Origin of the sequence: Paracoccus angustae (assembly GCF_042648745.1) — a bacterium.
Lineage (GTDB): Bacteria > Pseudomonadota > Alphaproteobacteria > Rhodobacterales > Rhodobacteraceae > Paracoccus > Paracoccus angustae.
The window spans coordinates 1-110,308 of the sequence record NZ_JBHRXY010000006.1 but is presented as its reverse complement, the minus strand read 5'-3'; the positions used below and the strand labels follow the sequence as shown (position 1 = coordinate 110,308).

General features: G+C 68.2%; 107 protein-coding genes, 1 tRNA gene, 1 other RNA gene and 1 pseudogene (1 of these 110 cut by a window edge). 56 read left to right on the top strand and 54 right to left on the bottom strand.

Annotation, left to right across the window (positions count from 1 at the left end):
- From fabB to ACFOM8_RS09980, 3 genes are all read left to right on the top strand, one after another.
- On the top strand, positions 1-288 hold the end of the coding sequence (gene fabB / locus ACFOM8_RS09990; protein WP_377761210.1) for a beta-ketoacyl-ACP synthase I. It extends 942 nt beyond the left edge of the window; the window shows 288 of its 1,230 coding nt (coding positions 943-1,230); its start codon lies off the left edge, out of view; its stop codon occupies positions 286-288.
- Positions 289-304: 16 nt separating this feature from the next.
- Positions 305-1,093 (top strand): enoyl-ACP reductase FabI, encoded by a 789-nt coding sequence (locus ACFOM8_RS09985; RefSeq protein ID WP_377761209.1) that lies wholly within the window; start codon positions 305-307, stop codon positions 1,091-1,093.
- Positions 1,094-1,157: 64 nt separating this feature from the next.
- A complete protein-coding gene (locus ACFOM8_RS09980; protein WP_377761208.1) occupies positions 1,158-2,006 on the top strand; it encodes an alpha/beta fold hydrolase in 849 nt (282 codons plus the stop codon).
- On the opposite strand, the gene ACFOM8_RS09975 is transcribed toward ACFOM8_RS09980, so the two are convergent.
- Genes ACFOM8_RS09975 through ACFOM8_RS09965 form a run of 3 tightly spaced genes read right to left on the bottom strand, consistent with a single transcriptional unit; the run spans position 1,984 to position 4,418 of the window.
- Entirely contained in the window at positions 1,984-2,475 is a 492-nt protein-coding gene (locus tag ACFOM8_RS09975; RefSeq protein ID WP_377761207.1) for a phosphatase PAP2 family protein, read from the bottom strand. The two genes, ACFOM8_RS09980 and ACFOM8_RS09975, sit on opposite strands and share 23 nt — an antisense overlap.
- Complete coding sequence (locus ACFOM8_RS09970) at positions 2,468-3,127, bottom strand: ABC transporter ATP-binding protein (RefSeq protein WP_377761206.1); 660 nt, start codon at positions 3,125-3,127, stop codon at positions 2,468-2,470. The genes ACFOM8_RS09975 and ACFOM8_RS09970 overlap by 8 nt, the downstream gene beginning before the upstream one ends.
- Positions 3,120-4,418 carry a lipoprotein-releasing ABC transporter permease subunit gene (locus ACFOM8_RS09965; RefSeq protein ID WP_377761205.1) on the bottom strand — a complete coding sequence of 433 codons (1,299 nt, stop codon included), beginning with the start codon at positions 4,416-4,418 and terminating at the stop codon, positions 3,120-3,122. The genes ACFOM8_RS09970 and ACFOM8_RS09965 overlap by 8 nt, the downstream gene beginning before the upstream one ends.
- Positions 4,419-4,553: 135 nt before the next feature.
- Between ACFOM8_RS09965 and radA the strand changes: the two genes are divergently transcribed.
- From radA to purF, 3 genes are all read left to right on the top strand, one after another.
- Positions 4,554-5,918 (top strand): DNA repair protein RadA, encoded by a 1,365-nt coding sequence (gene radA / locus ACFOM8_RS09960; protein WP_377761204.1) that lies wholly within the window; start codon positions 4,554-4,556, stop codon positions 5,916-5,918.
- A gap of 42 nt (positions 5,919-5,960) precedes the next feature.
- The gene (locus tag ACFOM8_RS09955; RefSeq protein ID WP_377761203.1) at positions 5,961-6,557 is read left to right on the top strand and encodes a CvpA family protein; all 597 of its coding nucleotides are present in this window, start codon (positions 5,961-5,963) and stop codon (positions 6,555-6,557) included.
- 135 nt (positions 6,558-6,692) lie between these two features.
- Positions 6,693-8,183 (top strand): amidophosphoribosyltransferase, encoded by a 1,491-nt coding sequence (gene purF / locus ACFOM8_RS09950; RefSeq protein WP_377761202.1) that lies wholly within the window; start codon positions 6,693-6,695, stop codon positions 8,181-8,183.
- 51 nt (positions 8,184-8,234) lie between these two features.
- On the opposite strand, the gene ACFOM8_RS09945 is transcribed toward purF, so the two are convergent.
- The 4 genes from ACFOM8_RS09945 to ACFOM8_RS09930 are packed head-to-tail and all read right to left on the bottom strand — an operon-like array spanning position 8,235 to position 10,457.
- Positions 8,235-8,675 carry an NUDIX domain-containing protein gene (locus ACFOM8_RS09945; protein WP_377761201.1) on the bottom strand — a complete coding sequence of 147 codons (441 nt, stop codon included), beginning with the start codon at positions 8,673-8,675 and terminating at the stop codon, positions 8,235-8,237.
- A complete protein-coding gene (locus ACFOM8_RS09940; RefSeq protein WP_377761200.1) occupies positions 8,672-9,706 on the bottom strand; it encodes a 5-(carboxyamino)imidazole ribonucleotide synthase in 1,035 nt (344 codons plus the stop codon). The genes ACFOM8_RS09945 and ACFOM8_RS09940 overlap by 4 nt, the downstream gene beginning before the upstream one ends.
- Complete coding sequence (gene purE / locus ACFOM8_RS09935) at positions 9,699-10,184, bottom strand: 5-(carboxyamino)imidazole ribonucleotide mutase (RefSeq protein WP_377761199.1); 486 nt, start codon at positions 10,182-10,184, stop codon at positions 9,699-9,701. Before purE ends, ACFOM8_RS09940 begins: the two co-directional genes overlap by 8 nt.
- A 54-nt stretch (positions 10,185-10,238) precedes the next feature.
- On the bottom strand, positions 10,239-10,457 hold the full coding sequence (locus tag ACFOM8_RS09930) for a YdcH family protein (protein WP_377761198.1): 219 nt from the start codon (positions 10,455-10,457) through the stop codon (positions 10,239-10,241).
- Positions 10,458-10,681: 224 nt separating this feature from the next.
- On the opposite strand from ACFOM8_RS09930, the gene ACFOM8_RS09925 reads away from it, so the two are divergent.
- Together ACFOM8_RS09925 and ACFOM8_RS09920 are read left to right on the top strand one after the other, a co-directional pair.
- Entirely contained in the window at positions 10,682-11,092 is a 411-nt protein-coding gene (locus ACFOM8_RS09925) for an Hsp20 family protein (RefSeq protein ID WP_377761197.1), read from the top strand.
- 10 nt (positions 11,093-11,102) lie between these two features.
- Positions 11,103-11,330 (top strand): DUF1150 family protein, encoded by a 228-nt coding sequence (locus tag ACFOM8_RS09920; RefSeq protein ID WP_377761196.1) that lies wholly within the window; start codon positions 11,103-11,105, stop codon positions 11,328-11,330.
- Here ACFOM8_RS09920 and ACFOM8_RS09915 read toward each other — a convergent pair.
- Together ACFOM8_RS09915 and ACFOM8_RS09910 are read right to left on the bottom strand one after the other, a co-directional pair.
- Positions 11,317-12,768, bottom strand: a complete 1,452-nt coding sequence (locus ACFOM8_RS09915) for an MFS transporter (RefSeq protein ID WP_377761195.1) — start codon at positions 12,766-12,768, stop codon at positions 11,317-11,319. The two genes, ACFOM8_RS09920 and ACFOM8_RS09915, sit on opposite strands and share 14 nt — an antisense overlap.
- Positions 12,769-12,807: 39 nt before the next feature.
- A complete protein-coding gene (locus ACFOM8_RS09910; protein WP_377761194.1) occupies positions 12,808-13,569 on the bottom strand; it encodes a transcription antiterminator BlgG in 762 nt (253 codons plus the stop codon).
- 96 nt (positions 13,570-13,665) lie between these two features.
- On the opposite strand from ACFOM8_RS09910, the gene ACFOM8_RS09905 reads away from it, so the two are divergent.
- Positions 13,666-14,361: an HAD family hydrolase gene (locus tag ACFOM8_RS09905; protein ID WP_377761193.1), complete on the top strand. Its 696-nt coding sequence runs from the start codon at positions 13,666-13,668 to the stop codon at positions 14,359-14,361.
- A gap of 49 nt (positions 14,362-14,410) precedes the next feature.
- Positions 14,411-15,862 (top strand): xylulokinase, encoded by a 1,452-nt coding sequence (gene xylB / locus ACFOM8_RS09900; protein ID WP_377761192.1) that lies wholly within the window; start codon positions 14,411-14,413, stop codon positions 15,860-15,862.
- Positions 15,863-15,902: 40 nt separating this feature from the next.
- Here the strand turns inward: xylB and ACFOM8_RS09895 are convergent, their stop codons facing one another.
- Together ACFOM8_RS09895 and ACFOM8_RS09890 are read right to left on the bottom strand one after the other, a co-directional pair.
- Positions 15,903-17,153, bottom strand: coding sequence for a sensor histidine kinase (locus tag ACFOM8_RS09895; protein ID WP_377761191.1), 1,251 nt, complete (start codon positions 17,151-17,153; stop codon positions 15,903-15,905).
- Positions 17,150-17,875, bottom strand: a complete 726-nt coding sequence (locus tag ACFOM8_RS09890; protein WP_377761190.1) for a response regulator transcription factor — start codon at positions 17,873-17,875, stop codon at positions 17,150-17,152. The genes ACFOM8_RS09895 and ACFOM8_RS09890 overlap by 4 nt, the downstream gene beginning before the upstream one ends.
- 174 nt (positions 17,876-18,049) lie before the next feature.
- Between ACFOM8_RS09890 and ACFOM8_RS09885 the strand changes: the two genes are divergently transcribed.
- The 6 genes from ACFOM8_RS09885 to ACFOM8_RS09860 all read left to right on the top strand — a co-directional run bounded on the left by ACFOM8_RS09885 (position 18,050) and on the right by ACFOM8_RS09860 (position 25,361).
- Complete coding sequence (locus ACFOM8_RS09885; RefSeq protein WP_377761189.1) at positions 18,050-19,264, top strand: efflux RND transporter periplasmic adaptor subunit; 1,215 nt, start codon at positions 18,050-18,052, stop codon at positions 19,262-19,264.
- 3 nt (positions 19,265-19,267) lie between these two features.
- Entirely contained in the window at positions 19,268-21,214 is a 1,947-nt protein-coding gene (locus ACFOM8_RS09880) for a MacB family efflux pump subunit (RefSeq protein WP_377761188.1), read from the top strand.
- Between the two features lie 149 nt (positions 21,215-21,363).
- Positions 21,364-22,338: a tripartite tricarboxylate transporter substrate-binding protein gene (locus ACFOM8_RS09875; RefSeq protein WP_377761187.1), complete on the top strand. Its 975-nt coding sequence runs from the start codon at positions 21,364-21,366 to the stop codon at positions 22,336-22,338.
- 65 nt (positions 22,339-22,403) lie between these two features.
- Positions 22,404-22,868 (top strand): tripartite tricarboxylate transporter TctB family protein, encoded by a 465-nt coding sequence (locus ACFOM8_RS09870; protein ID WP_377761186.1) that lies wholly within the window; start codon positions 22,404-22,406, stop codon positions 22,866-22,868.
- Between the two features lie 9 nt (positions 22,869-22,877).
- Entirely contained in the window at positions 22,878-24,386 is a 1,509-nt protein-coding gene (locus ACFOM8_RS09865; protein WP_377761185.1) for a tripartite tricarboxylate transporter permease, read from the top strand.
- An 18-nt stretch (positions 24,387-24,404) separates the two neighbouring features.
- On the top strand, positions 24,405-25,361 hold the full coding sequence (locus ACFOM8_RS09860; protein WP_377761184.1) for a Bug family tripartite tricarboxylate transporter substrate binding protein: 957 nt from the start codon (positions 24,405-24,407) through the stop codon (positions 25,359-25,361).
- A gap of 9 nt (positions 25,362-25,370) precedes the next feature.
- On the opposite strand, the gene ACFOM8_RS09855 is transcribed toward ACFOM8_RS09860, so the two are convergent.
- Both ACFOM8_RS09855 and ACFOM8_RS09850 read right to left on the bottom strand, forming a co-directional pair.
- A complete protein-coding gene (locus ACFOM8_RS09855; RefSeq protein WP_377761183.1) occupies positions 25,371-25,817 on the bottom strand; it encodes a hypothetical protein in 447 nt (148 codons plus the stop codon).
- Positions 25,811-26,212: a hypothetical protein gene (locus tag ACFOM8_RS09850; protein WP_377761182.1), complete on the bottom strand. Its 402-nt coding sequence runs from the start codon at positions 26,210-26,212 to the stop codon at positions 25,811-25,813. Before ACFOM8_RS09850 ends, ACFOM8_RS09855 begins: the two co-directional genes overlap by 7 nt.
- Positions 26,213-26,320: 108 nt before the next feature.
- Here ACFOM8_RS09850 and ACFOM8_RS09845 point away from each other — a divergent pair, with 108 nt between their 5' ends.
- The 3 genes from ACFOM8_RS09845 (at position 26,321) to ACFOM8_RS09835 (ending at position 28,796) form a co-directional block, all read left to right on the top strand.
- Entirely contained in the window at positions 26,321-27,310 is a 990-nt protein-coding gene (locus tag ACFOM8_RS09845) for a DUF808 domain-containing protein (protein WP_377761181.1), read from the top strand.
- 67 nt (positions 27,311-27,377) lie between these two features.
- A complete protein-coding gene (locus ACFOM8_RS09840) occupies positions 27,378-28,478 on the top strand; it encodes a M4 family metallopeptidase (RefSeq protein WP_377761180.1) in 1,101 nt (366 codons plus the stop codon).
- Positions 28,479-28,514: 36 nt separating this feature from the next.
- Positions 28,515-28,796, top strand: coding sequence for a protealysin inhibitor emfourin (locus ACFOM8_RS09835; RefSeq protein WP_377761179.1), 282 nt, complete (start codon positions 28,515-28,517; stop codon positions 28,794-28,796).
- A gap of 86 nt (positions 28,797-28,882) precedes the next feature.
- Here ACFOM8_RS09835 and ACFOM8_RS09830 read toward each other — a convergent pair whose 3' ends face one another.
- The 7 genes from ACFOM8_RS09830 to ACFOM8_RS09800 all read right to left on the bottom strand — a co-directional run bounded on the left by ACFOM8_RS09830 (position 28,883) and on the right by ACFOM8_RS09800 (position 33,988).
- A complete protein-coding gene (locus ACFOM8_RS09830; protein ID WP_377761178.1) occupies positions 28,883-29,941 on the bottom strand; it encodes a DUF475 domain-containing protein in 1,059 nt (352 codons plus the stop codon).
- 78 nt (positions 29,942-30,019) lie between these two features.
- Complete coding sequence (locus ACFOM8_RS09825; RefSeq protein ID WP_377761177.1) at positions 30,020-30,982, bottom strand: CorA family divalent cation transporter; 963 nt, start codon at positions 30,980-30,982, stop codon at positions 30,020-30,022.
- A gap of 102 nt (positions 30,983-31,084) precedes the next feature.
- Positions 31,085-31,288 (bottom strand): CsbD family protein, encoded by a 204-nt coding sequence (locus ACFOM8_RS09820; protein WP_377761176.1) that lies wholly within the window; start codon positions 31,286-31,288, stop codon positions 31,085-31,087.
- A 74-nt stretch (positions 31,289-31,362) separates the two neighbouring features.
- Positions 31,363-32,310: a 2-hydroxyacid dehydrogenase gene (locus tag ACFOM8_RS09815; protein ID WP_377761175.1), complete on the bottom strand. Its 948-nt coding sequence runs from the start codon at positions 32,308-32,310 to the stop codon at positions 31,363-31,365.
- Complete coding sequence (locus tag ACFOM8_RS09810) at positions 32,310-32,642, bottom strand: tRNA-binding protein (RefSeq protein WP_377761174.1); 333 nt, start codon at positions 32,640-32,642, stop codon at positions 32,310-32,312. The genes ACFOM8_RS09815 and ACFOM8_RS09810 overlap by 1 nt, the downstream gene beginning before the upstream one ends.
- Positions 32,639-33,451 carry a pyrroline-5-carboxylate reductase gene (gene proC, locus ACFOM8_RS09805; protein ID WP_377761173.1) on the bottom strand — a complete coding sequence of 271 codons (813 nt, stop codon included), beginning with the start codon at positions 33,449-33,451 and terminating at the stop codon, positions 32,639-32,641. Before proC ends, ACFOM8_RS09810 begins: the two co-directional genes overlap by 4 nt.
- Positions 33,452-33,484: 33 nt before the next feature.
- Entirely contained in the window at positions 33,485-33,988 is a 504-nt protein-coding gene (locus ACFOM8_RS09800) for a type III secretion system chaperone family protein (RefSeq protein ID WP_377761172.1), read from the bottom strand.
- A 205-nt stretch (positions 33,989-34,193) separates the two neighbouring features.
- Between ACFOM8_RS09800 and ACFOM8_RS09795 the strand changes: the two genes are divergently transcribed.
- From ACFOM8_RS09795 to ACFOM8_RS09760, 8 genes are all read left to right on the top strand, one after another.
- Positions 34,194-35,132 carry an aminotransferase class I/II-fold pyridoxal phosphate-dependent enzyme gene (locus tag ACFOM8_RS09795; protein WP_377761171.1) on the top strand — a complete coding sequence of 313 codons (939 nt, stop codon included), beginning with the start codon at positions 34,194-34,196 and terminating at the stop codon, positions 35,130-35,132.
- Positions 35,133-35,235: 103 nt separating this feature from the next.
- Positions 35,236-38,568: a transglutaminase family protein gene (locus ACFOM8_RS09790; protein WP_377761170.1), complete on the top strand. Its 3,333-nt coding sequence runs from the start codon at positions 35,236-35,238 to the stop codon at positions 38,566-38,568.
- Between the two features lie 38 nt (positions 38,569-38,606).
- Complete coding sequence (locus ACFOM8_RS09785) at positions 38,607-40,955, top strand: circularly permuted type 2 ATP-grasp protein (protein WP_377761169.1); 2,349 nt, start codon at positions 38,607-38,609, stop codon at positions 40,953-40,955.
- Positions 40,955-41,833, top strand: coding sequence for a transglutaminase family protein (locus tag ACFOM8_RS09780; protein WP_377761168.1), 879 nt, complete (start codon positions 40,955-40,957; stop codon positions 41,831-41,833). The genes ACFOM8_RS09785 and ACFOM8_RS09780 overlap by 1 nt, the downstream gene beginning before the upstream one ends.
- A gap of 169 nt (positions 41,834-42,002) precedes the next feature.
- Positions 42,003-43,379 (top strand): GntP family permease, encoded by a 1,377-nt coding sequence (locus tag ACFOM8_RS09775; protein ID WP_377761167.1) that lies wholly within the window; start codon positions 42,003-42,005, stop codon positions 43,377-43,379.
- Positions 43,367-43,885, top strand: a complete 519-nt coding sequence (locus ACFOM8_RS09770; protein ID WP_449301491.1) for a gluconokinase — start codon at positions 43,367-43,369, stop codon at positions 43,883-43,885. Before ACFOM8_RS09775 ends, ACFOM8_RS09770 begins: the two co-directional genes overlap by 13 nt.
- A gap of 122 nt (positions 43,886-44,007) precedes the next feature.
- Positions 44,008-44,259 carry a hypothetical protein gene (locus tag ACFOM8_RS09765; RefSeq protein ID WP_377761166.1) on the top strand — a complete coding sequence of 84 codons (252 nt, stop codon included), beginning with the start codon at positions 44,008-44,010 and terminating at the stop codon, positions 44,257-44,259.
- A 78-nt stretch (positions 44,260-44,337) separates the two neighbouring features.
- Positions 44,338-45,219: a LysR family transcriptional regulator gene (locus ACFOM8_RS09760; RefSeq protein WP_377761165.1), complete on the top strand. Its 882-nt coding sequence runs from the start codon at positions 44,338-44,340 to the stop codon at positions 45,217-45,219.
- Positions 45,220-45,265: 46 nt separating this feature from the next.
- Here ACFOM8_RS09760 and glnA read toward each other — a convergent pair whose 3' ends face one another.
- Positions 45,266-46,672 carry a type I glutamate--ammonia ligase gene (glnA, locus tag ACFOM8_RS09755; protein ID WP_377761164.1) on the bottom strand — a complete coding sequence of 469 codons (1,407 nt, stop codon included), beginning with the start codon at positions 46,670-46,672 and terminating at the stop codon, positions 45,266-45,268.
- A gap of 83 nt (positions 46,673-46,755) precedes the next feature.
- Complete coding sequence (locus ACFOM8_RS09750) at positions 46,756-47,094, bottom strand: P-II family nitrogen regulator (protein WP_154763029.1); 339 nt, start codon at positions 47,092-47,094, stop codon at positions 46,756-46,758.
- A 154-nt stretch (positions 47,095-47,248) separates the two neighbouring features.
- Here ACFOM8_RS09750 and ACFOM8_RS09745 point away from each other — a divergent pair, with 154 nt between their 5' ends.
- A complete protein-coding gene (locus ACFOM8_RS09745) occupies positions 47,249-48,901 on the top strand; it encodes an NAD(P)H-hydrate dehydratase (RefSeq protein ID WP_377761163.1) in 1,653 nt (550 codons plus the stop codon).
- On the opposite strand, the gene nrdF is transcribed toward ACFOM8_RS09745, so the two are convergent.
- The 4 genes from nrdF to nrdH all read right to left on the bottom strand — a co-directional run bounded on the left by nrdF (position 48,855) and on the right by nrdH (position 52,688).
- Positions 48,855-49,811, bottom strand: coding sequence for a class 1b ribonucleoside-diphosphate reductase subunit beta (nrdF, locus tag ACFOM8_RS09740; RefSeq protein ID WP_377761162.1), 957 nt, complete (start codon positions 49,809-49,811; stop codon positions 48,855-48,857). The two genes, ACFOM8_RS09745 and nrdF, sit on opposite strands and share 47 nt — an antisense overlap.
- A gap of 91 nt (positions 49,812-49,902) precedes the next feature.
- Entirely contained in the window at positions 49,903-52,026 is a 2,124-nt protein-coding gene (gene nrdE / locus ACFOM8_RS09735) for a class 1b ribonucleoside-diphosphate reductase subunit alpha (RefSeq protein ID WP_377761161.1), read from the bottom strand.
- Complete coding sequence (gene nrdI / locus ACFOM8_RS09730; RefSeq protein ID WP_377761160.1) at positions 52,011-52,460, bottom strand: class Ib ribonucleoside-diphosphate reductase assembly flavoprotein NrdI; 450 nt, start codon at positions 52,458-52,460, stop codon at positions 52,011-52,013. The genes nrdE and nrdI overlap by 16 nt, the downstream gene beginning before the upstream one ends.
- Before the next feature lie 6 nt (positions 52,461-52,466).
- Positions 52,467-52,688, bottom strand: coding sequence for a glutaredoxin-like protein NrdH (gene nrdH / locus ACFOM8_RS09725; RefSeq protein WP_377761159.1), 222 nt, complete (start codon positions 52,686-52,688; stop codon positions 52,467-52,469).
- A 465-nt stretch (positions 52,689-53,153) separates the two neighbouring features.
- Here nrdH and ACFOM8_RS09720 point away from each other — a divergent pair, with 465 nt between their 5' ends.
- The 11 genes from ACFOM8_RS09720 to ACFOM8_RS09670 all read left to right on the top strand — a co-directional run bounded on the left by ACFOM8_RS09720 (position 53,154) and on the right by ACFOM8_RS09670 (position 63,738).
- Entirely contained in the window at positions 53,154-54,386 is a 1,233-nt protein-coding gene (locus ACFOM8_RS09720; RefSeq protein WP_377761158.1) for an aromatic ring-hydroxylating oxygenase subunit alpha, read from the top strand.
- A gap of 7 nt (positions 54,387-54,393) precedes the next feature.
- Entirely contained in the window at positions 54,394-55,470 is a 1,077-nt protein-coding gene (locus ACFOM8_RS09715) for a 2Fe-2S iron-sulfur cluster-binding protein (RefSeq protein ID WP_377761157.1), read from the top strand.
- Between the two features lie 282 nt (positions 55,471-55,752).
- Positions 55,753-58,635: a monovalent cation/H+ antiporter subunit A gene (locus ACFOM8_RS09710; RefSeq protein WP_377761156.1), complete on the top strand. Its 2,883-nt coding sequence runs from the start codon at positions 55,753-55,755 to the stop codon at positions 58,633-58,635.
- A complete protein-coding gene (locus tag ACFOM8_RS09705) occupies positions 58,635-58,979 on the top strand; it encodes a Na+/H+ antiporter subunit C (RefSeq protein WP_377761155.1) in 345 nt (114 codons plus the stop codon). Before ACFOM8_RS09710 ends, ACFOM8_RS09705 begins: the two co-directional genes overlap by 1 nt.
- Positions 58,976-60,619 carry a monovalent cation/H+ antiporter subunit D gene (locus ACFOM8_RS09700; protein ID WP_377761154.1) on the top strand — a complete coding sequence of 548 codons (1,644 nt, stop codon included), beginning with the start codon at positions 58,976-58,978 and terminating at the stop codon, positions 60,617-60,619. The genes ACFOM8_RS09705 and ACFOM8_RS09700 overlap by 4 nt, the downstream gene beginning before the upstream one ends.
- Positions 60,616-61,101 carry a Na+/H+ antiporter subunit E gene (locus ACFOM8_RS09695; protein ID WP_377761153.1) on the top strand — a complete coding sequence of 162 codons (486 nt, stop codon included), beginning with the start codon at positions 60,616-60,618 and terminating at the stop codon, positions 61,099-61,101. The genes ACFOM8_RS09700 and ACFOM8_RS09695 overlap by 4 nt, the downstream gene beginning before the upstream one ends.
- Positions 61,098-61,379, top strand: coding sequence for a K+/H+ antiporter subunit F (locus tag ACFOM8_RS09690; protein WP_377761152.1), 282 nt, complete (start codon positions 61,098-61,100; stop codon positions 61,377-61,379). Before ACFOM8_RS09695 ends, ACFOM8_RS09690 begins: the two co-directional genes overlap by 4 nt.
- Positions 61,376-61,759, top strand: coding sequence for a monovalent cation/H(+) antiporter subunit G (mnhG, locus tag ACFOM8_RS09685; protein WP_377761151.1), 384 nt, complete (start codon positions 61,376-61,378; stop codon positions 61,757-61,759). The genes ACFOM8_RS09690 and mnhG overlap by 4 nt, the downstream gene beginning before the upstream one ends.
- A gap of 1 nt (position 61,760) precedes the next feature.
- Positions 61,761-62,225: a hypothetical protein gene (locus ACFOM8_RS09680; RefSeq protein ID WP_377761150.1), complete on the top strand. Its 465-nt coding sequence runs from the start codon at positions 61,761-61,763 to the stop codon at positions 62,223-62,225.
- 82 nt (positions 62,226-62,307) lie between these two features.
- Positions 62,308-63,213: a polyphosphate kinase 2 gene (gene ppk2 / locus ACFOM8_RS09675; RefSeq protein WP_377761149.1), complete on the top strand. Its 906-nt coding sequence runs from the start codon at positions 62,308-62,310 to the stop codon at positions 63,211-63,213.
- A gap of 78 nt (positions 63,214-63,291) precedes the next feature.
- On the top strand, positions 63,292-63,738 hold the full coding sequence (locus ACFOM8_RS09670; protein ID WP_377761148.1) for a tellurite resistance TerB family protein: 447 nt from the start codon (positions 63,292-63,294) through the stop codon (positions 63,736-63,738).
- On the opposite strand, the gene ACFOM8_RS09665 is transcribed toward ACFOM8_RS09670, so the two are convergent.
- Genes ACFOM8_RS09665 through ACFOM8_RS09655 form a run of 3 tightly spaced genes read right to left on the bottom strand, consistent with a single transcriptional unit; the run spans position 63,735 to position 67,092 of the window.
- Entirely contained in the window at positions 63,735-65,042 is a 1,308-nt protein-coding gene (locus tag ACFOM8_RS09665; protein ID WP_377761147.1) for an NAD(P)/FAD-dependent oxidoreductase, read from the bottom strand. The two genes, ACFOM8_RS09670 and ACFOM8_RS09665, sit on opposite strands and share 4 nt — an antisense overlap.
- The gene (locus ACFOM8_RS09660) at positions 65,039-66,397 is read right to left on the bottom strand and encodes a glutamine synthetase family protein (RefSeq protein ID WP_377761146.1); all 1,359 of its coding nucleotides are present in this window, start codon (positions 66,395-66,397) and stop codon (positions 65,039-65,041) included. The genes ACFOM8_RS09665 and ACFOM8_RS09660 overlap by 4 nt, the downstream gene beginning before the upstream one ends.
- Positions 66,394-67,092 carry a type 1 glutamine amidotransferase gene (locus tag ACFOM8_RS09655; protein ID WP_377761145.1) on the bottom strand — a complete coding sequence of 233 codons (699 nt, stop codon included), beginning with the start codon at positions 67,090-67,092 and terminating at the stop codon, positions 66,394-66,396. Before ACFOM8_RS09655 ends, ACFOM8_RS09660 begins: the two co-directional genes overlap by 4 nt.
- Before the next feature lie 775 nt (positions 67,093-67,867).
- Here ACFOM8_RS09655 and ACFOM8_RS09650 point away from each other — a divergent pair.
- The 6 genes from ACFOM8_RS09650 to ACFOM8_RS09625 all read left to right on the top strand — a co-directional run bounded on the left by ACFOM8_RS09650 (position 67,868) and on the right by ACFOM8_RS09625 (position 72,829).
- Positions 67,868-68,998, top strand: a complete 1,131-nt coding sequence (locus ACFOM8_RS09650; RefSeq protein ID WP_377761301.1) for an aminotransferase class V-fold PLP-dependent enzyme — start codon at positions 67,868-67,870, stop codon at positions 68,996-68,998.
- Between the two features lie 161 nt (positions 68,999-69,159).
- Positions 69,160-69,375 carry a hypothetical protein gene (locus ACFOM8_RS09645; RefSeq protein WP_377761144.1) on the top strand — a complete coding sequence of 72 codons (216 nt, stop codon included), beginning with the start codon at positions 69,160-69,162 and terminating at the stop codon, positions 69,373-69,375.
- 24 nt (positions 69,376-69,399) lie between these two features.
- Complete coding sequence (locus ACFOM8_RS09640) at positions 69,400-70,401, top strand: sulfate ABC transporter substrate-binding protein (protein ID WP_377761143.1); 1,002 nt, start codon at positions 69,400-69,402, stop codon at positions 70,399-70,401.
- A 2-nt stretch (positions 70,402-70,403) separates the two neighbouring features.
- Positions 70,404-71,243 (top strand): sulfate ABC transporter permease subunit CysT, encoded by an 840-nt coding sequence (gene cysT, locus ACFOM8_RS09635; protein WP_377761142.1) that lies wholly within the window; start codon positions 70,404-70,406, stop codon positions 71,241-71,243.
- Positions 71,236-72,099: a sulfate ABC transporter permease subunit CysW gene (gene cysW, locus ACFOM8_RS09630; RefSeq protein WP_377761141.1), complete on the top strand. Its 864-nt coding sequence runs from the start codon at positions 71,236-71,238 to the stop codon at positions 72,097-72,099. Before cysT ends, cysW begins: the two co-directional genes overlap by 8 nt.
- 10 nt (positions 72,100-72,109) lie before the next feature.
- Positions 72,110-72,829, top strand: a complete 720-nt coding sequence (locus ACFOM8_RS09625) for a sulfate/molybdate ABC transporter ATP-binding protein (protein ID WP_377761300.1) — start codon at positions 72,110-72,112, stop codon at positions 72,827-72,829.
- Positions 72,830-72,835: 6 nt separating this feature from the next.
- Here the strand turns inward: ACFOM8_RS09625 and recN are convergent, their stop codons facing one another.
- From recN to ACFOM8_RS09550, 15 genes are all read right to left on the bottom strand, one after another.
- Complete coding sequence (recN, locus tag ACFOM8_RS09620; protein ID WP_377761140.1) at positions 72,836-74,482, bottom strand: DNA repair protein RecN; 1,647 nt, start codon at positions 74,480-74,482, stop codon at positions 72,836-72,838.
- A gap of 36 nt (positions 74,483-74,518) precedes the next feature.
- Positions 74,519-75,370, bottom strand: a complete 852-nt coding sequence (locus tag ACFOM8_RS09615) for an outer membrane protein assembly factor BamD (protein ID WP_377761139.1) — start codon at positions 75,368-75,370, stop codon at positions 74,519-74,521.
- Positions 75,371-75,521: 151 nt separating this feature from the next.
- On the bottom strand, positions 75,522-76,451 hold the full coding sequence (gene lpxC / locus ACFOM8_RS09610; protein ID WP_377761138.1) for a UDP-3-O-acyl-N-acetylglucosamine deacetylase: 930 nt from the start codon (positions 76,449-76,451) through the stop codon (positions 75,522-75,524).
- Positions 76,452-76,671: 220 nt separating this feature from the next.
- Positions 76,672-78,285, bottom strand: a complete 1,614-nt coding sequence (gene ftsZ, locus ACFOM8_RS09605) for a cell division protein FtsZ (protein WP_377761137.1) — start codon at positions 78,283-78,285, stop codon at positions 76,672-76,674.
- 222 nt (positions 78,286-78,507) lie between these two features.
- On the bottom strand, positions 78,508-79,842 hold the full coding sequence (gene ftsA, locus ACFOM8_RS09600; RefSeq protein WP_377761136.1) for a cell division protein FtsA: 1,335 nt from the start codon (positions 79,840-79,842) through the stop codon (positions 78,508-78,510).
- 3 nt (positions 79,843-79,845) lie between these two features.
- Positions 79,846-80,781 (bottom strand): cell division protein FtsQ/DivIB, encoded by a 936-nt coding sequence (locus ACFOM8_RS09595; protein WP_377761135.1) that lies wholly within the window; start codon positions 80,779-80,781, stop codon positions 79,846-79,848.
- Positions 80,769-81,659: a D-alanine--D-alanine ligase gene (locus ACFOM8_RS09590; protein WP_377761299.1), complete on the bottom strand. Its 891-nt coding sequence runs from the start codon at positions 81,657-81,659 to the stop codon at positions 80,769-80,771. The genes ACFOM8_RS09595 and ACFOM8_RS09590 overlap by 13 nt, the downstream gene beginning before the upstream one ends.
- Positions 81,660-81,857: 198 nt before the next feature.
- Positions 81,858-82,799 carry a UDP-N-acetylmuramate dehydrogenase gene (gene murB / locus ACFOM8_RS09585; RefSeq protein ID WP_377761134.1) on the bottom strand — a complete coding sequence of 314 codons (942 nt, stop codon included), beginning with the start codon at positions 82,797-82,799 and terminating at the stop codon, positions 81,858-81,860.
- Between the two features lie 44 nt (positions 82,800-82,843).
- Positions 82,844-83,218 carry a hypothetical protein gene (locus ACFOM8_RS09580; protein ID WP_377761133.1) on the bottom strand — a complete coding sequence of 125 codons (375 nt, stop codon included), beginning with the start codon at positions 83,216-83,218 and terminating at the stop codon, positions 82,844-82,846.
- Positions 83,215-83,460 carry a DUF2484 family protein gene (locus ACFOM8_RS09575; protein WP_377761132.1) on the bottom strand — a complete coding sequence of 82 codons (246 nt, stop codon included), beginning with the start codon at positions 83,458-83,460 and terminating at the stop codon, positions 83,215-83,217. Before ACFOM8_RS09575 ends, ACFOM8_RS09580 begins: the two co-directional genes overlap by 4 nt.
- Complete coding sequence (gene murC / locus ACFOM8_RS09570; RefSeq protein WP_377761131.1) at positions 83,457-84,884, bottom strand: UDP-N-acetylmuramate--L-alanine ligase; 1,428 nt, start codon at positions 84,882-84,884, stop codon at positions 83,457-83,459. Before murC ends, ACFOM8_RS09575 begins: the two co-directional genes overlap by 4 nt.
- Positions 84,881-85,969: a UDP-N-acetylglucosamine--N-acetylmuramyl-(pentapeptide) pyrophosphoryl-undecaprenol N-acetylglucosamine transferase gene (locus ACFOM8_RS09565; protein ID WP_377761130.1), complete on the bottom strand. Its 1,089-nt coding sequence runs from the start codon at positions 85,967-85,969 to the stop codon at positions 84,881-84,883. The genes murC and ACFOM8_RS09565 overlap by 4 nt, the downstream gene beginning before the upstream one ends.
- The gene (gene ftsW / locus ACFOM8_RS09560; protein ID WP_377761129.1) at positions 85,969-87,132 is read right to left on the bottom strand and encodes a putative lipid II flippase FtsW; all 1,164 of its coding nucleotides are present in this window, start codon (positions 87,130-87,132) and stop codon (positions 85,969-85,971) included. The genes ACFOM8_RS09565 and ftsW overlap by 1 nt, the downstream gene beginning before the upstream one ends.
- A gap of 105 nt (positions 87,133-87,237) precedes the next feature.
- The gene (locus tag ACFOM8_RS09555; RefSeq protein WP_377761128.1) at positions 87,238-87,981 is read right to left on the bottom strand and encodes a cytochrome c biogenesis CcdA family protein; all 744 of its coding nucleotides are present in this window, start codon (positions 87,979-87,981) and stop codon (positions 87,238-87,240) included.
- A 95-nt stretch (positions 87,982-88,076) separates the two neighbouring features.
- Positions 88,077-90,851, bottom strand: a complete 2,775-nt coding sequence (locus tag ACFOM8_RS09550) for an Rne/Rng family ribonuclease (protein ID WP_377761127.1) — start codon at positions 90,849-90,851, stop codon at positions 88,077-88,079.
- Positions 90,852-91,368: 517 nt separating this feature from the next.
- Here ACFOM8_RS09550 and ACFOM8_RS09545 point away from each other — a divergent pair.
- A complete protein-coding gene (locus tag ACFOM8_RS09545) occupies positions 91,369-92,289 on the top strand; it encodes a hypothetical protein (RefSeq protein WP_377761126.1) in 921 nt (306 codons plus the stop codon).
- A 213-nt stretch (positions 92,290-92,502) separates the two neighbouring features.
- On the opposite strand, the gene ACFOM8_RS09540 is transcribed toward ACFOM8_RS09545, so the two are convergent.
- Together ACFOM8_RS09540 and ACFOM8_RS09535 are read right to left on the bottom strand one after the other, a co-directional pair.
- Entirely contained in the window at positions 92,503-93,111 is a 609-nt protein-coding gene (locus tag ACFOM8_RS09540) for an inner membrane-spanning protein YciB (RefSeq protein ID WP_377761125.1), read from the bottom strand.
- A gap of 63 nt (positions 93,112-93,174) precedes the next feature.
- Positions 93,175-94,188 carry a DUF1223 domain-containing protein gene (locus ACFOM8_RS09535; protein ID WP_377761124.1) on the bottom strand — a complete coding sequence of 338 codons (1,014 nt, stop codon included), beginning with the start codon at positions 94,186-94,188 and terminating at the stop codon, positions 93,175-93,177.
- 237 nt (positions 94,189-94,425) lie between these two features.
- On the opposite strand from ACFOM8_RS09535, the gene acnA reads away from it, so the two are divergent.
- From acnA to ACFOM8_RS09515, 4 genes are all read left to right on the top strand, one after another.
- The gene (gene acnA / locus ACFOM8_RS09530; protein WP_377761123.1) at positions 94,426-97,149 is read left to right on the top strand and encodes an aconitate hydratase AcnA; all 2,724 of its coding nucleotides are present in this window, start codon (positions 94,426-94,428) and stop codon (positions 97,147-97,149) included.
- A 554-nt stretch (positions 97,150-97,703) separates the two neighbouring features.
- Positions 97,704-98,079, top strand: an RNA gene (gene rnpB, locus ACFOM8_RS09525) — RNase P RNA component class A.
- A gap of 119 nt (positions 98,080-98,198) precedes the next feature.
- Positions 98,199-98,366 (top strand): 50S ribosomal protein L33, encoded by a 168-nt coding sequence (gene rpmG / locus ACFOM8_RS09520; RefSeq protein WP_022707377.1) that lies wholly within the window; start codon positions 98,199-98,201, stop codon positions 98,364-98,366.
- A 255-nt stretch (positions 98,367-98,621) separates the two neighbouring features.
- Entirely contained in the window at positions 98,622-99,509 is an 888-nt protein-coding gene (locus ACFOM8_RS09515; protein ID WP_377761122.1) for a DUF2189 domain-containing protein, read from the top strand.
- Positions 99,510-99,765: 256 nt separating this feature from the next.
- Here ACFOM8_RS09515 and ACFOM8_RS09510 read toward each other — a convergent pair whose 3' ends face one another.
- The gene (locus tag ACFOM8_RS09510; protein ID WP_377761121.1) at positions 99,766-100,641 is read right to left on the bottom strand and encodes a hypothetical protein; all 876 of its coding nucleotides are present in this window, start codon (positions 100,639-100,641) and stop codon (positions 99,766-99,768) included.
- Between the two features lie 140 nt (positions 100,642-100,781).
- On the opposite strand from ACFOM8_RS09510, the gene ACFOM8_RS09505 reads away from it, so the two are divergent.
- The 6 genes from ACFOM8_RS09505 to ACFOM8_RS09480 all read left to right on the top strand — a co-directional run bounded on the left by ACFOM8_RS09505 (position 100,782) and on the right by ACFOM8_RS09480 (position 105,083).
- Positions 100,782-100,857: transfer RNA gene (locus tag ACFOM8_RS09505), tRNA-Thr, on the top strand.
- A 74-nt stretch (positions 100,858-100,931) separates the two neighbouring features.
- Entirely contained in the window at positions 100,932-101,849 is a 918-nt protein-coding gene (locus ACFOM8_RS09500) for a manganese-dependent inorganic pyrophosphatase (RefSeq protein ID WP_377761120.1), read from the top strand.
- Complete coding sequence (locus tag ACFOM8_RS09495) at positions 101,849-102,718, top strand: TIGR01459 family HAD-type hydrolase (RefSeq protein ID WP_377761119.1); 870 nt, start codon at positions 101,849-101,851, stop codon at positions 102,716-102,718. The genes ACFOM8_RS09500 and ACFOM8_RS09495 overlap by 1 nt, the downstream gene beginning before the upstream one ends.
- Positions 102,719-103,238: 520 nt before the next feature.
- Positions 103,239-103,682, top strand: a complete 444-nt coding sequence (locus tag ACFOM8_RS09490) for a MaoC family dehydratase (RefSeq protein ID WP_377761298.1) — start codon at positions 103,239-103,241, stop codon at positions 103,680-103,682.
- A gap of 31 nt (positions 103,683-103,713) precedes the next feature.
- Positions 103,714-104,643: a bifunctional riboflavin kinase/FAD synthetase gene (locus ACFOM8_RS09485; RefSeq protein ID WP_377761118.1), complete on the top strand. Its 930-nt coding sequence runs from the start codon at positions 103,714-103,716 to the stop codon at positions 104,641-104,643.
- Positions 104,643-105,083 carry a YcgN family cysteine cluster protein gene (locus ACFOM8_RS09480; protein WP_377761117.1) on the top strand — a complete coding sequence of 147 codons (441 nt, stop codon included), beginning with the start codon at positions 104,643-104,645 and terminating at the stop codon, positions 105,081-105,083. Before ACFOM8_RS09485 ends, ACFOM8_RS09480 begins: the two co-directional genes overlap by 1 nt.
- Here ACFOM8_RS09480 and ACFOM8_RS09475 read toward each other — a convergent pair.
- From ACFOM8_RS09475 to ACFOM8_RS09445, 7 genes and pseudogenes are all read right to left on the bottom strand, one after another.
- Entirely contained in the window at positions 105,059-105,214 is a 156-nt protein-coding gene (locus ACFOM8_RS09475; RefSeq protein WP_377761116.1) for a hypothetical protein, read from the bottom strand. The genes ACFOM8_RS09480 and ACFOM8_RS09475 overlap by 25 nt on opposite strands.
- A 211-nt stretch (positions 105,215-105,425) precedes the next feature.
- Positions 105,426-106,034: an ABC transporter ATP-binding protein gene (locus tag ACFOM8_RS09470; RefSeq protein WP_377761115.1), complete on the bottom strand. Its 609-nt coding sequence runs from the start codon at positions 106,032-106,034 to the stop codon at positions 105,426-105,428.
- The gene (locus ACFOM8_RS09465) at positions 106,024-106,800 is read right to left on the bottom strand and encodes an ABC transporter permease (protein ID WP_377761114.1); all 777 of its coding nucleotides are present in this window, start codon (positions 106,798-106,800) and stop codon (positions 106,024-106,026) included. The genes ACFOM8_RS09470 and ACFOM8_RS09465 overlap by 11 nt, the downstream gene beginning before the upstream one ends.
- Positions 106,793-107,782 carry an ABC transporter substrate-binding protein gene (locus ACFOM8_RS09460; protein WP_377761113.1) on the bottom strand — a complete coding sequence of 330 codons (990 nt, stop codon included), beginning with the start codon at positions 107,780-107,782 and terminating at the stop codon, positions 106,793-106,795. Before ACFOM8_RS09460 ends, ACFOM8_RS09465 begins: the two co-directional genes overlap by 8 nt.
- Positions 107,783-107,878: 96 nt before the next feature.
- Positions 107,879-108,355, bottom strand: a complete 477-nt coding sequence (locus tag ACFOM8_RS09455; protein WP_377761112.1) for a 6,7-dimethyl-8-ribityllumazine synthase — start codon at positions 108,353-108,355, stop codon at positions 107,879-107,881.
- 3 nt (positions 108,356-108,358) lie between these two features.
- On the bottom strand, positions 108,359-109,474 hold the full coding sequence (gene ribB, locus ACFOM8_RS09450; RefSeq protein ID WP_377761111.1) for a 3,4-dihydroxy-2-butanone-4-phosphate synthase: 1,116 nt from the start codon (positions 109,472-109,474) through the stop codon (positions 108,359-108,361).
- Positions 109,475-109,683: 209 nt separating this feature from the next.
- Positions 109,684-110,241 (bottom strand): annotated as a pseudogene (locus tag ACFOM8_RS09445) (hypothetical protein); the annotation flags it as partial.
- Between the last annotated feature and the right edge of the window lie 67 nt (positions 110,242-110,308).

Genomic DNA, 110,308 nt, shown 5'->3' with positions numbered 1-110,308 from the left:
CGCCGCATCTGGGGCGAGGGAAGCACCCCGCCGATCAGCTCCACCAAGTCGCTGACCGGGCATTCCCTGGGCGCAACGGGCGTGCACGAGGCGATCTACAGCCTGCTGATGTTGCAAAATGACTTCATTGCAGCATCTGCAAACGTCGCGGCACTGGACCCCGAAATCCAGCCGGGCGAGATTGCGACAAGCCGGGTGGACGATGCCGGTCTCGATTCCGTGCTGTCGAACAGCTTCGGCTTCGGGGGCACCAACGCCACCCTGCTGATGTCGCGTTACAAAGAATAAGAAAAAGGGGTCAGTGATGGGCGATCTTCTGCAAGGCAAGCGCGGGCTTGTGATGGGGGTCGCCAATGACCATTCCATCGCCTGGGGCATCGCCAAGGCGGTGGCGGGCCAGGGGGCGGAGCTTGCGTTTTCCTTTCAGGGCGAGGCCTTCGGCAAGCGGGTGCAGCCGCTGGCCGCGCAGGTGGGGTCGGATTTCCTGCTGGACGTGGACGTGACCGACGACGCGTCCCTGGACGCGGCCTTTGCGGCGATCACGGACCGCTGGGGCAAGCTGGACTTCGTGATCCACGCCATCGCCTTTTCCAGCAAGAACGAACTGACCGGGCGGTTCGTCAACACCAGCCGGGCGAACTTCAAGCACAGCCTCGAGATTTCGTGCTATTCCCTGATCGAGGTCGCGCGCCGCGCCCATCCGCTGATGACGGACGGCGGGTCGCTGATCACGCTGACCTATGGCGGGTCGAACCGGGTGACGCCCTTCTACAACGTCATGGGGGTCGCCAAGGCGGCGCTGGAATCCGCCGTGCGCTATCTGGCCAACGACCTTGGACCCGACAGGATCCGCGTGAACGCGATCAGCCCCGGCCCCATGAAGACGCTGGCGGGCGCGGCCATCGGCGGGGCGCGCAAGACCTTCCGCCACACCGAGGCGAACGCCCCCCTGCGCGCCAATGCCACGCTGGAGGCCATCGGCGGCACCGCCGTCTGGCTGTTGTCGGACTGGGGCGCCTGCACCACCGGCGAGATCGTGCTGGTCGATGGCGGCTATCACGTCCTGGGAATGCCGCAGAGCGAGAATTTGTGAGGTCGCGCCGGGGGACTTCACGTCCCCCGGACCCCCTGTGGGATATTTGAGGTCCAAGGCAGGCATGGTCGAGTTCTTCACGGCGGGCGACGGCGCGCGGCTGGCTTATTCGGACGAAGGCGCGGGGCTGCCGGTCCTGTGCCTGGCCGGGCTGACGCGGAACATGGGCGATTTCGACCATGTCGCGCCGCATCTGGCGGGCGTGCGGCTGATCCGCATGGATTATCGGGGGCGGGGCCGGTCGGATCGGACGGGCACGGCGAGTTACACCGTCCCGCAGGAGGGCAAGGACGCCCTGGCGCTGCTGGATCACCTGGGGGTCGCGCAGGCGGCGGTGCTGGGCACCTCGCGCGGCGGGCTGATCGGGATGTGGCTTTCCGCGGTCGCGCATGACCGGCTGCTGGGGCTGTGCCTGAACGATGTCGGGCCGGTGATCGAACAGGCGGGGCTGGAGCGGATCTTCGACTATGTGGGGCGCAATCCGGCGGCGCGGACGCATGCGGCCTTGGCGGAACGGTTGCCTGCGGCGATGGCGGGTTTCGCCGATGTGCCCGAAGGCCGCTGGCTGGCCGATGCGCAGCGGCATTACGAGGAAACGCCCGAAGGCCTGCGCATCAACTATGACCCCGCCCTGCGCGAGGCATTCCTGGCCGCCTTCCAGGGGGATGCGCCCGACCTGTGGCCGTTGTGGGATGCCACGGCGGGGCTGCCGGCGGCATTGATCCGGGGGGCCAATTCGGACCTGCTGTCGGCCGGCGTCGCGGCCGAGATGCTGCGCCGCCGTCCCGACGCGATCTTCGCCGAGGTGCCCGGCCGCGCCCATGTACCCTGGCTGGACGAGCCGGAGGCCCTGACCGCGATCAACGCGTGGCTGGACCGCTGCGGGCGGCTCAGAAGCGCAGGCCGACGCTGAAGCTCGCGCCCTCGGTGCCGATGCCGAAATCGGCGGCGCCGAATGACAACCCGATCAGCGCGCCGGTCAGGGCCTGCGGCATCGTGTGTTCACCCGCGTGGACCCGGCTGGCCGCCGTCAGGCCCGCCGCGCCGTAAAGGCCGATCCCGGCGGCGCGGTCGTCGGGAAAGCACTTGCCCGCCAGGTCGGCGGCGCCGAAGGCCGCGGCGGCGGAATGGCCCGACGGGAAGCCCTTGCCTTCGCCCGTCGGCCGGAGCGAGATCGGCGTGCCGTCCAGCCAGGTCTTCAGGCCCAGGACCAGCACCGTCTGCAAGGCGCCGCGCAGGGCGAAATCCTCCAGCCGGTCGTCGCGGGCGGCACAAACGGCGGCGGCCAGCGGCAGGCCGTATTTCATCGCCGTGCCGAAATCCTCGAACGGGTCGGCAGCGGCGGGAGTGGCGAAGGCCGCGATCAGAACGAGGCTACGCAAGGCTGATCACCCGGTCCATGCGGGCGGCAAGCTGGTGGTTGTGCGTGGCGATCAGCGCCGACAGCCCGGTGTCGCGCACAAGCGCCATCAGCATGTCGAAGACCCGGTCCGATGTCCCGGGGTCGAGATTGCCGGTGGGTTCATCCGCCAGCAGCAGCGCGGGCTGGTTCGCGAGCGCGCGGCAGAAGGCCGCCCGCTGCTGTTCGCCCCCCGACAGCGCCGCCGGGCGGTGCCCCGCGCGCGCCGACAGGCCCACGCGGGCCAGCAGGTCGGCGGCGCGGGCGGCCGCCTCGCGCGCGGGGACGCCGTTGGCAAGCTGCGGCAGGATGACGTTTTCCGCCGCACTGAACTCGGGCAGCAGGTGGTGGAACTGATAAACGAAGCCCAGCTCGGCCCGGCGCGCTTCGGTCCGGGCGCGGTCCGGCAGGCCGGTCATGTCGCGCCCTTGCAGGATCACGCGGCCCGTGTCGGGCGTGTCCAGCAGGCCTGCGATATGCAGCAGCGTCGATTTGCCCGCGCCCGAGGGCGCGACCAGGGCCACCACCTCGCCCCGCGCGACGGTCAGGTCCAACCCGCGCAGCACCGCAACCGGCGCGGGGCCGTTCTTGCCATAGGTCTTGCCGACCCCTTCCAGGCGCAAGACGTCATTCATAGCGCAGCGCCTCGACCGGGTTCATGCGCGCGGCGCGGCGCGCGGGGAAGATGGTGACCACGAAGGACAGCGCCAGCGACAGCGCCACCGCGCGGAAGATGTCCCAGGCGCGCAACTCGGCGGGCAGGCGGTAAATGCCGCGCACCTCGGGCTGCCAGGCGCCGCCGCCGGTCAGGGCGTTCAGCGCGGCCATGATGTTGTCCACGTTCAGCGCCAAAAGCACGCCCAGGATCACCCCCGCCAGGGTGCCGATGATTCCGGTAAAGGCGCCGCAAAGAAAGAAGACCCGCAGCACCGCGCCCTCGGTCAGGCCCACCGTGCGCAAAATGCCGATGTCGCGGCCCTTGTTCTTGACCAGCATGATCAGGCCCGAGGTGATGTTCATCGACGCGATCAGCACCAGCACCGACAGGATCACGAACATCACGTCGTCCTCCATGTCCAGCGCCGCTAGGAACGACCCCGACGAGTCGCGCCAGTTCCAGACCTGCGCCCCCTCGCCCGCCGCCTGGATCAGCGGCAGCGTCCAGTCGTCCACCTGTTCGGGGTCGGAAACGAACACCTCGATCTCGTCGGCCACGCCCTCGCGGTTGAAATAGGACTGCGCCTCGGCCATGGGCATGTAGATGCGGGTGCGGTCGATGTCGTAGCGCCCGGCGCTGAAGATATACGTCACCTCGTAGGCCTTGACGCGCGGCGTGGTGCCGATGGCGGTGCGCGCGCCTTCGGGGGCGATCAGGCGGATCCTGTCGCCCAGACCCACGGCCAGTTCGCGCGCGATGCCCGAGCCGATGGCGATGCCCCGGTCGAAATCCTCAAGGCGGCCCACGGAAGTCGCGGGATCCACGATCCGCGGCATTGCCCTGAGATCGTCGAGGCTTACGCCGAAAACCTCGGCCACGTTCGAGCTGTCGTTGGCCGTGGCCATCACCTGCCCCCGCACCACCGGCGCGGTGCGGGTGACGCCCGGCACCTGCGCCAGCTTGGCGGCCATGGCGTCGTAATCCGCGATCCGGCCGGGGACGACATAGACATCCTCGGTGAACTCGTTCGTGATCCGCTGCGGGGCCATGTAGACGGTGGTATGGGCGTTGGCGCCCAGGATCGTGTCCACGAATTCCGCCCGGAAGCCCGCCCGCACGGCCAGCGTGGCGATCAGCGCCATGACGCCAAGCGCGATGCCGATCAGGCTGATCCAGGTCATCACGCTGACCCCGCCTTCGGCCCTGCGGGCGCGCAGGTATCGCCAGGCGATCATGAACTCGTATCGGGAAAAGGGCGCAGGGGACATGCGGGAAGCCTTGATTTCGCGCGGGGAACCTGACCGGGCCGCGCGCGAAGATCAAGCCGACAATGGCGTGAGGGCTTCTTCTTTGTTTCAAATACCCATATTGCGACGGCTGCCCCCAGATGCCACATCAGGCCCATGGCAAAATCCACCAATGCTTTCACCTGCACCGCCTGCGGTGCCTCCCACAAGAAATGGGCCGGGCGCTGCGACGCCTGCGGGGCCTGGAACACCATTGTCGAGGAAGCGCCCCTGTCCCAAGGCCCCGGCCGGGGCCTGGGGGCCCACAAGGGCCGCCCGGTGCCGCTGTCCGGCCTTGCCACGACCGAGGCCCCGCCCCCCCGCCACCTGGCCGGGATGGATGAACTGGACCGCGTGCTGGGCGGCGGCCTGGTGCCGGGCAGCGCGGTGCTGGTGGGCGGCGATCCCGGCATCGGCAAGTCCACGCTGCTGTTGCAGGGCGCGGCGGCCTTCGCCCGGCGGGGGCTGAACGCCGTCTACATCAGCGGCGAGGAAGCGAGCGCCCAGGTCAGGATGCGCGCGCAACGGCTGGGTCTGGCGGATGCGCCCGTCCGGTTGGGGGCCGAAACGAACCTGCGCGACATCCTGACCACGCTGGACGCCGAACGCCCGGATCTGGCGATCATCGATTCCGTCCAGACGTTGTGGTCCGACCAGGTCGAGGCCGCGCCGGGCAGCGTGGCGCAGGTCCGCGCGGCGGCCCACGAACTGGTGACCTTCGCAAAGCGCAAGGGCGTCGCGATCTTTCTGGTGGGCCACGTGACCAAGGAAGGCCAGATCGCCGGTCCGCGCGTGGTCGAACACATGGTCGACACCGTGATCTATTTCGAAGGCGAGCGCGGCCACCAGTTCCGCATCCTGCGCTCGGTCAAGAACCGCTTCGGCCCGGCCGACGAGATCGGCGTCTTCGAGATGACCGGCAGCGGCCTGGCCGAGGTCGCCAACCCTTCCGCCCTGTTCCTGTCCGAACGCGGCCAGCCGGTTCCCGGCAGCGCGGTCTTTGCCGGGATCGAGGGCACGCGCCCCGTGCTGACCGAGGTTCAGGCGCTTGTGGCGCCGTCCACCCTGGCTTCGCCGCGCCGCACGGTGGTGGGCCTGGACTCGGGCCGCGTCAGCACGATCCTCGCGGTGCTGGAGGCGCGCTGCGGCATTCCCTTCACCGGCCTGGACGTGTTCCTGAACGTCGCGGGCGGGATGCGGGTCAACGAACCCGCCGCCGACCTTGCCATCGCGGGCGCGCTTCTCTCGGCGCGCGAGGACAGCGCCCTGCCGCCCGATGCGGTGCTGTTCGGCGAAATCAGCCTGTCGGGCGCGCTGCGTCCCGTGGCGCAGGCGGAAAACAGGTTGAAAGAAGCGCAGAAACTTGGTTTTTCACAAGCGATTTTGCCCGACAGCCAAAAGGTCGAGGGCGCGGGCGGCATGGGGATCAACCGCATCGCCGACCTGACGGGATTTGCGGGAGAGGTCTTCGGCGCCGGCTGAAGTGCCTGAAAAGACATCATAACCGGCGCGAGGGGCAAGGCCATGGACGGTTTCACGATTATCGACGCGGTGGTGGCTGCGGTTATCATCCTTTCGGCCATTCTGGCCTGGTCGCGCGGCTTCGTGCGCGAATCGCTGGCGATCCTGGGATGGATCGGCGCGGCCATCCTGGCCTTTATCTTCGCCGCCGCCATGCGCCCGCTGATCGCGCAGCTGCCCGTTCTGGACCGTTTCCTGGGCGACAGTTGCGAACTTGCCACCATTGCGGGCTTCGCCGTGGTCTTTGCCCTGGCGCTTGTGGTCTTTTCCATCATCACCCCGCTGTTTTCGTCCGTCGTGCAGCGGTCCGCGCTTGGCGGGGTGGATCAGGGGATGGGCTTCCTGTTCGGGGTGGCGCGCGGCATCCTGCTGGTCGCCATCGCCTTTATTGTTTATGACCGGGTGATGACCAGCCAGCAGGTCGCGGTGGTGGAAAACAGCCGCTCCGCCCAGGTGTTCGAGCGGATGCGCGGGCAGTTGGACCAGCAGGTTCCCGACGACGCCCCGGGCTGGATCGTCAGCCGGTACGAGCAGATGGTGTCGGGCTGCACCGCGACCGCCACGCCCTCGGCCCAGGAAACGCCGCCCGCCGCGAACTGATGCGTGGGGCGCATGGCAGCCTTGCCGTGACGGTTCGGTGACGAAAAACCGCGCCCGCCGCCCCGCGGGGGCGTGACTTTCGGACGCACCCGCACTACATGGTGCGGGACAGCCCAAAGCCATTCAGGACGCGCGATGCAACCTTTCCTGGCCCATCCGTTCGATTCGGACCGCCTGCACGAAGAATGCGGCATTTTCGGCGCGATCGGCATGGCCGATGCCTCGAACTTCGTGGCGCTTGGCTTGCACGCGTTGCAGCATCGCGGGCAGGAGGCCGGGGGCATCGTCGCCCACGACCCCGAAAACGGCTTCAACAGCGCCCACCGCTTCGGCTATGTGCGCGACAACTTCACCAAGGCCGACGTGATGGCCACCCTGCCCGGACCCCTGGCCATCGGGCATGTGCGATATTCAACCGCCGGAACCAAGGCCGCGACCGCGATCCGCGACGTGCAGCCCTTTTTCGGCGAATTCCACATGGGCGGCTGCGCCATCGCCCATAACGGCAACATCACCAATGCCGCCGCCCTGCGCCGCGAGCTGATCGAGCGCGGGTCGATCTTCCAGTCCTCCTCGGACAGCGAATGCATCATCCACCTGATGGCGCGGTCGATCCAGCGCAACATCCCCGAACGGATGAAGGACGCCCTGCGCCGGATCGAGGGCGCGTTTTCCGTCATCGCCATGACCCGGACCAAGCTGATCGGCGTGCGCGATCCGCTGGGCGTGCGCCCGCTGGTGCTGGGCAAGGTCGGCGACGAAGGTTTCGTGCTGGCGTCCGAGACCTGCGCCCTGGACATCATCGGCGCCGATTTCGTGCGCGAGATCGAACCGGGCGAGATGGTCGTGATCTCTCGCGGCGAGGTCGAATCGTCGCGGCCCTTCGGGCCGTCCAAGGGGCGGTTCTGCATTTTCGAGCATGTCTATTTCTCGCGCCCCGATTCGATCATCGGCGGGCGGTCGGTTTACGAAACCCGCCGCCAGATCGGCGTGGAACTGGCCCGCGAGGCGCCGATCGAGGCGGATCTGGTCTGCCCCGTTCCCGACAGCGGCACGCCCGCCGCCATCGGGTTCGCCCAGGAATCGGGCATCCCCTACGGCATGGGGATCATCCGCAACCAGTACATGGGCCGCACCTTCATCGAGCCGACCGAGCAGATCCGCAACATGGGCGTGCGGCTGAAGCTGAACGTGAACCGGTCGCTGATCGCGGGCAAGCGCGTGGTTCTGGTGGACGATTCGGTGGTCCGCGGCACCACCTCGCGCAAGATCAAGGACATGATCCTGGACGCGGGCGCGGCCGCCGTGCATTTCCGCATCGCCTCGCCCCCCACCGCATGGCCCTGCTTCTATGGCGTGGACACGCCCGACCGCGACAAGCTGCTGGCCGCGCAGATGACGACCGAGGAGATGCGCGACTGGATCGGCGTCGATTCGCTGGCCTTCGTGTCGCTGGACGGGCTTTACCGCGCCGTGGGCGAGGCCCAGGGCCGCAACAAGGCCTGCCCGCAATATTGCGACGCCTGCTTTTCGGGCGACTATCCGGTGGCGCCGTTCGACCAGCTGGAGCGCGGGTTCCGCATGAAGGCCGGATCGGAAACGGCGATAACCGAGGCGGCGGAGTAAGCCGGGGGCCAGCCCCCGGTCCCCCGGGATATTTGCGGTCCAAAGCAGGAACTAGCGCACGATCCGTTCCAGCGGGTCGTACCAGGCGGCGTGCTGGCCCCAGACGGCGCGGGCAAGCATGGCGGGCTTGTGGCGCAGGGTCCGAAGGTCTGCCCTTGTCGCCCACGCGAATCGGTTCACGACGCCCTCGGGGTCGTTCAGCGTGACCGCCGCATCGTCGGCAAGCCTGGCGCGAAAGATCAGGTCGACCTGATGGAAGCCGCCCGCGGGATCGTGGAATTCGTTGACCAGGATCGGGGCGCCGACGGCGATGGAAAGGCCGGTTTCCTCGGCCACCTCGCGGATCAGGTTTTCGGGCAGGGACTGGCCGGGTTCGACGCCGCCGCCCGGCAGGCACCAAAGGTCGGACTGCCGGCCGGGATAGGCGTTGACCATCAGCAGCCGGTCGTTCCGCAGGATCGCCGCGCGGACGGCGAGCCTTGGACGGGTCATCGGGTGATCCGGTTCACATGGCCCATCTTGCGGCCCGGCCTGGGCGCGCCCTTGCCGTAAAGATGGACCTGCGTGTCCGGCGATTTCAGCAGGTCCGGCACGCGGTCAAGGTCGTCGCCGATCAGGTTCTCCATCACCACGTCCGCGTAACGCGTGCCGTCGCCCAGGGGCAGACCCGCCACGGCGCGGATGTGCTGTTCGAACTGGTCCACCGCGCAGCCCGCCTGCGTCCAGTGGCCCGAGTTGTGGACGCGGGGGGCGATCTCGTTGACGATCAGGCCTTGCGGGGTCACGAACAGCTCGACCCCCATGACGCCGATGTAGTCCAGCGCGTTGGCGATGCGGGCGGCGATCAGCACGGCGTCGGTCGCGACCTTGCCGGGCAGGCCGCAGGGCACGGTCGTCGTGCGCAGGATGCCTTCGCGGTGGACGTTCAGACCGGGGTCGAAGGCCGCGACCTGCCCGTCCGCGCCGCGCGCGATGATCACGCTGATCTCGGCGCTGAAATCGACAAAGCCTTCCAGAACCGAAGGCGCGCCGGTCCATTCCGCAGGGCCGTCGCCGATGCGCACCTGCCCCTTGCCGTCGTAGCCCATGCGCCGGGTCTTGAGGATCGAGGGGCGGCCGATCTGCGCAACCGCCGCTTCCAGGCCGTCTTCCGCCGGCACGTCGGCAAAAGGCGCGGTCGCCAGGCCGATCCGGTTCAGGAAGGTCTTTTCGGTCAGCCGGTCCTGCGACACCGCCAGCGCACGGCGGTTGGGGCGGATCGGCCGCAGGCTTTCCAGCAGGTCCAGGGCCGAGGTCGGCACGTTCTCGAATTCATAGGTGATGACATCGACGCTTTCGGCAAAGGCGCGCAGGGCGCCGGCGTCCTCGTAGGGCGCGTTTGTCGTCCGCCAGGCCACGTCGCCCGCAGGGGCCGCGCCGGGCTCGTAAATGTGGCAGCGCAGGCCAAGGCGGCTGGCCGCGACGGACAGCATCCGGCCCAGCTGGCCGCCGCCCAGGATGCCGATGATCCGGATGTCAGTCATCGCGCGGCTCCTCGGGGATCGAATCGGAAAGCGCCTGCCGCCAGGCGTCCAGCCGGCGCGCCAGGGCGGGGTCGGACAGCGCCAGGATCCCCGCCGCCATCAGCCCGGCATTGGCCGCGCCCGCAGCACCGATGGCCATGGTGGCGACCGGATAGCCCTTGGGCATCTGGAGGATGGAATACAGCGAATCGACCCCCGACAGCGCCCGGGTCTGCACCGGCACGCCGATCACCGGCACGCGGGTCTTGGACGCCATCATGCCCGGCAGATGCGCAGCGCCCCCCGCGCCCGCGATGATCACCCGCAGCCCGCGTTCCACCGCCGTCTTGCCGTAATCCCACAGCCGGTCGGGCGTGCGGTGCGCGCTGACGATGCGGGCTTCGTAGCCGACGCCAAGCTCGTCCAGGATCGTTGCGGCGTCCTTCATCGTGGGCCAGTCGGACTGGCTTCCCATGATGATGCCCACAGGTTTGTCCATCGTTGTCCCCCGCGTTTGCCCGCCCGCCATAGCGCGCAGGGCAACGGCCCGCAATCAGGCGATGATGTCGGGGGTGATCTCGTCCTCGAGCCGGGCGATCTGGTCCTTGAGCAGCAGCTTCTGCTTTTTCAGCCGTTGCAGCGCCAGCGACGAGGTCAGCTGCTGCGCGGACAGCGCCGCGATCGCCTCGTCAAGGTCGCGATGCTCGCACCGCAGGGCTTCCAGGCGCGCGCGGGCGATTTCGTCATGGGACATTTCGTGGTGCATGTTCATCTGGCTTGGCCGGGCTGGACGTTTGACCGTTGTTTTTCCAGCATCATAGCGCGTCTTTCGCGCGCTGTTAACAGGCGGGCGTGGTTAACGCGGGCGAATGCGGAATGCCCGTGGCAGGCAAGCCCCACATCTTGCGCAAGGGGTCATCACGCCACATATGATTGTCAACGGGTTGCCGGACCGGGACCCGCAACGCAGTCGCTTACAGAATCCGAGGGCTGATCATGACGAAGATTTCTTTGGGGGCGCATCCCTACCTGCTGGGTTTCGACCAGCTGGAACGTATGGCCGAACGGGCCGCCAAGGGCGCCGAGGGCTATCCCCCCTACAACATCGAGCATGTCGCGCCCGACGGATTCCGCATCACGCTGGCGGTGGCGGGCTTTTCCGAGGCCGACCTGTCGGTCACGACCGAGGATCGCCAGCTTGTCATCCGCGGCCGCCTGGCCGAGCCCGAGACCGAACGGGTGTTCCTGCACCGGGGCATCGCGGCCCGCGCCTTCCAGCGCAGCTTCGTGCTGGCCGACGGGGTCGAGGTCGAGGGCGCCCAGATCGAGAACGGCCTGCTGCATGTGGATCTGAAGCGGATCCAGCCTCAGCAGGTCGTCCAGACCATTCCGATCAGCCGCAAGTAAGGGGATCATCATGGATACCAAATTCGACTTCGGCGGCATCGACGCCGAGAAAACCGTCTATATCCGGCAGGTCGAGACCCGCACCCTGCCCCAGGAAATCCGCCAGCAGCTGCCGGGCGTGGACAGCATGTATGCCGTTCACGACGCCGATGGCGAACGGCTGGCGCTGGTCAAGGAACGCTCGCTGGCCTTTATGCTGGCCCGCCAGAACGAACTGACGCCCTTCAGCGTCCACTGACCGCCCCGCCGCGGGGCGGCTCGGCCCTGCCGCGGATCGCGCCCCTGGCGGCAAGGATCGCCAGGATCGCCGCAAAGGCGCAGATCTGATAGATCAGCGCGTGGGACATGGCGGCGGGATAGCCGCCGCCCTGTCCGTGCAGCCGCACGAAGAACAGGCTGGACACCACCGCGATTCCCGTCGCCGCGCCGACCTGCTGAAAGGCCTGCATGGCGCCCGACCCCGCCCCCGCGTCATGGCCCGGCACCGATTGCAGCACGGACTGGAACAGCGGAGAGATCGTCAGCCCCATTCCGAAGCCGCACAGCGCAAGCGGGGCGATCAGCGTGGCCGGGGTGAAGACCTGCGGCGGATGGCCCGCGACATGGCGCAGGAAGATCATCCCGGCCAGCATGATCGACACGCCGACCGCCATGCGCAGCGACAGCCACCGGATGCCGAATCGCCCGGTGACGTAGCTGCCCAGCATGATGCCCAGCGGAAAGGGCGCGGTGGCAAGGCCCGACTGCGGCGGGTCCAGGCCAAAGCCCGTTTGCAGATAGATCGCCAGCACCAGGAACATCCCCGGAATGGCCGAGAAATGCAGCATCACCATCGCCACGCCCGACAGAAAGCCGCCGTTGCGCATCAGCGCCACCGGCAGAAGCTGCGCGCGTCCCTGGCGCGCAAGCCGGACCTGCCGCCAGACGAACAGCGCCGCCGTGGGCAGCGCCGCGGCCAGCATGGCCACGCACCACCAGGGCCAGCCCAGCAGCGCGCCCTCGATCACCGGCAGCACGACCAGCAGCACCGCCAGCGAGAACAGCGCGATGCCCGGCCAGTCGATCCGCATCCGCCGGTCCGACGACATGGCGGGGATCCAGCGCCGCCCGGCCCCGATCACAAAGATCCCGACCGGCAGGTTGACCAGGAAGATCGGCCGCCAGTCCAGCCCCGCGATGTCGCCGGTGATCAGCGCGCCGCCCAGCAGCGGCCCCGTGACCGCGCCCAGGCTGGCCACGACCCCCGCCAGCGCGAAGGCCCGCGCCTTCTGCTCGGGCGGGAACATCACGTGCATGATCGCCATGACCTGCGGCACCATCATCGCGCCGCCGATGCCCTGCAAGGCGCGCGACCAGATCAGCATCGGCATGGTCTGGGCGAACCCGCACAACGCCGAGGCCAGGGTGAACAGCCCGATCCCCCACAGAAACAGCCGCTTGCGCCCGAACTTGTCGCCGAAGCGGCCGAACGGCAGCAGTCCCGCCGCGAAGGCCAGCACATAGGCGGCCGAGACCCACTCGATCTGCGCGGCGGTGGCATGGAGGTCCGCCTGGATCGAGGGCAGCGCCACGTTCACGATGCTGACATCTATCAGGTTCATGAAGTTGCCCAACAGCAGCAGCACGGTCGCCAGCCAGGGATTGAAGCCGGAATCGCCGGTGCCGATCGGGGTCATGGGCCTGCCTTCTTGCGGATCGTGAAAGGTCTGGACCGTCTAGAGGATTCCCTCTGGAACCACCATCTGCGCCCCGATGCCGTCCTGATGGCGGCGATAAAGCTCCCGTGCCGCCGCGTCGCCGTCCAGAACGACATGCGTGGCGCCATGGTTCCGCGCCACAAGGCCCTGCCACAGCACCGAACGCGGACCCGGCGGCGGCATCACAGGCAGCGGCGCCAGGACCGCGCCGGCGGGCGGCTCGACCGCGACGCCCGGCAGGGGCTGGACCAGCAGCAGGGCGTCCAGCCGCGCGGCCAGGCGGGCGGCGGGCGCGACCTGGTCGGGGCGGCGGGGCTGGATGGCCAGAACCCGGGCGCTGTCCCGGTCGCGGAACAGGGCGCGCAGGTCGTTGGGCGCCCCGAGGCCGGACGGGCGGCGAAGGCCCTTGACCTTGCCGCCCAGCAGGGCCGGATCCCCCCACCTGTCCGTCACGGACATCACCGCCAGAACCTCGCCGCCCGCGTCGCGCAGGGCGATGTCGTCGCCGGGCCGCGCCCGGTCGGCGAAATCCGCGCCGACCCGCAGCGCCAAGGGCACCGGCCAGGGTGCGTCCCCGCCATCCCGGGCGGCGCGCCAGTCCGCCTCGGGCATGAAGCCGCGCAGCGGCGCGAAGCCGCCGTTCAGCAGCAGCGACAGTTCCCCGGTCTGCTCGGCGTCCAGCGTCCAGGCGGGCAGCTTCCGCGCCTCGGCCCGCAGGGCGCCTGCGGCGGCCTCGGAAATGTAAAGCTCTCGCATCGGCAGATGATGGGGATGGGTCATGGTTCCTGCCTATCCGAAGCTCTGCCGTTTGTCATCGGCCCCCGATGCGTGTAGGGATCGGCTGTTAACGCCACCAGACGCCACCAGAGAGGCCGCATGACCGATATTCGCGCCGTGATCTTCGACATGGACGGCTGCCTTGTGGACAGCGAGCCGATGTCGCTGGAAACCCTGGCCGAGATGATGGCGGCCGAGGGGCTGCACGCGACCCCCGACGACTTGCGCAAGCGGTTCCTGGGCATGTCGATCCAGGCCATCGTGCGCGACATCAGCAAGGCCCTGGACCGTCCCGACCTGCCCGATTTCGCCCGCGATTTTGAAGAACGGCTGCTGGCGCGCTATCCGACGGAACTGCGCGTGATACCCGGCATTCCCAAGCTGCTGGACGGTCTTGCGGCGCAGGGGATCGCGGTGGCGATCGCCACGGGCAGTTCCGTGCGCCGGCTTGGCATCACGCTGGACGTGGCGGGGCTGGCGGACCGGTTCGGCGCGCGCATCTTCAGCGCCGACCAGGTAAGGCGCGGCAAGCCCGCGCCCGACCTGTTCCTGCTGGCCGCCGAACGGCTTGGCGTCGCGCCCGAAGCCTGCGCGGTGATGGAGGATTCGCCCCATGGCGTCGCGGGCGCCGTGGCGGCCGGAATGCGCGCGGTGGGCTTTACCGGCGGCACCCATCTGGACGGGATGCGCGACGACCACGCCCGCCGCCTGCGCGAGGCCGGGGCCGCCACGGTGCTGCCCGACATGAACGGGATGCCCGAGGCGCTTCTCGACCGGCAGACCACGGGCGTTTGACGCCTTGGGGCCTTTCGGCCAAGAAGGCGGCGACGATAGGGGGACAAAGATGAGTTTTCTGGGAATCGACCTTGGCACCTCGGGCCTGCGGGCGCTGCTGGTGGACGGCGGCGGCAGGCCCATAGGCTCGACCGAGCGGCATTACCCCGTCAGCCATCCCCATTCCGGCTGGTCGGAGCAGGATCCCGCCGACTGGATCGCGGCGCTGGAAGGCGCGGTGTCGGAGCTGCGCGAGCGTCATCCCGAATTTCTGGCCCTGCGTGGCATCGGCGTGGCCGGTCACATGCACGGCGCGACGCTGCTGGATGACCATGACCGGGTGATCCGCCCCTGCATCCTGTGGAACGACACCCGCAGCCACGAACAGGCGGCCCGCCTGGACGCCGTTCCCGGCTTTCGCGAGCTGTCGGGCAACATCGTCTTTCCGGGCTTCACCGCCCCCAAGCTGGAATGGCTTCGAGAGCACGAGCCCGAAAACCACGCCCGCATCGCCCGGGTGCTGCTGCCCGCGGCCTTTCTGAACCTGTATCTGACCGGCGATCACGTCACCGACATGTCGGACGCGGCAGGCACGTCCTGGCTGGACACCGGCGCGCGCGACTGGTCCGACGCGCTGCTGGAGGCGGGCCACATGCGCCGCGGCCAGATGCCCCGGCTGGTCGAGGGGTCCGCCCCCGCAGGCCTGCTGCGCGGGGATCTGGCGCAGGCCTGGGGGCTGTCGCGCCCGGTCGCGGTTGCGGGGGGCGCGGGCGACAACGCCGCCGCCGCCTGCGGGATCGGCGCGATGGCCGAGGGGCAGGGATTCGTGTCGCTGGGCACCTCGGGGGTGCTGCTGGCGGCGCGGGACGGCTATCGCCCCGCGCCCGCGACGGCGCTGCACACCTTTTGCCATGCGGTGCCCGACACCTGGTACCAGATGGGGGTGATGCTGTCGGCGACGGACAGCCTCAACTGGCTGGCGCGGATCGCCGGGGCGAGCCCGGCGGACCTGACGGCGGGTTTGGGCGATACGCTGCGACAGCCCGGCGCGGTGCGCTTCCTGCCCTATCTTTCGGGCGAACGGACGCCCCACAACGACGCGGTCATCCGCGGGGCCTTCACGGGGCTTGGATCGGAAACCACCCGCGACGACCTGACCCGCGCCGTGCTGGAAGGCGTGGCCTTCGGTCTGCGCGACAGCCACGAGGCGCTGAAGGCCACCGGCGCGCGGCTGGAGCGGATCATGGCAATCGGCGGCGGCGCGCGGTCGCGGTACTGGCTGAAGGTCATCGCCACCGCGCTGGACGTGACGCTGACCCTGCCCGCCGACGGCGAATTCGGCGCGGCCCTTGGCGCGGCCCGGCTGGGGATGGCGGCGGCGGGCGCGGGCGGCATCCGCGACATCATGACGCCGCCGGAGGTGGTGGAGGAGATCGCGCCCGACGCCGCCCTGCGGGGCCGGTTCGACGCGGCCTATCAGGCCTTCCGCGCGGCCTATCCGGCGATCCGGGGGGCGCAGTGACCCCCTGAACAGGGCGGACAGGGCGGCGGACTTCGCCGACCTAGCCCCGCGCGGGCAGCACGACCCTTTGCCGCAAGCCCTTCGGCCGCATGTTCGCCAGCGTCACCTGTCCGCCCAGCTGATCGATGATCTGCCGCGCGATGGCCATGCCCAGACCCGCGCCGGGCAGGGCCTTGCGGCGGGCTTCGTCGACGCGGAAGAACGGCTCGAAGGCGCGTTCCATCAGGGGTTCGGGAATGCCGGGGCCTTCGTCCTCGATCACCAGTTCGGCCTGGCCGCCCCCCTGCGCCAGGCTGACGCGCGCGGCCTGGCCGTGGGTGGCGGCGTTGATCACCAGGTTGCGGACCGCGCGCTTCAAGGACAGCGGCTCCGCCACCACCGTCGCCGGGGCCAGGGACCGCAGCGTCACGCGATAGCCCAGGGCACGCAGTTCCCCCGTCACGTCCTCGACCAGCCGGTCAAGCCGCAGATCCCGGGCGTCGGCCCGCGTCACCTCGTCCCGGACCAGGCGGATGGCGCTGTCGGCGATGCCGTCAAGCTCGGCAAGATCGGCCAGCCATTTCTCGCGCTCGCTGTCGTCCTCGACGAATTCGGCGCGCAGGCGCATCCGGGTCATGGGCGTGCGCAGGTCGTGGCCCGCCGCGGCGACAAGCCGCATCCGGCTTTCCATCGCGGATTTCAGCCGCGAGGACAGGTGGTTCAGCGCCCGCGCCGTGGCCTGCGTCTCGGGCAGGCCGGTTTCCGGGATCGGCACCAGCACGCCGTCGCGGCCGATGCGGTCCACGGCCGATTCCAGGATCCGCAGCGGCCCGGTGATCCGTGTCGCCGCGATCAGCGACACCGCCGTGGCGCCGGTCAGGATCAGCGCCATCCAGGCCCCGAAGATGCGCCAGCCGCCTTTCGGCGGGCGCAGGTCCGGCAAGGGCAGGATCGCCCAGCGGTCCCCCAGATCGACCGAGATCCGCATCGTCGTTCCCTCGGGATCGGTTGTCACGAGAAGCGGATGCGTCATCCCCTGCCTTCCTAGGACGCGGGTCCAGCGCCGGGTCGATCGGTCCTGGGGCAGACCCGCCGCGGGCGCGTCGGCAAAGGCGATCCCCGCCCCCTGCGCGGCCTGCGGGTCGGTTTCGGCGAAGCGGACGTTCCAGGCGATCTGCCGCGCCACGGGGATGGTCGCGGTTTCCGGCAGGGGACGCTGCATCATCTGCATCGCCACCAGCGTCGCCAGCGCGATCACCGTGACGATGGCCAGGATCATGAACCCGGCGATGCGGTTGCGCAGCGAGGTCATGGATCGGGCGTTTCCACCTGCACCGGGACCGCCAGCTGATAGCCGCCGTTGCGCACGGTCTTGAACAGCGCGGGCACAGCCTCGGACGCCAGCTTGCGGCGAAGCCTGCTCATCAGCACGTCGATGGAGCGGTCCAGGGGATCGCGGCCGCGCCCCTGGGTCAGGTCGAGCAGGCGGTCGCGAGACAGCACGCGGCCCGGGCGTTCCAGAAAGGCCATCAGCAGGTCGAACTCGGCCCCGGTCAGGTCGATCTCGGCGCCGTCGGCCGTGACGCGCCGTTGGTCGGGGATCGCCTGAAAGCCCGCAAAGCGGAAACGGCGCGCCCCGTCGGCGGGGGCCGCGTCCTCGGGGCCGCTGCGGCGCAGCACGGCGCGGATGCGGGCGGTCAGTTCCCGGGGGTTGAAGGGCTTGCCCAGGTAATCGTCGGCGCCGATTTCCAGGCCGACGATGCGGTCCACGTCCTCCTTCAGCGCGGTCAGCAGGATCACCGGCACGCGGGGGCGCCGGTCCTGAAGGCTGCGGCAGATCTCCAGCCCCGTGCCGTCGGGCAGCATCACGTCCAGCACAAGAAGGTCGGGGCGCGCGTCGGCCACGCGCGCCAGGCATTCGCGCCGGTCCTGGGCCACGGTCACGCGGAACCCCTGCCCGCCCAGATAGCGGGCCAGCAGGCTGCGGATTTCGGCGTCGTCATCGACGACAAGGATATGGGGGCTGCCGGTCATGGGACGGTGATACCGCGTCCCGGCGCGGATGGGACCGGGAATTTTGCAACGGAATGTTTCCCGCCAGGCACCGGCAACATCCGTTTACAAATCTGCCCCCGGCGGGACGGGTGGTCGCATTGGATTTCCCAGGCGCGGCGTTATCTAGAGGGTCACGGATACAGGGAACAGGTCATGCGGTTCGGATTTCGTCACGGGGCGGTCGCGCTGGCGATCTGCGGCGCGCTGGCAGCGGGGGCGGCGGCGGTCGGCGTGGGCCAGCCCGCCGGGACCAGCGACGCGCCCTTGATCACCGCCCCTGTCACCCGCGGCGACATCGAGGTGACGGTGCTGGCCCAGGGCACGCTGAAGCCGCGCAACCTGGTCGCGGTGGGCGCGCAGGCCTCGGGGCGGATCACCCGCATCGCCGTGGAACTGGGGCAAACCGTCGGGAAGGGCGACCTGATCGCGGAAATCGATTCCGTCAACCAGCGGAACGCGCTGAAATCCGCGCAATCGGATCTGGCGGTCGCCCGCGCCCAGCGGGTCGAACGGGAAGCGACCCTGGATCTGGCGGAACGCACGCTGGTCCGGCTGGAGAAACTGCAACGCAGCAACCTGACCTTGCAGAACGAATACGACACGGCGGTGTCCGACGTGGCCGTGGCCAAGGCCCAGATCGAGGCGCTGGACGCCCAGATCGCCCAGGCCGCCGTCGCCATCCAGACGGCCGAGGCGAACCTGTCCTACACCCGCATCACCGCGCCAGGCGACGGCACGGTGCTGGCGATCACCGCCCAGCAAGGCCAGACGGTGAACGCCGCGCAATCGGCGCCCACCATCGTGGTTCTGGGCGACCTGACGCGGATGGAGGTCTTCGCCGAAATCTCGGAAGCCGACATCGGGCAGGTGGAACCGGGCCAGCAGGTCTGGTTCACGGTGCTGGGCGCGCCCGAACGCCGCTATGACGCGGTGCTGGAAGCCGTGGCCCCCGCCCCCGAAAGCATCGTCAACGATTCCAGCATCGGCGGCAGCAGCACGTCGTCCTCGGGCGCCGCGTCCGAGGCGATCTATTACAACGGCCGCTTCACCGTTCCGAACCCCGACGGCCGGTTGCGCACCTACATGACGGCCGAGGTCCATATCGTCCTGGGCGCCGCGCAGGACGTGCTGACGGTGCCCTCCATGGCGCTTGGATCGCCCGACAGCCAGGGCCGCTACCGCTTGCAGGTCCAGGGCCGCGACGGCGCGCTGGAGGACCGGGTGGTCAGCATCGGCCTGAACGACAAGGTCATGGCCGAGATCACCGAGGGGCTGGCCGAGGGCGAGCAGATCGTCACCGGAACGGGCAGCACCGACGGAGACGGCCCGGCGCGCAACCCGATGATGCCGCGCGGGATGCGGGGCTGAGCCATGGAAAACCAGCCGATCATCCAGTTGTCCGGGATCGGGCGCAGCTACCCCTCGGGCGAGGGCAGCCTGACCGTGCTGCGCGATGTCGATCTGTCGATCCGCCCCGGCGAGTTCGTGGCGATCATCGGCGCCTCGGGGTCGGGCAAGACCACGCTGATGAACATCCTGGGCTGCCTGGATCGCCCCAGCACCGGCACCTACCGCTTTGCAGGCCAGGACATCGGCGCGCTGGACAGCGCCGATCTGGCCGCGCTGCGGCGCGAACGCTTCGGCTTCATCTTCCAGCGGTATCACCTGCTGCCGGAACTGACCGCGCTCGGCAACGTGGAAATCCCCGCCGTCTACCGGGGCGAGGCCGCCTCGGACCGCCGGGCGCGGGCGGCGCGGCTTCTGGACCGCCTGGGCATGGGCGCAAGGCTGGGCCATCGCCCGGCGGCCCTGTCGGGCGGCCAGCAGCAGCGCGTGTCCATCGCGCGCGCGCTGATCAACGATGCCAGCGTCATCCTGGCGGACGAACCCACCGGCGCGCTGGACAGCCAGAGCGGCGAGGACGTGCTGTCGATCCTGGGCGAACTGAACGCCGACGGGCGCACCATCATCATCGTGACGCACGACCCCAAGGTCGCCGCCCGCGCCCGCCGCATCGTCGAGATCAGCGACGGCCGCATCATCGCCGACCGCCGCAACCGGCCCGATCCCGCCCCCGTCCGCCGCGACAAGGCCGCCCGGGGCGCGTCCGCCCTGCCCGGCTCCGCCTTTTGGGAGGCGCTGCGCATGGCGCTGGTGTCCATGCGCGCCCACAAGCTGCGCAGCTTTCTGACCATGCTGGGCATCATCATCGGCATCGCATCCGTGGTGTCGGTGGTGGCGCTTGGCGAAGGCTCGCGCCGGCAGGTGCTGGCGAACATCTCCTCCCTTGGCACCAACACGCTGGAAATCTTTCCGGGGCGCGACTTCGGCGACATGCGGTCGGGGCGCATCAAGACGCTTGTGGCCTCCGACGCCGAGGCGCTGGCCCGCCTGCCCTTTGTCGCGGCGGCGACGCCCGGCACGGCCACCACGGCCACGGTCCGCTTCGGCGGAACGGAAGCCAACGCCCAGATCAGCGGCGTGGGCGGCGATTACTTCACCGTCACCGGGTCGAAGATCGTCGCGGGCCGCGGCTTTTCCCCCACGGCCGTCGCCCGCATGGCGCAAGAAACGGTGATCGACACCAACACCCGCGACAGTCTGTTCGCCGGGCGCGCCGACAGCGGCGTGGGCCAGGTGATCTATGCGGGCAACGCCCTGCTGCGCGTGGTGGGCGTGGCCGAGATCGCCTCGCGCGGGCCGGGGGGCAGCCAGAACCTGCGGCTTTACGCGCCCTACACCACCGTGCAGGCGCGCTATCTGGGGACCAGCACGCTGTCCAGCCTGACCCTGCGCATCGCCGACGATGCCGACATGGGCGCCGCGCAGTCCGCCGTGACGGACTTCCTGACCCGGCGGCACGGCGCGCGGGACTTCTTCATCGTCAACACCGACGAGATCCGGCAGACCATCACCGCGACCACCGGCACGCTGACGCTGCTGATCTCGGCCATCGCCGTGATCTCGCTGATCGTCGGAGGCATCGGGGTGATGAACATCATGCTGGTGTCCGTCACCGAACGCGTGGGAGAGATCGGGCTGCGCATGGCGGTCGGCGCGCGGCGCGGCGACATCCTGCAACAGTTCCTGATCGAGGCCGTGCTGGTCTGCATGATCGGCGGCGTGCTGGGCATCGGGGCGGCGCTTGGCTTCAACCTGGTTTTCGACCGGCTGAACACCAGCTTCACGATGATCCAGTCCCCCCACGCCATGATCGCGGCGCTTGCCAGTTCCACCCTGATCGGCATCACCTTCGGCTTTCTGCCCGCCCGCAGCGCGTCCCGCCTGGATCCCGTGGCCGCGCTTTCAAGGGGTTAGCCTTCGCATTTCGCGCGACGCGGCGAAAGTTGGACAGCTTGGACAAGAGCTTGCGAAAAAATCATTGTGTCCTGCCGGATTGCTGACGCAATCTGGCCTCAGCGTGACGGCTGCGTAAAGCGCGCCGCATAACCAGTCTGGGAGGACACATGACCTTATCCAAGTTGACGGCCGGGCTTTTCGCGGCCACCGTTCTGACCGCGCCCGCCTTCGCCCAGGGCTATCCCGAACGCCAGATCACCATGGTGGTGCCGTTTTCCGCCGGGGGGCCGACCGACACCGTGGCCCGCCTGGTCGCCGAACGCATGTCGGACGACCTGGGCCAGCAGATCGTGATCCAGAACGTCGGCGGCGCGGGCGGCACGCTGGGCGCGGGCCAGGTCGCCAACGCGGAAGCCGACGGATACACGGTGCTTTTGCACCACATCGGCATGGCCACGTCCGAGACGCTGTATCGCAACCTGGCCTATGACACGCTGAACGCCTTCGAATACGTGGGCCTCGTGACCGAGGTGCCGATGGTTGTCACCGCGCGGCAGGATTTCGAACCGGCCGATTTCCCGGCCTTTGTCGAATACGTCAAGGCCAACGCCGATTCGCTGACGCTGGCCAATGCCGGGATCGGCGCGGCCAGCCATCTGTGCGGGATGCTGCTGATGCAGGCGCTGGAAGCGCCGCTGGTCACGGTTCCCTACAAGGGCACCGGCCCGGCCATGACCGACCTGCTGGGCGGGCAGGTGGACATCATGTGCGACCAGACCACCAACACCACCCAGCAGATCAAGGCCGGCACGATCAAGGCCTATGCCGTGACCACGCCCGAACGGCTGGAACTGTTCCCCGACCTGCCCACCGCCGCCGAATCCGGGTTCGAGGCGATGCAGTTCGGCATCTGGCACGGGGTCTATACCCCCAAGGGCACCCCGGCCGAGATCAACCAGCGCCTGTCCGAATCGCTGCAAAAGGCGCTTGCCGACGAAGGCGTGGCGCAGGCCATGGCCGACCTGGGCACCGCGCCCTCGTCCGCAGCCGACGCCACGCCCGAGGCGCTGAAGGCCAAGCTGGAGTCCGAGATCGCCCGCTGGAAACCGGTGATCGAGGCGGCTGGCGTTTACGCCGACTGACCCACATCCCCGCCGCCATTCCGGCGGCGGGGTTTTTGCGACACGCGGGGGGATGCGGGGGGATCATGTCCACGAAACCGAAAGACGGCACCGACATCGCGGCGGGCCTGCTGTTCATGGCCATCGCCGCCTTTTTCGGCTGGCAGTCCCTGGGGTTGGAGATGGGCACCTCGATCCGCATGGGACCGGGCTATTTCCCCATGGTCCTGTCGGGGCTGCTGTTTCTGCTGGGCGCGGTGATCCTGTGGAAGGCTTATGGCCGCCCCGACGACGAGCCTTTCGGGCGCATCGCCTGGCGCGGCATCGCGTTCATCCTGCCCGCGCCGATCTTCTTCGGCCTGACCGTGCGCGGCCTGGGCTTCGTGCCCGCGCTGTTCGTCACCACGCTGATCGCGTCGCAGGCATCGGTGCGGATGCGCCCGCTGTCCGCGCTGATCCTGGCGGTGGCGGTGACGATCCTGGCGACGCTGGTCTTCTCCTACGGCCTGGGGCTGCCCTTCCGGCGCTTCGGCCCCTGGCTGCCATTCTAAGGGGCGCGCATGGACCTGCTTTCCAATCTTGCGATGGGCTTCGGCGTCGCCTCGTCCTTGGCGAACCTGGCCTTCTGCCTGATCGGGGTGCTGCTGGGCACGCTGATCGGCGTGCTGCCCGGCATCGGCGCCACGGCAACCATCGCCATGCTGCTGCCGATCACCTTCCAGCTTGAACCCGTGTCCTCGCTGATCATGCTGGCAGGCATCTATTACGGCGCGCAATACGGGGGTTCCACCACCGCGATCCTGATCAACATGCCGGGCGAAAGCTCGTCTGCGGTGACCGCCATCGACGGCTACCAGATGGCGCGCAACGGCCGCGCGGGAACGGCGCTGGCGACCGCCGCACTGGGGTCGTTCTTCGCGGGCAGCGTGGCGACCTTTCTGGTGGCGATCTTCGCGCCCCCGCTGACGGCTATCGCGCTGAAGTTCGGGGCCGCGGAATATTTCAGCCTGATGGTCATGGGCCTGGTGATGTCGGTGGCGCTGGCGCACGGATCGGTGCTGAAGGCCCTGGCCATGGTCGTGCTGGGCCTGCTTCTGGGCATGGTCGGCACCGATGTCTATACCGGCGCGCCGCGCTTCACGATGGGCATGACCCAGTTCGCCGACGGGCTGAACTTCGTGGCCGTCGCGGTGGGCGTTTTCGGCATCGCGGAAATCCTGCGCAACCTGGAGGACGAGCATGACCGCCAGGTGATGACCAAACACATCACCCGCCTGTTCCCCTCGGGCGACGAGTTCCGCCAGATGATCGGCCCGGTGCTGCGCGGCACGGGCGTGGGATCGGTTCTGGGCATCCTGCCCGGAGGCGGCGCGATCCTGGCGGCATTCGCCAGCTACACGGTCGAAAAGAAGCTGTCCAAGCACCCCGAGGAATTCGGCAAGGGCGCGCTGGCCGGGGTCGCGGGGCCGGAATCCGCCAACAACGCGGGCGCGCAGACCTCCTTCATCCCGCTCTTGACGCTGGGCATTCCCGCCAACCCGGTGATGGCGCTGATGATCGGGGCGATGATCATCCAGGGCATCGTGCCGGGGCCGAACGTGGTCTCGGAACAGCCCGCGCTGTTCTGGGGCATCATTGCGTCCATGTGGATCGGCAACCTGATGCTGGTGGTTCTCAACCTGCCCTTGATCGGGCTGTGGGTGAAGCTGCTGACGGTGCCCTATTACGTGCTGTTCCCGATCATCATGGCGATGTGTTCCATCGGGGTCTATTCGGTCAACTCGAACCCTTACGACCTGTTCGCCGTCGCCTTTTTCGGGCTGCTCGGATACGTCATGTCCAAGCTGCGCTGCGAGCCCGCGCCCCTGCTGCTGGGCTTCGTCCTGGGTCCGCTGCTGGAGGAGAACCTGCGCCGGGCCATGATCCTGTCGCGCGGCGATCCCGCCACCTTCGTCACCCGCCCCATCAGCGCGGGCCTGCTGATCCTGTCGCTGGCGATCCTGGTCTTGGTCTTTCTGCCCCAGATCCGCAAGCGCCGCGACGAGGTCTTCACCGAAAGCGATGCTTGATCAACGAAAGGACTGCCCATGATGACCCGCCGCCTTCTGCTGGGAACCGCCCTGGCCCTCGGGTTTGCCGGAACCGCCGCCGCCGCGTTTCCCGAGCGTTCCATCACCCTGGTCATCCCCTTCGCCGCCGGAGGCTCGACCGATGTGGTGGGCCGCATCGTCGCCGATCGGATGAGCGCGGAACTGGGCCAGCAGGTCGTCGTTCAGAACGTCGGCGGCGCGGGCGGCAGCCTTGGGGCGCAGCAGGTCGCCGAGGCGGATGCGGACGGCTACACGATCCTGATGGGCACGGTCGCCACGCACGCGCTGAACCCGCTGATCCTCAAGCAGAAGCCCTACGATCCGGTGACCGACTTCGCGCCCGTGTCGCTTCTGGTGCTGGTGCCGAACGTGCTGGCGGTGAACCCGGAACTGCCGGTGAACACGGTGCAGGAACTGATCGACCTGGCGAAAACCGAACCGCTGGCTTATGCGTCCTCGGGCAACGGCACGCCGCTGCATCTGTCGGGCGAGCTGTTCAAGTCCATGGCGGGGGTGGAAATCGACCACATCCCCTACAAGGGCTCGGGCCCGGCGCTGACCGACGTGCTGGGCAACCAGGTGCCGATCATCTTCGACAACCTGCCTTCGGCGTCCGGGCATATCAGCAGCGGCAAGCTGCGCGCGCTTGGCGTGACCACCGCCGAGCGCGCCGCCAGCTTCCCCGATGTTCCGACCATCGCGGAAACCCTGCCGGGCTACGAGACCTACAGCTGGAACGCCCTTTTCGCCCCCGCGGGCACCCCGCCCGAAGCCGTCGAGGCGCTTGCCGCCGCCGCCCGGACCACCATGGCCGATCCTGCCGTCGCCGAACGCATGGCCGAGTTTTCCGCCACCATCGTCGCGTCCACGCCCGAGGAACTGGCCGAGCATGTGAAGGCCGAGATGGCGAAATGGGAACCCGTGGTGCGGGACGCGAACGTCAGCATGGATTAAGCCGGCCCTTCATGGCGTCGGCCCGCCGTCCAGCGGGCCGATGACAACGGTGTCCAGAAGAATTCCAAGCGCCATCATGGAACAGGCCGAAACCATGGCCGCCCTGCCCAGTGCGGGCGTGTAGAAGGCGCCGCGGCGCCTCAGCACCCTTTGGTTGATCACCAGATAAGCGGCCGAGGCGAAAGCAAGGGCGAACAGGAAGCTTCCCGTCACGGCGGGCGGCCGTCCCATCTGGGGCAGCAGACCGGACAGGATGTTCGCGACGAACAGCCCCGTCCAGTGATGAAGATACATGGGATACCCGATGCCGCCCGCAAAGACCCCGACCGGACCGCGATGCCCCGGTCTTGCGGCCAGCAGGACGATTGTCGCGGCAACAACGGGAACGGCATGACGGTATTCCAGCATGCCCGTCCAGCCTGCCCAGCCGACGATCAGCAGAACGGCCGTCAGCAACGCCGTGCCGGCAGGCCGGAGGTGCCAATCGCGCCGCCGCCGTTGAAGCATGGCCGCCAGAACGCCCGCCGAAATCGACCCATAGAAGCCTGATCGGCGATGGCCGCGGCGGTCAGCAGGCCCCAGGCCAGAATCGAATGGCGCAGCGGGATCAGCACCAGCAGCAGCGGGGCAATCAGATAGAACTGTTCCTCGACCGCGATGGACCAGAAATGCGCCCCGGTTCCGTGCATCGGCATTGCGCCGGTGACTTCCGGGATCTTCACGATGAACCAGTTGTGGATCAGCGTCTGGCAGTAAAAGGGCGCCAGACCGTCCTTGAGAAAGGCGACGGTCCATCGACCAGAGAAAACTTGCCCGTAATATCGCCGGCGGCGGAAACTACAATCGGCCATGGGGCTTTTGGTTACCGCACCATGAACCCCGCCCTGCTGTTCGCCCTTGCAGCCGCCCCGCACCGCGGCAAGATCATCAAAGGCGCTGCTGGCAAAGATGAGGATCGGATGAGCGGACTTTTGGCACTTCTGGACGATGTGGCGTCGATCTCGAAGGTCGCGGCGGCGTCCATCGACGACGTGACGGGGCAGGCCGTCAAGGCCGGGGCAAAGGCGGCGGGCGCGGTGATCGACGACGCGGCGGTGACGCCCAAATACGTCCACGGCTTTGACGCCAGCCGCGAGATCCCCATCGTCTGGAAGATCGCGCGCGGCTCTCTGTTCAACAAGCTGGTGATCCTGCTGCCGGTCGCGCTGCTGTTGTCGTCCTTCGCGCCCTGGGCGATTTCCCCGCTGCTGATGCTGGGGGGCGCCTATCTGTGCTACGAAGGCGCGGAAAAGGTGGCCCACGCGCTCGGCTATGGCGACACCCACGACAGCAAGGAACACACCCATCCCGAAGGCGACGGCGCCGCGCTGGAGGAGGCGCGCGTGGCGGGCGCGATCAAGACCGACTTCATCCTTTCGGCCGAGATCATGACCATCGCCCTGGCAACCATCCCCGCCAGCGACACGCTGGTGATGCGGACGCTGATCCTGGCGGTGGTGGCGGTGGGCATCACCGTCGCGGTTTACGGCTTTGTCGCGCTGATCGTGAAGGCCGACGATCTCGGCGTGCATCTGGCGGCGCGGCGGAACGGCCTGTCCTCGGCCCTTGGGCGCGGCATCGTCAAGATCATGCCCGGCTTCATGCGGGTGCTGACCATTGTCGGAACCGCCGCGATGATCTGGGTCGGCGGGCAGATCGTGCTGCACGGCCTTGCCGAACTGGGCTGGTCCGCGCCCTACGACTGGATTCACCACCAGGCCGAGGCGGCCGCCCATGCCGTTCCGCAGGCGCCCGGCCTGGTGGCTTGGGCGGTGACGGCGTTCTTCGACGGCATCTTCGGGCTGGTTCTGGGGATGATCCTGATCCCCGTCGCCCATTACATCGTCAATCCCCTGCTGCGGGCGACGGTTCTGCCGCTGGTTGCGCGGCTGCGCGGCGCCCAGGGCTGACGTTCCTGTTTCGTTCCGGCCCTCGCCATGCTAACATGAGGCGAATTTCCAGAACGGGATTCGCCTCATGTGCTTTTCGCTCCAGTGTTCGCACCATCATCCGATCGCCTGCATCGTGCCCCCCTACATGCTGCGGGTGCTGGCGCTGCGGGGCGATCCCAGAACCGCCGAGATGGCGCGGACCCTGCTGAAGCAGACCGAGAAGCTGCGCGAGGAACGGGCGGACCTGACCGGCCCCGGCCTGCCCCCCTCGGAACCCTTCGCCGGCGCCTATGCCACAAGCGCCGTTGTTCCGGCCGAGGGCCTGTGCTGCCCCGACCGGCGCATCCATGACGGCCAGTTCAGGGCCGCCCTGCCCGGCAAGCTGATCCGGTCCGAAGGCGACGGCCCGACCGGCATCGCCGACGCCGACACCGCCTATGACGCGGCGGGCCAGGTCTTTTCCCTGTTCGCCGAGGAATACGGCCGCAATTCGCTGGACGGCCAAGGGATGCCGCTGGTGGCCACCGTTCATCACCGCCGCGATTACAACAACGCCTTCTGGAACGGCACGCAGATGGCCTATGGCACCGGCGACGGCAAGGTGTTCCGCACCTTTCTGGAACTGTCGGTGATCGGGCACGAGATGGCGCATGGCGTCATCCAGCATTCGGGCGGGCTGATCTATGAAAACCAGTCGGGCGCGCTGAACGAAAGCATCGCGGACGTGTTCGGCAGCCTGGCCCTGCAACGGGCGCTCGGACAAGAGGTCCACCAGGCCGACTGGCTGGTGGGCAAGGGCATCCTGGGCCCCGGCATCAACGGCGCCGCGCTGCGCAGCATGAAGGCGCCGGGCACCGCCTATTCCGACGACCTGCTGGGCCAGGATCCGCAGCCCTGGCACATGGATCATTTCGTGGCGACCGGCGACGACAATGGCGGGGTGCACATCAACTCGGGGATCCCGAACCACGCCTTTTACCTGTTCTGCGCGTATCTGGGCGGGCGGGCGTGGGAACTGCCGGGCCGGGTCTGGTACCGGGCGTTGCAGACGCTGAACAACCCGATGGCCAGCTTCTCGGACTGGGCGGACCAGACCATGGACGCCGCCATCGAACTGGCCGGGCGCGGCAGCATCGAAACGGTCATGCTGCGCCGCGCCTGGAAACTTGTCGGAATCGCGATCTAGGCCTAGATTTGCCCCATTCACCGGGGGATCATCGCCATGATCATCGAAATCGCGGCGCAGGGCGGATTTGGCGGCATCGCCGCCGCGAACCTGCACAAGACCATCGACGTGTCCGACCAGCCCGAACAGATGCGCCAGGAACTGTGCGAAGCCTTCGGACCGGACGAGCTGGCCCGACTTGCCCGCCAGCCCTGCGGCGACTGCGCCGACCGGCTGACCTACCGCATCACCGTGACCAAGGACCGCCAAAGCCGCAGCTTCACCCTGCGCGAGGCGCAGATCCCGCCCGACATGCTGGATCTCATCGACCAGATGTAGAAAGGCGCGGCCCGAACCGCGCCTGTTCACCTTTGCACAAATATCCTCTGGGGGTCCGGGGGGCGAAGCGCCCCCGGCCTTCGCCATCAGTGATGCGCCCCGCCCTTGTGCCGCCGGTTCCACATGACCGAATTGACAAAGGCCGTGGCGATGAAGACCGCGCCCAGCAGGCCGGTCACGACCTCGGGCAGATGCCACATGGTCTGGCCGAACATGAGGATCGACAGGATCAGGATCGACCAGAAGGCGCCGTGCTCCAGGTAACGGAACTCGGCCAGGGTGCCGCGTTCGACCAGCATCACGGTCATGGACCGCACGTACATGGCGCCGATCCCCAGGCCGATCGCGATCAGGAACAGGTTCTGGGTCAGCGCAAAGGCCCCGATCACGCCGTCGAAGCTGAAGGAGGCGTCCAGCACCTCGAGATACAGGAACCCGCCCAGGCCCACCTGCGCGGTGCCGCGCGCGGCGTCCTGCGCCTGGCCCCAGCGGTCCAGGACGTGGCCAAGCGCGTCCACGCCCAGAAAGGTCACGATCCCCCACATGGCGCTGAACATGAAGACATGCTCCTCCTCGAAGGGCAGCAGCCAGACGAACAGAAGGATCAGCACCAGGACAAAGCCGACCTCCATGCCGCGGACCGATCCGCACCGGCGCAGGGCGCGTTCGATCTTGCCGATCCAGTCCACCTTTTTCGACTGGTCGAAAAAGAAGGACAGCGCCACCAGCATCAGAAAGGCGCCGCCAAAGGCGGCGATGGGCAGATGCGCCTCGTTGATCAGGCGCGAATATTCCTGGGGATCGGTGGCCGCCAGCCGGATGGCGGCCAGCGGCCCGACATGCGCGGCGATCACCACGATCAGCAGCGGGAAGATGACGCGCATCCCGAACACCGCGATCAGGATCCCCCAGGTCAGGAAGCGGCGCTGCCATTTCGGCGTCATTTCCTTCAGCTTGTTGGCGTTGACGATGGCGTTGTCGAAGGACAGCGAGATTTCAAGAACCGCCAGCACAAGCGCGATCATCAGAAAGGACACCGCCCCGGCCGCGGCGCCGGTGAAGCGATAGCCCAGCCAGCCGGCCAGAAGGATCCCAAGAAGGGTGACGATCACCGGCCAGCGCAGATAGGACAAGGACGAACGCATGAGTTTCCCTCTTGTTCGGTTCCGACCAATAGGCGGACGGTCCCGGGCCGGCAAGGGCCCGGCTCCCCGGCCCGGGCCTTAGAGCCAGCGTTTCCAGCGCAGCACAAGCCAGGTGGCGGCGGCGGTCGCGGCCATCAGGGCCAGGGCCATCGGATAGCCCCAGCTTGCGTGCAGTTCGGGCATCACGTCGAAGTTCATGCCGTAGATGCTGGCGATCAGCGTTGGCGGCAGGAACAGCGCGGCCACCACGGACAGGATGCGCACGGTGCTGTTCTGTTCCAGGGTGATCAGGCCCAGCGTCGTGTCCACCGCCAGGCTGACGCGCGATCCCAGGAAATCGGCATGAACCTCCAGCGCCTGGACATCGCGCAGCTGGCCCTTGACGGCCGGGCGCAGCCTGGAGGATTCGGGCTGCTCGTCGATGGTGGCGATATAGAAGGCCAGCATCCGCTCGATGGTCAGCAGGGACAGGCGGATGCGGGCCATGGCCTCGGCCTCGCGGCCCACCTGGCGCAGCGCGGCTTGCAGGCGGTCGCTCTGGCCCCGCGCGCTTCGCGTCTCGAAAACCATCAGGGTGGTGTCGTCCAGCACCCGCCCCGAGCCTTCCAGAAGATCGGCCAGCCGGGCCACGATCTCCTCGACCAGGCCCACGAACAGGCGGTGCGGCGTGGAACAGCCCAGGGTCGAGCGTTCGCCCCGTTCGGGATAGGTCAGAAAGGGGCGCGGGGAATGGTGGCGCACCGTCACCAGCCGCCGCGGGGACAGGATAAAGCTGACCGGCATCACCACGCGGCTGCCGTCGCCGCGTTCGCCCGGCAGCACGGCGGTCATGGTGTCCATTCCCGCCTCGCGGTAAAGGCGGTTCGAGATCTCGATTTCCTCCATGTCGGCCAGGGTCGGCACATCGACGCCCAGTTCGCGCAGCCGGGCGGTCTCGTCCTTGTCGGGCGCGATCAGGTCGATCCAGATCGCCTCCGCCAGCGGCGCGCCCTTGTCCTGGCGGGCGATGCGGCCTTGGCGGATGACATAGGAATACATCATGGAAGCGAACCCCGGCGCTGACCTCCGGCCTTGGTAGCGCAGCGGGGCGCAAAGAAAAAGGGCGCCGGAACGGCACCCTTTTCCTTGGCTCGGCGGACCGGCTCAGAGCGTGCGGTCGCGGAAATAATCGTCGATCTCGCGTTCGGCGTCGTTCTTGGACCAGCCGTATTTTTCCTGGAGCTTGCCCGACAGGCGATCCTTGTTGCCGTCGATCTGGGTCAGCTCGTCATCGGTCAGATCGCCCCATTTTTCCTTTACGGAGCCTTTGACCTGGTTCCATTTGCCCTGGATGATGTCCCAGTTCATCTGATGCCTCCTTTCGAAGCTGCGGTATGCCGGATAAACATTCCGCAGCTTGGAAGGGTTCCTTTTGCTTCCCGTCACGTCACCCGATCGTGAGGGTCGCGCCCTTCGGCGAAGGCGGTCAGGTTCGACAGCGCGCGCAGCCCCATGTCGGTGCGCACATCGTCCGTCGCGGTTCCCAGATGCGGCAGCAGCGTCGCGTTGGGGGCATCCAGCAGCGCCTGCGGCACATGAGGCTCGCGTTCGTAGACATCGAGACCCGCGCCCGCGATGCGGCGGTTCACCAGCGCGTCGATCAGCGCGGCCTCGTCCACCACGTCGCCCCGCGCGACGTTGACCAGATAGCCCCGCGGGCCAAGCGCCGTCATCTGCCCCGCCCCGATCAGGTGGCGCGTGTTCGCGCCGCCGGGAACGGCGACAACCGCCACGTCGGCCTGTTCCAGCATTCCGTTCAGGTCGGGGATCTGGCGGGCCGGAAAGTCCAGATCCGTGACGGCGGACCGGTTGAAGAACACCACCTCCATGGCGAAGCCGCCATGGCAGCGCCGGGCGATGGCGCGGCCGATGCGGCCCATGCCGACGATGCCCACGGTGCGGCCCGTGACATGCCCGCCCAGAAGCTGGGTGGGGTTCCAGCCCGGCCACCGGCCCGCGCGCAGCATCCGCTCGCCCTCGCTGGCGCGGCGCATGGTCATCAGGATCAGCGTCAGGGCGATGTCGGCGGTGGCCTCGGTCACGACATCGGGGGTGTTGGTGACGACAACCCCCGCCGCCGCCGCCGCCTTCACGTCGATATGGTTGTAGCCCGCCCCGAAATTGGCCAGGATCCGGCAGCGCGGCCGGCCCGCGAAGGCCGCCGCCGTGAAGGCGTCGCCCAGCGTCGGGATGATCGCGTCGTAATCGCGCAGCGCCTGCGCGGCCTCGGCCTCGGTCAGGGGGGTGTTGTCGCGGAAGGTGGCGTCGAAGCGGTCGCGGATCGCGGCCGTCGCGCGGTCCGTCATGGGACGGGTGACCAGCAGCCGCATCAGAACAGCCTCCCGCCGTTCGGCACGTCCAGATCAGGGCGGATCAGCACCACCTCTCCGTCCGGGTCGGGGACGCCCAGAACCAGAACCTCGGACCGGACGGGGCCGATCTGGCGCGGCGGAAAGTTCACCACGCAAAGCACCTGCTTGCCGACCAGATCCTCGGGCCGGTAATGCCGGGTGATCTGGGCCGAGGACTTGCGTTCGCCCAGGGCGCCCAGGTCCAGCCACAGCTTGATCGCGGGCTTTCGCGCCTCGGGAAAGGGTTCGGCGCGGGTGATGGTGGCGGTGCGGATGTCGACCTTCTGGAAATCGTCGAAGCTGATGGTCATTGCGCTTTCCCCAGTTCGCGCCCGCGTTCGGTTGCGGCGGCGACCGTGCGCGCCATCAGCGGCATCAGGCCGGTTTCCGGGTCCATCAGCACGCGCAGCCCCGCAGCGGTGGTGCCCCCGGGCGAGGTGACGTTTTCGCGCAGAACCGCCGGATCCTCGTCCGCGTGGACGGCCAGCGCGCCCGCGCCCGCCACGGTCATGCGCGCCAGTTCCAGCGACAGCGCGGGGGGCAGGCCCTGCGCCTCGCCCGCCTTGGCCATCGCCTCGATCAGGTGGAAGACATAGGCCGGGCCGCTGCCCGAAAGGCCGGTGACGGCATCCATCTGGTTCTCGCTTTCCAGCCGGACCACGCGGCCCACGGCGGCCATCAGCGCCTCGGCCAGGTCCAGATGGGCAGGGGTCGCAAGGGAATTGCCGATCAGGGCGCTGACGCCCTGGCCGATGGCGGCGGGGGTGTTCGGCATGACGCGGACGATGGGCGCGCCGGGAAAGGCCGCCTCGAAGGTGGCGATGGTGGTGCCCGCGGCGACGGACAGCACCAGCGTGTCGGCCAGCTCCGGCAGGCTGCCAAGCGCATCCGCCATCATCTGCGGCTTGACGGCCAGAACCAGAACGGCGGGCTTGCCGGGCGGCGCGGCGTTCACGCGCAGGCCCTTGTCCCGCCATTCGGGCGGCAGGCGCGGGTCGATCACCGTGACGGCGGCGGGGTCCAGCCCCCGCGCCAGCCAGCCCCGCAGCATCGCGCCGCCCATCCGGCCGCAGCCGACCAGCACCAGCCCGCGCGCGTTGATATTGTCGAATTCGCCCATCCGGTCCCCCGTTCCCTGCGGGGCCAGCGCCCCTCAGGCCCGTCCGTAGGCCTCGCCCAGGGCGATGTCCAGCGCGGCGGCGGGGCTGCTGTTGCCCCAGGCAACCAGCTGGAAGGACGGATAGAACCGCTCCGAAGCGATCAGCGCGTTGCCGATCATCCGGTCCACCTGCTCGGCCGAGGCGACCGCATCTCCCGCCAGCACCAGGCCATAGCGCCAGACCATCAGCCGCTGCTTGGACCAGAAGGTGAAGCCGCCGTCCCAGACCTGGTCGTTGGCGAGGTTCAGCGTCTCGTAAAGCGCGGGCATCCGGTCGGCGGGCGGGTCCAGGTCAAAGGTGCAGATCAGCCGCAGCACCCCCTCTCGCGCGGACCAGGCCAGCGTCAGCGAATAGCTGCGCCACTGGCCATCGACCGTCATGGCGATCTGGTCGTCGGTCAGGCGGTCGAAATCCCAGTCGTGGTGGGCCGCCACCAGTTCGACGATGTCGATGGGATGAATCTCATCGGTCGGAATCACTGCTTCCGTTTGTGCCATTCCTGTGTCCTGCCTCGATCGGGAAGCGATTCTGCCGCCGCAAACCCTTTGTTCCAGAACAAGACCGGGCATGGATGCCGGAATGTTCCCACAACATATCGTCGTCGCGATTGGCGCCGCTGTAAAGCGGAATTCCCGAAAAGATTGTGGAAAAACCGCCGACCGGCTAAATGGCGCCATCCGGTTCCGACAACGGGCGAAGGCCATGCCAGGCGACCAGCGCAGCGACATCGGCAGGGGGGCGGCGACGGTCGGCGCAGGGGGCTGGATCGACCTGTCCGGGGCCGTTTGCCGCCGCCCCTGGCCGGCGCCCGGCCTGCCCGACGCCGGGCTTGACGCCGCGGACGCCCCGGGTGCCGCGGACCGGCTGGCCAGGGCCGCCGCCGGCTGGTTCGGCTGCCTGCCGTCCCAGGTTCTGGCGGTCGGGTGCCCGGCGATGCGGCCGATCCTTTGTCTGCTGCCCCCGGGCCGGGCCGTTGCCATCGCGCCCGGCTGTCCGCGCGCCGCTTTGCGAGCGGCGGACTGGCGGGCGGACCGGGCGGAAGCGCCGGGGGACGTGGACGGCGCCGACCTGGCCGTCGTGACCAATCCGGCCAACCCCAACGGCCGGGCCTGGCCGCCCGAGGCGCTGGCGCGACTGGCGCGGCGCGTCGGGCATCTGGTGGTGGACGAAAGCCTTGCCGATGCCCGGCCCGACCTGTCGCTGGCCCCCGCCCTGCCCGCGAACGCCCTGGTGCTGCGCAGTCTGCGGCCCTTGTGGGGGCTGCGTCTGGGCATCGTGCTGGGCCGGCCCGCGCTTCTGGCGCGCCTGTCTGATGCGGCGGGCTTCCGCCCCGCCGATGCCCGCGCGCTGCATCTTGGCGCGCTGGCGCTGGCCGACCGGACCTGGGCCGAGAACGCGATCCTTTACCATGCCGAGGCCGCGCTGCGCCTGGACCGCATCGCCGCCCGCGCGGGCTGGCGCTTGGCGGGCGGCACGCATCTGTTCCGCCTTTACGACACGGGCGACGCCCTTGCCGCGCAGGACCGGCTGGTCCGGGCGCAGGTCCGCGCGCGGCGCGTGTCGAACGCCCGGCTGCGCCTTGCCATCCCCGCAACCCCTGCGGAATGGGACCGCCTGTCGGCCGCCTTGCGCAGAATCTAGGCAAACCTTGCCGCCGGTCCCGGGCGCGCGCCGGCCCGGCTTTCCTTCTCGCGCGGGTCTTCACAATGTGTAAGCTGGGGAAAAGACCACGGGGACGGCGCGCATGTCGATCAAGGCCAGCATCTATCACCTGACGCATTACAGATACGACCGTCCGGTGATCCTTGGCCCTCAGGTGATCCGCCTGCGCCCCGCGCCGCATTCGCGCACCCGCGTCCTTTCCCATTCGCTGAAGGTGGCGCCCGCGGGCCATTTCGTGAACCACCAGCAGGATCCCTTCGGCAACTGGCTGGCCCGCTTCGTCTTTCCCGAACCCGTGCGCGAGTTGAAGATCGAGGTCGATCTGGTCGCCGACATGACCGTCTACAACCCCTTCGACTTCTTCGTCGAGGACAGCGCCGAGCTCTGGCCCTTCGCGTATGCCCCAGACCTGGCCGAGGATCTGGTTCCCTATCGCGCCGCGGAACCCCCCGGGCCGCTGCTGCGCGCGCTGCTGGACGGCATTCCGCGCGAAAAGACCCGCACGGTCGATTTCGTGGTGGCGCTGAACGCGCGCATCGCGGGGGACACCGCCTATACCATCCGCATGGAACCCGGCGTGCAGACGCCCGAGGAGACACTGGCCCTGCGCAGCGGATCGTGCCGCGATTCCACCTGGCTGCTGGTCCAGGCGCTGCGCCACCTGGGTTTCGCCGCGCGCTTCGTGTCGGGCTATCTGATCCAGCTGAAGCCGGACTTGCAGGCGCTGGACGGGCCGTCGGGGACCGCCCACGACTTCACCGACCTTCACGCCTGGGCCGAGGTCTATATTCCCGGCGCGGGCTGGATCGGGCTTGACCCGACATCGGGCCTGCTGACCGGCGAAAGCCACATCCCGCTGGCCGCCGCGCCGCATTACCGGTCCTGCGCGCCGATCAGCGGCATGGCCAGCTTTGCCGAGGTCGAGTTCGACTTCGACATGCGGATCCGCCGCGTGGCCGAACATCCGCGCATCACCAAGCCCTTCAGCGATCAGGCCTGGGCGGATCTGGACCGCCTGGGACACCAGGTCGATGCCGCGCTACGCGACGGCGACGTGCGGCTGACCATGGGCGGGGAACCCACCTTTGTGTCCATCGACGATTTCGAATCCGCCGAATGGAACACCGATGCCGTGGGGCCGGTCAAGCGCCAGCGCGCCGACGTGCTGATCCGCAAGCTGCGCGCCCGCTTCGCCCCCAACGGCTTTCTGCATCACGGCCAGGGCAAGTGGTATCCGGGCGAGACGCTGCCGCGCTGGACCTTTTCGCTGTATTGGCGGCGCGACGGCCAACCCGTTTGGCAGAACCCCGGCCTGATCGCCCCCGAAACCGAAGGGGACGCGGCGACGCCCTTGCAGGCGCAGGAACTGCTGCGGGAAATGGCGGCCGAACTGGGCGTCGGCGGCGACAACGTGCTGCCCGCCTATGAGGATCCGGCCGAATGGCTGGTGCGCGAGGCCAACCTGCCCGCCAATGTCACGCCCGAGAATTCGGAACTGGCCGACCCAGAGGCGCGCCACCGCATCGCCACGGTCTTCGACCGCGGCCTGACCACGCCCACGGGCTTTGTGCTGCCGATCCAGGCCTGGCAGTCGCGCGCGGGCCTGAAATGGCATTCCGAACGCTGGCGGCTGCGGCGGGGCCATGTTTTTCTGGTGCCAGGCGACAGTCCGGTCGGGTACCGGTTGCCGCTGGCATCGCTGCCGCATCTGCCGAAATCGGACTATCCTTACATCAACCCGGCCGATCCCGCCGCCGACCGCGCGCCGCTGGCCCGGCCGGGCGAGATTCCGCCCGGCCGCAAGTCCCGGCCGATGGCCCGCTTTGTGGCCAATGCGCCGGTCGGGGATGTCGTCCCCCAAGTGCCGGGGATCGGAGAACCAGAACTGCAAGGCACTGTCCGCACCGCCCTGTCGGTGGAACCCAAGAACGGACGGCTCTGCGTCTTCATGCCCCCCGTCGCCACGCTGGAGGAATACCTGGACCTGCTGCGCGCGGTCGAGGCGGCGGCCCTGCGCCTGCACCTGCGGGTCCATGTCGAAGGCTATGCCCCCCCGGACGACCCGCGCCTGAACGTGATCCGCGTGGCCCCCGACCCCGGCGTGATCGAGGTGAACATCCATCCCGCCGCCAGTTGGGACGACTGCGTGGCGATCACCCAGGGCGTCTACGAGGACGCGCGCCAGTCCCGGCTTGGCGCGGAAAAGTTCATGATCGACGGCAGGCACACCGGCACCGGCGGCGGCAACCATGTCGTCGTGGGGGGTGCGACCACCAACGACAGCCCGTTCCTGCGCCGCCCGGACCTGCTGGCCAGCCTGATCCGGCATTGGAACCGCCATCCTTCGCTGTCCTACCTGTTCTCGGGCCTGTTCATCGGGCCGACCTCGCAGGCCCCCCGCATCGACGAGGCGCGGCACGACGCGCTTTACGAACTGGAAATCGCGCTGGCGCAGATCCCCGCGCCGGATCGGGGCACGCCGCCGCTGCCCTGGCTGACCGACCGGCTGCTGCGCAACATCCTGACGGACGTGACCGGCAACACGCATCGCGCGGAAATCTGCATCGACAAGCTGTATTCCCCCGACGGTCCCACCGGCCGCCTGGGCCTGGTCGAGTTCCGGGGCTTCGAGATGCCGCCCGACGCGCGGATGAGCCTGGCGCAGCAACTGCTGCTGCGGGCGCTGATCGCGCGGTTCTGGCGCGAACCCGCTACCGGCGACCTGACCCGCTGGGGCACCGCCCTGCACGACCGCTTCATGCTGCCGCATTTCGTGTGGGCCGATTTCCAGGACGTGCTGCGCGACCTGACGGGCCGCGGCTTTCCCATGCAGGAGGAGTGGTTCAAGGCCCAGGCCGAGTTCCGATTCCCCTTCTGCGGCGAGGTCGAGGTCGAGAACGTCCGCCTGGAACTGCGCCAGGCCCTGGAACCCTGGCACGTCCTGGGCGAAACCGGGGCCATCGGCGGCACCGTGCGCTATACCGACAGCTCGACCGAACGCTTGCAGGTCAAGCTGGCGGCGGCGGATCCCTCGCGCTATCAGGTCTTGTGCAACGGCCGTCCGGCGCCGCTGACCCCCATCGGCGCGGGCGAAGCCGTGGCGGGGGTGCGCTTCAAGGCCTGGCAGCCCGCATCCGCACTGCACCCGGTGCTGCCCGTCGATGCGCCCTTGACCTTCGACATCTTCGACATCTGGTCGGGCCGCCCGATCGGCGGCTGCATGTATCACGTGGCCCACCCGGGCGGGCGCAACTACGACACCTTTCCCGTGAACGGGAACGAGGCCGAGGCGCGCCGTCTGGCCCGCTTCAGCCCCCACGGCCACCGCCCCGGCCACGGCAACCCCATCAAGCCCGAGCGCATCCACCGCGAGTTCCCGCTGACGCTGGATCTGCGGCGCGCCCCGGCCGCGTGATGGGCGGCGGTCCGGCCCCGGCGGCGCGGCCCTCCCGCATGGCGGGCTACCGTCCCCTGCCCGGCGTCCCGGACGAGATGATCGCGCCCGACGGCACCCTCCGCCCGCCGTGGCGGCGGCTGGTGGCGCATCTGGACGCGCTGTCCGACGACGACCTGACCCGCGACCTGTCGCGCGCCGACCGCTACCTGCTGGACAGCGGCGTCTTTTACCGCCAGTACGGCGGCGGAAAATCGGTCGAGCGGCCCTGGCCGCTGAGCCATATCCCCGTTCTTCTGGCGGAAAACGAATGGTCCGGGATCAGCCGCGCCCTGTGCCAGCGCGCCGACCTGCTGGAAGCGGTCATGGCCGACCTGTACGGCCCCAACGAGCTGGTCGCCTCGGGACGGCTGCCCGCCGCGCTGGTGGCGGGCAACCCGGAATGGCTGCGCCCGCTGGTGGGGGTCAGGCCCAAGGGCGGGCATTTCCTGCATTTCCTGGCGTTCGAACTGGGGCGCGGCCCGGACGGCGAATGGTGGGTGCTGGCCGACCGGACGCAGGCGCCCTCGGGGGCGGGCTATGCGCTGGAAAACCGCGTCGCCACCGCGCGGGCATTCTCGGAATTATACCCGGACGAGAACGTCCACCGGCTGGCCGGGTTCTTTCGCGACTTCCGCGACGCCTTGCAGGGCCAGGCCCGCGACAAGGACAGCCGGATCGCGATCCTGACCCCCGGCCCGATGAACGAAACCTATTTCGAACACGCCTATATCGCGCGCTATCTGGGTTTCGCCCTGCTCGAAGGCGACGACCTGGGCGTGGCGGGCGACCGGCTGATGGTGCGCACCGTTCAGGGGATGCGGCAGGTCGATGTGCTGTGGCGCAGGCTGGATGCGCATTACGCCGACCCCCTGGAACTGGATCCCGCGTCCCGCATCGGCACGCCCGGCATGGTCGCGGCGCTGCGGGCGGGGGCGGTGACAATGGTCAATTGCCTGGGCTCGGGCATCCTGGAAACGCGGGCGCTGATGGCCTTTCTGCCGCAGCTTGCGCCCGAACTGGTGCGCGCGCCCCTGGCCATGCCCAACATCGCAACGTGGTGGTGCGGCGATCCCGCCGCCCGCGCGGCGGTGCGCGCCAGTCCGCGCCGGATGGTGCTGGCCGATGCGCTGACCACGCGCCTGCCCTTCGATCCCAAGGACGACCTGACCCGCGCGGTCGGCCTGCCCGCCGATGTCCTGGCCCGCCGCCTGGCCGAGGGCGGCGGCGATCTTGTCGCGCAAGAGGCCGTGACCCTGTCCACCACCCCCGCCCTTGTGGACGGCAAGCTGGTGCCGCGCCCCATGACCCTGCGCGTCTATCTGGCGCGGACCGCCGATGGCTGGGCGGTGATGCCGGGCGGCTTTGCGCGCATCGGGACGGGCGCGGATGTGTCGGCCATCGCCATGCAGGAAGGGGGGGCCGCGGCGGATGTCTGGGTGGTCAGCCCCTTGCCCGTGCCCGCCATCACCATGGCGCGCCAGGCCACCGCCGCGGAAAAGCGCCTGGTGCCGGGCGGGTTGCCCGCGCGGGCGGCCGACAACCTGTTCTGGCTGGGCCGCTATGCCGAACGGGCCGAGGGGGTCGTGCGCCTGATGCGCGCCTTTCACACGCGCCTGGCGGAATCGGGCAAGGCGGGCGGCCCTCTGCTGGCGGGCTTCGATCCGCTGTTCCGCCAGATGGGCATCGACGGGCGCGAGGCCATTCCCCAAAGGCTGCTGGACAACCTTGCCGCCGCCATCGGCAGCGCCAGCAGCGTGCGCGACCGCTTTTCCCCCGACGCCTGGTCCGCGCTGCACGACATCGACCGAACCGCCCGGGCCATGGCGCCCAAGGTCGCGCCCGGCGACGACGCGGCCCGCGCGCTGTCCGCGCTGCTGCGCAAGCTGGCGGGGATCTCGGGCCTGGTGCACGAGAACATGTACCGCTTCGTCGGCTGGCGTTTCCTGACCATCGGCCGCCTGCATGAACGGGCCATGGGCACGGCCGCGCTGCTGGCGGTGCTGTGCGACCCCGATGCCCCCGAAGGCGCGCTGGATCTGGCCATCGAGGTCGGCGACAGCGTGCTGACCCATCGCCGCCGCTTTTCCTTCAGCGCCTCGCGCGCGACCGTGATCGACCTTCTGGCGCTGGACCCGCTGAACCCGCGCGCGCTGCGCCACCAGATCGACGGCTTGCGCGAACAGGTGGACATGCTGCCCGCCGCCAACGACCACGGCGCGCTGTCCCCCCTGGCCAGAGAGGTCTTGCGCCTGCATGCGAAGCTGGCCACCACCGATCCCGACAGCCTGGCAACCGATGCCTTGTGGCAGTTGCGCGGGCGGATCGCCGTCCTGTCCGACCTGCTGACCTCCAGCTATCTGTCCTGATGTTGTACCGCCTGCGCCTGTCCATCCGCTATGACTTCGCCCGCCCCGCCGGCGCGGGACGGCAGCTTCTGCGCATTAGCCCCGCCGACCTGCCCGGCGTGCAAGAGGTGCAGCAGACCAGCATCGCCGTCACCCCGCCCCCCGCGGAACGCGGCGGCTTCACGGACTTTTTCGGAAACGAGGTGACGCAGCTGGTTCTGCCCGCCGGGCTGACGCAGCTTCGCTTCGACATGGCGGGCCGGGTGCTGCGCCTTGCCGAGGAATCGGAACTGGACCTGTCGGCCACCCTGGACCGCCTGCCCGGCGACCTGGACGACATCACCGACCTTGGCCCCCATTCGCCCCACCACTTCCTGCGCGCCTCGCCGCGGATCCCCCTGCTGGCGCCGATCGCCGATTTCGCCCGCAGGGCCTGCGCCGACGCCGCGACCGCGCGCGAGGCGGTGGAAGCCCTGGGCCGCGCGATCCACGGCCACATGCGCTTCGACGCCCGCGCGACCGAGGTGGACACCCCGATCGGCGAGGCTTTCGCCGGGCGGCACGGCGTTTGCCAGGATTTCTCGCAGATCATGATATCGGGCCTGCGCGGCTTGGGCGTTCCGGCGGCCTATGTCTCGGGCTTCCTGCGCACGGTCCCGCCGCCGGGCAGGCCGCGCCTGGAAGGGGCCGATGCCATGCACGCCTGGGTCCGCGCCTGGACCGGGGCCGAGGCGGGCTGGTGCGAATACGACCCCACCAACGCCTGCTTCGTGGCCGCGAACCACGTCACCATCGGCTATGGCCGAGATTACGGCGACGTGGCCCCCGTCACGGGATCCATGCGGCTGGCCGGATCGCAGTCGGGCAGCCACAGCGTCGACATCCTGGCCGAGGATTGACGCCCCTGCGCGTCCTTCGCCAAACAAGGCGGCGCGGCAGGGATCCCGTGTCCCCCCGGGGAATTTGCACCTTGGTGCCGCCGGAACGGCCGCGATCGTCCTGACGGCATCAGATTGACCTTTTCGCCGTCCTGACGCACAGGTCACTCGAAACCAACGGGGGGATCTCTTGGAAAACGTCGAAACCGTCCACAGCACCTTGTTCCTGCTGTCGGTCGCCGCCGGTGCCGTCGCGGTGCTGCTGGTGCTGATCATGCGCTTCAAGATCCATGCCTTCATCTCGCTGGTGCTGGTCAGCCTGCTGACCGCCCTGGCGACCGGCGTGCCCCTGGCCGAAGTCGTGCCCACCATGCTGACGGGCTTCGGCAACACGCTGGCCACCGTCGCCCTGCTGGTCGGCTTCGGCGCCATGATCGGCCGCCTGCTGGAGGTGACGGGCGGCGCGCAGGTCCTGGCCGACCGGCTGATCAACAAGTTCGGCGAACGGCGCGCGCCTTTCGCGCTTGGCGTCGCCTCGCTGCTGTTCGGCTTTCCGATCTTCTTCGACGCGGGCCTGATGGTGATGCTGCCGATCATCTTCAGCGTGGCGCTGCGCTTTGGCGGGTCGGTGCTTCTTTATGCCCTGCCCGCCGCCGGAGCCTTTGCCGTGATGCACGCGCTGGTGCCGCCGCATCCCGGGCCAGTCGCCTCGGGCGATCTGCTGGGCGCCGATATCGGCCTGCTGCTGATCGTCGGAACGATCGTGGCGCTGCCCACCTGGTATATCGGCAGCTATCTGGTCTCGTTGTTCCTGGGCAGGCGCTTCAACGTGCCGGTGCCGGAACTGCTGGGCGCCAACGACGAACACCACCTGACCGGAGAGCCGCCGGCCTTCGGCACCGTTCTGCTGATCCTGCTGCTGCCGCTGCTGCTGATTTTCCTGAACACCGGGCTGAACGCGCTGGCGACGGCGGGGGCCGTGAACGGCGACGCCGGCTGGGTCAGCCTGCTGCGGATGCTGGGCCAGACCCCGGTCGCGCTGCTGATCACGCTGCTGATCGCGCTACATCTGCTGGGGCGCGGCAACGACCCGGCGCGGATGGAAAAGATCGTGGACGGCGCGCTTGGGCCGATCTGCGCCATCGTGCTGGTCACCGGCGCGGGCGGCATGTTCGGCGGCGTCCTGCGCGCCAGCGGCATCGGCGAGGCCCTGGCGGGCAGCCTGCAATCGGTGGGCCTGCCGCTGATCGTCGCGGCCTTTGTGATCGCCACGGCGCTGCGCGTGGCGCAAGGGTCGGCCACGGTGGCGCTGACCACCACCGCCAGCCTGATCGCCCCCACCGTGGCCGCCACCCAGGGGCTGTCCGAATTCGACCTGTGCTTCCTGGTCATCGCCATCGCGGGCGGCGCGACGGTGCTGAGCCATTTCAATGACTCGGGCTTCTGGCTGGTAGGCCGGTTCCTCAAGATGGACGAGGCGACCACCCTGCGCACCTGGACGGTGATGGAAACGACCATCGGCCTGACCGCCTTCGGATTCGCCCTGCTGGGCTGGTGGCTGCTGTGACCGGCCCGCAGCACATCGTCGTCATGGGCGTGTCGGGCGCGGGCAAGACCACCACGGGTCTGGCGCTGGCCGCCCGTCTGGGCTGGCCCTTTGTCGAGGGCGACGCCTTCCATCCGCAGGCGAACGTGGACAAGATGGCCCATGGCACGCCCCTGACCGATGCCGACCGCGAGCCATGGCTGCGCGCCCTGGCCGAGCGGATCGCGGCGGCCGAGGCGCGGGGAGAAAGCTCGGTCCTGGGCTGCTCCTCGCTGAAGCGCAGCTATCGCGACATCCTGCGCAGCGGCGCCCCGCGCGTGCGCTTCCTGCATGTCCACGGCTCGCGCGACTTGCTGGCGGAACGGCTGAACCACCGCGCGGGGCATTTCTTCCCGCCCAAGCTGCTGGATTCGCAATTGGCGACGCTGGAGCCGCTGGCCCCTGACGAGGACGGCGCGGTGATCGACATGGCGCTGTCGGCCGAAGATCAGGTGGCCGAGGCCGTGCGCCTGCTGGACCTGGACTGACCCCCATCCGGGGGCCGATTGTGCAGGATCATCGAACACTGAAGCCAGCAAAGCCGGACTAATTTTCGGTTTTTCATGAGCTTATCTCTGTGTCATCGAAACGACACCGAAGGAACGGACCCATGAAAAACCTCGCAGCCCTTGTCGGCGCCCTGGTTCTGGCGGCGGGCGCGGCCCAAGCCGCCGGCCTGAACGAGACCAACCGCCACAACGACATGCCGGACGCGCCCGTCACCGCGCAGAACCCGGTGCAGGTCAAGGCGGGCCATGTGCTGTCCGGCAAGGAACTGGCCCGGCGCGGCCTTTCCGCCGACGCGCAGCTGACCGTCAGCGACTTTTCCGCCCCCGGTCCGCGCTCGACCTATACCCGCTGATCGCGCAAGACCGGCATCCCGGACGCCGCCCCCATGGGGGCGGTTTTCCTTTTCCCGGCCCCGGTGCATGGTGGCGCCATGGACATCAGCGTTTTTCGCACCTTTGTCAGCGTCGTGGACGAAGGCAGCTTTGCCGCCGCCGCCGGACGCATGGGCATATCCCGCAGCCTGTGCAGCAAGCATGTCGCCGACCTGGAGGCCGATCTGGGCGTCCGCCTGCTGGTGCGCACCACCCGCAAGGTGACGCCCACCGCCGCGGGCCTGTCCTACAGCCGCGACCTGCGCGACATCCTGGCCCGGCTGGATGCGGCAACCGAAACCGTCAAGGCGGCCACCGCCAGCCGGTCCGGCGCGCTGAAGATCGGCAGCCCCATCTTTTACACGCTGAAGGTTCTGCAACCGCATCTGCTGGACTTCATGGAACGCTATCGCGGCATCCAGTTGCAGGTCGTTCTGGACGACGGCACCAGCGACATCGTGGGGGACGGCTTCGACGCGGTGATCCGCATCGGCAACCTTGCGGATTCCACCCTGCACGCGCGGCGGCTTCATGCGGTGCGGATCCTGCTGGTCGCCTCGCCCGATTACCTGGCGCGGGCGGGGCGGCCGGAACGGCCAGCCGACCTGCTGCGCCATGCCTGCCTGCATTACACGAACCTGCCCGGCAACCTGACCTGGCCACTGCGCCGCGGCAGCCGGACCATCCGCCAGCCGGTCCGGCCCAGCTTTTCATCGAACAACACCGAGCTGCTGCATTCCATGGCGCTGAACGGCAGGGGGCTGGCGCTGCTGCCGGAATTCATCGTGGGCGACGACATCGCGGCGGGCAGGCTGTCCGTGCTGATGACGGATTATGCCCTGCCCGACCTGCCGGTGAACCTGGTTTATCCGTCGGGCAAGCTGATGACCGGGGCCATGCGCAGCTTTCTGGATTTCGCGGCCGGCCTGCGCCTGACATGAGAAAGGCGCCCCGAAGGGCGCCTTTCCCGGCCACTGTCCCAAGCCTTCAGCAGCTGTAATACATCGCGTATTCGATGGGATGGGGCGTATGCTCGTAGGCATAAACCTCTTCCCATTTCAGCTTGATATAGGATTCCAGCTGGTCGCGGGTGAACACGTCGCCTTGCAGCAGGAAGTCCATGTCCTTTTCCAGCTCCTCCAGCGCCTCGCGCAGCGAACCGCAGACGGTCGGGATTTCGGCCAGTTCTTCCGGCGGCAGGTCGTACAGATCCTTGTCCGACGCGGGGCCGGGGTCGATCCGGTTCCTGATCCCGTCCAGGCCCGCCATCAGCAGGGCCGCGAAGGCCAGATAGGGGTTGGCCGCCGGATCGGGGAAACGCGCCTCGACACGCTTGGCTTTCGGCGATTCGGTCCACGGAATCCGCACGCAGCCCGAGCGGTTGCGCGCCGAATAGGCGCGCAGCACGGGGGCCTCGAAGCCCGGGATCAGGCGCTTGTAGCTGTTGGTGGACGGGTTGGTCAGCGCGTTCAGCGCCTTGGCGTGCTTCAGGATGCCGCCGATGAAATACAGGGCCTCCTGCGACAGGTCGGCATACTTGTCGCCCGCGAACAGCGGTTTGCCGTCCTTCCAGATCGACATGTTGACGTGCATCCCCGACCCGTTGTCGCCCTTCATGGGCTTGGGCATGAAGGTCACCGACTTGCCATAGGCATGGGCGACGTTGTGGATGACGTACTTGTATTTCTGGATGTTGTCGGCCTGTTCGGTCAGCCCGCCGAAGATCAGGCCCAGTTCGTGCTGGCCCGAGGCGACCTCGTGGTGGTGCTTGTCCACCTTCATGCCCATCCGCTTCATGGTGGACAGCATCTCGCCGCGGATGTCCTGGCCGGCGTCGATTGGGTTCACCGGGAAATAGCCGCCCTTGTGGGCCGCGCGGTGGCCCTGGTTGCCCATCTCGTATTCGGTGTCGGTGTTCCAGGCCGCATCGACCGAGTCGATCTGATACGACACCTTTTGCGGCGTCACCTGATAGCGCACGTCGTCGAAGATGAAGAACTCGGCCTCGGGACCGCAATAAAAGGCGTCGCCGATGCCGGTCGATTTCAGATAGGCCTCGGCCTTGACCGCGGTGCCGCGCGGGTCGCGCGCATAGGCCTCGCCCGTGTCGGGTTCGACCACGTTGCAATGCACGCAAAGCGTCTTTTCGGCATAAAACGGATCAAGATAGGCCGAGGCGGGGTCCGGCATCAGCTTCATGTCGGACTGGTCGATGGATTTCCACCCGGCGATGGAGGAACCGTCGAACATGAAGCCTTCCTCGAAGAAGTCCTCGTCGATCAGATCGACATCCAGCGTCACATGCTGAAGCTTGCCCTTGGGATCGGTGAAGCGGACATCGACATAGGCGACCTCCTCGTCCTTCAGCAGCTGCAAAACGTCATTGACTGTCATCTCTTCCCTTTCTGCGTAGATGCGGCCCGGCCATTCTGGTGCCGGGCCCGAAGTCCTGTTGAGGATTCGTGGTTCTTGTTGCGTCAGACCGCGTCGTCGCCGGTTTCACCCGTGCGGATGCGGATTGCCTGCTCGACAGGCGAAACGAAAATCTTGCCGTCGCCGATCTTTTCGGTGCGGGCCGCGCTGATGATGGCGTCCACCGCCGCGTCCACCTGGTCGTCGGGCAGCACCATCTCGATCTTTACCTTGGGCAGGAAATCCACCACGTATTCCGCGCCGCGATAAAGTTCGGTGTGACCCTTCTGGCGGCCAAAGCCCTTGACCTCGGTGACGGAAAGACCCTGCACGCCCACTTCTTGCAGCGCCTCTTTCACGTCGTCCAGCTTGAACGGCTTGATGATCGCCTCGACCTTCTTCATCGCAATGATCCTTCCTCGCGGCTTGCCTGACGCCTGATTGGCGGGTTTCATGGTGGGGGTAAACGGGATGTGGCGCGGATTGCTTCGGCAATCGGCTGGGCCAGGGGTTTATGCCCGTTTTTTGTGCTGGATGATCAATAAAAGAGCAGTCGCCATGCTGGAAGGCACCGAAGTCCTGACAACCGCCCAAATGCGCGCCATCGAATCCGCCGCCATCGCCAGCGGCGAGGCAACGGGGCTGGAGCTGATGGAGCGGGCGGGACGCGCGGTCGCCGGGCAGATTCGCCTGCGCTGGCCCAAGGCGGGGCGCGCGACGGTGCTGTGCGGTCCGGGCAACAACGGCGGCGACGGCTATGTGATCGCGCGGCTTTTGCACCGGGCAGGCTGGCGGGTGCGGGTGCTGGGCATGGACAACACGCCAGGACCGGACGCCGCCGAGATGAAGCGGCGTTGGAGGGAGACCGGCGGGATCGGGCCGTTGACCGAGACCGAAATGATGCACGACCCAGACAGCGACGTTCATGTCGATGCGATATTTGGCATCGGCATGACCCGGCCACCCGAAGGAGAAATCTCTGAAATCCTCGCACGCATCTATGGAAAGAGAGGGGATGGGTTTTGGTTTCGCGAACGGCTTGTCGCTGTCGATTGCCCCAGCGGGCTGTGCTTGGAAAGTGGCGAACCCTTTCCTTTTCCCCAGGGACGCGGCACTTTTGACAGTCCTGCCCGGCTGACCGTTGCCTTCGACAGCCCCAAGCCCGGCCATCTGATTGGCCTTGGTCCCACCCTGTGCGGCGAGTTGATCGTGGCCGACATCGGGTTGAAACGGTGCAGAGAGCGTAATCCCGACAGCCGAGGCTTGCGGCCCGTCAGGCTTGAAGCCATCTGGCCAGACCTCGACATCTCGGACGAAAGGCGGATCGGACCTTCGCCCGCGGATCGGCTGGAAAAACATCCGTTCGCAAGCCAGCACAAATACAGCCACGGCCACGCCCTGATCCTTGCTGGAGGCCCCGCCAGGGGCGGTGCCGCACGCCTGTCCGCCCGCGCGGCGCTGCGGATCGGCTCTGGTCTGGTGACTGTCGGACCGCCCCAGGATGCCTTGCCCGAACATTCCGGCCAACCCGATGCCCTGATGCGCCACGCCATCGACGATGCCGACGCCCTGCGCGATCTGCTGGCCGACAGCCGCATGAACGCGATCTGCATCGGTCCGGGCTGCGGGGTGAAGCGCGCCGCCGCCCTGCTGGCCGGGGCCCTGCCCGCCCGACGCCCGATCGTTCTGGACGCCGACGCCCTGACGGCCCTGTCGGGCGAACCGGACCTTATGGCCGCGCTTCACCAGGATTGCGTCCTGACCCCGCACAAGGGCGAGTTCGCCCGCCTGTTCCCCGAACTCGCCGACCGGCTGGCGGAAACGCCGACCAAAGGCCCTGCCTATTCCAAGCTGGACGCCGCCCGCGAGGCCGCCGCCCGCTGCGGCGCCGTGGTTCTGCTGAAAGGCCCCGATACCGTCATCGCCGCCCCTGACGGTCGCGCCCGGATCCACTCGGCCTTCGACATCCCCTGGCTTGCCACCGCAGGCGCGGGCGACGTGCTGGCGGGGATCATCACCGGCCTGCTGGCGCGCGGGTTTCAGCCGCTGGATGCCGCGAGCCTTGGCGCGCTGATCCACGCCAAGGCGGCCCGCGCCTTCGGCCCCGGCCTGATCGCCGACGACCTGCCCGACATGATCCCGCAGGCCTTGCGCGAGATGGCCCCTAGAAGTCCCAGTCCTCGTCCTCGGTCGCGACCGCCTTGCCGATGACATAGGACGACCCGGATCCGCTGAAGAAGTCGTGGTTCTCGCTGTCGGGCGACAGCGCGGCCAGGATCGCCGGGTTCACCTCGCAGGCGGGGGGCGGGAAAAGCGCTTCGTAGCCAAGGTTCTGCAATGCTTTGTTCGCGTTGTAGTGCAGGAAGGCCTTTACGTCCTCGGTCAGGCCGATGCCGTCATACAGTTCCGCCGTATAACGCTGCTCGATGTCGTAAAGCTCGAACATCAGCGAGAAGGCGAAGTCCTTCAACTCGGCCCGCCGTTCCTCGGAAACCCGCTCCAGGCCCCGCTGGAACTTGTAGCCGATGTAATAGCCGTGCACCGCCTCGTCGCGGATGATCAGGCGGATCAGGTCGGCGGTGTTGGTCAGCTTGGCGCGGCTGGACCAGTACATCGGCAGGTAGAAGCCCGAATAAAACAGGAAGCTTTCCAGGAAAACGCTTGCAACCTTGCGTTTCAAAGGATCGGACCCGGCCTTGTATTCCTCCAGGATCAGCCGCGCCTTGGCTTGCAGATGGGGGTTCTCCTCGGCCCAGCGGAAGGCCTCGTCCACCTCCTTGGTCAGGCACAGGGTCGAGAAGATCGAACTGTAAGACCGCGCGTGAACCGCCTCCATGAAGGCGATGTTGGACAGCACCGCCTCCTCGTGCGGGGTGATGGCGTCGGGCATCATCGCCGGCGCGCCGACCGTGTTCTGCACCGTGTCCAGCAGCGTCAGTCCGGTGAAGACGCGGATCGTCAGCTCGCGTTCGGCGGGGCGCAGGGTGGCCCAGCTTTGCACGTCATTGGACAGCGGCACCTTTTCCGGCAGCCAGAAGTTCACCGTCAGCCGGTTCCAGACCTCAAGGTCTTTCTCGTCGTCCAGACGGTTCCAGTTGATCGCGCGCGCGACCGTCTGCATCACCTGATCCTTCATCGCGAAGAACCCCTTTCATCTTTGCATAAATATCCCACGGGGGTCCGGGGGTGTGAAACCCCCGGCGCGACAGCCGTTACAACGTGCAGGACACGCAGCCCTGGACCTCGGTCCCCTCCAGCGCGGTCTGGCGCAGGCGGATGTAGTAGATCGTCTTGATGCCCTTCTTCCACGCGTAAATCTGCGCGCGGTTGATGTCGCGGGTCGTGGCTTCGGCCGGGAAGAACAGCGTAAGGCTCAGGCCCTGGTCCACATGCTCGGTCGCGGCGGCATAGGTGTCGATGATCGCCTCGGGGCCGATCTCGTAGGCGTCGCGGTAATAGTCCAGGTTGTCGTTCGACATGAAGGCCGCAGGGTAATAGACGCGGCCGATCTTGCCTTCCTTGCGGATCTCGATCTTGGACACGATCGGGTGGATCGAACTGGTCGAGTTGTTGATATAGCTGATCGATCCGGTCGGCGGCACGGCTTGCAGGTTGCGGTTGTACAGCCCGTGCCTCATCACGGCGGCCTTGAGCGCGGCCCAGTCGTCGCGCGTGGGCAGCGTCACCCCTTCGAAGACCCGCCCCACGTCCGGCAGCGTGGGCAGCCAGTCGCGGTCCGTGTACTTGTCGAAGAACGTCCCGTCCGCGTATTTCGACTTTTCGAAGTCCTTGAAGGTCCGGCCGTGCTCCTGCGCCAGAAGGTTCGACGCGCGGATCGCGTGAAAGGCCACCGCGGCGAAATAGACCGATGTGAACTCGACCCCCTCGGGGCTGCCATAGTGGATCCGCTCGCGGGCCAGGAAGCCGTGCAGGTTCATCTGGCCCAGGCCCACGGCATGGGCCTCGTCATTGCCGCGCCGGATCGACGGAACCGCGTCGATGGCCGACATCTCGGACACGGCGGTCAGCGCGCGGATGGCGGCCTCGACCGTGCCGCCGAAGTCCGGGCCGTCCATGGTGGCCGCGATGTTCAGCGAACCCAGATTGCATGAAATATCAGTGCCCAGGTGCGAATAGCTCAGATCCTCGTTGAACTCGCTGGCCTCGTTCACTTGCAGGATCTCGCTGCACAGGTTCGACATGGCGATGCGGCCATGCACGGGATTGGCGCGGTTCACCGTGTCCTCGAACATAATGTAGGGATAGCCGGATTCGAACTGGATTTCCGCGATGGTCTGGAAGAACTCGCGCGCGTTGATCTTGCGCTTCTTGATGCGCTTGTCGTCGACCATCTCGGCGTATTTCTCGGTCACGGAAATGTCCGAGAACGGCACCCCATAGACCTTCTGCACGTCATGGGGCGAGAACAGGTACATGTCGGCGTTCTTCTTGGCCAGCTCGAAGGTGATGTCGGGGATCACCACGCCAAGGCTCAGCGTCTTGATGCGGATCTTCTCGTCCGCGTTCTCGCGCTTGGTGTCCAGGAAGCGCATGATGTCGGGGTGGTGGGCGTTGAGGTAAACCGCCCCCGCCCCCTGCCGCGCGCCAAGCTGGTTGGCATAGCTGAAGCTGTCTTCCAGCAGCTTCATCACCGGGATCACGCCCGACGACTGGTTCTCGATGCCCTTGATCGGCGCCCCGGCTTCCCTCAGGTTGGTCAGCATCAAGGCCACGCCGCCGCCTCGCTTGGACAGTTGCAGGGCGGAATTGATCGACCGGCCGATGGACTCCATGTTGTCCTCGACCCGCAAAAGGAAGCACGAGATCAGCTCGCCGCGCGATTTCTTGCCCGCGTTCAGGAAGGTCGGCGTGGCGGGCTGGAAGCGGCCCGACAGCATCTCCTCCATGAAGCGCATGGCCAGCGCCTCGTCCCCGCGCGCGAGCGTCAGGGCGACCATGACCACGCGGTCCTCGTAGCGTTCCAGATAGCGCTGCCCGTCGCGGGTCTTCAGCGTGTAGCTGGTATAGTACTTGAACGCGCCCAGAAAGGTCGGAAAGCGGAACTTGCGTTCGTAGGCCGCGTCCCAGATGGCGCGCTGGAAGTTGCGGGAATACTGGTCAAGAACCTCGGCCTCGTAATAGCCCTCGTCCACCAGATAGCGCAGCTTCTCGTCCAGGTTGTGGAAGAAGACGGTGTTCTGGTTCACGTGTTGCAGGAAATACTGGCGCGCCGCCATGCGGTCGGCGTCGAACCGGATGCGCCCGTCGGCGTCGTACAGGTTCAGCATCGCGTTCAGCGCGTGGTAGTCCAGCTCTGGTTTCAGACCGTCAAGCATTCCATCCCCCGGAATTGATGAAGGCCCGCGCGGACCTTTTGAATATCTGTGTCCGTCCCCGCCAGCTCGAACCGCCACAAGACGGGGACATTGCATTTTTCCGCGATGACGCGGGCCGACAGCGCATAGGTCGCGCCGAAATTGCGGTTTCCCGAGCCGATCACCCCCCGCAGGCCGGCGCGGCGGCGGGGGTCGTTCAGGAAATGGATCACGGGCTTGGGCACCGCGCCGCGTCCCTGCCCGTCGGCATAGGTCGGGCAGATCAGCACAAAGGGCGCCTCCGGCACCGGCATCGGATCGGCGGGCCGGATCGGGATCCGCAGCGCGGGCAGGCCCAACCGCGCGACAAAGCGCGCCGTGTTGCCCGAGGCCGAGGAATAGAAGACCAGCCCGTAGGATGGGGTTTCACCCCGCCATGCCCCGCATGCCGCCATGGCCGATCAGGCCAGCCGGCCGATCATGTCGGGCCGAAAGCCCGCCCAATGCGATTCCCCGGCGATCACCACGGGGGCCTGGCGATAGCCAAGCGCCATCACGCGCTCCATCGCCTGCGCATCCTCGGTCAGGTCGATCACGTCATAGGACAAGCCGCGCGCATCGAGGGCGCGCGTCGTCGCGGTGCATTGCACGCAGGCGGGTTTGGAATAAACGGTGATGGTCATGCCCACTGCTCCTTCAGCTTTGGGCAGGGTCGGACAGGCCGCGGGGCACGTCCCCCCAACCGCTCTGTCAGGCCTGCTGCCCGGTGTCGTTTTCCTGTCACGGCCAGCCTTGGCCCCGGACCTCCGGGTCAGACTGCCCCGCAAGCCACGGGCTTGCAAAGGGCTTCGTTCCTGCGCGGTCCGGCCACCCTCTTAGCTGTTGCACATCGACAACCGCAAGGGGCTTCACCACATCATCTAGCCATATTTGCCAATACCGCGTCAACATGTTGACAGCCGATTCGGTTTCCGGCGCGCATGAAAAACATCGCTGTTGCTTTTGCGGCACGACCTGCCGCCGCAAATCTTCGCGCCGCGTCCGGCCATGTCTCAATCGCGCCCTGCAAGGTCGCAATTTTGCCACGCCCCCGCCACAATGCGGCTAATTTGCACCCCATAGCAGCCAGCACCTCCATGGGTCCAGACATGAACACGACCTCGACCGCCAGCCTGATCGCAGAACGCGTCCCCGGCTTTTCCCTGCCCCGCGAGTTGTATTGCGGCGAGCAGGCCTTCCAAGACGACCTGGATCAGATCTGGTACCGCGAATGGCTTTTCGCGCTGCCCTCGTGCGAGATCCCCAAGACCGGCAATTTCGTCACGCTGAACGTGGGCGCCTATCCGGTGATCGTGGTGCGCGGCGGCGACGGGCGCATTCGCGCCTTCCACAACGTTTGCCGCCACCGCGGCCAGCGGCTTTGCGCCAAAACGAACGGGTCCAATCCGAAGCTGGTCTGTCCCTATCATCAGTGGACCTATGACCTGGACGGCAAGCTGCTGTACGCCCGCGACATGGGCGAAGGCTTTGACGCCAGCAAGTATGGCCTGAAGCCGGTCCATTGCGTCGATCTGGGCGGCATGGTCTTCATCTGCCTGGCGCAGATCCCGCCGGCCATCAACGACCTGGCCGCCAACCTGACGCGCTTTGTGCTGCCCTCGGCCATCGCGGACAGCAAGATCGCCTTTTCCTCGACCATCATCGAGAAGGGCAACTGGAAGCTGGTGATGGAAAACAACCGCGAGTGCTACCACTGCGGCGGCTCGCACCCCTCGCTGTGCCGGACCTATTCCGACGACCCGCTGATGACGGTGATGGAAGGGCCGAATTCCGCCAGCCCCGAGATCCTGGACCATTGGGCGCGCTGCGACGCCGCAAACCTGCCGTCCCGCTTCACCAACGCGCCCGACATGCAGTGGCGCATGGCCCGCGTGCCGCTGATGGACAACCAGGAAAGCTTCACCATGTCGGGCAAGGCCGCGGTGTCGCGGCGGATGGGCACGATTCCCTGGAACGACGCCGGCAGCCTGATGTTCTATCACTTCCCGTCGTCCTGGAACCACTTCCTGCCCGACCACGCGATCGTCTTCCGCATCCTGCCGATCAGCCCCACCGAAACCGAGGTCACGACCAAGTGGCTGGTCCACAAGGACGCGGTCGAGGGCGTGGACTACGACCTGCAAAAGCTGACCGAGGTGTGGCTGGCCACCAACGACGAGGACCGCCGGGTGGTCGAGGAAAACCAGCGCGGCATCCTGTCGCCCGCCTATCAGCCCGGACCCTACTCGCCGACGCAGGAAGCCGGCGTCATCCACCTGATCGACTGGTATTGCGGGCTGATGTCCCGCCGCCTGACCCCGGCAAGCGTCGCGGCGGAGTAAGGATCCGATGAAGAAACCACGCCTGAACTGGGCCGCCGAGCCGTGGTCCGACGACGAGCTTCTGGAATGCGCGATGGTGGTGCCGGAAACCGCGGACGCCGCCACCTTCACCTTCCGGGCGCCGTCGGGGGCGTGGTTCGATTACCAGCCGGGGCAGTTCGTCACGCTGGATCTGCCCCTGCCGTCCGGCAACGTGCAGCGGACCTACACGATCAGCTCCAGCCCGTCGCGGCCGCTGTCGATCTCGGTCACGGTCAAGGCGCAGCGCACGTCCTTGGCGACCCGCTGGATGCTGGATCATCTGCACCCGGGGATGCGGATCAAGGCCTATGGCCCGTCGGGGATCTTTTCCAGCCACCGCCATCCGGCCAAGAAGCACCTGTTCATTTCGGCCGGGTCGGGCGTCACGCCGATGATGTCCATGACCACCTGGGCATGGGATTCGGGCGAGATGCCGGACATCGTCTTTGTTCACGCCGCCCGCACCCCGTCCGACATCATCTTCCGCCGCCGCCTGGAACAGTTCGCCGACCGCGTGCCCGGCCTGCAACTGCGCTTCACGGTCGAGGAAAACGACCCCTTCACCGCCTGGACCGGCTATCAAGGGCGGCTGAACCAGATCATGCTGGGCCTGATGGCCCCCGATTACCTGGAGCGGGAGGTCTTCTGCTGCGGGCCGGAGCCCTTCATGCAGTCGGTGCGCGACATGCTGGTGTCGTTGGGCTTCGACATGGATCATTACCACCAGGAAAGCTTCGGCGCCCCCATCAGGACCGAGGCCGACGCCCCCGTCATCGAGGACATCGCCCCCGAGGAAGGCGCCAAGGCCCAGATCACCTTTGTCGGCAGCGGCGTCACCGCCCCCTGCGCGGAAACCGACACCGTTCTGGCCGTCGCCAAGCGGTCGGGGCTGAACATCCCCTCGGGCTGCACCTTCGGCCTGTGCGGCACCTGCCGAATCAGGAAGATCTCGGGCGAGGTGCACATGGTCCACAACGGCGGCATCAGCGACGACGACATCGAGGAAGGCTATATCCTCGCCTGCTGTTCCCACCCCTTGGGTCCGATCGAGGTCGAGGTCTGACGGCGCGCGGGCCGTGCCTCAACGACCGGCGGCCCGTCCCGGTTCGATGCCGGGGCAATCCGCCGCGGCCCAGGCATCCCCTGAAGGCCGAGTCACGAAAAAGTTGGAAAAAACTGGCCTTTGCCGACGATCCAGCCTTGATCTTGGACGGGGCGAAAGGCATTCGGTTTCAAACCCCCGAACGCCTGGCGCCGCTTGTTCCCGAAAATCCCGGAACCGGATCCGCGCCGCCATGCGCGGGGACCGTGACGCAGTGATCCAAAGGGTGAGGGCAAGGCAAGCATGGCCGAACACAATCTGTTCCTGTTGCTGGCCTGCCTTCCCTTCGCGACTTCGCTGATCCTGCTGACCCTGCCGCCGACCGCGCGCGGGGCCTCGACCTGGCTGTCGGCCCTGTCCATGGCGGCGGGGCTGGCGGTTCTGGCCGGTTTCCTGCCCGGCATCCAGGCGGGCGCCGTCCTGCGCGCCAGCCTGGAATGGGTGCCCTCGCTCGGCATGAACATGGCGCTGCGGATGGACGGCTTTGCCTGGCTGTTCGCCACGCTGGTTCTGTCCATCGGCCTGCTGGTGGTGATCTACGCGCGCTACTACATGGCCGAAAGCGACAGCCTGCCGCGCTTTTATGCGCTGCTGCTGGCCTTCACCGGGGCCATGCAGGGCATCCTGATCTCGGGCAACGTGCTGGTGATGGTGGTCTTCTGGGAACTCACCTCCTTTATGTCCTTTCTGCTGATCGGCTTCTGGCACCAGGGCGCGGCGGCGCGGGACGGGGCGCGGACGGCGCTGATCATCACCGCGCTTGGCGGACTGTGCCTGCTGGTGGCGATGCTGATGCTGGGCCATGCCGCGGGCAGCTATGACCTGGGGATGATCCTGCGGGCGGGCGACCGGGTGCGCGCCCATCCCCTTTACGGCCCGATGCTGGCGCTGTTTCTGATGGGGGCCTTCACCAAGTCGGCGCAGTTCCCGTTCCATTTCTGGCTGCCCGGCGCCATGGCCGCCCCCACGCCGGTATCGGCCTTCCTGCATTCCGCGACCATGGTGAAGGCGGGCGTGTTCCTGCTGGTCCGCTTTTCGCCCGTCCTGGGCGGGACCGAGGCCTGGTTCTTCACCGTCACCGGCGCGGGCTGCGTCACGCTGGTCCTGGGCGCGGCGGTGGCGCTGTACCGCCACGACCTGAAAGGATTGCTGGCCTATTCCACGATCAGCCACCTGGGCCTGATCACGGCGCTAGCCGGGATCGGCGGGCCGGTGGCGATCCTGGCCGCGATCTTTCACATCTGCAACCACGCGGTCTTCAAGGCGTCCTTGTTCATGGCCGCGGGCATCATCGACCATGAAACCGGCACGCGCGACATGCGCCGCCTGTCCGGGCTGTTCCGGCCGATGCCCTTTACCGCGCTGCTGGCGATCGTCGCGGCCTCGGCCATGGCGGGGGTGCCGCTGCTGAACGGGTTCCTGTCCAAGGAAATGTTCCTGGCCGAGGCGGTGGACTGGCACAACGGCACCTGGCTGGACAACGCCCTGCCCTATTTCGCCATTGTCGGCAGCAGCCTGTCGGTCGCCTATTCGCTGCGCTTCATCGCCACCGTGTTCTTCGGCCCGCCCGCCACCGACCTGCCCAAGCCCCCCCACGAACCCCCCGCCTGGATGCGCCGCCCGGTCGAGCTGCTGGTGTTCATCTGCCTGCTGGTGGGCGTCTTCCCGGCGCTGACGCTGGGGCCGATCATCAACACCGCCGCCCGCTCGGTCGCGGGGGCCGACATGCCCTATTACAAGATCGCCGTCTGGCACGGGGTCAACGCGCCCCTGATGCTCAGCCTGATCGCCCTGGCCGTGGGCACGCTGATCTATGCCTTCAGCGCGAAATCCATTCCGCAGGGGCCAGAAGGCCCCCCTCTGCTGCACCGCATCCGGGGACAGCGGATCTACGACTGGATCCTGTTCCGCCTGACCTGGCGGCTGCCGCGCCTTGCGCTGCGCTGGCTTTCGACCGAGGCCTTGCAGCCCCAGCTTCGCCTGCTGGTGCTGACGGCCATCGCGGTGGCCGGCGGGTCGCTGTGGGGGGGGCTGACCTTCGCGCCCGACCTGCGGCTTCACGCGCCGAACCCGGCCTTCGCGCTTTTGTGGCTGGTGGGCGCGGCCTGCGCCGTGGGCGCCGCCTGGCAGGCCAAGTATCACCGCTTCGCCGCCCTTGTCCTGCTGGGCGGCGCGGGGGTCGTGACCTGCCTGACATTCGCCTGGTTCTCGTCCCCCGACCTGGCGCTGACGCAGCTGCTGGTCGAGGTGGCGACCACCGTGCTGCTGCTTCTTGGCCTGCGCTGGCTGCCCAAGCGCCGGTCCGAGATCGCCGAGGACAAGCTTTTGCCCGCCAAGATCCGGCGCGGGCGCGACCTGGTGATCGCGGTCGCCGGCGGGCTTGGCATCGCGGCCATCGCCTTCGCGCTGATGACGCGGCCGCTGATCGCCAATGTCGGCGACTGGTTTCTGGGCAATGCCTATTACGAGGGCGGCGGCACCAATGTCGTGAACGTCATCCTTGTCGATTTCCGCGCCTTCGACACCTTCGGCGAGATCGCGGTTCTGGCGATCGTCGCGCTGACCGTTTACGCGCTGCTGCGCCGGTTCCGACCCGCCCCCGAAAGCATCGCCGCGCCCGACCAGCAGACCGTGGACGGCAGCCCCTCGCTGGACGACTATCTTTACGTCCCCTCGGTCATCATGGTCTGGATGTTCCCGGTGCTGATCATGGTCGCGGGCTATTTCTTCTTTCGCGGCCACGACCTGCCGGGCGGGGGCTTCGCGGCGGGCGTGACGCTCGCGATCGCGTTCCTGATCCAATATATCGGCACCAATGTCCGCTGGGTCGAATCGCGCATCACGGTTCTGCCGATCCGCTGGATGGGCATCGGCCTGCTGATCGCGGGCGCGACCGGCATGGGGGCCTGGCTGTTCGGCTATCCCTTTCTGACCGCGCATGCGCGCTATGTCCATGTTCCGCTTGTGGGCGACGTTCCGGCGGCCACCGCGATGCTGTTCGACATCGGCGTCTTTGCGACCGTGATGGGCGCGGTGGTGCTGATGCTGGTCGCCATCGCCCACCAGTCGCTGCGCGCCAGCCGCAGGCGCGAGCAGGACGAAGTTCCCCGCAAGGAGGCCGCCTGATGGAGATCATCCTGTCCGCCGCCATCGGCATCCTGTCGGCGTCCGGCATCTGGCTGGTGCTGCGCCCGCGCAGCTTCCAGGTGGTTATCGGGCTGTGCCTGCTGTCCTATGCGGTCAACCTGTTCATCTTCTCGATGGGCCGCCTGACGCCGGGCGCGCCGCCGATCATGCCCAAGGGCGGCTTTGTCGATCCCACGCTTTACGCCGACCCCGTGCCGCAGGCCCTGGTCCTGACGGCCATCGTCATCAGCTTCGCCACCACGGCGCTGTTTCTGGTGGTGATGATCGCCTCGCGCGGGATGACGGGCACCGACCATGTTGACGGGAAGGAGCGCAGCCAGTGATGGACGAACACCTGATCATCGCGCCGATCCTGATCCCCTTCGTCACCGGCGCCCTTATGCTGCTTTACGACGACCGGCAACGGCGCGAGGCGAAGTTCTGGCTGTCGGTCCTGTCGGCCGCCGCGCAGCTGCTGATCGCGGTGGAACTGGTGGTCCGCGCCAAGACCGGCGGGGACATCGGCGATGCGGAAGGCATCAGCTTCTATCTGCTGGGGGACTGGGCCGCGCCCTACGGGATCGTGCTGGTGCTGGACCGGCTGGCCGCGATGATGCTGGTGCTGACCGCGCTTCTGGCGATCCCGTCGCTGGTCTACGCCCATGCGGGCTGGAGCAGGCAGGGCCCGCATTACTATTCCCTGTTCCAGTTCCTGCTGATGGGCCTGAACGGCGCCTTTCTGACCGGCGACCTGTTCAACCTGTTCGTGTTCTTTGAAATCCTGCTGGCCGCGTCCTATGGCCTGCTGCTGCACGGCTCGGGGCAGTTGCGGGTGCGGGCGGGGATGCACTACATCGCGATCAACCTGGCCGCCTCGCTGCTGTTCCTGATCGGGGTCAGCCTGATCTACGGCGTCACCGGCACGCTGAACATGGCGCATCTGGCGAACCTCGTCTCGGCCGTCTCGGTCGAGGACCGGCCGCTGCTGCACGCGGGCGCGGCCGTGTTGGCCGTGGCCTTTCTGGTCAAGGCGGGCAGTTGGCCGCTGTCCTTCTGGCTGCCCACGGCCTACATGGCGGCCGCCGCGCCGGTCGGCGCCATGTTCGCGATCATGACAAAGGTCGGCGTTTACGCGATCCTGCGCCTGTCGATGCTGCTGTTCGGCGAAACCGGCGGGGCCTCGGCGGGCTTCGGCGCCGCCATCCTGATCATCCTGGGAATGGCCACGGTGCTGTTCGGGCTGCTGGGCGTGCTGTCCTCGCAGGGCCTGGGGCGGATGGCCGCGCATTCGGTGCTGATCTCGTCGGGGACCGTTCTGGGCATCACCGGCTTTGCCCTGGCGGGCGGCGGTCCGGCGATGCTGTCGGGGGCGCTTTACTATCTGATCGGATCGGTCCTGGCGACGGGCGCGCTGTTTCTGCTGATCGAGCCGATGAACCGCGAGGATGGCGGCATCGCCGCGATGCTGGCGCTGACCGCCGACGCCTATGGCCTGGACGACACCGACCTGGACGAGGTGCCGGACGCGGGCCTGGCGCTGCCGGCGATGACGGTGCTGGGCATCTGCTTCGCGCTTTGCGTGCTGATGCTGGCGGGGCTGCCGCCGCTGCCGGGCTTTGTCGGCAAGCTGGCGATGGTGCAGGCGCTGATCGCGCAGACCGCCCTGCCCGCGGGCCTGGCCTGGGCCTTTATCGCGCTGCTGATCGTGTCGGGCTTCGCCACGCTGATCGGCATGGCGCGGATCGGCATCCAGACCTTCTGGGCCGGCGATTCGGCCCTGCCCCGCGTGCTGGCGCTGGAGATCGCCCCGGTGGTCGGGCTGCTGGTCGTTCTGGCCTTTACCAGCTTCAAGGCCGAGGCGATGCTGCGCTATACCGGGGGCACCGCCGCCGCGCTGCATGACACGGTCGCCTATGCCTATGGCGTCTTCGCGACCCCCCGCGTCGCCGACCGCCCCGAGGAACAGGAAGGCGCCCAACCGTGACAAGGCTGGTCCCCCACCCCGTGCTGTCGGTCTCGCTGGTGGTGCTGTGGCTGATGCTGACGCGCTTTTCTCTGGGCTACCTGATCCTCGGCACGGCGTTGTCGCTGGTCGCGGGCCGGGCCTATTCGGCGCTGCATCCGGCCAAGCCCCGCATCCGGCGCTGGCGCGTCATTCCCCGGATGGCGGTGACGCTGTTCCGCGACATCGTCCGGTCGAACATCCACATCGCGGGCCTGCTGCTGACCGAAGGCCGCGGCAGGCGCCGGTCGGCTTTTATCCAGGTTCCCCTGACGCTGACCGACGAGAACGCCCTGGCCGTTCTGGCGATCATCCTGACCGCGACGCCCGGCACCGCCTGGCTTGAATATGTCGTCGAGACGGGCACGCTGACGCTGCACATCTTCGATGCCGCGCAAGAGGATCATTACCGCGAGATGATCGGCCAGATCTACGAACCCATGCTGATGGAGATCTTTGAATGAGCGCGACGATCCTGACCATCGCCCTGGGCTATGCCCAGGTGGCCCTTGCGCTGGCGGGCTGCCTGGTCGGCACGCGGATCCTGCGCGGCCCGCGCGCGCAGGACCGGGTGCTGGCGCTGGACGCGCTGTATGTGTCGATCATGCTGCTGTTCCTGGTCACCGGAATGCAACTTGGCACCGCCTTCTTCTTCGAGGCGGCGACGGTGATTTCCATCATGGGCTTTGTCACCTCGGTCGCGCTGGCCAAGTTCCTGTTCCGCGGCGAGGTGATCGAATGAGCCCGCTTCAGGCCGTTCCCCTGTGGGTCGCCGTTCCGGTCGCCATCCTGGTGGTCCTGGGTTCGACCCTGACGCTGATCGGCGCGCTTGGATTCGCGCGGCTGAGCAGTTTTTATGATCGCCTTCATGCGCCCACGCTGGCGACCAGCTGGGGAACGGGCGGGATCATCATCGCATCCGCCCTGATGTTCAGCGTGATCGAGGGGCGGGCGGTGATCCATGAATTCGTGATCGGCCTTTGCATCGTGGTGACCACGCCCGTGACGCTGATGATGCTGGCCCGCGCCGCCCTGCACCGCGACCGGGCCGAGGGATCGGCCGCTCTGCCCGAGAACATGCGCATCCGGCCGGAACGCCCCGATCCGCCCGCGCAGGACTGAGATGCGCCGCATTTCCGCCGCGATCGCCCTTGTTCTGGCCGCCGGCGCGGCCAGGGCCGACGCGCCGCTGATCGTGCTGGACCAGACGCGCCTGCCCTTCGACCTAGGCCCGGGCCATCCGTCTAACAACCCGGCCAGCCCCGCCAATTCGCCCAACGCGGCCTGGAATTCCTCGGGCAATCCGGCCAATGCGGCGACCACCTGGCAGAACCGCCCTTCGAACCCCGACAACGAAGGGCGGCTGATCATCACCGCGGACGGGGGCGTTCTGGGCTATTACGCCCGCAACCCCGGCGGCGTGCTGAACCTGTTCGACGTGACCGGCCGCCGCGTCGCCTATCGCCCGGCCACGGGCACGCGCAGCCTGTTCACCGTCACGGGCCAGTGGTGCGGCACCGTGGACGGCGGACGCGCCGACTTCGTGCTGGCCGTCACCCCGGCCTGCGCGGCGCGTTTCGGCCGCTGACCCGCCGTTGCGGGAACACGGGACTGCCGCAAATCCGTTACGTTCGGACCTTAGACGAAGCTTTGCACAGCCGGAGTGGACCATGAACCAAGAACCCAAGGATTGGCTGGAAGCCGAGCTTCTGGAAACTCTGGACGAGGATTACGAGATCGAGCTGGAAGACGCCGCCCTGTCCGAGGAGATCCGCCGCATCTATCGCGAAAAGCGGCCCGACGAGATGGACCGCAAGCTGTATTTCCGCGAGCTTCTGCGGCTCCAGGCGGAACTGATCAAGTTGCAGGACTGGGTGGCCCATACCAAGGAAAAGGTCGTGGTGATCTTCGAGGGCCGCGACAGCGCGGGCAAGGGCGGCGCGATCAAGCGCATCACGCAGCGGCTCAATCCGCGCGTGGTGCGCACCGTGGCCCTGCCCGCCCCGTCCGACCGCGAAAAGACCCAATGGTATTTCCAGCGCTACGTCCCCCACCTGCCCGCGGGCGGCGAGATCGTGCTGTTCGACCGAAGCTGGTACAACCGCGCGGGCGTGGAACGCGTGATGGGCTTTGCGACCGAGCAGCAGGTGGACCAGTTCTTCCTGGACGTGCCCGAGTTCGAGCGGATGCTGGTCCGGTCGGGGATCCGGCTGGTGAAATACTGGTTCTCCATCACCGACGAGGAACAGCAGCTGCGCTTTCTGATGCGCATCCACGATCCCCTGAAGCAGTGGAAGCTGTCGCCCATGGATCTGCAATCCCGTGTCCGCTGGGAAGCCTATACCAAGGCCAAGGAGGACATGCTGGAACATACCAACATTCCCGAGGCGCCCTGGTACATCGTGCCCGCCAACGACAAGAAGCGCGCGCGCCTGAACTGCATGAGCCACCTGCTGAGCCTGATCCCCTATGGCGACGTCCCCCACGAGGAGGTGACCTTGCCCGACCGCGTCTTCAACCCGGACTACGAGCGGGACGTGCTGTCGCGCGAGCTGTATGTGCCGCAGAAATACTGATCGTCAACGTCCGGTTTAACAAAAGATGGCTCCACCCTTAATCCTTGAATGATCGCGTCGAAGGTCTAGAATGGTCCCATGTTCCGCAATCTCCTGAGCCGCTTGTTCGAGGAAGCACCCGATCCGAAGCCGCTGGCGACGGAGGATGCCGAGATCGCGGTTGCGGCCCTGCTGGTGCGCGTGGCGCGGGCGGACGATCATTACAACATCGCCGAACGGCGGCGCATCGACCAGGTGCTGGCCCGGATGCACGGGTTGGGGCTGGCCGACGCGGCCGAGCGGCGTTCCGTGGCCGAGATGATCGAGGCCGAGGCCCCCGACACCGTCCGCTTCACGCGGCTGATCAAGGACCGCGTTTCGCTGGACGACCGGGCCGCCATTGTCGGCGCGATGTGGGAAATCTCGCTGGCCGACAACCACCGCGCCGCGAACGAGGAAACGGCGATCCGGCTGGTGTCCGGCCTTTTGGGCGTGACGGACCGCGATTCGGCCCTGCAACGCCAGCGGATCGCCGCGGGGCGCTAGAACCCCAGCCGGTCGCGCAACCCGTACCAGGCCATGCCCGCCACCAGCAGGGGACTGCGCAGCATCGACCCGCCGGGAAAGGGCCGCGCCGGGATCGCGGCCATGGCGTCGAAGCCGTCCCCCTGCCCGGCCACCGCATCGGCCATCAGCCTGCCCGCCAGGGTTGCCATCGCCACCCCGTGTCCGCTGTAACCGCCCGCCGACAGGCAGTTCGGTGCGGGCCGGGCGAAATGCGGCATCCGGTTCATGGTGATCGCCAGCGTGCCGCCCCAGGCATGGGTCAGCCGCGTCCCGTCGAGCTGCGGATAAACCGACAGCAGATGCGGGCGCACCAGCGCCGCGATGTCCTTGGGAAAGCGGTAGGTCGCGTTTTCCCCCCCGCCGAAGATCAGGCGGCGGTCGTCGTCGAGCCGCCAGTAGTTCACCACGAACTTGGTGTCGGCGGCGGCGGTATGGAGGGGCAGGATCTCGGGAAAGCGGTCGCCAAGCGGCTCGGTCGCGACGATGTAGTTGTTGATCGGCATGACGCGCGCGGCGATCTTGGCGTCCAGCCGTCCCTGATAGCCGTTCCCCGCCAGGATCGCATGATCGCAGACGATCCGGCCGGTGTCGCACAACACGCGGGTCTTGGCCGTGGCCGCGCCATGTTCGATCCGGTGGACATGGGTGCCCTCGTGGACGCGCACCCCTGCGGCCAGCGCCAGCCGCGCCATGCCAAGAGCCAGGGCCAGCGGATGGACATGGCCCGCGCCCCAGTCCACGTCGCCGCCCGCATAGGCTTGGCTGCCCAGATGCGCAGCCAAGGCGTCCCGGTCCAGCGGCTGCACCTTGTCATAGCCGTAATGCGCCGCCAGATGCGCGGCCATGCGGGCGCCGTGTTCGACCTCGGGGCCGGTGCGGCAGGCATGGGCCACGCCGGGGCGGATCGGCACGCCGCTTTCTTCCGCCAGCAACCGGACAAGCGCCTTCGCATCCTCGGCCAGCGCCCACAACCGACGGGCGGTGTCGCGGCCGAACCGGCGCTCCAGCCAGTCCACCTCTTGCCGCTGGCCCGATCCGATCTGCCCGCCGTTGCGCCCCGACGCGCCGAACCCCACCCGCTGCGCATCGACCAGCACCACCTCGCGCCCCGCCCGCGCCAGATGCAGCGCGGCGGAAAGGCCCGTGTAGCCCGCGCCGATCACCGCCACGTCGGCCCGCGTTTCCCCCTTCAGCGGCGGAAAGCGGACCAACGGGGCGCAGGTGTCGGCGTAAACGCTGGGGGGATATTCCCCCCGCCGGTCGTTGGCATAAAGCAGCTTCATACGTTCAGCAGCAGGTGTTCGCGTTCCCAGGGGCTGATGACTTGCAGGAATTCCTTGTATTCGTTGCGTTTCACGGATTCGTAGACGGCGGTGAAATCCTCGCCCAGGACGCTGCGCATCGGCGCGCTTTCGGACATGATGTCCAGCGCGTCGCCTAGGTTGTAGGGCAGTTCGTCCTGCGACGACATATAGGCGTCGCCCAGGCATTCGCCGCGGGGATTCTCGCCCTCGACCAGGCCCAGGTATCCGCAGGCCAGGCTGGCGGCGATGCCCAGATAAGGGTTGCAATCCATGCCCGCCAGCCGGTTTTCCACCCGCCGCGCCTCGGGGGACGAGATCGGCACGCGCAGCCCGGTGGTGCGGTTGTCGCGGCCCCATTCCAGGTTGATGGGCGCCGCGAAGTCGGGGACATAGCGGCGGTAGCTGTTCACATAGGGCGCCAGCAGCGCAACGGCGGCGGGCAGGTGCTTCTGCATCCCGGCGATGAAGTGCAGGAACTGCGGCGTTTCGCGGCCCTTGTCGTCGGAAAACAGGTTCTGCCCGGTCGCCACGTCGATCACCGAATGGTGGATGTGCATGGCGCTGCCGGGTTCACCCTCGATCGGCTTGGCCATGAAGGTGGCGAAACAGTCGTGGCGCAGCGCGGCCTCGCGGATGAGCCGCTTGAAATAGAAGATCTCGTCGGCAAGGGCCACCGGGTCGCCGTGGTTCAGGTTGATCTCGACCTGACCTGCCCCGCCTTCTTGCAGGATGCCGTCGATCTCGAATCCCTGCGCCTCGGCGAAGTCGTAGATGTCGTCGATGACCTTGCCGTATTCGTCCACCGCCGACATCGAATAAGCCTGCTTGGCCGCCGCCCGCCTGCCGGTGCGGCCCATCGGCGGAATGATCGGCTGGTTCGGGTCGATGTTGCGGGCGACCAGAAAGAACTCCATCTCGGGCGCGACGACGGGCTTCCAGCCGCGCTGCCGATAAAGATCCACGACCCGCTTCAGCACGTTGCGCGGGGCGATGGGCACCGGGTTGCCCTGCTGGTCGATGGCGTCGTGGATGACTTGCAGCGTCCAGTCCGCGGTCCAGGGCGCGGCGGTCGCGGTGCTGAAATCCGGGGTCAGGATCATGTCGGGCTCGGTAAAGGCCCCGGCCGGGTTGTCGGCCCATTCCCCCGTGATCGTCTGGAGAAAGATCGAGTTCGGCAGATAGAACTTGTCCTGGCGGGCGAATTTCGACGCGGGCATGGCCTTGCCGCGCGCAACGCCCGCGATGTCGGCCAGGATGCATTCCACCTCGTCCAGACGGCGTCCGGCAACGAAGTCGCGGGCGGCCTGGGGCAGCCTGTCGATCCAGTCGCTCATGCGGCACCCTTGGCGATGGCGCGGGGCTGCTTGAAAAAGGCCTCGATCCGGTCGGCGACAAGGGCCGATCCCTTCGGCTCGCCCATCCGGCGGGCGGCGCGGTCCAGCAGCGGCTGCGGCACGACGCCCCGGCCGCGCTTGTCCATCAGGCCCCGGATGAAGTCGTCCGAAAACTCGGGGTGGGCCTGCACGGTATAGGCGCGGTCGCCATAGATCAGCGCGGCGTTTTCGCAAAAGGCGCTGCGTCCCGCAACCTGCGCGTCCCTGGGCAGCGCCACCACCTGGTCCCGGTGCCAGGCGTTCAGCCGCACCGTTTCCCCGCCGAAGTCGTAATCCTGCGTGCCCACCGACCAGCCGTCCGGGTGTCTGACCACCGTGCCGCCAAGCGCCTGCGCGATGATCTGGTGGCCGAAGCAGATGCCGACCAGCGGCACGGCGGCGTCGTAGGCGTCGCGGATGAAGCGTTCCAGCGGCGGGATAAAGGCGTGATCCTCGTACGCGCCGTGGCGCGATCCGGTCAGCAGCCAGCCGTCGGCGTCCTGCACCGATGCGGGAAATTCCATCGCCTCGACATGCCATGTGCGGAAATCGAAGCCGCGTCCGTCCAGAAGCCGGACGAACATGTCGGGATAATCGCCCATGTCCTGTTTCAACTCGGCGGGCGCCTGGCCGCATTGAAGGATGCCGATGCGCATGAAAAACCTGCGATGTTGCTGTCGGCCAGAAGGTAGTCGTCCGGGCGGGGGGGCCGCAAGGGGGGCCATGCCGCTGGGCCACCCCGCAAGCCGGGAATACGACGGAACATCCATCAATGGTAAACAGGCGCTTTTTATATTATGAACAGTCATGCAAAGCCCGTTTATCATGGCTTATCTCGGTAACATTCTCTTAAGATCGGGCCTGCATCTTGCCATGGCCATGACGCCCGGTCCCAACACCCTTGCGATTGCTGCGCGGCAAGCGCGGGCTCCTGGCGGGACGGATCGTCGGCGGCGGGCGTGATCACCGCGACGGGGCTGTGGGCCGGGATCGCGTTGCTGCGCGCAGGCGCGTTGATCGCCCGGAATTACCAGCTTTTTCTGGGTCTGCGCGTGGCAGCGGGGCTGTATTGATTTGGCTCGGCTTGCGATGCTGGTCGCGCCCGCAGCCCTGCGCGGGGCTTTGAACGGCAGGCAGCCGTTTCTGGCGGGGCTCTTGACGGCCCCGACCGATCCCTTCGCCATCGGCTTCCGGCTGGACGCGTTTCTTGCGGCGATCCCGCAAACCGCGCCCGACCGCCGTTATGCCCGGATATTTGCGCTGGTCATCCTGCAAGGCCTGATCTGGTGTTCGTCGCCGGCAGGCCTGTTTTCGACCGCGATGCGCGGCCGGACATTCACGGCCCGGCCCGGCCCAGCCTGCGGCCTTTGGCTGTCTGGCAGGACGCGGCGGCAAGGGCTAGGCTGCACCCGGCTTGGACAGGAGAACGCGATGCCCCACCTTCATCCCGACATCGACCCGAACGGGCTGGACGAATTCTCGGTCGTCTTCACCGACCGCTCGCTGAACCACATGTCGCAGCGGTTCGGGCAAGTGATGCGCGACCTGTCCGCCACCCTGCGCGAGGTGTACGGCGCCGCGCAGGTCGCCATCGTGCCGGGCGGCGGCACCTATGCGATGGAGTCGGTCGCCCGCCAGTTCGGCACCGGCCACGCGTTGATCGTCCGCAACGGCTGGTTCAGCTATCGCTGGAGCCAGATCTTCGACACCGGCGGCTTCGCCCGCGAAACCACCGTTGTCATGGCCCGACCCGCCGGCAACGAGCCGCAGCCCGCCTATGCGCCCCCGCCCGTGGACGAGGTGGTGGCGAAGATCCGCGAAACGCGGCCCGACGCGGTCTTTGCGCCGCATGTCGAGACCTCGGCCGGGCTGATCCTGCCCGACGATTACATCCGCGCCCTGTCGGACGCCGCGCACCAGGTCGGCGCCCTGATGGTGCTGGACTGCATCGCCTCGGGCGCGGTCTGGGTGGACATGGCGGCCACGGGCGTGGACGTGCTGATCTCGGCTCCGCAGAAAGGGTGGTCGGCCTCGCCCGCCGCGGGGCTGGTGATGCTGTCGGACCGGGGGGCCGAGCGGCTGGCGCAGACGGACAGCGACAGCTTTGCCCTGGATCTGAAGAAATGGCGCGCGATCATGGCGGCCTATGAAGACAACGGCCACGCTTATCACGCCACGATGCCAACGGACGCCCTGCTGGGCCTGCGCGATGCGATGGAGGAAACCCGCGCAATGGGATTCGACGCCGCGCACGATGCGCAATGGCGCCTTGGCAACGCGGTGCGCGACATGCTGGCCGAACGAGGGATCCGGTCGGTCGCGGCGCCCGGCTTTGCCGCGCCGGGGGTGGTGGTCAGCTATACCGACGATCCCGACATCAAGAACGGCCGGAAATTCGCGGCCGAAGGGATGCAGATCGCGGCGGGGGTTCCGCTGGCCGTGAACGAGGGCGACCGGTTTTCCACCTTCCGCCTGGGCCTGTTCGGGCTGGACAAGCTGAAGGACGTGGACGGCACCCTGGCCCGCCTGCGAACGGTGATGGACAAGGTTCTTCCCGCCTGACATTCCCAAACGGGGCGCGGGACCATCCGTTCCGCGCCCTTGGCGCAGAGAATGATCTTCTCTCCGGCGCATGAATTTCAACCCTTCTCGTCTCTTGATAAAGACGACTTTCCCTGTCGTTATTTGTGGCATGGCAGCAGCCGTGTCAGGGAGCGACCGAGATGACGATCCAAGATCAGACCACCGGTGCCAAGGCGCCCCTTTATTCGGTGCGCCTGATCGACCGCCGCACCGGTCTGGTCCTGCGCGTCGACGGCGCCCCCTTTCTGGCGTTGAGCCGGGAACCCCGGGCGGCGGCGGCATCCCTGCTGGAAGGGCGCGACCCTGCCCTGTGGGAAGCCCGGATCGAGCCGCTTGCCACCCGCACCCACCCATAACAGATCCCTTCAGGAGACGGTTACATGTCCCGAACGAAATCCAGCCGCATCGGCGCCCCCTTGTCCGCCATTGTGCTAGCCCTGGCGATGGCCGCCCCCGTGCGGGCCGAAACGCTGCTGAACGTCAGCTACGACCCCACCCGAGAGCTTTACCGCGACGTGAACGCGGCCTTTGCCGAGCAATGGACCGCCGACGGCCACGAGGCCCCCACCATCGAAACCAGCCACGGCGGATCCGGCGCGCAGGCCCGCGCGGTGATCGACGGGCTGAACGCGCAGGTGGTGACGCTGGCCCTGGCCTCGGACATCGACAGGATCGCGGAAGCCGGTAAGCTGCCCGCCGACTGGCAGTCGAAGCTGCCGCACAATTCCAGCCCCTACACCTCGACCATCGTGTTCCTGGTGCGCGAAGGCAATCCCAAGGGCGTCCGGGACTGGGGCGACCTGGTGAAGGAAGGGGTGGAGGTCGTCACGCCGAACCCCAAGACCTCGGGCGGCGCGCGCTGGAATTACCTGGCCGCCTGGGCCTGGGCGGAAAGGAACGGCCAGGATCCCAAGGCCTTCGTGGGCCAGCTTTACACCCATGTGCCCGTGCTGGACACCGGCGCGCGCGGCGCCACCACCACCTTCGCGCAGCGCGGCATCGGCGACGTGCTGCTGGCCTGGGAAAACGAGGCCTATCTGGCGCTTGAGGAGATCGGCGAGGATCAGTTCGACATCGTGGTGCCCTCGGTGTCCGTGCTGGCCGAACCCCCGGTCGCCATTGTCGAGGGCAACATCGCCAGCGACGCGCAGCGCGAGCTGGCCACCGCCTATCTGGACTTCCTGTATTCGCCCGAAGGCCAGGCGCTTGCCTTCAAGCACTTCTACCGTGCCTGGGACGCCAGCGCCGCGGACCCCGCCGATGTGGCCCGCTTCCCCAAGCTGGATCTGGTCGGCATCGAGGATTTCGGCGGATGGAAGAAGGTGCAGCCCGAACATTTCGGCGACGGCGGCATCTTCGACCAGATCTACACGGCCAAGTGACCATGGCCGCGCGTCCCCTGGTCCACAAGACGGCGATGCCCGGCCTCGGCCTGACGGCGGGCGTCACGCTGGCGATGCTGTCCATCGTCGTGCTGCTGCCCATCGGCGCCCTTCTTCTGAAGGGCGCGGGTTTCGGCCTGTCCAACGTCCTCGAGGTCGTGGGCCGCGAACGCGTCATGGCCTCGCTGTATCTGTCCTTCAAGCTGGCGCTGCTGGCGGCATTGTTCAACCTGGTCTTCGGCGTGCTGCTGGCCTGGGTGCTGGTCCGCTACCGCTTTCCCGGCAGGCGGTTGCTGGACGCCGCCGTGGACCTGCCCTTCGCGCTGCCGACCGCCGTGGCGGGGATCGCGCTGACCGCGCTTTACGCCCCGAACGGCGCCTTCGGCAGCCTGGCCCAGAACATCGGCTGGAAGATCGCCTATACGCAGACGGGCATCTTCATCGCCCTGGTCTTCGTGGGCCTGCCCTTTGTCGCCCGCACCGTCCAGCCGGTGATCGAGGAGATCGAGCAGGAGGTCGAGGAGGCATCGGCCACCCTGGGCGCATCCCGCCCTTACACCCTGCGCCACGTGATCCTGCCGATGCTGACGCCCGCCGCGCTGACCGGCTTTGCCCTGGCCCTGGCCCGCGCGGTCGGCGAATACGGATCGGTCATCTTCATCGCGGGCAACATTCCCCTGCGCACGGAAATCGCGCCGCTGCTGATCGTGATCCAGCTCGAGGAGTTCAACTATGACGCCGCGGCCGCCATCGGCATCGCCATGCTGGTTATTTCCTTTGTCATGCTTCTGGCGATCAACCTGATCCAGATCGTCAGCCGAAGGAGGATGGGACATGTCTGACACAGCCCTTCCGACCTTCCGCGCCGCGACCGAGGAAGCGCCGCTTCTGCGCATCGTCCTGATCGCCGTGGTCGTCGCGGGCCTGGCCGTGCTGGTCTTCGCCCCCTTGGCCGTGGTCTTTGCCGAGGCGCTGAAGGACGGCTGGCTGGCCGCCGCGCAGTCCCTGGGCAACCGCGATGCCCGCTCGGCGATCCGGCTGACGCTGATGATCACCGCCGTGGCCGTGCCCGCGAACGCGGCCTTCGGCATCGCGGCCGCCTGGTTCATCACCAAGTTCGACTTTCGCGGCAAGGCCTTCCTGATCACCCTGATCGACCTGCCGTTCAGCGTCAGCCCCGTTGTCGCGGGCCTGTGCATCGTGCTGCTGTTCGGCGCCAACTCCGCCATCGGCGGCTGGCTGGTGGCCCATGGCTGGCCCATCGTCTTCGCCATCCCCGGCATCGTGCTGGCGACGATTTTCGTCACCTTTCCCTTTGTCGCGCGCGAGCTGATCCCCGTGATGATAGAACAAGGCCGGGACGAGGAGGAGGCCGCCCTGACGCTTGGCGCGTCCGGCTGGCGGACATTCCGCACGGTCACGCTGCCCAACATCCGCTGGGCGCTGCTTTACGGAACGCTGCTGTGCACCGCGCGGGCCATGGGCGAATTCGGCGCGGTCGCGGTGGTGTCGGGCAAGATCCGGGGCCAGACCGCCACCATGCCGATCACCATCGAGATGCTTTACAACGAATACCTGTCCGTCGCGGCCTTCTCGATGGCCGCGCTGCTGACCGCGCTTGCGCTTGTGACGCTGCTTCTGAAAACCCTGCTGGAGGTCACGCATGCCGACCAGCTTGCCGCCATCCGCCGCCACTGAGGAGGCCGCCTTGCATATCGACATCGACGAAATCGCCAAAAGCTTCGGCGGCACCACCGCGCTGCATCCCGTGTCGCTGAACATCCCTTCGGGCGCGCTGGTGGCGCTGCTGGGGCCGTCGGGATCAGGCAAGACAACGCTGCTGCGCATCCTGGGGGGGCTGGAATTCCCCACCTCGGGGCTCGTGCTGTTCAACGGCCAGGACGCGACCGGGATGACGGTGCAGGAACGCCGCGCGGGTTTCGTGTTCCAAAGCTATGCGCTGTTCCGGCACATGACGGTGTTCGACAACATCGCCTATGGCCTGCGCGCCCGCCCGCGCGGCCAGCGTCCCCCCCGGGCCGAGATCGCGCGCCGCGTGACCAAGCTGCTGGACCTGATCCAGTTGCCGGACATCGCCCACCGCTATCCGACGCAGCTGTCGGGCGGCCAACGCCAGCGCGCGGCCCTGGCCCGCGCCCTGGCGATCGAGCCGCGGATGCTGCTGCTGGACGAACCCTTCGGCGCGCTCGACGCCAAGGTGCGCAAGGAACTGCGCCAGGGGCTGCGCGACATCCACGACGAAACCGGCCTGACCACGGTTTTCGTGACCCACGACCAGGACGAGGCGATGGAACTGGCCGATCTGGTGGTGGTGATGTCCATGGGCCGGATCGAACAGATCGGCAAGCCGGGCGACATCCGCGCCAAGCCCGCGACCCCCTTCGTGCGCGATTTCATCACCGCCTGACGGGCGTCAGCCCTGCAACAGCGCCCGGGCCGCCCCCGTGGCGGCATCGGTGATGCGGTCGCCCGACAGCATCCGGGCGATCTCCTCGACCCGTTCGGGCGGCGACAGGGCCGCGACGGTCGATGTGGTCATGTCGTCATGGACCGACTTCGAAACCCGGAAATGGTTGGCCCCAAGCGCCGCCACCTGCGGCGAATGGGTGACAACCAGAACCTGCGCATCCTCGGACAGCCGTTTCAGCCGCCGCCCCACGGCGTCGGCGGTCGCCCCGCCCACGCCCCGGTCGATCTCGTCGAAGATCAGCACAAGGGCATCGTTGCCCCGCGCCAGACAGACCTTCAGCGCCAGCAGAAAGCGCGACAGCTCGCCGCCCGAGGCGATCTTGTCCAGCGCCCCCGCCGGCGCGCCGGGATTGGTGGCCACCGTGAAGGCCACGTCGTCGCGCCCATCCGGGCCAGGCTCGCCCGGCGTCACAAGCGTCTGGAACACCGCCCGTTCCATCTTGAGCGGCGCAAGTTCGGCGGTGACGGCACGGTCCAGGGCGGCGGCGGCCTCGGTGCGCGTGCGCGTCACCTCCTCGGCTTCGGCGTCATAACGGGCCTCGGCGTCCTCGACCTGCCTGCGAAGGGCGGCGATCTGCGCCTCGCCCGCGTCGATCTGGCCCAGGCGGCCGCGCAGCTCGTCCGCCAGCCCGGCCAGGTCGTCGGCCAGAACGTTGTGCTTGCGGGCAAGCGCCCGCAGGGCGAACAGCCGCTCCTCGGTCGCCTCCAGCGCGGCGGGATCCACGTCCAGCGCGAACAGCGCGTCCTCGACCCCGCGATGCGCCTCGCCCAGTTCGACCAGGGCGCGGGACAAAGCGGCCAGCGGTTCGTCCAGCCGCCCCTCGGCCCGGTCGGATGCGCCTTCCAGCCAGCGGGTCGCGTCCAGCATCGCGCCCTCGGCCCCCTCGCCGCCCAGCATCTTCAAGGCGCGGGCCACATCCTCGCGGATGCGGATGGCGCCCTGCATGGCGCGGCGGCGGGTGTCCAGCGCCGCCTCCTCGCCCGCCTCGGGCATCAGCTCGTCCAGTTCGGCGACCGCGTGGCGCAGGAAATCCTCCTCGGCCCGGGCGGCGGTCAGGCGGGCCTCGGCCCCGTCCAGCTCGCGCCGGGCCGTGCGGCGGGCCGCCCAGGCCGCGCGCACCGGACCCAAATCAATGCCCCCGAAGGCGTCCAGCAGCGCGCGATGGCCGCGCGGGTTCAGCAGGCCGCGGTCGTCATGCTGGCCGTGCAGTTCGACAAGGGTGTCCGACAACTGCCGCAACACCTCGCCCGAAACGCGGCGGTCGTTCACATAGCCGGTCTTGCGCCCGTCGCCCGCGTTCACGCGGCGCAGGATCAGCTCGTCGTCCTCCAGCTCGATCCCGGCCTCGGCCAGCACGGCACGGGCCGGATGGGCCGAAGGCAGGTCGAAGACCGCCGTCACCTCGCCCTGCTGCGCACCCTGGCGCACCAGATCCGCGCGGCCGCGCCAGCCCAGAACGAAACCCAGGCAATCCAGCAGGATCGACTTGCCCGCGCCGGTTTCGCCGGTCAGCACGTTCAGGCCGGGACCGAAGGCCAGGCCCAGCCGGTCGATCAGCAGCATGTTGCGGATGTCCAGCGATCTCAGCATCGGTCCGTCCCCGTAGGGTGGGGTTTCACCCCACCTTCACAACCACCGTCCCTGGATCATCTGGCGATACACGTTCGTCAGCCAGTTGTCGCCGCGCGCTTCGGGCGCCAGCCCGCGTCCGCGCAGCTGGGCATAAGCGTCCTGGTAGAACGGCGAGGACTGGAAGTTGTAGCCCAGGATCGCCCCCGCCGTCTGCGCCTCGTCCGTCAGGCCAAGTGCCAGATAGGCCTCGACCAGGCGCAGCAGCGCCTCGGGCGTCTGGCCGGTCGTCTGAAACTCCTCGACCACGACGCGGAAACGGTTGATCGAGGCGGCGTAATGCCCCTTCTTGAGGTAATAGCGCCCGATCTCCATTTCCTTGGCGGCCAGATGGTCGAAGGCCAGGTCGAATTTCAGGATGGCGCTGCGGGCATATTCGCTGTCGGGATATTGCTCGATCACCGTGCGCAGGGATTGCAGCGCCTGAAAGGTCAGGCCCTGGTCGCGGCCCACCTCGTCGATCTGGTCGTAATAGGACAAGGCCAGCAGATACTGGGCGTAAGCCGCGTCCTCGTCGCCCGGATAGGTGTCGATGAAGCGTTGCGCGGCGCCGCGCGCTTCCTCGTAGTTCTGGGCCCGGTGGTTGGAATAGGCCTGCATGATCAGCGCGCGCTTGGCCCATTCGGAATAAGGGTAAAGCCGCTCGACCTCGGAGAAATAGAACACCGCGTCCTCGGGCTTGCGGCTGTTTTCCAGCTCGAACTCGCCGCGCTTGTAGATTTCCTCGGCGGTGAAGCGGTCCAGGTTGCGCTTGTCGGATTCGGCAAGGCCGCCCCTGTCACACCCCGTCAGCACCAGACCCGCCAGAACCGCCGCCATCACGGAAGCCGAAATTTTCGAGCGCGCCATCTTCACCCTGCCTGTGACTTCTTCCTTGCCGCCAGCCCCTGCGGGTCGCGCTGCCCGGTTCGTCTAGCACAGAACATCAGAGGGCGCAAAATGGCAATCCGTTGATTTTTTCGCAGGTTTCCCGGGCAAGCCTGACGCCGCGGAAGGGCGCCTACGCGGCGGCCCAGGCGGTCGCCGCCAGGTCGTAGGCCGCGACGCCAGCGCCCGGCAGACGGTCCTCCAGCGCGGGCGAGCAGGTTTCCCACCGCCACGCCGCCGGATCGGCGAACAAGGCCCGCAGCAGCCGGTTGGTCATGGCATGGCCCGCCCGGTGCCCGGTATAGCGGGCCAGCAGCGGCGCCCCCGCCAGGGCCAGATCGCCCATGGCGTCCAGCATCTTGTGGCGCACGGCCTCGTCCGCGTGGCGCAACCCGCCGGGCGACAGGACCTGCGCGCCATCCACAACCACTGCGTTCAGATAGGTGCCGCCCAGGGCCAGCCCGTTCCGGCGCATCGCGTCCACATCGGCCTGACGGCAAAAGGTGCGGCTGTCGGCCAGTTCGCGCAGAAAGGCGCCGTTGGCCATGTCCAGGCGCTTTTCCTGGTGGCCGATGGCCGCGTCCGCGAAGTCGATCTGGAACTCGATCTCCAGGTGATCCGCCGGGGTCAGGCGGGCAAAGGCCTCGCCCTCGCGGACCTCGACCGGGCGCAGCACGCGGATGGCGCGCAGCGGCGCCGTCTGCATCGCGATGCCCGCGCGCAGGATGCCCCGCACGAAAGGCGCGGCCGATCCGTCGAGGATCGGAACCTCGGGGCCATCGACGATCACAAGGGCGTTGTGGATCCCCGTGCCGGCAAGGGCCGCCATGACATGTTCCACCGTGGAAAGGGTCGTGCCCCTGCCGTCGTGCATCAGCGTGCACAGCTTCGAGGGCGCGACGTGATCCCAGCGGGCGGGAATGTCCACGGCGGGCGTCAGGTCGCCGCGGCGGAAGACGATGCCGTGGCCTGCGGGCGCGGGATGGATCTCCAGCCGCGCCGGGGCGCCGGAATGCAGCCCCACGCCCCCAAAGCTCACCATCTTTTTCAACGTCGCCTGCATGGCTTCCTGCCTTCTTGCTTGGACCCGAACGACACCGTCCACCCGAGTAACGATGCACCTAGGCCCGGGGTGCCGATCCTTCAACTAACGTTTTGTGACGGCATGAAACAATCGCCGCGCCGGTTCCGCGGCAAACCCCGGAGCAGGGCGAAAACCCTGAGCGGAAAAAAGAAAAAGGCCGCGTTGCGCGGCCTTTCCCCCGTTAACAGTTGTGACTGGCTCAGTTCGCCTGACGGCGCAGGAAGGCTGGGATTTCGACATTGTCCCCGGCCGCGTCGGGGCTGGCCAGATCGTCGAAATCGGCGTCCTGCTGGCGGGCGCGGACTGCCACGCGCTCGTTCACCCGTTCGGAAATCGAGGCCGCGGGAGGCTTGGGCGCCGAGGCGTCGGCATGACCCGCCATCCGTTCCAGCATGCGGCCAAGGCCCGCCATCCGGCTGGGCGCGCGGACCGGCTCGGCCGGCTGCGGGGCGGGCTGCTGGCGTTCGCCCTTGTGCTCGACCGCGCGGCGCAGACGCTCCAGCGTCTCGGGCGAGGCCTGGCCGCGCGGGGCCGCGTTCTGCGGCGCGCGCGGGGCGATGAAGCCCGCGTCTTCCCGGACGTTCAGCATCGCCGGCTGCGCGGGCTCTCTGCGCTGATAGGCCGGGGCGGGCATGTCGTCGTCGATCCGCGCGGCGGGGCCGGCGGGGGCGGCGGGGGCGGCGGGGGCCTGCGCCACCGGACGGGTTTCGCCCAGCGGCGGGGCGACGCGGCGCGGCGGCAGGTCGTCCGCCTGGGGCGCGGCCTCGACCCGCTGCGAGACGGGCGGATTTTGGGTCAGCGGCTCGGCCATGGTGCGGCGGGGGGCCGGAACCTCGGCGGCCGCGGCGCTGGCGTCGATGCCGGTGGCCACGACCGACACGCGGATCGAGCCGTCCATGTCCGGGTCCAGGGTCGAACCGACAATGATGTTGGCGTCGCTGTCCACCTTGTCGCGGATGACGTTGGCGGCCTCGTCCAGTTCGAACAGGGTCATGTCATAGCCGCCGGTGATGTTGATCAGCACGCCCTTGGCGCCGTTCAGGCTGATCTCGTCCAGCAGCGGGTTGGCGATGGCGCGTTCGGCGGCTTCCTGGGCGCGGTTCTCGCCCGAGGCCTCGCCGGTGCCCATCATCGCCTTGCCCATCTCGTCCATGACCGCGCGCACGTCGGCGAAGTCCAGGTTGATCAGGCCCGGGCGCACCATCAGGTCGGTGACGCCCTTGACGCCCTGGTACAGCACGTCGTCGGCCATGGCAAAGGCTTCGGTGAAGGTGGTCTTTTCGTTGGCCAGGCGGAACAGGTTCTGGTTGGGGATGATGATCAGCGTGTCCACGACCTTTTGCAGGGCCTCGACGCCCTCCTCGGCCTGGCGCATCCGCTTGGTGCCCTCGAACTGGAAGGGCTTGGTCACGACGCCGACGGTCAGGATGCCCATCTCGCGCGCGGCCTGCGCGATGATCGGGGCCGCGCCGGTACCGGTGCCGCCGCCCATGCCGGCGGTGATGAAGCACATGTGCGCGCCCATCAGGTGATCGACGATGTCCTCGATCGTTTCCTCGGCGGCCTTGGCGCCGATAACGGGCTTGGCGCCCGCGCCCAGACCCTCGGTCACTTTCGGACCCATCTGGATGCGGCTGGTCGCGCGCGACCCGGCCAGGGCCTGCGCGTCGGTGTTGGCGACCACGAACTCGACCCCGTCGAGCTTTTTCTCGATCATGTTGTTGACCGCGTTGCCGCCCGCGCCGCCGACCCCAAAGACGGTGATCCGGGGCTTGAGTTCGTCCTCGTCGTTCATCATCAGATTGAGGTTCATGATTCCGCCTGTTTTTGCTATGTCGATCGGGTCATGACCTGCCGCCCGTCGAATCCCTCGTACCATGGACAATCCTAACGGGCGGCCGGTGTTGCGTCACTTAAAAAAACTCGCAAAAACCGCAAAATCTGGCCGTTTTCGCAGGTGGTTTCGGCGGTATCTCGCCCATGCGTCAGGATATGGTGGCATTGTCGATGCCGCCGCATATTCGTGGTCAAGGGCTTACCAGTTGTTTCTGAACCAGCGATAGGCGCGGCGCAGGCTGCGGGTCGGATAGCTGTCGGCGGGCATCTCGAAGTCCCACCATTCGTCCTGGGGATGGGCGGCGAACAGCGCCAGCCCGACCGCGCTGGAAAAGCCGGGATCGGTGAACTGATGCGCCAGCCCGTCGATGCGCAACGGACGCCCGCAGCGGATGTTCGGCCCCAGGATGCGCGCGGCCAACCCGTCCAGGCCGGGGATCTGGCTGCCGCCGCCGGTCAACACGATCTGCTGGCTGGGCATGGCGTCGAACCCGGCCGCATCAAGGACTTCGCGCACGCCTTCCAGAATCTCCTCGACCCGGGGGCGCATGATGCCGATCAGGTCGGCGCGGCTGACGGAGCGGCGCTCGCCGTCCCATCCCTGGGCGTCCCCGCCCAGATCCAGCATGTCGCGGTCGTCGCGTCCCGTCGCCTCAACCCCGCCGTTCAGGGTCTTCAGCCGCTCGGCCACCGGCAGCGGCACCCGCAGGCCCTGGGCGATGTCCTGGGTGACAAGCTGACCGCCGATCTTAACATTGTCGGCGAAGATCATGTGTTTCTTGACGAAAATCGACACGCCCGTGCCGCCGCCGCCAAAATCGATGCAGGCCGATCCCAGTTCCTGCTCGTCCTCGACCAGGGCGGCGCGGGCCGAGGCATAGGACGCCGAGGCGACGCCCGCCAGTTCCAGGTCGCAGCGGCGGATGCACTGGACCAGATTGCCGATCACGTCGCCATCCACCGTCAGCAGGTGCATGTCGCAGGCCAGCTTGTTGCCGACATGATCGCGCGGATCGCCGAGCCCGCTGCGGTTGTCCACGGCGAAATTGACCGGCTGCGCGTGCAGCACCTCGCGGTTCCGGCCGAAATCGGGGGCGTCGCAGGCGGCCAGCACGCGGGCCACGTCGTGTTCGTGGACGCGCCCCGCCTCCAGCGTGATCTCGCCGGCCAGACCGTAAGAAGCCGGGCGCCCTCCCGACAGGCAGGCGATGACGTGATCGACGCGCACGCCCGCGACCTTTTGCGCGGCGGCGACCACCGTGCGGATCGCGCGTTCGGTTTCGGCCATCACGTCGATCTCGCCCCGGCGCATCCCGCGCGAGCGGGTCGAGGCCGCGCCGATCACCCGGAAATTCACCTGCCCCGCCATCGGTCCCACGCCGTCGGTTTCGCGGAAGGTGCCGGTGCCGTCGAAGCGCAGCACCAGGCAGGCGATCTTGGACGTGCCGATGTCCAGGATGCCGATCACGCCACGTTGCAGGGCGGCCCGGCGGATGTTCCGCATCGCCCGCTGCGTTTGATAAAGTTCCGCCATGTCTCAGCCCCCCTTCTTGTCGTTTTCTGGAATGACCTTGCCGTCAGGCCCCAGAAGCGGCTGCCCCCTGGCCTCGCGGATGGCGTTGCGCGCGTCCAGGCCAAGCCGCAGCACCGGCCGGGACGGGTCGCGCAGATCGACCGCGGCGATGTCGCGGCCCAGCATGTCCTGCGCGCGGTCCAGCGCCATGGCGGCCTGCAACGCGATCACCGCGCCTTCGGCGGGCAGCATGATCTTCTGGCCGTGATCCAGCACCAGATCCCAGCGGCGTTCGCCCTTGCGCACCAGCCCGCGCACCCGGGGCAGGATCGGCCCGGCGGCGTCGATCAGCGACAGCGCCTCGGGAACGGCCAGGTCGGCCCCCTCGCCCGCGATCAGGGGCAGGTCGGCGCGCACGTCGCGCCCCGTCACCGAGGCGACGCGGTGGCCGGTCCGGTCCAGGATCTCGATCCCCCGCGCATGACGCCACAGGACGGCCGGTTCGCGTTCCTTGACCACGGCGGACAGGATGCCGCCCGGCTTGATGCGCAGGTCCACCGATTCGATCACGTCCAGCTGCATCACCTGCAACCGCATCGCCGTCAGGTCGATGTCGAAGCTCGAGGCGGGCAGATCGACCGGCAGCATGGCCCGCAGCGCCGCATCCACCACGGGCGAGGCCCCCTCGACCGCCATGGTCCTGACCAGGAACTCCTCGCGGCTTTGCACCTTGTCCAGGATCTGCTGCACGCCGTCGGACAGGCGCGCGCGGCGGTCCTCGTCCGCCAGCCAGAGCCCGGCGATCAGGACAACCAGAAACGCCGGCACGCCGATCCGCACCGCGCGGCGCCACACCGGGCGCAGCCACATCCGTTCCAGCCGGTATTGCAGGCGCGAAGGCGCGGGATCGCGCCGCGTTTGGGGGGGGCGGTTCGGGCGATGGTCGATCACGTCCGGCACAGCGCGTCCTCCACCATCCAGCGCATCAGGGCGGGAAAGCCGATGCCCGCATGGGCGGCCTGTTCGGGCGCCAGCGAGGTGGGCGTCATGCCGGGCTGCGTGTTCACCTCGAGAATGATCAGCCCGTCCAGCCCGCGCGAATCGTCCCAGCGGAAATCGGTGCGCGACAGCCCGCGGCAGCCAAGCGCCCGGTGGGCGCGGACCGCATGATCCAGGCAGGCCCGGGCGATGTCGGCGGGGATCTCGGCGGGGATCACGTGGCGCGACCCGCCGACCGAGTATTTGGCGGCATAGTCATACCAGCCCTCGGTCACGATCTCGGTCACGCCAAGGGCGCGGTCGCCCATGACGGCCGTGGTCAGTTCGCGTCCCGGCGCATAGGTTTCGACCATCACGCGGGCGGGCATCGTGTCGGCCAGCTGCGGCGGCTGGTTCGCGCCGTCATGGACGATGTAAACGCCCACCGACGAGCCTTCGTCGTTCGGCTTGACCACATAGGGGGGCGGCAGGACGTGGCGGGCGCGCACCTCGTCGGCGCAGGCGATCACGCTGTCCACGACAGGCAGGCCCGCCGCGCGCAGCGCGTCCTTGGCCCGCGTCTTGTCCATCGCCAGGGCCGAGGCCAGAACGCCCGAATGGGTGTAAGGCAGGTCCAGCCATTCCAGGACGCCCTGGACGCAGCCGTCCTCTCCCCAGCGGCCATGCAGCGCGTTGAAAACGACATCGCAGCGCAGGCCGGCCAGGCGCGCGACCAGATCGCCGCCGCGTTCGGGTCCAAGTTCGACCTCGACCACCTCATAGCCCGCCACCCGCAGCGCGTTCGCGCATTCGCGCCCCGATGACAGCGACACCTCTCGTTCGGCCGAGGGTCCGCCCATCAGAACGGCTACGGTATGGGCTGTCCTGCTCGACCTGCCCGCCACGTTTTTCGCCTTTCGCCCCGGTTGACCCGGGATTTTCTGTCCCCGCGCGGCCGGGTTCATTCCCGGTCCTGCACTTGCGGGAAAGGATAGCTGATGCGCGAAAATCACAAAAGGGTAATTTTCGCTATCTGCCAAAGATTGTTGGGCAATATGTTAATCAGCCGCAGGTTGCGGCAGGGAATCACCCACGCGGATCACTTCCCATTGCAGGTCGTGTCCGCTGTCCTCCAGCACGCGGCGGCGGACCAGTTCGCCCAGGGCTTCCAGTTCGGCGGCCGTCGCGCCGCCGGTGTTGAGCAGGAAGTTCGGGTGCTTTTCCGACATCTGCGCCCCGCCCCAGCTATGCCCGCGCAAGCCCGCGCGGTCGATCAGCGACCAGGCCTTGAGGTCGTGGACATCGTCAGCCCGGCCCGTGGAACTGAACCCCGCCGGATTGCGGAAGGTGGACCCGGCGCTGCGTTCCTTGGTGGGCTGGGTTTCATCACGCCGGGCCAGTTGGTCGGCCATCTTCTGGTGCAGCGCGTCGGGATCGCCCGGCGCGGCGCGGAACACCGCCTGGGTCACGACGCAGCCTTCCGGCAGGTCGGCGTGGCGATAGGCGAAACGCAGGTCGGCGGGGGTCAGCACGATCCGCTCGCCCCCGCGCGTGAAGGCCCGCGCCTCGATCAGATGGTCGGCGACATAGCTGCCATAGCAGCCCGCGTTCATGCAGACCGCGCCGCCGATGCTGCCGGGAATGGTGCGCAGAAAGGTCAGGTCCAGCCCCCCGTCCGCCGCCCGCCGCGCGACATGGGCGTCCAGCGCCGCCGCGCCCGCGATCACGCGGTCGCCTTCCACCGCGATGCCGTTGAAGCCCCGGCCCAGACGGATCACCACGCCCCGGATGCCGCCGTCGCGCACGATCAGGTTGCTGCCGACGCCGATGGGAAACACCGGCATCGAAGGATCCAGGCCCCGCAGGAAATCCGACAGGTCGTCCTCGTCCGCGGGCTGGAACAGCCAGTCGGCGGGACCGCCCACGCGCAGCCAGGTCAGGGCATCCAGGGGGCGGTCGGCGGTCAGCGTGCCGCGCACGGCGGGAAGATCGGTCATCATGCCGGACGTGGTAGCCAGCGGGGGTGCCTTGGTCAACCGCGCGGTCATTCGGCCAGGCTGGCCGTGACGGCAAGGGCGGCCAGCGCGCAAAGGCCGCGGATGTCCCAGGCGGGCCGCATCGGCGCGGCGGGTTCGGCGGGCGCCCGTCGGCGGGTCGCGTCATGCAGCCCCCGCAGCGCCGCGCCGAAGGCCAGCGAACCCGCCGCCAGAAGCAGCAGCATGGCGGCCAATGTTCCCAGCAGGCCGGAATGCTCCTGCCCGGTCTTCTGCGCCCCGATCAGCCAGCAGGCCCCCGCCCCCGCCAGCAGCACGGCAAGCGCCGCCAGCAGAGGACGGAAGGATCGCGCGCCGACGCGAGAGGCTCCGGTCCAGACGGACCACAGCACCACAAGGGCGACAACCATGTAAAAGGGAATCACGGGGCCGCCCGGGTCCGGGTCCGCAGCGGCAGGCGGACCAGCGCCAGCACGCCCACCCACAGAAAGACGATGCCCGCCCAGGGGCCGCAGGTATAGGTCAGCCAGCCCAGGACGGGAACGCCCGTGGCGATCAAGGCCCACAGGGCGCGCTGCCTTTGGCGCCTGCGCAGGCTGCGGGCAAGACGGGCCAGGATCAGCCAGCCCGTCACGACCGCCAGCGCAAGAACCACCGAATGCATCATGCGGCCCGCCCTTGCAGCCGTTGCGGCAACCCGTTGGCCCAGGCCGAGATCGTGCCCGCGCCCAGGCAGACCACCATGTCGCCGGGCCGGGCCTGTTCGCGGACCAGGCGTTCCAGGTCGTTCTCGTCCAGGATGGCGCGGGCGTGGCGGTGGCCGTGGGCGATCAGGCCCGCGACCAGCTCGTCGCGGCTGGCGCCGGGGATCGGATCCTCGCCCGCGGCATAAACCTCGGCGATGGCGACCACGTCGGCCTCGTTGAAGCAGGTGCAGAAATCGTCGAACAGGTTCGACAGGCGGGAATAGCGGTGCGGCTGGTGGACGGCGATCACCCGGCCCTTGGTGGCCTGGCGCGCGGCCTTCAGCACGGCGGCGATCTCGACCGGGTGGTGGCCGTAGTCGTCGATGATGGTGACGCCGTTGATCTCGCCCACGCGCGTGAACCGCCGCCCGACGCCGCCGAACTTGGCCAGAGCCTCGCGGATCTCGGCCTTCTTGATGCCCAGGTGACGGGCCACGGCCACGGCGGACAGCGCGTTCGAGACGTTGTGGTCGCCCGGCATGGGCAACGAGCAGCCCTCGATCATCTCGATGGCGCCGGTTTCCGTCGGGCCTTCGCCTTGCAGGGCGATGTCGAAAAGGGCGATGCCGTTTTCATAGCGCAGGTTCATCGCGCGCACGTCGGCCTGGGCGTTGAAGCCGAAGGTCACGACGCGGCGGTCGGTCAGCTTGCCCACCAGCGCCTGCACTTCGGGGTGGTCGGTGCAGCACACCGCGAGGCCGTAGAACGGAATGCCCGAGGCGAAATTGTAGAACCCCTGGCGCAGCGCGTCGAAGCTGCCCCAATGCTCCATATGCTCGGGGTCGATGTTGGTGACGATGGCGATGTCGGCGGGCAGACGGTTGAAGCTGCCGTCGGACTCGTCGGCCTCGACCACCATCCATTCGCCCGCCCCGGCCCGGGCGTTGGACCCATAGGCGTGGATCACGCCGCCGTTGATCACGGTGGGATCCAGCCCGCCCGCGTCCAGCAGCGTGGCCACCATGGTCGTGGTGGTGGTCTTGCCGTGGGTGCCGGCGATGGCGATGTTCGACTTCATCCGCATCAGTTCGGCCAGCATCTCGGCCCGGCGGACCACGGGCAGGCCGCGGCGGCGCGCTTCCTCCAGTTCCGGGTTGCCCTTCTTGATCGCGGTCGAGATCACAACCACGCCCGCCGCGCCGATGTTCTCGGCCCGCTGGCCCTCGAAGACGCGCGCGCCCAGGGTTTCCAGGCGGTCGGTGATCTTCGACTTCTTCGCGTCGCTGCCCTGCACGTCGTAGCCCAGCGTCAGCAGAACCTCGGCGATGCCCGACATGCCGATGCCGCCGATGCCGATGAAGTGGATCGGCCCCAGTTCGTGCGGCAGTTTGGTGGCGGCGTTCATCGGGCAATCTCCGTGACAAGGTCGTAAAGGCGCCGCGCCGCATCGGGCCGGGCAAGGAACAGGGCGGCGGCGGCCATCTGGCTGGCGCGGGCGGGGTCGTTCAGGATCGCGCGGATGTCGCGCGTCAGGCCGGGGGCGTCAAGCACCGATTCGGGATGGATCAGCGCCGCCCCCGTTTCGGCAAGGGCCTGCGCATTGGCGGTCTGGTGATCGCCCGCGGCGGCGGCATAGGGGATCAGGATCGACGGGCGCCCGACCACCGTGATGTCGGCCAGGGACGAGGCGCCCGAGCGGCTGATCACCAGCTGCGCCCGCGCCAGCCGTTCCGGCACGTCGGTGAAGAAGGGCTGCACGTCGGCCCGGATCCCCGCGTCGGCATAGGCCCCGGTCACGCGCGCCCCGTCCTCGGCCCGGGCCTGGTGGCTGACTTGCAGACGGACGCGCATGTCTTCGGGCAGGGCCGCGATGGCAGCGGGCACCACGTCCGACAGCACCCGCGCGCCCTGGCTGCCGCCGATCACCAGAAGATGCAGCGGCCCTTGGCCCGGCGGGGCATAGGGGGTGGCGGCGCGGTCCAGCACGGTCTGGCGGACCGGGTTTCCGGTATGGATGCCGTGAACGCCGGCCGGCAGGGCCGTGGGCCAGGTGCCGCAGGCGACGCGATGGACGCGGGCGGCGAACAGGCTGTTCACCCGGCCCATGATGCCGTTCTGTTCGTGGATCATGCGCGGCAGGCCCATCGAGACCGCCGCCGACATGGCCGGGATCGTCGGATAGCCGCCAAAGCCGATCACCACGGCGGGCCGGTCGCGGCGGAACGCCGCCCGGGCGGACAGCACGCCCCCGCCGATCTTCAGGGGCGCGGTCAGCTTGCCCATCAGTCCGCCCCGCGCCGTGGTGGCCGAACGGACGATGCTGCGTTGCACGCCGTCCGGGAACCCGCCCGCATAGCGCGCGCCCCGGTCGTCGGTGGACAGGTTCACGCGCCAGCCCTGGGCCAGCAGCAGCTCCGCCAGGGCCTGGGCGGGGAACATGTGGCCGCCGGTCCCTCCGGCGGCGATCAGGGCAAGGGGGGCGGCGGCCATCAGCGTCCCCGCCGCAGGATCTCGGCCAGCTCGCCCTGGGGGCGGGTCCGGGTCAGCGCCAGCAGCATCCCGGCGGCGATCCCGGATGCGATCACGGACGAGCCGCCATAGCTGACAAAGGGCAGCGTCATGCCCTTGGCGGGCAGCAGGCGCACGGCCACGCCCATGTTGATCAGCGCCTGCACGCCGAACGCGCAGGCCAGCCCCGCCCCCGCGATCCGCGCGAAGGGATCGCGTTCGCGCAGCAGCCGCAACAGCGACCGGACGACGATGGTGCAATAAAGCGCGATGATCGCCAGAACCATAATCGTGCCGTATTCCTCGGCCGCGACCGCGATGATGAAGTCGGTATGCGCGTCGGGCAGCGACCATTTCACGCTGCCCTCGCCCACGCCGACCCCGAAGAAGCCGCCGTCCTGGATGGCCTTGGTGGCATAGCCGATCTGGGTGCGCGGGTCGATTTCCGGGTTCAGAAAGCCGTTGATCCGGCGGGCGAAGTGTTCGGACGCGCCATAGGCGAAGAACCCGCCCGCCGCCGCGATCCCCATGACGCTGAGCAGCAGCACCATCGGCGCGCCCGCGATGAAATACATCACCAACCAGGAAAACAGCACCAGCGAGGCCTGGCCGAAGTCCGGCTGGAGCGCCAGCAGGACAACCACCACCATGGCGGTGACAAAGGAATAGAACCTGCCCGGCGGGCCGCCGATCATCTGGGCCGCGGCCATGAACCAGGCGCAGATGGCTACAAAGCCGGGCTTGAGGAACTCGGACGGCTGCATGGAAATGCCCGCGACCGACAGCCAGCGGGTGGCGCCCTTGCCGTGATCCTCGCCGACCAGCGGCAGCAGCAGGATCAGCACAAAGGCCGCGGCAAAGCCCGTCACGCCGATGCGCCGGATCTGGCGCGGCGACATCATGGAGATCACCAGCATGATCACCAGCGCCATGCCGCCGAAGACCGCCTGCCGCTGGACATAGTAGAAGCGCGGCAGGTGGTTCTTTTCCGCCAGGGGAACGGACGCCGCCAGCCCCAGCAGGATGCCGATGGCGAACAGCCCCAGCACGCAGGCCAGCGACCACTTGTCCAGCGTGCGCCACCAGCGTGGAAGAATCGGGTCGCCCGCCCGTACGGGCGTCGTGCCAAAGACCATCTCGGTCATGGGGATACCGCCGTCACTGCCTCTGATACTGCCCGGTTTTTCCGGGTCTGCCGGTCAGCATAGCGTGAAAATCGGGTCGGCGCTACTGGGGATTGTCAGACGGCATCAGCCCAATGCCGCCAGCCCCGGGAAGGTCTCGAGCAGCCAATAGGAAAAGGCCGAAAAGGCGCCGGTCAGCAGCATCGCCCCCACCGCCAGCAGCAGCGCGCCCATCACCCGCTCGATCACGCGCAGCCAGGGCTTGATGCGGTTCATCAGCCCGATGGCGCGGTTGATGAAGATCGCGGCCAGCAGAAACGGAATCCCCAGGCCGAGCGCGTAAACCGCCAGCAGCGCCGTGCCGCGCGACATCTCGCCCCCCGTTGCGGCCAGCGACAGGATCATGCCCAGCTGCGGGCCGATGCAGGGGGTCCAGCCAAAGGCGAAGGCCAGGCCCAGCACATAGGCGCCGACCGCGCCGCCGCCCTGCTGGCCCGTGTCGATCCGCGCCTCGTGGTCCAGAAACGGGATGCGGATCACGTGAAGGAAATGCAGCCCCATCACGATCACGACTCCGCCTGCGATCCTGGCCAGAAGGTCCTGATATTGCAGAAAGGCCCGGCCAAAGGCCGATGCCGCGAAGCCCATGATCAGGAACACGGTGGACAGGCCCATGACGAAGAACAGCGCGGGCAGCACGGCGCTGCGTTCGTGCGCGCGCAATCCGTTCACCCCCACCCCGGTCATGTAGGCCAGATAGGGCGGCACGATGGGCAGCACGCAGGGCGACAGAAAGGACAGGATGCCCGCCAGCAGGGCGACAAGGGCGGCGGGCAGAAAGGCGGCGGTGGCGAGTTCGATTCCCAACATGGCGCGCAGCTTACCTTTTGCGGCGCGGCAGGCCATGGGTCATCGCGTCACGTCCTCGCGAAAAGGGCGCGGTCCGACCCGCGCCCTTCGCATCATCAGCGGTTGGACGACCACCAGCCGCGGCGCTTGGGCCGGCCGGCATCGGCTTCGGCCATCTCGGGCTCGGCCATCTCGGGCTCGACCGGGGCGGCGGTGGCGGCGGTGGCGGCGGGAGCCTCCTCCGGCGCGGATTCGGACCCAACCTCGGGCCCAACCTCGGGCCCAACTTCCTCGGGCCCAACCTCCTGGGGCGCGGCGTCTTCAGGCTCGGCCGTTCCGACGACAAGCGCCTCGACCACCGTTTCCTCGACCTGCGCCGCGACCGCTTCGGCGGGCAGGAAAGCCTCGGCCCGCGGCTCGGACTCGCCTTCCCGGGTCTCGCCTTCCCGTGTCTCGGCGGCCCGAGGATCGTCGGCCCGAGGATCGGCGGCCTGGTGCTCGGCGGCCTGGCGTTCGGCGGCCTGGGGCTCGGACGCAATCTCGGACAGCGGCACGATCTCGCCTTCCTCCTCCGCGGCCACGTCCGGTTCGGGCCGGGCGTTCAGGCCGGGCAACGATTCGGCCTGGTCGCCGGACGGGTTCTCCAGGTCCACCACATCGGGCAGGCCTTCGGCGCGCGGCAGGTCGCCGTTGCGGCGGCGGTTGCGCGACCGCGACCGGCGGCGGCGGCCGTTGCCCTCGCTCTCGCCCTCGCTTTCGGACGCATCGGCTTCCTCGGCGGCCTCGGCCGCGTCTTCGGCCATGTCCTCGGACTCGTCGCCCGCATCGGCGGCTTCGCCCTCGCCGCGCTCGCCGTTCTTCCGGCGGCGGCGGCGGCGGCGGCGGCGCGAGCGGCCTTCGCCGTTCTCGTCCTCGGCCGCGGCGGCATCAGTGCTGTCCTCGGCCTCGGCTTCGGCATCCGCCTCGGCTTCCTCGGGCAGATCCTCGTCCTCGTCGTCGATCTGGGCCATCAGCTCGGCATCGACCGACAGAACCGGCGCGGAAACCTCGGGGACGTTGCGGATCGCCGTCTTGAACTTCTCGATGGCGAAATCGGGCGAGATCAGCGCGGGATCGGCCTCGAGCCGGACCGACAGGCCATAACGCGCCTCGATCCCGGCGATATGCTCGCGCTTCTGGTTGATCAGGAAGTTGATCACCGCGACCGGGGCGCGCACCAGAACCTCGCGCGACCGCTTGCGGGTGCCTTCCTCCTCGATGGCGCGCAGGATGGTCAGCGCCAGGCTGTCGTCGGACCGGATCAGGCCGGTGCCGTGGCAATGCGCGCAGGGCTGCGTGGTCGATTCCAGCATCCCCGGGCGCAGCCGCTGGCGCGACATCTCCATCAGGCCGAAACCCGAGATCCGGCCCACCTGGATGCGCGCGCGGTCGGATTTCAGCTTGTCCTTCAGCCGCTTCTCGACCGCGGCGTTGTTGCGCCGCTCCTCCATGTCGATGAAGTCGATCACGATCAGGCCCGCAAGGTCGCGCAGGCGCAGCTGGCGCGCCACCTCGTCGGCGGCCTCCAGGTTGGTCTTGAGCGCGGTTTCCTCGATCGAGCCTTCCTTGGTGGCCCGGCCCGAGTTCACGTCGATGGCCACCAGCGCCTCGGTCACGCCGATGACGATATAGCCGCCCGATTTCAGCTGCACGACCGGGTTGAACATGCCCGCCAGGTAGCTTTCCACCTGATAGCGCGCGAACAGCGGCATCTGGTCGGTATATTGCTGCACGGCCCGGCTGTGGTCGGGCATGATCATCTTCATGAAGTCCTTGGCGACGCGATAGCCGCGCTCGCCCTCGACCAGAACCTCGTCGATGTCCTTGCTGTAAAGGTCGCGGATGACCCGCTTGATGAGATCCCCTTCCTCGTAGATCGGAGCGGGGGCGATGGACTTGAAGGTCAGTTCGCGGATCTGTTCCCACAGGCGCAGCAGGTATTCGTAGTCGCGCCGGATCTCGGTCCGGGTGCGCTGGCTGCCCGCCGTGCGGATGATCAGGCCCGCGCCCCTGGGCACGTCCAGTTCCGACGCGATGTCCTTCAGCTTCTTGCGGTCCGCGATGTTGGTGATCTTGCGGCTGATGCCGCCGCCGCGCGCGGTGTTGGGCATCAGAACGCAATAGCGGCCCGGCAGCGACAGATAGGTGGTCAGCGCGGCGCCCTTGTTGCCGCGTTCCTCCTTGACGACCTGGACCAGCATGATCTGCCGGACCTTGATCACTTCCTGGATCTTGTAGCGGCGGGCGCGCGGCTTCTTCTGGATGCGGATTTCCTCGGCCACGTCCTCGTCCGCGACCGATTCAATGGTCTCGTCCTTGTCCGAGGCGTCCGACGCGGTGTCGGCCCCGTCCTCGTCGCCCGCGTGATCGGCATCCGCGCCGTCCTCGCCCCCGGCCTCCGCCGCCCCGTCTCTGGCCCCGTCTCCGGCCCCATCTCCGGCCCCATGTCCGGCCTCGCCTTCCTCGACCTCGGCGGCGGCGGTCTCGTCGTCGTTCTCGGCGCGCTCGGCCCGGGCCTGGCGGCGACGCGCCCGGGCGGCGTCCTCGGCCTCCTGCGCCTCGGCATAGGCGCGTTCCTCGGCGATCAGCGCCTCGCGGTCGGCGGCGGGGATCTGGTAATAGTCCGGGTGGATTTCCGCAAAGGCCAGAAAGCCGTGGCGGTTTCCGCCGTAATCCACAAAGGCCGCCTGCAACGAGGGTTCGACCCGCGTGATCTTGGCCAGATAGATGTTGCCCGAGATCTGGCGCTTGTTTACGGTCTCGAAATCAAATTCTTCGACCTTGGTTCCGTCCACCACGACCACCCGAGTTTCCTCGGCATGGGTGGCGTCGATCAGCATTTTCTTTGCCATTGTCAAATCTTTCGCGCGGACGCGCGCCGGGCGGTGCCAAGGGCACCCCCGGATGCAGGCCGCGTTGTGATGGGGACACGGGCGCGGCAGCGGCCATGGCGATCCGGCGGGAAAAGCTGAATGCCCCCCCGTCCCGATCCTGTCCGTCCCCTGCGCGCGTCATCGCGTCTGTTCCTTACGGTTGACGCGAAGGCGAAAGCCCGCCGCGCCGCTGTCTGATGTCGCCCGGTCGCGCGACACTGCGCGCCGCGGGCGGGTTTTCCGCGTGACACATGCCGCCTTCCGTGAATCGGTGCCAGAGGTGCCGCGCTGCGAAACTGTTTGCGCCCCACAACCCGCGATTGAGGATCGCCGAACGCATAGCCGCAACATAGAGGGGGTGGCAGGGAAAATTCAATGGCGAAAACGGTCTGGCCCGGAATGGGCGGGTTCCGGCCCGCGCGAAACGCCGCGCAACGGGCGTCACGCAGCCTTAACGCTTCTTTCACGGCGGCGTTGCACACTGGCCCTAAGTCCTGTGCGCAACAAGGAGGCGCTGTCCATGCCGGTCGTCAAGGTCGATGCCGATCACGCGCTGCCCCCCGGACTGACGGGGACGCTGGCCGACCTGCCCGGCCATGCGCCCGTGATCCTGATGATCCACGGTTACCGCTATTCGCCCGCCGCCGCCCATTGCGATCCGCACCGCCATATCCTGTCGCTCGACCCCGACTGCCGGGTCCGTCGGGCGCTGTCCTGGCCGCGCGCGCTCGGCTTCGGCACGGGAAACGGGGACGAGGGGCTGGCTATCGCCTTTGGCTGGGAAGCGCGGGGGATGCTGGGCCGCGCCTACGGCCGCGCGGGCCGGATGGGGCGGCCGGTCGCGGCGCTTGCCTCCGCCGTGGCCCAGCGGGCGGGCCGGCCGGTCGCGGTGATCGGCCATTCGCTGGGCGCGCGGGTCGCGTTGCAGGCGCTGCACCATGCCGATCCCGGCAGCATCGGCCGGGTGGTGCTGCTGGCGGGGGCCGAGTTCCGCGACACCGCCGCCGCGGCGCTGGACAGCCCCGCCGGGCGCCGGGCCGAGGTGCTGAACATCACCTCGCGCGAGAACGACCTGTTCGACTTCGCGATGGAGCTTTGGCTGGATCGCGGGCGCAGGCAGGCGCTTGGCTTCGGCCTCGACCGTCCGGCGGGCAACTGGCTGGACGTGCAGATCGACGACCAGGCCACGCTGGCCGCCCTGGACCGCCTGGGCTTTCCGGTCGAGCGGCGGCCGCTGCGCTTGTCGCATTGGACGCCCTATCTGCGGCGCGGGCTGTTCGATTTCTACCGCACCGCCCTGGCGCAGCCCTGGGCCTTGTCGCTGCCTATGCTGCGCGCCCGCCTGCCCGGCCGGATCGAGCCGCGCTGGTCGCGCCTGCTGGCCCCGCCCGCGCAAGGGCGTGGGGTCAGGGCATAGGGCGGGACAGTCCGGCACCGCCCGTCCCCGATCGGCCGAATGCCGCCGCCGCAACGCGACGCCGCCGCCGATGCCGCCTGAACCGCCGGGCCTCGAAGGCCCGCCCCGCCACATCCCCGGCAGGCGCCGGCCCGCGGCGGCCCTGGGCGGCACCGGTTCAGATGGCCCCGCACCGGTTCCGATGGCATCGTTACGCGCCGAGGCCTTGAAGGCCTACTTGGTCGCGTCGTCGGTCGGAACCTCGATGGAATGGGCGCGATACAGCCCGGCATTGGCCATCAGAAAGACAAAGATCACCAGCGGCATGCCGAAGGTCTTGAAGTAAACCCAGGCGGTCTCGGTCATGGATCGCCAGACGACCTCGTTGGCAAGGGCCAGCGCCAGGAACAGCAGCGCCATCCGGGCCGTCAGCTTGCGCCAGCCTTCGGCGTCCATGGGCAGCGCCTCGGACAGGATCGCGCCCAGCCAGTTGCGGCGGGTGATCAGGCTGAATCCCAGAAGCCCCGCGAACAGCAGATAGATGATCGTGGGCTTGATCTTGAAAAAGCGCGGGTCGTTCAGCCAGACCGACAAGCCCCCGAAGACTACCACCAGCAGCAGCGTGGCGATCTGCATGGGCGACAGGCTGCCCGTCAGCCGCCAGCGGATCAGCGTGGCGGCCGCAAGCGCCGGAATGAAGACAAGCGTGGCAAAGACCAGCGGCGTGTAATCCTGTCCCCACAGGCTGACGCTGCCGCCGCGGTTCAGCATGAATACGGCAAAGAACAAAAGCAGCGGGCCCCATTCCAGCGCGGGCAGCACCCAGGGTTTCGGTTCCTTCATGGCGGTCTTCCTTTGTCCGTCGGCGGCCATGTTGTCCCGCATCGCGGGCGGCGGGGCAAGGCGTCAATCCAGCCGGATCGCGGCCAGGATCGGACCGGGCAGGCCGTTGCCGCCCAGTTCCTTCTGGACCAGCAGCGCATGGCGCGTGTCGGCGGGAAAGCTGTCGCTGGCCGAGCCGTCGGGGCTGACGGTCATGCGCAGCGGCGCGGTTCCGTCCCATTCGGCCAGCCGGTCCAGGGACAGCACGACATTGGTATAGGTCACGACCTTGCCGCGGTTCTCGCCCGCCGTCATCTCGACCGCGCGTTCGGGGGCATAGCGGACCAGCAGGATTTCCACCCCGCCGTCCAGGTCGGACAAGGGCATCAGCTCGATCACCTGGCCCTGGGGCGTGGTGTCGCGCTGCACGCTGACCAGGGCCGGGGCCACGCGACTGGCGTCGATCAGCCCCATCAGCTGCGCAGGCCCAAGCGCCACCGCCGTGTCCACGCCCCCCACGATCACCTGCGGCGTGTAGACCGCGTGTTCCCCCGCCGCGCGGGCATAGCCTTCCTGCCGGGCCGTGAACTCGGGCCGGGCAAAGCTGTCGGCCCAGCCGAGGTAATCCCAGTAATCGACGTGAAAGGACAAGGGCAGGACGCCAGGCTCCTCGGACAGGGTGGCCAGCATCGCGTCGGCGGGCGGACAGGACGAACAGCCCTGCGAGGTGAAAAGCTCGACCACCACGGGGATCGCGCCGGCAAGGCCCAGGCTTTCCATCTGCGGCGGCGCATCGGTCGCGGCAAAGCTGTTGAGCCCGCCCAGTTCGGTCGGCGCATAGGCCGACGAGGGCGCCGACCGTCCGGGATCGCTGGGCGCCGAGATCACCGGCGCATCGCGCGGTTCGTACCCGCCCCGGTCCGGGCGTCCGGCGCCGAACCCGGCCAGTTCGCCGCCTGGGTTTCCGCCGCCAGGGTTCCCGCCGCCGGGTCCGCCCGGCCCTTGCGCGGCGGCCATTCCGCCACAAACGACGGTCAGGCCGCACAGGGCTGCGGCGACAAGGGTCTTGGGGCGAAGGGCTGCCGATACGGCCAGCATGTGGCGGTCCGATGGTCGTGGAACTTGGCCCTGCATAGCCCCCGTCCCCTGCCCCGAACAAATCAACGCTTTGTTAGCCGGGCCGTGAGCCGCCCTTGTGCTCCTTGAGCAACAGCCCCATCTATGGTATGCGATTGCATACAATTCGCGGCGCGACACCCTTGCGCTGTTCCCCCGCATCGGGCAAAGCAAGGCACGCAAGCCCGACCCATCCAATTCGCAGACAGGGAGGCCCCCATGCCTATCCAGATCGGAACCGACACCGCCAAGACGCGCCGCAAGCTGACGGCGGGCGGCAAGGATTACGCCTTTTATTCGATCGCCGCCGCCACGGAAGCCGGACTTGGCGATTTCTCGAAACTGCCTGCCTCGCTGAAGGTCGTGCTGGAAAACCTGCTGCGCTTCGAGGACGGCGGCTTTTCGGTGTCCGTTGACGACATCAAGGCCTTCGGCGAATGGGCCGCGATGGGCGGCAAGAACCCGCGCGAGATCAACTATCGCCCCGCCCGCGTGCTGATGCAGGACTTCACGGGCGTTCCGGCGGTCGTTGACCTTGCCGCGATGCGTGACGGGATCATCGGCCTTGGCGGCAACCCGCAGAAGATCAACCCGCTGAACCCGGTCGATCTGGTTATCGACCATTCCGTGATGATCGACGAATTCGGCAATCCCCGCGCCTTCCAGAGAAACGTGGATCTGGAATACGAACGCAACATCGAACGCTACCAGTTCCTGAAATGGGGCCAGAACGCGTTCCAGAACTTCCGCGTGGTGCCGCCGGGAACCGGCATCTGCCACCAGGTGAACCTGGAATACCTGGCCCAGACCGTCTGGACCGACACCGACCAGAACGGCGATCTGGTCGCCTATCCCGACACGCTGGTGGGCACCGACAGCCACACCACCATGGTCAACGGCCTTGCCGTCCTGGGTTGGGGCGTCGGCGGGATCGAGGCCGAGGCGGCGATGCTGGGCCAGCCCGTGTCCATGCTGATCCCGGAAGTCGTGGGCTTCAAGCTGACCGGCCGGATGGTCGAGGGCACGACGGCCACCGACCTGGTGCTGAAGGTCGTGGCGATGCTGCGCAAGCACGGCGTGGTGGGCAAGTTCGTGGAATTCTACGGCGAGGGGCTGGACAACCTGCCGCTGGCCGACCGCGCGACCATCGCCAACATGGCCCCCGAATACGGCGCCACCTGCGGCTTTTTCCCCATCGACGACGAAACCCTGCGCTATCTGCGCAACACCGGCCGGGACGAGGACCGCATCGCCCTGGTCGAGGCCTATGCCAAGGAAAACGGTTTCTGGCGCGGGGCGGATTACGCGCCGGTCTATACCTCGACGCTGGAACTGGACATGGGGTCCATCGTGCCGGCGATCTCGGGTCCGAAGCGCCCGCAGGATTACCTGCCGCTGACCGACTCGGCCCAGACCTTCAGGAAGCTGGTGTCCGACTATCGCGGCGGCGCGCAGAACGACGGCGAGGTCATGGTCCGCGACGTGCTGAAGACCGTTCCGGTCGAAGGCACCGATTACAGCATCCGCGACGGGTCCGTGGTGATCGCGGCGATCACCAGCTGCACCAACACCTCGAACCCTTACGTGATGATCGGGGCCGGTCTGGTCGCCCGCAAGGCCCGCCAGCTGGGCCTGAACCGCAAGCCCTGGGTCAAGACCTCGCTGGCGCCCGGATCCCAGGTGGTGGGCGAATACCTGGAGGCCGCGGGCCTGCAAGAGGATCTGGACGCCCTGGGCTTCAACCTTGTGGGCTACGGCTGCACCACCTGCATCGGCAACTCGGGTCCGCTGGGCGATCCGGCGATCTCCAAGGCGATCCATGACCATGATCTGGTCGCGACCGCCGTGCTGTCGGGCAACCGCAACTTCGAGGGCCGGATCAGCCCCGACGTGCGCGCGAACTTTCTGGCCTCGCCCCCGCTGGTGGTGGCCTACGCCATCGCGGGCGATCTGAACGTGGATCTGACCCGCGACCCCATCGGCCAGACGCCAGAAGGACGCGACGTTTATCTGAAGGACATCTGGCCCACCAACCAGGAAATCGCCGAACTGGTCCATGCGACCGTGACGCGCGAGGCGTTCCAGTCGAAATACGCCGACGTGTTCAAGGGCGACGAGCGTTGGCAGGCGGTGGAGGTCACCGACAGCGAGACCTATGACTGGCCGCCGACCTCGACCTATATCCAGAACCCGCCCTATTTCCGCGGCATGTCCAAGGAGGCGGGCGTGATCAGCGACATCGAGGGCGCGCGGGTGCTGGCGATCCTGGGCGACATGATCACCACCGACCACATCAGCCCGGCGGGGTCGTTCAAGCCCACCACGCCCGCGGGCCAGTATCTGCTGGAACGCCAGGTCGCGCCGAAGGATTTCAACAGCTACGGCTCGCGCCGGGGCAATCACGAGATCATGATGCGCGGCACCTTCGCCAACATCCGCATCAGGAACGAGATGCTGGACGGCGTGGAAGGCGGCTTCACCAAGGGGCCGGACGGCCAGCAGACGACGATCTTCGAGGCCTCGATGGCCTATCAGGAACAGGGCGTGCCGCTGGTGATCTTCGGCGGCGTCGAATACGGCGCGGGATCCAGCCGCGATTGGGCGGCCAAGGGCACCAACCTGTTGGGCGTCAAGGCCGTGATCGCCGAGTCGTTCGAGCGCATCCACCGCTCCAACCTGGTCGGCATGGGCGTCGTTCCGCTGGAGTTCCTGCCGGGCGAGAACCGCAAGACGCTGGGCCTGAAGGGCGACGAGGTTGTGTCGATCCACGGGCTTGCCGGCGACTTCAAGCCGCTGTCGCTGGTGCCCTGCACCATCCGCTACGGCGACGGCACGGCCAAGGAAATCCAGCTGAAAGCCCGCGTCGATACCGAGGTGGAAATCGAATACCTCAAGAACGGCGGCGTGCTGCATTACGTTCTGCGGAACCTGGCGAAAAGCTGACCGGCACCCCGCAGGCTGCGCGCAAGCACGCGCCATGCGCCCCCGCTGTTTCGCAGCGGGGGCTTTTTGTTGCTAAAGAGAGGGCAAAGGACAGGAGGCTGCGCGAGCATCCGCCTCGCATTCACTTCGGCGCTGATCTTCCTTGCGGGATGCACCCGCATTGAAACCATCCCCGGGTCAGAACCGGACCCCGACCTTTCTTGGCCGCAACACGTTGCAAGGACGTCCTGGTGTTCCAGGGACAACTCGGTGCCTTGCAGAAGGCTGCTGTCTGCCGCCGCGAAAGCATGTGGAGGGTCCGAACAACCCGCAGAAAGCTCCCTGGCTCCAAGTGGCCACGATGGAATTCATGGGGCTTGGACGCTGGATTTCTCATGGTCCTTGCAAGCCGAACCATCGGCCGCGCGATGAACCCGCGGGTCAAGCCGACCAGCCGGCCGAATTGCGGGCGAGCATTTGTTCCGCCCCATCGGTGAGCGCGCGCCGCCCCCCTGTCCCGGTTCTTGAAACACCGCCATTGACCCCGACCGCCCGACCCGCCATATCCCCCATGCGCGGAGGGCCGGATGACCGCGGCAGTTCGCTGTCGAGGAAAGTCCGGACTCCATGAGGCGACGGTGCCGGGTAACGCCCGGCGGGGGCAACCCCAGGGAAAGCGCCACAGAGAACAGACCGCCCGCATCCGTGCGGGCAAGGGTGAAACGGTGGGGTAAGAGCCCACCGGGGGCCTGGCAACAGGCCCCGCATGGCAAGCCCCACCGGGAGCAATGCCGAATAGGGACCGCGCGCGGGGGCAACCCCGCAGGGCCGCCTTGCCCCAGCAGGTCCGGGTAGGCAGCTTGATCCGGCGGGCAACCGCCGGGCCAGAGGAATGGTCATCCAGCCGCCCATGGCGGTGGACAGAATCCGGCTTACAGGCCTTCCGCGCAAATCACGCCCGGATGCCGCGATTCGCGGTTGACTTCGACGCATCCGCGGGTAAAAGCCGGGCTTCAAACGAATTCCACGGGGTCTGCGCCGCGCGATTGCCCCGAAGCAGGAGCAATGACATGGCGAAGCCCACCACCATCAAGATCCGGCTGAACTCGACCGCCGGCACGGGCCATTTCTACGTGACCAAGAAGAACGCCCGCACCATGACCGAGAAGATGACCGTCCGCAAATACGACCCGGTCGTCCGTCAGCACGTCGAATACAAGGAAGGCAAGATCAAGTAAGGATCCTGCCGGACAGGGCCGGGCCGCTGGCCTGGCCGGGATCGAAGGGCGCCCGCGGGCGCCCTTTTTGCCGTCTGCCGGTGCGGCCTTGCCGGGCCGAAAACCCCGCGCCCGAATCCAAGGGTGCAACCTTGCCGCGAATCTGCTAGACTGGCGACGAGGACGGTTCGGCCCCGGGATGATCGCGGGGGGCGCCGGGTTCTCCGGCTGACGCCTCGCCCGGGTCCGGGCCCTCCAGCAAGGGAGGATGCAGCCATGCCTGACAAGACGATCGGAAACCCGGTAAGCTGGAGCGCGCAAAGGCTGGCCGGGATGGGCCGTGGCCTGGGCTCGGCGGTCGAGGGGATCGGCAGCCACGAGATGACCCGCCCCCAGGTCAACAGCATCGGCACGGGCGACATCCGCGCGGCGCTGCGCCAGGGCGCCCGGGATTTCGCCGCGCTTCGGTCGGACGTGATCATCGGGGTGGCGCTTTATCCGGTGATCGGCTTTGTTCTTGCCGTCTGGGCCTTCAACGCCGGCCAGGTGCATCTGCTGTTCCCGCTGGTTGCGGGCTTTCCCCTGGTCGGACCGGTCGCGGCGGTCGGCCTTTACGAAATGAGCCGGCGGCGCGAGGCGGGCGAGCCGGCGGATTGGGGCGCGGCGCTGGCCGCGCTGACAGGCCGGGTGCTTGGGCCGGTTCTTGCGCTGAGCGCCCTTCTGGCGGTGATCTTCGTGGTCTGGCTTTACGCCGCGCATGCGATCTGGGCCGCCACCCTTGGCCCCGAATCCTATGGCGGCCTGCTCGACTTCCTGCGGGCGACCCTGACCACGCGCGACGGCTGGACGATGATCCTGGCCGGAACCGGCGTGGGCTTCGTCTTCGCGGGGGTGGTGCTTTGCCTTGCCCTGGTTTCTTTCCCGATGCTGATCGACCGTCCGGTGGGCGTGCCGGTGGCGCTGGCGACCTCGCTTGCGGTGGTGCGCCGCAACCCGCGCGCGGCGGCCACCTGGGGGCTGGTCGTCGCCGTGTCGCTGCTGCTGGGGATGATCCCGCTGTTTGCCGGGCTGATCCTCGTGCTGCCGATCCTGGGCCACGCGACATGGCACCTTTACCGCCGGGCCGTGACCTGGCCCGATCGGGGGATGGCGTCGGAACGCTAGGGCAGAGACGGTCATGGTCCGCCGCCTCCGATCGGCGCAAGACCGTCCCCCGCACGCGCCGCCGATGCCGCCCGAACCGCCGATCCGTCAGGTCTCGGCGGCGCGGCCCCGGCGGGCGCGGCCCTTTGGGGTCGGGGGGATCACGCATCCGTTTCCGTGTCCCGCCCGTTCGGGTGCCGCGGTCCCAGATCGTTCCTGAAGGCCGATCCGCCCCAAGGCCGTTCCCTGCCCCGCCGCACGGACCGCGCCGGGTTTTTCAGGCCAGCACGAACTCGACCCCCGGCAGCACCGCGATCTCGGCCACGTCGGCGCGGTAAAGCTCGGTCACCCGGTCCACCACTTCCTGCGTCCAGCCCGGCAGGTCGATCACCTGGTCCAGCGCGGCGGGCAGCGCGTGGTTCTGGATCACCTCGGACCAGATCGCGCGGCGCTGCGCGACGGTCAGCCGGTCCTGCGCGGACAAGGCCTCCCTGAGACGGGCCATGCCCTCGGGGCCCAGGATCTCCTCCAGATACATGGTCCCGCCGGCCAGGGGGGCGTCGGGGGGGATGTTGCCGGCCAGGCGGGCGATCTCGGGCCAGATCAGGGGCACGTCCTCGTGGCACCAGATCACCACCCGGCGGCCGGGAACCGCGCGCAGCAGCGCCTGGATCGGGTCGCGCCAGCGCAATTCCAGCGGATGGCGCCCCTGCATCAGCACGGGATAGCCGCCGCCGGTGAAGATCGGCAGCACCTCGGCGATCAGGGTCGCGGGGTTGCGGATGGCCAGAAAGAACTCGACCTCGTGGTCGGGGAACAGGTTGGCCAGCGCCGCCGCCCGCGCGCCCATCTGCGGGTAAAGCCCCGTCTGCCCCACCACGCGGCCCGGCGCCCCCATGAAGGAGGGCGTGGAAAAGACCGCCCGGTCCGGGGCGTCGCTGTGCAGGACGGCATCCAGCATGATCTGCTGCATCTCGGGCGTGGCGCGTCCGCCCTTCAGCGACATCAGCGCCTCTTCGAACAATCCGCGGTGGCGGTTCGGGGTCACGATGTCGGTGCCGTGCCGCATCAGCCGGTCGCGGTTGTTCAGCAGCGTCTTCAGCAGCCTGTCGCCATCCGTGCAATGCACCCCCAGGTGAAACACCATCTGCATATCGGACCGTTCCTTCCCTCGTCTCGACCGCCGCGGGCGACGCCGCACAGTAGCTGGGCCGCCGGTGCAGTCAAACCGCTTTCGCCGCTTGCGAAAACCGCCCGCACCCGCTAGGCAGAAGGCGTCGCCCCGTGCGTCATGCCGGTTTAGCTCAGCTGGTAGAGCAGCTGATTTGTAATCAGAAGGTCGCGGGTTCGATTCCTGCAACCGGCACCATCCCCTCATCCGTTGGACATCCCCCCGGCCCCGCCCTATAACGCGTGCGAAATCAGACCGCTTACAGGTGCATCATGATCAAGGTCTTCGGCCATACCGCCCCCGACACGGATTCGACCGGCTCGCCCATCATCTGGGCTTGGTATCTGAACGAGGTCCGCAAGACCCCCGCCCAGGCGGTCCTGCAAGGGGAACCCAACGCCGAAGCCCTGTGGATGCTGAAGCGGTGGAACCTGGACAAGCCGCAGATCATCGCGGACCTGGCCCCGGGCGATCAGTGCGTGATCGTGGACACCAACAACCCCGCCGAACTGCCCGCCGGCCTGGACGGGGCCGACGTGATCGAGATCATCGACCACCACCTGCTGGCGGGGGGCATCAAGACCCGCGTGCCGATCAACATCACCGTGCGTCCCCTGGCCTGCACCGCCACCATCATGCACGACCTGATCGGCGAGGACATGGCCCGCGCGCCCGAATCCGTCAAGGGCGCGATGCTGACCTGCATCCTGTCGGACACGCTGGAATTCCGCAGCCCCACCACCACGGCCCATGACCGCGCCGTGGCCGAAAAGCTGGCCGCGGACCTGGGCGTCAACATCACCGACTACGCGACCGAGATGTTCGCGGCCAAGTCCGATGTCAGCGCCTTCAGCGACGAGGCCCTGCTGCGGCTGGACAGCAAGGAATACGACCTGGGCGGCAAGCACCTGCGGATCACGGTTCTGGAAACCACCTCTCCGCAGACGCTGCTGGCGCGCAAGGACGCGCTGCTGGCCGCCATGCCGCGCGTGGCCGCCGCCGACGGCGCGGACGAGGTGCTGTGCTTCGTGGTGGACATCCTGCGCAAGGAGGCGACCCTGCTGATCCCCAACGAGTTCGTCCGCCAGCTGGCCGAGCGCAGCTTCGGCGTGCCCGTGACCGGCGACAGCGTGGTTCTGCCCGGCGTGATGAGCCGCAAGAAGCAGATCATCCCGGTGCTTGCCCTGTAATGACGAAGATCATCCAGTCGCTGTCGCAGATCGGCGCCGATTACGACGTGCTGTTCTGCGACCTGTGGGGCTGCCTGCACAACGGCAAGCAGCCCTATCCCGCCGCCGTGGCCGCCTTGCAGGCGTTCCGCCAAGGGGGTGGCCGGGTCGTCCTGATGACCAACGCGCCGCGTCCGAACCAGTACGTGATCGCCCAGCTTGACCGCATGGGCGTGCCGCGCGACGCCTGGGACATCGTCGTCAGTTCCGGCGATGCCGCGCAAGAGGCGATGTTCGCGGGCGCCGTGGGCCGCAAGGTCTGGCATATCGGCACCGGCAAGGACAACGGCTTCTTCGACGACATACCCGCCGAGTTCGCCGACGCGCCCCCCATTCAGCGCGTGCCGCTGGCCGAGGCCGAAGGCATCGTCGCCACCGGCCCCTTCGAGGAGCTGACCGAAACGCCGCAGGATTATCACGACCGGCTGATGCAGGCGCGCGACCGCGGGCTGCCCTTGCTTTGCGCCAACCCGGACGTGGTGGTGGACATGGGCGAGACGCGCATCTACTGCGCGGGCGCGCTTGCGGAATACTACGAAGGGCTTGGCGGCCAGTCGCTGTATTTCGGCAAGCCGCATCCGCCGATCTACGACCGCGCGCGGCGGCTGCTGGCTCTGGGGCCGGACGCGCGGATCCTGGCGGTCGGCGACGGCATCTTCACCGACGTGAAGGGCGGCCTGGACCAGGGCATCGACGTGCTGTTCGTGACCGGCGGCCTTGCGGCCGACGCGCTTGGGCCGGATGTCGAGAATCCCGACAACGTCCTGCTGCTGGACTGGCTGGGCGGCCATGCCCTGGCCCCGCGATACAGCATCGGCCGGCTGCGCTGACCGCCCGGCGGCGGCAGAAAAACACATGAACGGATGAGGGGATCCGAAATGCCGCGCCTTGGCCGCACGGGACAAGGGCTTTGATCCCCGGGGGCTTTGATCCCGGCGGCGCCGCGCGATCCTCGGGGCTGGCGCTGCACGGCCGCGGCAGGCGCGCGGCGGGGTCCGGCCCGGCAAGGGGCGGATCGGGCGGGACGTTCGGATGCCGGCGCGCTGCCCGCTCGGAAATGGCACGCCAGCGGCTCCGGTCCGGCGAGTCCAAAGCAAGAAGACCGTCCGTCCGCCATCCCGCGACGCCGCCGCCATGATGCAGACCCCGGTTCCGCAGCCGACATCCCGGCGCGGTCTCCGCGCAAGGTCCGGGGACCGGCTTTCCGCTGGACCCGCACCGGTCCGATCCGGAACCGATCAGCAACATTGTTACAATCAACCGACGGAAAACCGAAATATTGTTGCTAAAGCGGTTTTTCGCTGCTATGCAGCATCATTCCCTTGGCTTGGTCTCACCATGGAACGCCCTATGCTGGACAACTTTCCCCGCGGCACCATCGTCATCGAGGATCTGGAGGTCGGCATGACCCGCCACCTGCAAAAGCAGGTGACGGACCGCGACATCGAGCTGTTCGCCGAGGTTTCGACCGACCGCAACCCGGTGCATCTGGACGACGGCTATGCCCGCGACACGATCTTCGAAGGCCGCATCGCCCATGGGATGCTGACGGCGGGGCTGATCTCCGCCGTGATCGGGGAACAACTGCCGGGCCATGGCACGGTTTATCTGGGCCAGACGCTGAAGTTCATGGCCCCCGTCCGCCCCGGCGATACCGTCCGGGCCGAGGTGACGGTGGACAGCATCGACCACCCGAAACGGCGGGTCACGCTTGCAACCCGCTGCCTCGTGGGTGATACGGTCGTCCTGAAAGGCGAGGCGGTCGTTCTGGCGCCAAGCCGCAAGTTCGACTGACGGGGCGTCCGCGTCCCAGTGGGGGCACCCTTTGCAGATCCACCGCGACTGGACAGGACTTCCGGCAGGCGCCCGTGGCGCCTCTGTCGCCATGGGCAATTTCGACGGCGTCCACCTGGGCCACCGCGCCGTGATCGAGGCCGCGCGCGGCGCCGTGGACGCCCCCCTGGGCATTGTGACCTTTGAACCCCACCCCCGCCAGTTCTTCGCCCCTGACGCCCCGCCCTTTCGGCTGATGAACTCGGAATCGCGGGCCAACCGCTTGGCCCGGCTGGGGGTGGAACAGCTCTACGAGCTGCCCTTCGGCCCGGTGCTGGCGGGCCTTTCGCCCGAGGCATTCGCCCGCGACGTGCTGGTTGGCGGGCTTGGTGTCAGCCATGTCACGGTTGGCGCGGATTTCGTCTTCGGCAAGGACCGGGCGGGCAATGTCGCGACCCTGCGCGACCTGGGGGCGCAGTTTGGCTTCGGCGTGACGGCGGTGCCGCTGCTGGGCCATGGCGGGCAGGACTACAGCTCGACCGCGATCCGCCGCGCGCTGGCCGAAGGGCGGCCGCGCGACGCGGAACGGATGCTGGGCCACCTGCACCGGATCGAGGGCGAGGTCGTCCACGGCAACAAGCGCGGCTGCGAATTCGGCTGGCCCACCGCCAACATGCGCATGGACGACCTGCACCTGCCGCGCCTTGGCGTCTATGCCGTGGTGGTGGACGTGCTGACCGGGCCGGACAAGCTGTCCTGCCAGGGCGTCGCCAGCCTGGGCGTGCGCCCGATGTTCGGCCGCAACGCCCCCAACCTTGAGGTGCATCTGTTCGACTTCAGCGGCGACCTTTACGGCCAGCATCTTTCGGTGGGCCTGGTTGAATTCCTGCGCGACGAGGCCAAATTCGACAGCGTGCAGACATTGATCGACCAGATAGCCGCCGATGCGGAACAGGCCCGCACGGTGCTGGCGGGCGTCTGATGCGCGAGCGTTTCTGGGAGCTGCCCCTGCCGCAGCTTGCCCCCGACGAATGGGAGGCCTTGTGCGACGGCTGCGGCAAGTGCTGCCTGAACAAGATCGAATACGAGGACACCAACGAGCTGGCCTTCACCCGCGTCGCCTGCAAGCTGCTGGACGGCGAGAAATGCCAATGCGGCAGCTATGCCAACCGCCACGACTATGTTCCCGACTGCGTGGTCCTGACCCCCCGCAAGCTGGCCGAGATCGCCTGGTGGCTGCCCGCGACCTGCGCCTATCGCCTCCGCCACGAGGGGCGGCCCTTGTACAAGTGGCACCACCTGATCTCGGGCGACCGCGAAACCGTCCACCGCGCCGGCGCCAGCGTCCGCGGCTGGACCGTCAGCGAGGCCGAGGTCTGCGAAGAGGACTGGGAAGACTACATCATCGAGGATCTGTCGTAGGACGGGCGCGGCACCGTCCGGCTTTGCAAGGGCGATCCCCGGCCTTGCGTCGCGCGCTGACCCCGGACGCGTTCACGGCCCTTGCGGAAGCGCGGCGGGATCGCCAGCGGGATCAGCCTGGCCGTCGGCATGGGGCGCGTGTTCCGGGCATCGCCGGCCTGCCCGATCTGCGCGCGGATCCCGCGATGGCGTCGGCGGCCCGTTCCCCCAGATCCGGGCCGATGACCGGGGCATGGCCGCCCGCCAGCGCCGTCGCGGCCCCGCCGGCGGATCCGGAAAACCCTGAAAGCATCTCGCGCGCCGAAGGATCGCGGCGGGGCTGGTCTTTCCCCCCGGTGCAGTTCAGCCGAGGCCGGACACCCCGTTTGCGGCCAGCACCGCCGGGCTGCCCGCCAGCCGGACCGGCGCGGCGCCAAGGCGGGCGGCCTCGGCCGCGTCATGCGTGACCAGAACCAGCCCGGCGCCGCTGCGGTCCAGAAGCCGGGCGGTCAGGTCCATCATCCGGCCCGCCGTGCCGGGATCGAGGCTGGCGAATGGCTCGTCCATCAGCAGGATGTCGGGACGGGCGGCAAAGGCGCGGGCCAGCGACAAACGGCGCTGCTGGCCCAGGGAAAGCTGGCGGGGGAACTTGTTCTCGTGCCCTGTCAGACCCGCCTCGGCCATCAGGGCGCGGGCCTGCGCCTGATCGCACCCGGTGGGCAGGGTGATGTTGGCGACCGCCCGCCGCCAGGGCAGCAGGGTCGGTTCCTGGAACACCACCGCCAGCCTTTCCCGCCCTTCCAGACGGCCCTGGAAATCCCCGTCCAGCCCGGCCAGGATGCGCAGAAGCGTGGATTTGCCGATGCCCGACGGGCCCAGGATCGCCAGGCGCTGCCCGCGTCCGACGGCCAGCCGCAGCGCCCCCAGCACCGGGCGGCCCGCAAAGGATTTGCCCGCCAGATCAAGCCTCATCGCGGCGCCAGCGGTTCGCGCCAGCCTCCCACGGGCGCAGGATGGCCAGGTCGATGGCCAGCATCACCGCGACAAAGGACAAGGCCCAGGCCAGCACGCCCGCCACGTCGAACGAGGAAAACAGGAGATGGATCTTGAAGCCCACTCCGTTCGAGCGGCCCAGGAATTCGACCACCAGCACGATCTTCCAGATCAGCGAGATCCCGGCCCGCGCCGCCGCCGCGACATGGGGCGCAAGCTGGGGCAGCACGACATGGCGCAGCCGCGCCCACCATCCCATGCGGAAGGCCCGCGCCATGTCGTCCAGGTCGGGGCGCAGGGCGCGGGCTCCTTCGCGCAGCATCACGGTGGTGACGGGGATCTTGTTCAGGGCCACGGCGGCGACGGCCGCGACCTCGTTCAGGCCGATCCAGATATAGGCCAGCACGATCACCACCAGGGCCGGGACGTTCAGCGCGATCACCAGCCCCGGGTTCAGCCAGTGATCCGCCGCCCGCGACCGGCCCATCCACAGCCCAAGCGCGACGCCCGCGGCCATGGCGATGGCAAAGCTGGCCCCGACCCGCAGCAGCGTCGCGCCCGCGTGCAGCCATAATTCGCCCGATGCCGCAAGCGTCCCAATCCGCCCCGCGACGGCCAGGGGCGAGGGCATGGTGCGCGGATCGTCCGCCGCCGCCGCGACCGCCATCCACAAGGCCAGCAGCAGCAGAACCGACAAAAGTCCCGGCACCAGGCCGGGGCGCTTATGCAGGGGCGGTTTATTCACCTGGCCAGAACAGCCCCGGCGGCAGATCGGACAAACCGCCGGTCAGTTCATCGCCGCCCAGTTCCGCCAGCAGCGCGAACAACCGCTGCGCGTCGGCGGGATCGACCGGACCTTCGGGCGGGATCCCCGCGCGCCAGCCGTCGCGGAGCGCGATGAATTCGGCCTCCGTGCCGGCCTCCATCGTCGGGCGCAGGGCCTGCCAGGCGCCGTCGTCGCGGGCCAGAAGATCCTTGGCCTGCCGCGACGCCTGCGCCAACCCCCGCGCCAGGCCGGGGTTGTTCGCCACCCAGTCGTCGCGCAGGACGTATCCCAGCAGCGGCGTGTCCGGGTCCAGGCCCAGGCCTTGCGCGGCCTCGGCCACGCTGATCACCTGATGCATCCCGCCCGCCTGCATCCGGGCCAGGAAATGCCAGAAATTGATCGCGCCTGCGACCTCGCCCGTCTCGGCGGCGTTCTGGATGATCGGCGGGGCGCCGAAGACCTGCTGCGTGACATCGGCCAGGTCGCGGCCGGTCCGCTGGCGGTGATACGCGCGCAGGATCAGCCAGCTCTTGTCCACCGGCCCGCCAGCGATGCCGATCTTTTCCCCTTCCAGATCCGCCAGCCCCCGCACCGGGCTGTCGGCAGGCACCATCAGCCCGCCCACGGCGGTGGAATAGGGCCAAAAGGTGAAAGGCGCGCCATTCGCCCGCTGCACCGCAACCCAGATCCAGTCCGACACGATGGCATCGACCTGGCCCCCCTGCATGGCGACCTGCGTGGCGGGATTGCCCGCAAAGGGCCGCATCCGCAGTTCGAACCCGTTCTCGCGGTCGAAACCCCGGTCCCGGATGGTTTCCAGTTCCCAGTTGACGGTGCCGTTTTCCAGCGTGCCGACGGTGATCGTCGGCAAGGGCTGCTGCGCCCCGCCCGGCCCCGCCAGCATCGCCGCGGCAAGGCCCAGGGCCAGCCCCAGGATCCGGCCTCGTCCCGGAAACCGCATCGTCTTCCCCCCAAGATTTCCGACCCGCCGGCAGGGTGCCACGGGCCGGGCCCGGTCACAATCGACCAGAAGTCGCACCCTCCCTTCGCCGCGGGATCAGCCGCAATCCCACCGGCGCTTCAGCGCGATCAGGTGCAGCGCCGCAGCCGCCGCGCCGCCGCCCTTGTTCTGGCCCTGCGGATCGGCCCGCACCAGGGCCTGGTCGATGTTTTCGACCGTCAGGATGCCGTTGCCGATGCAATGCCCCTGCAAGCCCAGCAGCGTCAGCCCGCGGGAACTGTCGTTGCACACCGTGTCGTAATGCGTGGTTTCGCCGCGCACCACGCAGCCAAGCGCGACATAGCCGTCATAGGGCTGGCGGCTGGCGGCAAGCGCGATGGCGGTGGGAATTTCCAGGGCGCCCGGCACCTCGGCCAGATCAACGGCGGCGCCTGCCTCGGCGGCGGCGGCGCGGGCGCCCCGCACCAGCCCGTCGGCGATCTGGCGGTAATAGGGCGACACAACGATCAGCAGGCGCAGGTCGCCCCCGATGCGGGGCAGCGGCAGCTGGTGGTGGTCGATGCTGGCGGCCATGGCTTATTCCTTGATCGGTCGGGTTGAATGGATCGACAGCCCATAGGCGTCCAGCCCGATCACGCGGACCGGGGCCGAGTTGGTCAGCAGAACCAGCTCCGACAACCCCAGCGAGGACAGGATCTGCGCCCCCAACCCGTATTGCCGCAGCACGTGCGAGGACACCTCGTCCTGGCGCGGCAGGCGCGGCTCGGTGTCGCGGAACAGCACCACGACGCCCCTGCCCTCGGCCGCGATGATGCGCATGGCCTGGTCCAGCGTGCCCGCGTTCCTGCGCCCGATGCCCAGCACGTCGTGCAGCGGATCCAGCACATGCATCCGCACCAGCACCGGCCCCGGCGCGGCCAGGTCGCCCTTGGTCAGCACGATATGTTCCGCGCCCGTGGTCTCGTCGGCAAAGACGCGCATCGTCCAGTCGCCGCCATGGGCCGACTGCACGGCCATCCGGCCGCGTTCCGCGATCAGGTTGTCGTGGCGGCGGCGATAGGCGATCAGGTCGCTGATGGTGCCGATCTTCAGCCCGTGCCGTTGCGCGAAGACGACCAGATCGGGCAGACGCGCCATGGTGCCGTCGTCGTTCATGATCTCGCAGATGACGCCCGAAGGGTTCAGCCCCGCCAGGCGCGCGACATCGACGGCGGCCTCGGTATGGCCTGCGCGCACCAGCACGCCGCCGTCGCGGGCGCGCAGCGGAAAGATGTGACCGGGCGTGGCGATGTCGGCCGGACCCTTGGCCGGGTCGATCGCCACCGCGATGGTATGGGCGCGGTCCCGGGCCGAGATGCCGGTGGTCACGCCCTCGCGCGCCTCGATCGACATGGTGAAGGCGGTCTCGTGGCGGCTGGAGTTCTTGGGGGACAGCAGCGGCAGCCCAAGCGCGTCGATCCGCGCCCCGGTCAGCGACAGGCAGATCAGGCCGCGCCCGTGGGTCGCCATGAAGTTGATGACGGCGGGCGTGGCCATCTGTGCGGGGATCACCAGGTCGCCTTCGTTTTCCCGGTCCTCGTGATCGACCAGGATGAACATGCGGCCCTGACGGGCCTCGCCGATGATCTCCTCGGTGGGAGAAATCGCGCCGGACCAGTCGCGATCGACCGGCTGGGCATTGTTGTCGGGCATCCGCCGCTCCTGCACAAGACTGCGGGCCGGCAACAACGGCAGGCTTCCGCAAGGACGCCCCTGGTCTGCACCGCAAACGCATCCGGCACAAGACCGGGCGCGCATCCCCGACGCGGCGCGATGGCACGTGGGGACGGGCACGCCGGAACGGGCGCGGCGCGGTCCGCCGGCGGACGAACCGGGGCGCGCGGCCCCGTTCCGCCCCGCGATCAGCGGCAGCCGCAGGCCGGATGCGCTGCGGCGCGCGGGCCCCGGTCGATGGGCAGGGGCGCCAGATCGCCCTGGCGCAGCGCCCTGGCCGCCGCGACAAGGTTTTCCAGCGAGGCCAGGGTCTCGGGCCAGTCCCGTGTCTTCAGCCCGCAATCGGGGTTCACCCACAGCCGGTCCGCCGGGATCACCCCCGCCGCCCTGCGCAGCAGCGCCACCATCTCGTCCCGGGACGGGACGCGGGGCGCGTGGATGTCCCACAGGCCCGGCCCGATCCCGGCGGGGTATTCGAAGTCGCCGAACACCTCCAGCAGCTCCATGTCCGACCGCGAAGCCTCGATCGAGATCACGTCGGCATCCATGGCGGCGATGGCGGGCATGATGTCGTTGAATTCGGAATAGCACATGTGGGTGTGGATCTGGGTGTCGCAGCGCACGGGACTGGCCGCCAGGCGGAAGCAGTCGACGGCCCAGTGCAGATAGCCGTCCCGGTCCCGGCGGCGCAGGGGCAGGCCTTCGCGCAGGGCGGGCTCGTCGATCTGGATCGCCCTAGAGCCTGTTGCGTTTAATCGGTTTCATATCCGGCGGCTTTGAAGAAATTGTAGCATTCCTCGTCGGTGAAGAGAT

Bases quoted from the DNA above. Each gene is read 5' to 3' on its own strand.
- ACFOM8_RS09980 (WP_377761208.1), top strand. From the start codon at position 1,158: ATGGTCGAGTTCTTCACGGCGGGCGACGGCGCGCGGCTGGCTTATTCG.
- ACFOM8_RS09480 (WP_377761117.1), top strand. From the start codon at position 104,643: ATGCGCGAGCGTTTCTGGGAGCTGCCCCTGCCGCAGCTTGCCCCCGAC.
- ACFOM8_RS09870 (WP_377761186.1), top strand. From the start codon at position 22,404: ATGTCCACGAAACCGAAAGACGGCACCGACATCGCGGCGGGCCTGCTG.
- ACFOM8_RS09795 (WP_377761171.1), top strand. From the start codon at position 34,194: ATGCCAGGCGACCAGCGCAGCGACATCGGCAGGGGGGCGGCGACGGTC.
- proC (WP_377761173.1), bottom strand. From the start codon at position 33,451: ATGGGCGAATTCGACAATATCAACGCGCGCGGGCTGGTGCTGGTCGGC.
- ACFOM8_RS09540 (WP_377761125.1), bottom strand. From the start codon at position 93,111: ATGAAGGAACCGAAACCCTGGGTGCTGCCCGCGCTGGAATGGGGCCCG.
- ACFOM8_RS09515 (WP_377761122.1), top strand. From the start codon at position 98,622: ATGCCTGACAAGACGATCGGAAACCCGGTAAGCTGGAGCGCGCAAAGG.
- recN (WP_377761140.1), bottom strand. From the start codon at position 74,482: ATGCTGAGATCGCTGGACATCCGCAACATGCTGCTGATCGACCGGCTG.
- ACFOM8_RS09710 (WP_377761156.1), top strand. From the start codon at position 55,753: ATGGCCGAACACAATCTGTTCCTGTTGCTGGCCTGCCTTCCCTTCGCG.
- ACFOM8_RS09510 (WP_377761121.1), bottom strand. From the start codon at position 100,641: ATGCAGATGGTGTTTCACCTGGGGGTGCATTGCACGGATGGCGACAGG.
- ftsZ (WP_377761137.1), bottom strand. From the start codon at position 78,285: ATGAACCTCAATCTGATGATGAACGACGAGGACGAACTCAAGCCCCGG.
- murB (WP_377761134.1), bottom strand. From the start codon at position 82,799: ATGATGACCGATCTTCCCGCCGTGCGCGGCACGCTGACCGCCGACCGC.
- ACFOM8_RS09905 (WP_377761193.1), top strand. From the start codon at position 13,666: ATGACCGATATTCGCGCCGTGATCTTCGACATGGACGGCTGCCTTGTG.
- ACFOM8_RS09820 (WP_377761176.1), bottom strand. From the start codon at position 31,288: ATGAACTGGGACATCATCCAGGGCAAATGGAACCAGGTCAAAGGCTCC.
- purF (WP_377761202.1), top strand. From the start codon at position 6,693: ATGCAACCTTTCCTGGCCCATCCGTTCGATTCGGACCGCCTGCACGAA.
- ACFOM8_RS09895 (WP_377761191.1), bottom strand. From the start codon at position 17,153: ATGACCTCGCTGCGCAACCGCATCGCCGGGTTCATGATCCTGGCCATC.
- murC (WP_377761131.1), bottom strand. From the start codon at position 84,884: ATGAACGCCGCCACCAAACTGCCGCACGAACTGGGGCCGATCCACTTC.
- radA (WP_377761204.1), top strand. From the start codon at position 4,554: ATGGCAAAATCCACCAATGCTTTCACCTGCACCGCCTGCGGTGCCTCC.
- ACFOM8_RS09460 (WP_377761113.1), bottom strand. From the start codon at position 107,782: ATGCGGTTTCCGGGACGAGGCCGGATCCTGGGGCTGGCCCTGGGCCTT.
- nrdH (WP_377761159.1), bottom strand. From the start codon at position 52,688: ATGACCATCACCGTTTATTCCAAACCCGCCTGCGTGCAATGCACCGCG.
- ACFOM8_RS09780 (WP_377761168.1), top strand. From the start codon at position 40,955: ATGTTGTACCGCCTGCGCCTGTCCATCCGCTATGACTTCGCCCGCCCC.
- ACFOM8_RS09490 (WP_377761298.1), top strand. From the start codon at position 103,239: ATGCTGGACAACTTTCCCCGCGGCACCATCGTCATCGAGGATCTGGAG.
- ACFOM8_RS09720 (WP_377761158.1), top strand. From the start codon at position 53,154: ATGAACACGACCTCGACCGCCAGCCTGATCGCAGAACGCGTCCCCGGC.
- ACFOM8_RS09500 (WP_377761120.1), top strand. From the start codon at position 100,932: ATGATCAAGGTCTTCGGCCATACCGCCCCCGACACGGATTCGACCGGC.
- ACFOM8_RS09810 (WP_377761174.1), bottom strand. From the start codon at position 32,642: ATGACCATCAGCTTCGACGATTTCCAGAAGGTCGACATCCGCACCGCC.
- ribB (WP_377761111.1), bottom strand. From the start codon at position 109,474: ATGCCCGACAACAATGCCCAGCCGGTCGATCGCGACTGGTCCGGCGCG.
- ACFOM8_RS09930 (WP_377761198.1), bottom strand. From the start codon at position 10,457: ATGAACATGCACCACGAAATGTCCCATGACGAAATCGCCCGCGCGCGC.
- ACFOM8_RS09790 (WP_377761170.1), top strand. From the start codon at position 35,236: ATGTCGATCAAGGCCAGCATCTATCACCTGACGCATTACAGATACGAC.
- ACFOM8_RS09475 (WP_377761116.1), bottom strand. From the start codon at position 105,214: ATGCCGACGGCCAGGCTGATCCCGCTGGCGATCCCGCCGCGCTTCCGC.
- ACFOM8_RS09965 (WP_377761205.1), bottom strand. From the start codon at position 4,418: ATGTCCCCTGCGCCCTTTTCCCGATACGAGTTCATGATCGCCTGGCGA.
- lpxC (WP_377761138.1), bottom strand. From the start codon at position 76,451: ATGCAGGCGACGTTGAAAAAGATGGTGAGCTTTGGGGGCGTGGGGCTG.
- ACFOM8_RS09860 (WP_377761184.1), top strand. From the start codon at position 24,405: ATGATGACCCGCCGCCTTCTGCTGGGAACCGCCCTGGCCCTCGGGTTT.
- ACFOM8_RS09645 (WP_377761144.1), top strand. From the start codon at position 69,160: ATGACGATCCAAGATCAGACCACCGGTGCCAAGGCGCCCCTTTATTCG.
- ACFOM8_RS09765 (WP_377761166.1), top strand. From the start codon at position 44,008: ATGAAAAACCTCGCAGCCCTTGTCGGCGCCCTGGTTCTGGCGGCGGGC.
- nrdE (WP_377761161.1), bottom strand. From the start codon at position 52,026: ATGCTTGACGGTCTGAAACCAGAGCTGGACTACCACGCGCTGAACGCG.
- ACFOM8_RS09815 (WP_377761175.1), bottom strand. From the start codon at position 32,310: ATGCGGCTGCTGGTCACCCGTCCCATGACGGACCGCGCGACGGCCGCG.
- ACFOM8_RS09470 (WP_377761115.1), bottom strand. From the start codon at position 106,034: ATGAGGCTTGATCTGGCGGGCAAATCCTTTGCGGGCCGCCCGGTGCTG.
- ACFOM8_RS09590 (WP_377761299.1), bottom strand. From the start codon at position 81,659: ATGGGCGGACCCTCGGCCGAACGAGAGGTGTCGCTGTCATCGGGGCGC.
- ACFOM8_RS09985 (WP_377761209.1), top strand. From the start codon at position 305: ATGGGCGATCTTCTGCAAGGCAAGCGCGGGCTTGTGATGGGGGTCGCC.
- acnA (WP_377761123.1), top strand. From the start codon at position 94,426: ATGCCTATCCAGATCGGAACCGACACCGCCAAGACGCGCCGCAAGCTG.
- cysW (WP_377761141.1), top strand. From the start codon at position 71,236: ATGTCTGACACAGCCCTTCCGACCTTCCGCGCCGCGACCGAGGAAGCG.
- ACFOM8_RS09850 (WP_377761182.1), bottom strand. From the start codon at position 26,212: ATGGCCGATTGTAGTTTCCGCCGCCGGCGATATTACGGGCAAGTTTTC.
- glnA (WP_377761164.1), bottom strand. From the start codon at position 46,672: ATGACAGTCAATGACGTTTTGCAGCTGCTGAAGGACGAGGAGGTCGCC.
- ACFOM8_RS09535 (WP_377761124.1), bottom strand. From the start codon at position 94,188: ATGCTGGCCGTATCGGCAGCCCTTCGCCCCAAGACCCTTGTCGCCGCA.
- ACFOM8_RS09670 (WP_377761148.1), top strand. From the start codon at position 63,292: ATGTTCCGCAATCTCCTGAGCCGCTTGTTCGAGGAAGCACCCGATCCG.
- purE (WP_377761199.1), bottom strand. From the start codon at position 10,184: ATGGACAAACCTGTGGGCATCATCATGGGAAGCCAGTCCGACTGGCCC.
- ACFOM8_RS09750 (WP_154763029.1), bottom strand. From the start codon at position 47,094: ATGAAGAAGGTCGAGGCGATCATCAAGCCGTTCAAGCTGGACGACGTG.
- ACFOM8_RS09955 (WP_377761203.1), top strand. From the start codon at position 5,961: ATGGACGGTTTCACGATTATCGACGCGGTGGTGGCTGCGGTTATCATC.
- ACFOM8_RS09970 (WP_377761206.1), bottom strand. From the start codon at position 3,127: ATGAATGACGTCTTGCGCCTGGAAGGGGTCGGCAAGACCTATGGCAAG.
- ACFOM8_RS09885 (WP_377761189.1), top strand. From the start codon at position 18,050: ATGCGGTTCGGATTTCGTCACGGGGCGGTCGCGCTGGCGATCTGCGGC.
- ACFOM8_RS09665 (WP_377761147.1), bottom strand. From the start codon at position 65,042: ATGAAGCTGCTTTATGCCAACGACCGGCGGGGGGAATATCCCCCCAGC.
- ACFOM8_RS09680 (WP_377761150.1), top strand. From the start codon at position 61,761: ATGCGCCGCATTTCCGCCGCGATCGCCCTTGTTCTGGCCGCCGGCGCG.
- ACFOM8_RS09890 (WP_377761190.1), bottom strand. From the start codon at position 17,875: ATGACCGGCAGCCCCCATATCCTTGTCGTCGATGACGACGCCGAAATC.
- ACFOM8_RS09785 (WP_377761169.1), top strand. From the start codon at position 38,607: ATGGCGGGCTACCGTCCCCTGCCCGGCGTCCCGGACGAGATGATCGCG.
- ACFOM8_RS09845 (WP_377761181.1), top strand. From the start codon at position 26,321: ATGAGCGGACTTTTGGCACTTCTGGACGATGTGGCGTCGATCTCGAAG.
- ACFOM8_RS09915 (WP_377761195.1), bottom strand. From the start codon at position 12,768: ATGACCCCGATCGGCACCGGCGATTCCGGCTTCAATCCCTGGCTGGCG.
- ACFOM8_RS09940 (WP_377761200.1), bottom strand. From the start codon at position 9,706: ATGACTGACATCCGGATCATCGGCATCCTGGGCGGCGGCCAGCTGGGC.
- ACFOM8_RS09550 (WP_377761127.1), bottom strand. From the start codon at position 90,851: ATGGCAAAGAAAATGCTGATCGACGCCACCCATGCCGAGGAAACTCGG.
- ACFOM8_RS09880 (WP_377761188.1), top strand. From the start codon at position 19,268: ATGGAAAACCAGCCGATCATCCAGTTGTCCGGGATCGGGCGCAGCTAC.
- ACFOM8_RS09835 (WP_377761179.1), top strand. From the start codon at position 28,515: ATGATCATCGAAATCGCGGCGCAGGGCGGATTTGGCGGCATCGCCGCC.
- cysT (WP_377761142.1), top strand. From the start codon at position 70,404: ATGGCCGCGCGTCCCCTGGTCCACAAGACGGCGATGCCCGGCCTCGGC.
- ACFOM8_RS09840 (WP_377761180.1), top strand. From the start codon at position 27,378: ATGTGCTTTTCGCTCCAGTGTTCGCACCATCATCCGATCGCCTGCATC.
- ppk2 (WP_377761149.1), top strand. From the start codon at position 62,308: ATGAACCAAGAACCCAAGGATTGGCTGGAAGCCGAGCTTCTGGAAACT.
- ACFOM8_RS09715 (WP_377761157.1), top strand. From the start codon at position 54,394: ATGAAGAAACCACGCCTGAACTGGGCCGCCGAGCCGTGGTCCGACGAC.
- ACFOM8_RS09655 (WP_377761145.1), bottom strand. From the start codon at position 67,092: ATGCGCATCGGCATCCTTCAATGCGGCCAGGCGCCCGCCGAGTTGAAA.
- ACFOM8_RS09660 (WP_377761146.1), bottom strand. From the start codon at position 66,397: ATGAGCGACTGGATCGACAGGCTGCCCCAGGCCGCCCGCGACTTCGTT.
- rpmG (WP_022707377.1), top strand. From the start codon at position 98,199: ATGGCGAAGCCCACCACCATCAAGATCCGGCTGAACTCGACCGCCGGC.
- ACFOM8_RS09565 (WP_377761130.1), bottom strand. From the start codon at position 85,969: ATGGCCGCCGCCCCCCTTGCCCTGATCGCCGCCGGAGGGACCGGCGGC.
- ACFOM8_RS09825 (WP_377761177.1), bottom strand. From the start codon at position 30,982: ATGATGTATTCCTATGTCATCCGCCAAGGCCGCATCGCCCGCCAGGAC.
- ACFOM8_RS09640 (WP_377761143.1), top strand. From the start codon at position 69,400: ATGTCCCGAACGAAATCCAGCCGCATCGGCGCCCCCTTGTCCGCCATT.
- ACFOM8_RS09945 (WP_377761201.1), bottom strand. From the start codon at position 8,675: ATGACCCGTCCAAGGCTCGCCGTCCGCGCGGCGATCCTGCGGAACGAC.
- ACFOM8_RS09925 (WP_377761197.1), top strand. From the start codon at position 10,682: ATGACGAAGATTTCTTTGGGGGCGCATCCCTACCTGCTGGGTTTCGAC.
- ACFOM8_RS09865 (WP_377761185.1), top strand. From the start codon at position 22,878: ATGGACCTGCTTTCCAATCTTGCGATGGGCTTCGGCGTCGCCTCGTCC.
- xylB (WP_377761192.1), top strand. From the start codon at position 14,411: ATGAGTTTTCTGGGAATCGACCTTGGCACCTCGGGCCTGCGGGCGCTG.
- ACFOM8_RS09615 (WP_377761139.1), bottom strand. From the start codon at position 75,370: ATGGCGCGCTCGAAAATTTCGGCTTCCGTGATGGCGGCGGTTCTGGCG.
- ACFOM8_RS09920 (WP_377761196.1), top strand. From the start codon at position 11,103: ATGGATACCAAATTCGACTTCGGCGGCATCGACGCCGAGAAAACCGTC.
- ACFOM8_RS09910 (WP_377761194.1), bottom strand. From the start codon at position 13,569: ATGACCCATCCCCATCATCTGCCGATGCGAGAGCTTTACATTTCCGAG.
- ACFOM8_RS09495 (WP_377761119.1), top strand. From the start codon at position 101,849: ATGACGAAGATCATCCAGTCGCTGTCGCAGATCGGCGCCGATTACGAC.
- ACFOM8_RS09555 (WP_377761128.1), bottom strand. From the start codon at position 87,981: ATGTTGGGAATCGAACTCGCCACCGCCGCCTTTCTGCCCGCCGCCCTT.
- ACFOM8_RS09705 (WP_377761155.1), top strand. From the start codon at position 58,635: ATGGAGATCATCCTGTCCGCCGCCATCGGCATCCTGTCGGCGTCCGGC.
- ACFOM8_RS09650 (WP_377761301.1), top strand. From the start codon at position 67,868: ATGCCCCACCTTCATCCCGACATCGACCCGAACGGGCTGGACGAATTC.
- ACFOM8_RS09455 (WP_377761112.1), bottom strand. From the start codon at position 108,355: ATGGCCGCCAGCATCGACCACCACCAGCTGCCGCTGCCCCGCATCGGG.
- ACFOM8_RS09830 (WP_377761178.1), bottom strand. From the start codon at position 29,941: ATGCGTTCGTCCTTGTCCTATCTGCGCTGGCCGGTGATCGTCACCCTT.
- ACFOM8_RS09745 (WP_377761163.1), top strand. From the start codon at position 47,249: ATGCTGGAAGGCACCGAAGTCCTGACAACCGCCCAAATGCGCGCCATC.
- ACFOM8_RS09760 (WP_377761165.1), top strand. From the start codon at position 44,338: ATGGACATCAGCGTTTTTCGCACCTTTGTCAGCGTCGTGGACGAAGGC.
- ACFOM8_RS09800 (WP_377761172.1), bottom strand. From the start codon at position 33,988: ATGGCACAAACGGAAGCAGTGATTCCGACCGATGAGATTCATCCCATC.
- ACFOM8_RS09690 (WP_377761152.1), top strand. From the start codon at position 61,098: ATGAGCGCGACGATCCTGACCATCGCCCTGGGCTATGCCCAGGTGGCC.
- ACFOM8_RS09575 (WP_377761132.1), bottom strand. From the start codon at position 83,460: ATGATGCATTCGGTGGTTCTTGCGCTGGCGGTCGTGACGGGCTGGCTG.
- mnhG (WP_377761151.1), top strand. From the start codon at position 61,376: ATGAGCCCGCTTCAGGCCGTTCCCCTGTGGGTCGCCGTTCCGGTCGCC.
- ACFOM8_RS09875 (WP_377761187.1), top strand. From the start codon at position 21,364: ATGACCTTATCCAAGTTGACGGCCGGGCTTTTCGCGGCCACCGTTCTG.
- ftsW (WP_377761129.1), bottom strand. From the start codon at position 87,132: ATGACCGAGATGGTCTTTGGCACGACGCCCGTACGGGCGGGCGACCCG.
- nrdF (WP_377761162.1), bottom strand. From the start codon at position 49,811: ATGCAGACGGTCGCGCGCGCGATCAACTGGAACCGTCTGGACGACGAG.
- ftsA (WP_377761136.1), bottom strand. From the start codon at position 79,842: ATGGCGGAACTTTATCAAACGCAGCGGGCGATGCGGAACATCCGCCGG.
- nrdI (WP_377761160.1), bottom strand. From the start codon at position 52,460: ATGGCGGCATGCGGGGCATGGCGGGGTGAAACCCCATCCTACGGGCTG.